The sequence below is a fragment of the Rhodococcus daqingensis genome, from assembly GCF_042665615.1.
Classification (GTDB): domain Bacteria; phylum Actinomycetota; class Actinomycetes; order Mycobacteriales; family Mycobacteriaceae; genus Rhodococcus_G; species Rhodococcus_G daqingensis.
Genome location: NZ_JBHTCS010000030.1, coordinates 112,481 through 226,489, shown reverse-complemented (window position 1 = coordinate 226,489; position 114,009 = coordinate 112,481). Strand labels below are relative to the sequence as shown.

Here is a 114,009-nt window from a genome sequence, read left to right as displayed (position 1 = left end):
ACGGATGACGGATGCCCGGTACGCATCGAGCCCAGTGCCTCGGTCAGGATGTCCACGCTGCGCCCTCCTCGTCTCGACGGCCACGATACGGTCCGCGCCCCGGGCTCACCCGACCGTGAGCACCACCTTGCCCTGGGCCCGGCCCGAGCCGACCAGCTCGTGCGCCCGGCCCGCCTCCGCCAACGGGAAGGTCGAGTCGACGTGCGGGCGGATCCGGCCGGCGTCGACGAGCGCGGCGATCGCCTCGAGCGAGGCGTAGTCCGGCTCCACCGACACCCCGGCGAACCGCCGTCCGGCCGCCTCGACCTCGGCGGCGAGCTGCCGATCCCAGTGCTCCATGATGCTGACCAGCGTGCCGCCCGGCCGCAGCACACCCACCGACCGCCTGCCCTGCGAGGTGGAGTCGAACACCACATCGACGTCTCGGACCACCTCGGCGAAATCGACTGTGCGGTAATCGATCAGCTCGTCGGCGCCGAGACCGCGCAGGAACTCGTGCCGGGACGCACTCGCCAGGGCGATCACGTGTGCGCCGCGGGCCTTGGCTATCTGCACCGCGAGGTGGCCGACACCGCCGGCCGCCCGGGTGATCAGCACCCGGTCGCCCTCGCCGACCCGCGCCGCGTCCACCAGTCCCTGCCAGGCGGTGAGCCCGGCGAGCGGGAGGGCGGCCGCCTGCACGTGGTCGAGCGACTCCGGCTTGCGCGCCACCTGACGTGACGGGGCGACCACGTACTCGGCGTAGCCGGTGGCGGCGCGGGGGAAGAACGGCATCCCGAACACCTCGTCGCCGACCCGGAACCGGGCGCCGGGCCCGGCCTCCTCGACCACCCCGGAGACGTCCCAGCCGACCCCGAAGCTCGGCTCGCCCAGCAGCGGGAGGGCCCCGGACCGCACCGCCACGTCCACCGGGTTCACACCGCTGGCGTGCACCCGGATGAGCACCTCGCCGCTGCGCGGCTCCGGTCGATCGGTCTGCACGGCCTCGAGCACCTCGGGGCCGCCGAATGCGTTCTGGATGACTGCCAACATCGCGAATTCTCCTCTGTCGATCGGGTTGATGTGCTCAACCGTAGGGCGATCCGACGAGCCGCAGAATGTCTCCAGATCTCGGAATCATGTCTGATCGTCCACCACCCGAGGACGCTCGGGCATCGGCCGCCCCGCGCGTAGGATCGGCCCCAGGCGAGCGGAACAGGGAAGTGAACTGCGGTGGCCGACAGCGGAACCCTCGAGCGCACCGCGCGGATCGAGACCGCGGGGACGGTGCTCGACGCCGACCTGTGCGTGCCCGAGGGCGCCCACGCGGTGGTGGCGTTCGCGCACGGCAGCGGCAGTGGCCGGCGCAGTCCCCGCAACCGGCACGTGGCCGCAGGGCTGTGGCGGACCGGGTGCGCGACCCTGCTGATGGATCTGCTCACGACGGACGAGGAGCGGGTGGATCTGCTCACCCGCGAGTACCGCTTCGACATCCCGCTGCTCGCCGGCCGGTTGACCGGGGTCGTGGACTGGCTCGCCGACCAGGACGACACAGCGACGCTGCCCGCGGTCGCCTTCGGCGCCAGCACCGGCGCCGCGGCCGCGCTCACCACGGCCGCCGACCGGCCCGAGCGGATCCGCGGCGTCATCTCCCGCGGCGGACGGCCCGACCTGGCCGGCGACGCGCTCCCCCGGGTCACCGCGCCGACCCTGCTGATCGTGGGCGGCAACGATGTCACGGTGCTCGAACTCAATCGTCGGGCGGCCCGGCTGCTCGCGGGCCCGGTCGAGCTCGCGGTGGTGCCCGGCGCCACCCACCTGTTCGAGGAGCCGGGCGCGCTGGATGCGGTGATCGCCCTGAGCACCGACGCGATCCAGGGCTGGCTGGCCGGTTCCTAGCGACGGCGGTCGCGGAATGCGCGCGGGCTCATGCCCTTCCAGCGCCGGAACGCCTGCGAGAAGCTGGACACCTCCGCATAGCCGAGCCGCCGCGCCACCTCCGCGACCGGCAGGCCGCCGGCGACCAGCAGCTCCTCGGCGAGCCGTTCGCGGACCTCGTCGAGCAGCGCCCGGAACGAGGTGCCCTCGGCGGCGAGCCGGTGCCGCAGAGTCCGGCCGCTCAGATGCAGGGCGGCCGCGACCCGGTCCGCATCCGGCGGGTCCGCGGGCCGGTCGAGCAGCAGGTCCCGCACCTCGCCCGCCAGCCCGGTGCGGGCGCGGCGGCGGGCCAGCAACTCCTGACACTGTGCCCGGGCGAGCGCGGCGGTGTGCGCGTCGGCCTGCGGCAATGGCCGGTCGACCACGGCGAGATCGGCCGTCAGCACCGTCTCGGGCGCGTCGAAGACCGGCGTGACGCCGAAGACCTCGACATACCGTCCCGGACCGTCGGCGGGCTCCGGGAACGCGAACTCGACCCGGTCGAAGATCGGCGGCATCGACAGCTCGCGCCGAATGGTCTGGATCGCGGCGGCATCGCGCTCGACGACGAACCGGGTCAGCTCGCGCGGGACGCCGGGGGCGTCGAGCACCAGCTGCATCGAGGTCGGGGCCTCGCGGGCACGGATCCGGCAGAAGGCGAACGTCAGGTCCAGGTAGCGCAGCCCCACGTCGATCGCGCTGCGCAGCGTGGGGCTGCTGATCAGCGCGAAGCCCCAGATGCCGTAGGCGGTCAGGTGGTAGCGGACCCCGGCGTCGAGCCCCAGACCGGGCGGGTCACCGAGCGCCGCGAGCAGGTTGCCGATGACGGCGAGTTCGTCTCCCGCGGTGACCTCGGCGTCCAGGCCGGTCAGGTCCGCGGGCGTGATGTGGGTGCCGCGCAGGCAGACCTCGAGCGGCACGCCGCGCTCGGCCGCGAGCCGGCTGAGCAGCAGGGTGCTCGACGGGGTTCGCGGGGTATCCCAGCGGATCATCACGGCTCCCTCTCCGACAGCGGCCACCCGTTTGCCGAATCTAGTAACTTTTCGGCCGGGTCGCACCTGTGTCCGGGCTCACGTTCCTGCGACCGTGGTATCGCACCGGGAACGACGACCAGCGAGGACAGGGACATGGGATCAGGCAGACCATCGGTGACGATCATCGGCAGCGGATTCGGCGGCTTGGGCATGGCCATCGCGCTGCGCAGGGCCGGCGTCGAGGACATCACCGTCCTCGAGAGGGCCGACGACCTCGGCGGGTGCTGGCGGGAGAACACCTACCCGGGCGCAGCCTGCGATGTCCCCTCGCACCTGTACTCGTATTCCTTCGAGCCGAAGTCCGATTGGTCCCGTCGGTTCGCCCCGCAAGGCGAGATCCTGGACTACCTGCGGCACTGCGCGCGCAAGTACGACGTGCTGCGGCACATCCGGTTTCGCGCCGAGGTGACCGGGGCGCGGTTCGACGACGGCGAGAACCGGTGGGAGGTGACGCTGGCCGACGGCACGGTGCACCGCACCGACATCCTGGTCTCGGCCTGCGGGCAGCTCAGCCGCCCGGCGTGGCCGTCGATTCCCGGCATCGAGTCGTTCGGCGGTGAGATCTTCCACTCCGCCACCTGGAACCACGACTACGACCTGGACGGCAAGGAGGTGGCGGTGATCGGCACCGGCGCCTCGGCGATCCAGTTCGTCCCGCAGATCGCGCCGCGGGTCCACAGGCTCCGGCTGTTCCAGCGCGGCGCGGCCCACGTGCTGCCCAAACCCGACTACGCCTACCCACCGGCGGTCCGCGCGGTGTTCGCGAAGGTGCCTTTCCTGCAGCGACTCTCGCGCTGGGCGACCTACTGGACGCTGGAGTCGCGGGCCCTCGCGTTCACCCGGTTCCCGCAGCTGATGAGCGCGGTGGACCTGCGGTTCAAGCGGCACCTGCGCCACCGGGTCCCCGATCCGGAGGCCCGCGCCCGGCTCACCCCGACCGATCCGATCGGGTGCAAGCGGATCCTGCTGTCCACCGACTACTACGACGCGCTGACCCGGCCCGACGTCGAGGTGGTCACCGCGGGCATCGAGGCGATCACCCCGGAGGGGCTGGTGACCGCCGACGGCCGGCGCCACGTGGTGGACGCGATCATTCTCGGCACCGGGTTCGCCGCCACCGAGTTCCTGGCCCCGATGCGGATCACCGGCCGCGACGGACGCGACCTGCACGACGCCTGGGCCGAGGGCGCCGAGGCCCACCTCGGGATCACGGTGTCGGGCTTCCCGAACCTCTTCCTGCTGTACGGCCCGAACACCAACCTGGGCCACAGCTCGATCGTGTTCATGCTCGAATCGCAGATCCGCTACGTGCTGCAGGCGGTGCGCCGGCTGGCCCGCGGCGACGTGCGCCGGCTGGAGGTGCGGGCCGAGGCGCAACGGGCGTCGAACGAGGTGCTGCAACGCCGGATCGGCGCCACCGTGTGGGACCGCGGCTGCAACAGTTGGTACACCACCGATTCCGGGCGCAACACCAACAACTGGCCGGGATTCACCTTCGCCTACCGGCTCGCCACCCGACAGCTGCGGGAAGCGGACTTCGTGCCCCAGCCCGCGGACGCCCGGTGAGCGCCGCGACCGGCCGCGGCCTCGTCCCCCGCCGGCTCATGCGCGCGATCGTCCGCCTGACGGTCCGCCCGCTCCTGACGCCCACCGTCCCGGTCCGCCGCCAACGACGACTGCTCGACGCGATCGGTGGCGTCGCCCGCCTGCCCCGGGGCACCCGGGTGTCGACGGTCGAGCTGGGTGGCCGCCCGGCCGAGCGGATCGAGCCGCCCGGAGCCGATCCCACCCGGGCGGTGCTGTATCTGCACGGCGGCGGCTTCACCGTCGGCTCGCGCACCACCCACCGCGCGCTGGCCGCACACCTCGCCGCGGCCGCCGGATCGCCCGTGTACGTGCTGGACTACCGCCTGGCGCCCGAGCACCCCTTTCCCGCCGCGCTGGACGACGCCACCGCCGCACACGACGACCTGCTGCGCGACGGTCTCGACCCGGGGCGCGTCGCGATGGCCGGGGACTCGGCGGGCGGCGGCCTCGCGGTCGCCGCCGCTGTTCGGCTGCGCGAGAACGGCACACCGCTGCCCGGCGCGCTCGCGCTGATCTCGCCCTGGGCGGACCTCACACTCACCACGGTGCGCGACGACCCGCGGGATCCGATGCTGCGCCGGGCCTGGCTGCGGTCCTGCGCCGCGCGGTACTCCGGCGCCGCCGACCCCGGCGCGCCCGAGCTGTCGCCGCTGTTCGCCGATCTGGCCGGGCTGCCGCCGATGCTGGTGCACGCCGGCGAGGACGAGATCCTGCGGGTGGACGCGCAGCGACTGTGTGCCCGGGCGCGGGCGGCGGACGTGCCGGTCACCGAGCGCACGCTGCCCGGCCTCTGGCACGTCGCGCATCTGCACGCCGGCTTGGTCGCCGAGTCGACCGCGGCCGCGCGGGAGCTGGGTGCGTTCCTGCTGGGGTCGATCGGCGATGCCGACGGAGCGGGTCAGGCGGGGGCGCGCACGGCGTAGTCCCCCAGCGCCGGCTCCAAGAGGTCGAACACCGCCGCCGCCGACGCCACGACCCGATCCGCGATCTCGTCGTTGCCGCGGCCGTCGAGCGTCAGCTCCATCACCTCGCGGAACAACACCCGATGCGCGCCGCCGAGCAGGGTCGCGGCCGCGCGCGGACCGATGTCGCCGAGAGCAGAGCCCGTCTCCTCGGCGAGCACCGCGGCCAGCGACTCCTCGCGCAGTTCGTGGAGCTCGCGCAGGCGCGCGGTCAGCGTCGGGCTGTCGGCGATCATGCGGGCGAAGGGCTCGCCGGAGAACCCGATGACGGGGTCGTGGCTGCGGGCCGCGTCGAGGAACGCCGCGCGCAGCGCGGCCAGCGCGGACTCCCCCGGCGCCCGCCGGGCGACGGTCGCCGCGAGCCCGGCGGTGAAGGCCTCGTGATGGTCGAGAGCCAGGTCCTCCTTCCGCGGGAAGTAGTTCGTCACCGTCTTCTTCGCCACCCGCGCGGCATCGGCGATCTCGGCGATGGTGGTCGCCTCGAAGCCCCGCTCGATGAACAGCCGGGTGGCCTGGTCGGAGATCTCCTGCCGGGTCTCCTGCTTCTTCTGCGCGCGCAGTCCGGTCATGCCCTCAGCCTTTCATACACCCGATCACTTTTTACGCCGGTGGTAAGAAAACTCTTGACGGCCGGTTCTTCGTGGGTATAATTACGACCGTCGTAAAGTTACGACCGACAGATCGGAGCCCTCATGACCGCGCCCCTGCCGTTCACCGCCACGATGTCCGCAACCGCACAGCGTCCGCCCCGCCGGCTCCGCAGGCCCCAGCAGCCGACGCCCCGCCACCACGACCGGGTGCGGCAGCCGTTCGGCGTGCCCCGTCGCCGCGCCTTCTGACCCCGCCCCGCCACCCGCCGCTCACCCAGCCAGGAGGTCCCATGCAGGTCACCACGTCCACCATCTCGCTCACCGTCGACGACGTCGCCGCCTCGAGCAGGTTCTTCGTCACCCATCTCGGCTACACGGAGCAGGCCGCGGCCGAGGGCTTCGCCTCGCTGAACCGGCCGGACGCGGCCGTCGACGTCGTCCTGCTCCGGCGCGGGATCGAGGTGCTGCCCGAGGGGTTCCGCGACCGCCACGCGGACGGCCTCATCCTCGCGTTCACCGTCGACGACCTCTCCGCGCAGGAGGCGCGGATGAAGGAGGAGGGCGTCGCCATCACGATGGCGCTCCGGGAGGAACCCTGGGGTGAGAAACTGTTTCAGGTGACCGACCCCAACGGCATCGTCATCCAGTTCGTCGAGTGGGCGGACCAGGGCGCGCCGGAGGACGCCGCAGCACTCACCTGACGCCCCGGCGCCGCCCCGACATCGGGGCGGCGCCCGCGCTCGTACACGCCCGTGCGGTGCGGTCTCGGCTCAGCGCCGCCCCGACGCCTTCGACTGCACCGCGGCCGCAATCAGCCGACCGATCTGCGCCTCGAGGACCGCCTCCGACGCGGGCTCCGCGGTGAGACGCTCCTCGTGCCGCGTCAGGTACCGGCCGTCGTCCACGAAGTCGATCCATCGGAACCCCCGCGCCTGCGGACTCGGCCGGGTGTCGAGCGCGGGACCCGGGGTGGCGGTGATCTCTCCTGTCGAACGCCGAGGACGGTCGAAGTAGCCCGCCACCCGTTGCGGAACGGTCAGCGAGTGCGAAGCGGTGAGATACGACCCGCCGGGGCGGCGACCCAGCTCGGAGGCGTCGACCGAGAGCGGAGCGCGGACGCCCGCCCCGGCGGACGGCATCGCGTTCACCACCTCCCGGGCCACACCCGTCGCGTCGAGCAGCGTCAGCCGAATGCCCGCGCCGGATTCCCTGCCATCCCCCGGCTCCTGCACGGCGACGGCGCCGATACCGTCCCGCACGCCGGCATGGATCCGAATAACCTTCTCCTGCAGCGAGTTCATCGAATCGATCCCGAACACCGCGAGGTGTGCGGCGGGCTCGGCCAGCACCGCGAAGGCCCGGTAGAGATCCTCGTCCATCCGGGCCCGCAGGTTCGCCGCGGCGACGGCCCGCGAACGCCGGAAGTCGGACGCCAGTTTCTCGGCCGGGCGGTACTGCAACGGGTACGGCAACCGGTCCCGGCCGAGCTGCCCCCACACCAGGTCGAATTCGAGCGGTTCGAGGTCCCACCGGCCGGTGCTCATCCGCCGAGGACCGGGGGAGCGACCTTGGGCAGGTCGCCGATCAGCTCGCTGCCGTTCTGGACGCTGACGAGGTAGCCGGGCGTCCTGTGCTCTGTGTCCTCGTCGCCACCGCCGCGGGCGCCGCCGGGTGCCATCGCACCCATGCCAGGTGCGCCGGGACGGCCCGCCACCGCACCCGCACCGCCGCCGGACGCACCGGCCGCCGGAACCGCGCCTGCCCCGGGTCCGGGCGAGACCGCCCGCCCGGCACCTGATCCCGACCCGGCGCCGGATCCTATGCCCCCGAGAGCACCCGGGCCGGAGGCGAAGCCGCCGCCGGATCCCAGACCGGTTCCCGCTCCCCCGCCCGCGCCGGAGCCCACTCCGGTTCCACCGGAGCCGGATCCGCCCGCGCCGTTTCCGCCTGTGCCGAATCCCGCTGAGCCCGGCCCCCCGGAGGCGTCGGCCGATGCCGCCCGGGTCACCGCGTCGCCCGCGAACGGGGTGCCGGCCGTGGCGCCGCCCTGGGGACTCCCGTCGGCCCCGCTCTCGATTGCCGACGGATCGATGCCCGCCTCGCGGTCCCCAGCCCCACCGCCGTCGCCGGGCCCGCCCGACGCGGAGTCCGCGCGATCAGGGACCGGTGCCCGCTCGGCGGGCGGAGCCCACGGGGCGGTCCCGTCACCGGGAGAACCACCCCCGTCCACCGGCCGGCCCGTCGGGGGCACGTCCGGCGGAACGGCGACCGGATTGTGTGGCGGCGGCAGCACCGGCACCTGCGAATCCGCTTGCTGCACAACGGGTGCGTACTCGGTCTTCATGATCTGGATGGCCTCTTGGCGGGCCTCTTCGGACTTGTGGAACGCCTGCTGCAACCCGCCGATCGGGTTCGTGACGATGCCGCTGCGGAGAATGTCGAGCACGTTTGTGCTCTCCGGTTCCGGCATCCGGCGCCTGGCCTGATCGATGCCCGTGTGCGCTTCCTCGATCTTGTTCGCGATCAGGATCGCGCTGCGCTGCAGCTCGGATGCACTGGTGGAGTATCCGGACACCCCGCTCGATGCCTTATCGGCTGCCGCTCCCTCCCAACCGCCCCCGATGGCCGACGCGATCTCACCAGTGAACGCGGACACGCTCTGCTGCAGTCGATCCGCCGCGGCCCGCCACATTCGGCCGTCCTCGAGGATGCCACCTGGCGCAGCCGAGTCGAGTCTCGCCTTGATCTCCTCGTGCGACATCCCGTCGAAGTTCTCCATCTGAACCGACGACGCGTCGTACTCCCCCTGGTACCGGGCGGCGTCCCGTTCGGCGTAGAGGTCGTCGCGGCGCCGATTGCCCTCCTGCTGGACGTCACGGTCGCGCGCCCATCCCAGGGGGTCGGTGCCCGTCAGGATGCCGGCGCCCTGCACAGCCTGCCGGGTCACCCCAGAGGACGAGTTCACGAAATCGGAGGTCGCCGCGCTCACCCCGTCTGCGAGCGACCCCGCGACCTGCCCGAGCCCCTGCAGGACCCCATCCATACCCGGAACACTCATTTCCGCCCCCCTACTCCGCTTTTCAGTCCGAGAGCCCGGACCCGGCGGCGCCGATGGCCTGTGCGTTGGACTCCTCTGCGACTGCGTAAGCCTTTCCGGCCCTGTCGAATACGTCCCGCATCCGCTTCACCGTGTCGATGTGCTGCTGGATGACGGCTTCCCCGCATCTACCTGCCCTGCCAATTGTTGGAAGGCAGTCGGGGCCAATTTGATATCGGTCATTGCACCCTCGGCCGTTCGCGATCCTTGAATTCTGAGCTCATCGCGGTAGGTACCGATCCATCACAGTGGCACTTCGAATCGCGACCACACACGGATCCTCACGTACTTCCTTCGACCCCTTCTTTTCGACCCTTATCAGAATGAATTCACCCGGAATCTCGAATGCCACATCGCAATGGTCCTGCCGTGCTGCCTCGCGATAGGTCACTGCCTCACGCTCACCAACATTGGCCGGCCCGAAATCAACGTTACGAGCGTTCGACTTCACCTCGCCCATCGTTCGCGTGGTTGTCGCGATGCCCAGGAAGTACCAATCCGCAGCCCAGTTGCAAAACCGCATGACTCCCCCTGCCCCGTCGATAGACCCGCTCCACCCACATAGACGCACCGCCCACCCGAACGGTTCCGTCGATCCACACCTACGGCTGATCGATCATCCGCACGAAATTCGGGTGGGCGCTCGGCACCAGGAGCGCCGACCCGTCACGCTCGACGATTGCTCCGGTCAGGCTCCGTCCGCGCTGGCGCATCTTTCCCGCGAGGAGAAGCAGCCCGATGATCGCGAACACCCCGAGCGAGATGACCGCCTCGCTGCGCGAGGTGTTCGCGGTGTAGATGACGGCTACCAAGGCGACGAAGAACCCGAACAATGGGATGAGCGCGCCCTTGTTCCACCGTTGTCGGGTGGCCAGGCACTGTGCACACAACGGCCACTCCAGAGTGATGAAGTAGACCAACTCTTCCTCCAGAACGGCATCCTGACTGAACAGCGGGAAACTGCCGTAGGCATAACGCCGCGTCGAGTGCAGGGTGGTCCCCCTGCGCTCCACCTCAGCCTCACCGTGCCGCGCGCATACCGGTGGCGCCGGCCGCGCGAGGACCATCAACTGTTCGCTCATCTTCTCGGTGATCCGGTCCTCGTCCTCGCCGAGATCCTGCGGCACCGTCGCGATTCGCACGTCCGCACGCAATTCATCCCCCATGCGGCGAAGTATGGCATCGGCTGAGCGCCTCGCCCCGCACCGCCCTCAGGGTGATGTGCTGTAATGACCAGGTTTTTGGGGGATTTCAGAGGGGGAATGATGTCCGATCCATTGCAGGTGGACCCTGCCGATCTCGATGCTTTTTCATCGAGGATGCGTGAACTCGCCGAACAGAATGAGTCCGCCCGCGACTATCTGGGCGAGTGGCTGAACCTGTCGACCGCGAGTGGCCGCATCTTCTTCGCGGTGACCGAGGCCATTCAGAAAGCGCGGGACAGGCTCGACGCCAACTACGCGCAGCTCGGAAAGTTGGCGGAGTCGTCGTCCACCGAACTGTCGAAGAACGCGCGGATGTACCGCGGCCAGGACCAAGGGAATTCGGGGAATCTCGACCGCACCTACCGCGGCGGCCGCTGATGGGAACCAAACCGGCGGAGGCCCTCAGACCACCGGAGGGATCGGACCCGATCCCCGACCTCCTCGAGGACGCGCTCGGGCTCTCGGTCCTGTCGCCGTCCTTCTACGTCCAGAAGTTCTGTGAGTCGATATTCGGTGTGAATCCCTGGGATTGGGCGGCCGAACAACTCTCCGGCGACTGGGACGGGGTGAAACGCGCGGGCGATGCCGTCCACAATCTCGCCGCGTACAACGCCGCGGTCGGCGCCTCGATCAGGGACGGGATCGAGGCGCTCGACGGCAGCTGGCACGGCGCCGCCGCCGACAGCGCGCGTCGCTACTTCGACGATCTGGCGAAATCGGTTGCACGCCAGGAAGGCCCGCTGAAAGACATCGGCATGCAGATGGATCAGCTCGCGATCGCCATGTACGAGCTGTCGAAGGCCGTCGGCGACGCACTGTCGTCGATCACCGACAAGGCCATCATCGCTCTCGTCGAGATCGCGGCGGGCGAAATGCTGATCGCCTCCGGATTCGGCGCCGCGGCCGCCGCCGGCTCATTCGCGTTGGCGGCGCTCCAAGTCACCGAGATGCTCGCCAAATGGAATGCGATCCTCGACCACTGGACCAAGACCTGGTCCACGGTCCAGGCCCTGATGGCCGGCATCGTCGGCACTGCCGCGGGCGCGGAGTTCGTCGACCTGCCCCCGCTGCCGCAGACCGCCTACACCCACCCGGGAGCCTGACATGGAGCAATCGGAACATCTCCTCGATGTCGCCCGGGGCGATGCCGCCCTCTCGCACCGGCTGACCTCCACGCTGCGGTCCCTGGCCGCCGGGTCGGACGACCCGGACCTCCGCAAGTCGATCGGTGAGGTGTTGTCGGGAGCGAAGGCCGTCCGCGAGTTCGCGGGCACCGAGGCGTTCAGTCGAGCGCTCGACGCCGCGCTCCCCCAGGCGTTGGAACGCCTGAATGCCCTCTCGGCGGAGGAACGCGAGCAACTCGCCCGCGAGGCGCAGGACGCGCTCCGCCGGGCGCCCGAGCCGGCACAGAGTGCAGCCGGCGACGAGGACGAGGACGAGCCCTTCGGCGAGAGAGGCAGCATCCTGCGGTCCGACTGGTGATCGCAGCTCGTCCGGCGACCTTGCCGCGCGCGCTCGCCACCGAATAGCATTGACGCACGCCTAGTTCGGGGCGCCGCCGCGGTCCGGTCGGCGCCGAGGTCCGGCGGTCTCGGACGGCGGGGAACGACGCGCCCGCGCGCATCGCGGAGCCGGCCCCGACGGACGGAGAGCGTGATGACTGAGGTGAGCGACGACCTCGGTGTGCTGAGGTCGTCGATCGGCGGGCCGGTGTTCGGTCCGGACGACACCGGATACGACGAGGCCAGGTCGATCTGGAACGGCGACATCGATCACCGTCCGGCCGGCATCGCACGGTGCCTGTCGCCAGGCGATGTCGGTTCCGCGCTGGGATTCGCCCGGGATCGGGAACTCGAGGTCTCGGTCCGGGGCGGTGGACATGCGTTCAGCGGTACCGCGGTCAGCGAGGGCGGCCTGATGATCGACCTGAGCGCGATGAACGGCACGTCGGTCGAGTCCGAGACCGCCATGGCGCGGGTCGGCGGCGGCGCGACGATGGCGGACCTGGATGCGGCGACACAGGCACACGGGCTGGCCGTGACCGGCGGGGTGATCAGCCACACCGGGGTCGGCGGGCTCACCCTCGGCGGCGGGATGGGCTGGCTGACCCATCTCGCGGGGCTGTCCATCGACAACCTGGCCTCGGCCGAGGTGGTGCTCGCCGACGGCAGCGTCGTCCGGGCCTCCGACGACGAGCATCCGGACCTGTTCTGGGCGATTCGGGGCGGCGGCGGGAACTTCGGCGTGGTGACCGAGTTCGAGTACCGCCTCCACCCGGTAGGCCCCGAGGTGAACCTCGGGCTGTTCTTCTGGTCGCTCGACGACGGCGCCGACGCGCTGCGGTTGTGTCGAGAGTTCATCCCGACGCTGCCCACGAGGAGCGGCAGCCTGATCGCCGCAGGGATGTGCGCACCACCGGAACCCTTTGTGCCCGAACAATACCGGGGCGTCCCCGGCCATGCGCTCATTGTCGCGGGGTTCTCGTCCGCCGCGGAACACGCGGCGGCGGTGGCGCCGATCCGGGACGCGGTGCCGCCGCTGTTCGAGTTCGTCACCCCGATCCCGTATGCCGGACTGCAGCAGATGCTCGACGGCGCCGCGCCCTGGGGGATCCTCGGCTACGAGAAGGCGCTCGACCTCGTGGACCTCACCGATGAGGTGATCGCCGTCCTGGTCGAGCACGCCCCGCGCAAGAGTTCACCGCTCTCGTTCATGCCGATCTTCCGCCTCGACGGCGCCTTCGCCTCCGTCGGCGAGAACGACACGGCATTCGGTGGTGCCCGCACCCCGCACTACGTGTGCAATATCGCCGGGGTCGCCGACACCCCGGAACTGCTGGCCGCCGACCGGGCCTGGACCCGGTCGATCTGGGAGGCGCTCCGCCCGCTCGCGTCGAATCAGGGCGGCTACGTCAACTTCATGGCGGAGCCGGACGAGAACCGGGTCCGCGCCTCGTACGGGCCGACCAAGTACGACCGACTGGCCGCCGTCAAGGCGCACTACGACCCCGGCAACACCTTCCACCTCAACGCCAACATCAGGCCCGCCTGATGATCACGCGCTCGGCCTCGGTGCTCGGTGGCTAGGATCGTCGTCGATGCCCAGGCCGACCGCAGAAAGCGCCGCACCCGTTGGTGGAACTCGCACTCTCGCGCAGGTGTACCGACGCTTCGGCGAGGTCGACGCCGCCGGAACATCGCCGCTGTACAAGCGCGTCGCCGTCGCCCTGAGCGAGTCCGACGAGGCGTTGCGCGCCATCGGGGCGGCGCCGGCCCGCAAGCGGCACCCCACGGTGATCCTCGCCGCGCTCCACGACCTCGCCCTCGCCGGGCGCGCCCCGGCGCTTGCCGCGGCCTATGCAACTGGGGACGGCGACGCTGCCGCAGACGCCGCGATCGACACGCTGCTGCGTATGACCGACTCGGTCGTGGCCATCGCCGTACGTCGGCAGACGCGGACCGACGAGACCGGACGCTGCGCCGTGCTGTATCCGGCCATTGCCGAGGCGGCGCGCCGGGTGGGCGCGGATGCGGTCGGGCTGATCGACGTGGGCTGTTCGGCCGGGCTCAATCTCAATGTCGATCGCGTCGGCATCACGTACAGCAACGGACAATCGCTGGGCGACCCGTCGTCTCCCGTGCAGCTGTCGTCCTCGATCGTGGGAGACCGGCCCCTACCGATGCGGGCGATGCCCGAGGTCGTCGCCCGGGTCGGTATCGACCTCGATCCGGTCGACGTGACAGACCCGGAGGAGGCCCGATGGTTGCGCGCCTGCCTGTGGCCGGATCAGCCGGAGCGGGCCGCGAGGCTCGACGCGGAGATGGCGTTGGCGGCGACGGCCCCTCCGCTGCTGCTGCGAGGTGACGCCCTCGAGGTGGTGCCCGACGCCTTCGCCCGTGTGCCCGCGGACGCCCTGCCGGTCGTCACCACGGCGTGGGCGCTGTCCCGCTTCCCGCTCGAGAGCCGCCTGCGCTTCCTGCACCGCCTCGACGAAGCGGCGGCCGGCCGGACGGTGGCGTGGGTGTCAGCGGAGGGGGTCGGAGTCGCGCCGACGATTCCGACGCTCGGTGATCGCCGCGCCTCTGGGCACAGCATCATCGGCCTGGCGGTGTTCGACGGGGCGACTCTGAGCGCCGAGGCCGTTGGCCGCTGCTGGTCACAGGGCCGCATGCTGGCGTGGCTGGGAGACACGACCTAGTGGTATGACCGTGCCCGCGGGTGGGGCGAGCGAAGGATGGTCGGGCGCGGGGCGGGCAGTCACGCCTGCTGCGGCGTGCCGAGTGGCTCGCTGTCGAGGCTGGCTGCCAGGGTCGCCGGTGATGCGGTGCGGCGTGGCCAGGTCCAGGCGGAGCGCAGGATGAAGGCCAGGAGCAGCACCTCGAGTCCGATGGAGAGGCCGTAGAAGTAGAAGTAGGTCCCGGACTCCCCTGTCACGTTGTACAGCGAGACGGGGATGTAGAGCGTTGCCACGACGAGGTTGACGGTGCGGTTGACACGGGCGGGCAGTGTCACGGAGAGCAGGATCATGAGGATCGGGATGGCCATGAGCGTGAGCGCCATGGAGACAAAGGTGGGGCCGAGGTCGAACTCGTGGACCGTGCCGGCCAGGAGGTCGTCGAGGAAGCCGGGCTTGTACAGGGCGAGGTAGTCGACGTAGATGTAGAGGAACATGAAGCTGGTCCATGCTGCTGCGAGTTTGGCCTGCACGGGCAGGCGCAGATCTTGAAACGTGCTCTGGGACGGCGGATTCTCCGGTGCGGTGTGGGATTGAGGCGTTCTCATCACAATGCTCCTCGGCTTGATCGGGTGGGTGCTTCCACCTTCACGGATGCCGGCGACGGGCACATCAGCCCCGGAGCCTGATTCGACCTGGTCGTTGGCACAGCCGAGTTTTTGTACTTTCGACGGATACACCGGGCACGCGGGCTGCCTAGGCTGATCGGATGGCCACCAACGCACTCCGCTCGCTGTGGGCCGAACCTCGACCCACGAATGCCCCGGACCGGGGGCCGCGGGACTGGGCCCTGGTCGCAGTACTGATCTGCTGGTCGGTGTTGGAAGTGGTGCTTCGCCAGGACCTGGCGCCGCTCCCGCTGCTGCTGCTCGAGGTGCTCGCGGTCCTCGGCCCCCTGCTGTGGCGACGCACACACCCGCTCGCCGCGGTTGCGGTCTCCATCGGCACGTTGACGATCGTCGACATCATCAGAATCCTCACCGGGTCGCAAGGCGCCCTGCTGAACAGCAGCATCGCGGTGCTGATCCTGGTCTACGCCCTGTTCCGGTGGGGCTCCGGCCGGGAAGCCGCAAGCGGCCTCGGCCTGATCCTGCTCTGGCTGGCCATCATCACCACACACGGCGCCGACCCCACCAGCCCGGCGGAAGCGGTCGCGGGATACGCGTTCTTCCTGTTCGCCGCCGCGCTCGGCGCCGCGATCCGCTATCGCGCGAAGATCCGCATCCGCGACATCGACCAAGCCAAGGCCCGCGAACGCGAACAGCTCGCTCGTGAACTCCACGACACCGTCGCCCACCACGTCTCGGGCATCGCCATCCAGGCCCAAGCAGGACGTGCCATCGCGGCCTCCCACCCCGAGCGTGCCATCGAGACCCTGACCGTCATCGAGGACGCAGCGACCCGCACCCTCACCGAGCTGCGCGCCATCGTCGGCGTGCTCCGCGCCTCACAGGACACCGAGTTCGCGCCGCAACCCGGCGTGGCCGAGGTCGAGCAGCTCGCCACCGATGGCCAGACGCGTCCCTGCGTCGAGGTGACGCTCTCCGGCGAGTTCGACGACCTCAGCCCGGCGGTCGGGGCCGCGATCTACCGCCTAGCCCAGGAGTCCATCACCAACGCTCGACGGCACGCCCGCCACGCGACCCGGGTCACCGTCGCCGTCACAGGCGACGCCGACCAGGTACGGCTGACCATCGACGACGACGGCTCCGCCGCCGGCGGCCGCGCCCCAGCAGGCTACGGCCTGGTGGGCATGCGGGAACGCGCCTCACTGCTCGGCGGCACCTTCCACGCAGGCCCCGCCGCCGAGCGGGGCTGGCGGGTAGAGGCGGTCCTGCCCCGAACCGGGACGCCACGATGAGCATCAGGGTCCTCATCGCCGACGATCAGCCCATCGTGCGCACCGGGCTGACGATGCTGCTCGACGCCCAACCCGACATCGAAGTGGTGGGCGCGGCCGCCGACGGGCGCGAGGCAGTCGGCATGGCGCTCCAGCTGCGCCCCGACGTCGGCCTGTTCGACATCCGGATGCCGCTGATGGACGGCATCGAAGCCACCCGACGCCTCGCCGGCCCCGACGTAACCGACCCCCTGCCGATCGTGGTCATCACCACCTTCGACCTCGACGAGTATGTCCACGGGGCGCTCAAAGCCGGCGCCCGCGGGTTCCTGCTCAAGGACGCCGGACCCGCCCTGCTGACCCAGGCCATCCACGCCGCCGCCGCCGGAGACGCACTGATCGCACCCAGCGTGACTGTCCGACTGCTCGAAGCGTTCGCCAACGCACAGACCTCACCACCGAGGCAGCCGATAGAACTGCTCACCGCCCGCGAGGAGGAAGTCCTCGTGCCTGTAGCCCTAGGCCGCACCAACAATGAGATCGCCAGCGAGCTCCACATCACCCCAAGCACCGTCAAAGCCCACCTCGCCAGTCTCATGCGAAAGCTCGGCGCCCGAAACCGCGTCGAGGTCGCCATGTGGGCCCACGAGACGGGCCGCATCTGACGCCGCAAAGGCTCCCGCCGCCGTTTGCCGCAACCCCCACAGCGTCACAAAGGAACCCGGTGGCGCCGTAGCTCGCCCCACTACACCCGTTCGTCCTCGGCGTAGTCGCCGTACTCGGGCTCGCCCGACCGCTCATACGAGCTGAGGACGACACCGGCACTCGTGGTGCGTGACTGGGTCAGTGCGTACGCGGTGGGCAGCGCATCGGTCGGGAACAGCCGCTTCCCGGTGCCGAGCAGGACCGGGAACGACAGCAGGTGGAGCGTGTCGATCAGGCCCTCCCGCAGCAGCCACCGCACGAGCGCCCCGCTGCCGTGGACCTGCAGCTCCTTGCCGTCGCGCTGCTTGAGCGCGACGATCTCCTCACGCAGGTCGCCGGTAATCAGGTGGGTGTTCTGCCAGTCGGCCGAGGCGAGGGTGGTCGTGGCGACGTACTTGGGCAGCACGTTCAACGAGGAGGCGATCGGGTCGGCCGGGTCGGCGTGCAGCGGCCAGTAGGACGCAAAGATCTCGTAGGTCTTGCGGCCCAGCAGGAACGCCTCCGCATGCTCGAACACGCCGGTCATGAACCGCCCGAAGTCCTCGTCGCCGTACGGGGCCGACCAGCCCCCGTGGACGAACCCGCCGCTGGGGTCCTCCTGGGGACCGCCCGGGGCCTGGTAGACGCCGTCGAGGGTGACGAAGGTGGTGACAGTCAGTTTCATCGTCGTGCTCCTGTGTGCTCGGTGTCGCGGGTGTCATAGCTTCTGACTCCCGGCGTGCCCGAAACTCATCGGCGCTACCGAAACGTCCCGAGCAACCGGTCGCGCTCCCGCTCGGCGGTGTCCCTGATCTCCTCGACCACGGCCGCCACCTCCCGCCTGCGCAGCGCCTCCGACCGGGCCACCAGCCAATAGGTCAGTTTTGTCGAGACCAACTCCGGCAGCAGCCGCACCAGGTCCGGGTGCCGGTCCGCCATGAAGCAGGGCAGCAGCCCGATGCCCGCGGCGGCCCTGGTGGCCTCCACGTGGACGAAAACGTTTGTGGAACTCACCGATTCGCGCATCTGGGGAGCGATGCTCCGCGCGACGTCCAGGTCGTCCACCTGCAACATCGAGTCGACGAAGTACACCAGGGAGTGCTCGGCGAGCTCCGCGATCGTGTGTGGTGTGCCGCGGTCGCGCAGATAGTCCCGCGAGGCATACAAACCCAACACGTAGTCCGCCAGAGGCAGGGCTTCAGCTCGGTGCACCTGCGGTCGCCCGACCACGATCTCCACATCCATGCCGGACCGCTGACGGGACGCGCGGCGGGTGGTCGCCACGATCTCCACCGCGAGGTCCGGGTGACGACGCCGCACCCGGGCGGCGGCGGGCGCGGCAATGTAGGCGCTGAACCCGTCCGTCGCGGACACCCGCACCACACCCTTGAGCCTGCCCGGCCCGGAGGAATCGGCGGCAAGGGCGTCGACCACCGCCTCGACGCTCTCTGCCGCGGCCAGCGCCTGTCGGCCGAGGTCCGTCAACTCCCAGCCACCCGCCGCCCGAACCAACAGCCGCCCGCCCAGGGTCCGCTCCAGCGCCGCGATGCGGCGGGAGATGGTCGTGTGGTTGACCCCGAGGTCTTCCGCGGCCGAGGTGAAGCGCCCGGTCCGGCCGACGGCGAGGAGCACCAGGAGATCGTCGGCGCTCGGCCGCCCCGGGGAATGCCGCTCGACCGAATCCACCACATCTGCATTCTTGCAGATCGGACGTGCGATTTTCCCCATTGTGGGCCGCATCGCGTGCACCAATACTCATCGCGGGACGCCGAATGTGGACTGCATCACAGGGCGGACGGGATTGTCGGGCCGAGCACACGAGGAGTCAGCGATGAGTACCGATCAACTGTCACGGGCGAGCGGGGGCGACGCGGGCGCGGCCTCGGATGCCCCGCCGTCCGGCCTGAAGAAGGTCGTCGGCGCCTCGATGGCGGGCACCGTCGTCGAGTGGTACGAGTTCTTCCTCTACGGCACCGCCGCGACCCTGGTCTTCTCCAAGGTCTTCTTCCCCGCCGGGGGCAACGAACTCGACGCGATCATCGCCGCGTTCGTCACCTACGCGGTCGGCTTCGCGGCCCGTCCCATCGGCGGCATCGTCTTCGGGCACTTCGGCGACAAGTTCGGCCGCAAGAAGCTGCTGCAGTTCAGCCTGCTGCTCGTCGGCGCGGCCACCTTCCTGATGGGCTGCATCCCCACCTTCGGCCAGATCGGCTACTGGGCACCGGCGATCCTGGTGGCGCTGCGCTTCGTCCAGGGCTTCGCAGTCGGCGGCGAATGGGGCGGCGCGGTACTGCTCGTCGCCGAGCACAGTCCGAACCGCAGTCGCGGATTCTGGGCCAGCTGGCCGCAGGCGGGCGTCCCGGCGGGCAACCTGCTCGCCACCATCGTGCTCCTGGTCCTGACCACCACGCTCTCCGATGCGGCCTTCCTCAGCTGGGGCTGGCGCATCGCCTTCTGGCTGTCGGCCCTGATCGTGTTGGTGGGCTACTACATTCGCACCAAGGTCAGCGACGCACCGATCTTCCTCGAGGCACAGAAGCTGGTCGAGAAGAACAAGGCCGCCTCGTACGGCGTGTTCGAGGTGCTGCGCCGCTACCCCCGCGGCGTGCTCACGGCGATGGGCCTGCGGTTCGCGGAGAACATCATGTACTACCTGGTGGTGACCTTCTCGATCACCTACCTCAAGGTGGTCGTGCACGCCGACACCAGCAAGATCCTGTGGATGATGCTCATCGCCCACGGCGTGCACTTCGTCGCGGTCCCGCTCTGCGGCCGGCTGTCCGACACCCTCGGCCGCCGTCCCACCTACCTGATCGGCGCCCTCCTCGCGGGCTCCTGGGGCTTCTTCGCCTTCCCCATGATGGACAGCGCCCACAACGCGATCGTCTTGGCGGCCATCGTGATCGGGCTGATCATCCACGCATTCATGTACGCCGGTCAGCCCGCCATCATGGCCGAGATGTTCCCGACGCGGATGCGGTACTCCGGCGTCTCGCTCGGCTACCAGGTCACCTCGATCGTGGCGGGTTCGCTCGCACCGATCATCGCCACCGGCCTGCTCAGTCGCTTCGACTCGTCCGTGCCGATCGCGTTCTACCTGCTCGGCGCCTCGGTGGTGACAGTCATCGCGGTCGCCTTCGCCCGGGAGACCAAGGGCATCGCGCTCGAATCCATCGACGCGGCCGACGCGCGGACCCTCGCCGAGGAGAACGCGGCGACGGACGCACCGCTCGTCACCGACCCGGACGCGGTGGTGGCCCGATGACCGCGCAGACCCTCGCCGGGCGTTCCGCCCTGATCACCGGCGGCGCGGGCGGGATCGGCGCGGCCGCCGCCAGGGCGCTCGCTGCACGGGGCGCCCACGTGGTGATCGCCGACGTCGACGATGTCGCCGCGAAGGCGCTCGCCGACGAACTCGACGGCCGGGCATGGGCGATCGACCTGCTCGACACCGAGTCGCTCGCCGGGCTCACCCTCGAAACGGACATCCTGGTGAACAACGCCGGCGTGCAGCGGATCAGCCCGATCGAGGAGTTTCCGCCCGTCGAGTTCCGCAGGCTCCTGGCGCTGATGGTGGAGGCGCCATTCCTGCTGATCCGCGCCGCCCTGCCACACATGTACGCCAACGGATTCGGCCGGATCATCAACGTCTCGTCCGTGCACGGACTGCGGGCCTCGGAGTTCAAGTCCGCGTACGTCACCGCGAAGCACGGCCTCGAGGGGCTCTCCAAGGTGACCGCGCTCGAGGGCGGACCGCACGGCGTGACCAGCAACTGCATCAACCCGGGGTACGTGCGAACCCCGCTGGTGGAGAAGCAGATCGCCGACCAGGCCGCCGCGCACGGGATCCCCGAGGAGGAGGTGCTCGCACGGGTGATGCTCACCGAGAGCGCGATCAAGCGGCTGGTGGAACCGGCCGAGGTGGCCTCGCTGGTGGCATGGCTGGCCGGCGACGACGCCGCGATGGTGACCGGGGCCTCGTACACGATGGACGGCGGATGGAGCGCGCGATGATGGACAAGACAGTACGCACGGCCACCGAGGCCGTCGCGGACATCGGCGACGGCGCCAGTCTCGCGGTGGGCGGGTTCGGGCTCTGCGGCATCCCGTCGGTGCTCATTCAGGCCGTACTCGACGGCGGCGCCGCTGGACTCGAGATCGTCAGCAACAACTGCGGCGTCGACGACTGGGGCCTGGGGTTGCTGCTCGGCGCGGGCCGGATCAGGAAGATGGTCTCCTCCTACGTCGGGGAGAACAAGGAGTTCGAGCGCCAGTTCCTCTCCGGCGAACTGGAACTGGAGCTGACCCCGCAGGGCACCCTGGCCGAGAAGCTCCGGGCCGGCGGCTCCGGCATCGCCGCCTTCTACACCCAGAGCGGGGTCGGCACCCAGGTGGCCGAGGGCGGGCTGCCACGGCGATACGACGGTGCTGGCGGCGTCGCGGTGGCCTCGCCCGCCAAGCCGGTGCAGGCCTTCGGCGGCCGCGACTATGTGCTCGAGGAGGCGATCAGCACCGACTTCGCCCTCGTCCACGCCGCGCGGGGCGACCGCCACGGCAATCTGGTGTTCGATCTGTCGGCCCGCAACTTCTCGCCGCTCGCGGCCATGGCGGGCCGGACCACCATCGCGCAGGTCGAGGAACTGGTGGAGCCGGGTGAACTCGATCCCGACTCCGTGCACCTGCCGGGGGTGTACGTGCACCGCGTCCTCGAGGTCGGTCACGGCATCACCAAACGGATCGAAAAGCGCACCGTCAGAACGACTACCGAGAGCGAGCGATGAGCATGGCCGGCGGCAACACCATGACGGGTGCCCGCACCCGCGAGGAGATGGCGGCGCGAGCCGCGCAGGAACTGCGCGACGGCTGGTACGTGAACCTGGGGATCGGGCTGCCCACCCTGGTGCCGAATTTCGTCCCGCCGGACTGCTCGGTGGTGCTGCAATCGGAGAACGGAATCCTCGGCGTCGGCCCGTATCCGACCGAGCCCGAAATGGATCCGGACCTGATCAACGCGGGCAAGGAGACGGTGACGGTGCTACCGGGCGCGTCGTTCTTCGACTCCGCGCTCAGCTTCGGGATGATCCGCGGCGGCAAGATCGACGCGGCGATCCTCGGCGGCATGCAGGTCTCGGCGACCGGCGACCTGGCGAACTGGATGATTCCCGGCAAGATGGTGAAGGGGCCGGGCGGGGCGATGGATCTCGTGCACGGCGCGGGCCGGGTGATCGTGCTGATGGAGCACTGCGCCAAGGACGGTGCGCCGAAGATCGTCGAACGGTGTTCGCTCCCGCTGACCGGCCGGGCGGTGGTCCACCGCATCATCACCGATCTTGCGGTCCTCGACGTCACCGAAGCCGGGTTGGTCCTGCGCGAGGTCGCGCCCGGCATCGAGGTGGCGGACGTGCAGGCGCGCACCGGACCGGAGTTGATCATCGATCTGCCGCTCGCCGCGGCCGAGGTCTGAGTGGGCACGGCTGCCCGCATCCTTCGGATGAACACGTTGCATTTTTCGCAGGAAACACCCAGCCAGGACCGCCGAAGTACGGACACGGAATGGTCTCAAAAGGGTGAACTCGCCGACATCTCACCCGCTACCTGCGAATTTCTGGCACAACTCCTTACCCGACCGTAACTTTCGGTGCCTGTAGTCAAAACTGCAACAAGTTCCCGATTGCGGTGGCACAGTGTGGGCAATTTCGTCCAGCCGATGCTCGACATATCTCCCGCGAGTCGGGCGCAAGGAGTGTTATGTCCAAGTCCACTGTGCGGCAATGCGCCGTACCGGTCACGTCCGTGGCGCTGGCCGCGGGTCTGCTGTTGATCGGCAGCCCCGCGTCCGCGGCGCCCACGACCACCCCGTTCAAGAATTCCTGCCAGGCCAGCGCGACCATCACCGTCCACAAGGTCGCGGACACCTCGATGACCGTCGACGCGCCCGCCTCTGTCACGGCGGGTGAGACCTTCACCTACCGCATCCAGCCCGGCGGCGGGTCGTACCCCAACAGCGATTCCGGCGCCACGACCACCAACATCTCGCGACTGAAGGTGGACTACGAGATCCCCGCGAACGCGACGTTCGTCAGCGCGAACGTGGTCCCGGGCACCGGAATCAACTTGGACAATGTGGCGCCCAGCGTGATTCGGGTGAACACCGCGGGCAGCCCCGACGCGGCCGGTCCGATCCTCCGGCTCTCGGGCAACAACGAGGTCATCGCCAACAGCCCCTCGTCGAGCACCAACAGTCAGGGCGGCATCCGGGCACCGAAGCTCAAGAAGAACCTCGACGGCAGCAACAACGCCAACGGGGACAGCTGGTTCCGGCTCCCCGCCATCGATGTCACCGTCACGGCGGGTGCGGCGGGCGTCATCACGCCGAAGGTGCGCACCGCGGGCGCCGCGGGCAGCTACAACAACAACGAGAACTACTACACCTTCCTGCCCCTGGCCAGCTTCTTCGGCAACCAGTGGGCACCCACTCGCTGCACCCCGCGCGATGCGCAGGGCTCGGCCCTGAATGCGGGTGCGGGACCGCTGGCGACCATCAACGTGGGCGCCGCCGCCGCCGACACCACCACCACGCTGAACGTCCCCGGCACCGCCAAGACCGGCACCGCCGTCGACCTCACCGCCACCGTCGCCCCCGCGGGCGCCACCGGCACCGTCCAGTTCAAGGACGGCGCCAACAACATCGGCAACGCCGTCCCGGTGAACAACGGCACCGCCACCCTGAACCACACGTTCACCGCCAACGGGGCGCACACGATCACCGCCGTGTACAGCGGTGACGCCGCCAACAAGCCGTCGACGTCGGCGGCCGCCACCGTGACCGTCACCACGGATCCGGTCATCGTGGACACCACGACCACGCTCACTGTCCCGGCGACCGCCAAGACCGGCACCGCCGTCGACCTCACCGCCACCGTCGCCCCCGCGGGCGCCACCGGCACCGTCCAGTTCAAGGACGGCGCCACCAACATCGGCAACGCCGTCCCGGTGAACAACGGCACCGCCACCCTCAACCACACCTTCACCACCACCGGAAACCACTCCATCACCGCCGTGTACAGCGGTGATGCCGGCAACAAGCCGTCCACCTCGGCACCGTCGAACGTCAACGTCTCCGCCAACGCCGTGGACACCACCACCACCCTCACTGTCCCGGCCACCGCCAAGACCGGCACCGCCGTCGACCTCACGGCCACCATCGCCCCCGCACCCAGCGGCGGCACCGTCCAGTTCAAGGACGGCGCCAACAACATCGGCGGCCCGATCACTCTCAACGGCGCCACCGCGACCCTGAGCCACACCTTCACCTCCGACGGTGCGCACCCGGTCACCGCCGTCTACAGCGGCACCGACGGTTTCAACACCAGCACCAGCACGGCCTCCACCGTCGACGTCTCCACCGACCCCGTCATCGTCGACACCGTGACCACGCTCAACGTCCCGGGCGAGGCGAAAACCGGTGACTCGGTGGACCTCTGGGCTCTGGTCAAGGACAACGAGGGCAACAACGCCGTCGGCGGCACCGTGCAGTTCAAGGACGGCGCCACCAACATCGGCGGCCCGATCGGGCTGGTCGACGGTGGCGCGAAGCTGAGCCACACGTTCACCACCACCGGTGCGCACCCGATCTCCGCCGTCTACAGCGGCGCCGAGAACTTCAACGGCTCCACCGGACAGGCGCAGACCGTCACGGTCACCGACCCGGCGCCCGTCGAGGTCGCCACGGTGACCACGCTGACCGCTCCGGGCACCGCGACCAAGGGCTCCCCGGTGAACCTGTCGGCGGCCGTGAAGACCGAGTCCGGCGCCGCGGTGACCTCGGGCACCGTGACCTTCATGGACGGCAACACCGCGATCGGTCAGGCGGTCGACGTGGTGAACGGACAGGCCACGCTGTCGTACGAGTTCACCCAGACCGGTGACCGTCAGATCAAGGCCGTCTACAGCGGCGCCACCGGATTCAAGGAGTCGACGTCGAGCGCGTCGACCGTGAAGGTCTCCGGCGGCGACAACCCGGGCGGCAAGGGATCTCTCGACAGCATCTTCGGTTCCTAGCGGCACCCACGACGAACGCCCCCACCCGCCAGGTGGGGGCGTTCGTCGTCCCGGGCGCCCGGACCCGGCCGTCCGGGTGACGGTTTCACGTGAATCACCGGCGCACGACCCGAAATCCAAAGTGCGCACAACCCTCTCGTGGTCCGACCCGATGTCCTATGTTGGCCCGATGACCATGGCTCCCCCACGGCTGAGCAGTTCGACCGTCACCGGCTATTCCTTCGGTTCGTTCGGCACCGGAGGCTTCGCCACCCTGCCCGGGCTGGTGCTGGCCTACTACCTCACCGACACCCTCGGGGTCGCGGCCGCGGCCGCCTCCGTCGTGGTGTTTGCCCCCAAGGCGCTCGACGTGCTCATCAACCCGTACATCGGGTCCCGCAGCGACGCCGACGCGGCCCGCACCGGGACCCGTCGCCGGTTCCTGCTCCTCGGCGCGCTCACCCTCCCGGTGTTCTTCGCGCTCACCTTCGCGGTGCCCGCCGGCGCGTCCACGCTGATCGGCTGCCTCTGGGTGACCGCGGCGTTCATCCTCGCCGCGATCGCCTTCGGCCTGTTCCAGGTGCCCTACATCGCGCTGCCCGCCGAACTGACCGAGGACTATCACGAGCGGTCCCGGTTGATGTCCTGGCGCGTCGCGCTGCTCGCCGTCGCGATCCTGCTGTTCGGGGCCGGCGGCCCGGCGCTGCGCGAACTCGGCGGCGGCGGCAGGACCGGATACCTGCTGATGGGGGTGATCGCCGGGCTGACCCTTGGGCTCGGCATGCTCGCCGCCTGGCGGATCGCGCCGCGCGGCGCCGGCGTCGGCAGCTCCCCGGCCGAGACGTCGTCGGGCCACGGGCTCGCCGACAGCCTCGCCGCGGTGCGCTCGAGCGGCCCGTTCCGATTCCTGCTCGGCACCTTCGCGCTCCAGGCCCTCGCCGTCGGATGCATGCTCGGCGCCGCCCAGTACGCGGCCACCTACGTGCTCGACTCCGAGGGCGCGGTGTCCATCCTGTTCGCCGCCCTGGTCGCACCGGCCCTGGCGGTGATGCCGATGTGGATCCGGCTGGTGCGGGCATGGGGAAAGCAGCGCGCGTACTTCCTGGCGTCCGGGATCTTCCTGGCGTCCGCGGTCGCGATGCTGGGGTTGCTCGCCTCCCCCGGCCCGTGGGTCTACGCGCTGGTGGCGCTGGCCGGGATCGGCTACGCCGGCATGCAGATGCTGCCGATGTCGATGCTGCCGGACGTGATCAGCGACCACCAGGAGTCCGCGGCCGGGTCGGTGCGCGCCGGCGCCTTCAGCGGGGTGTGGACCGCCGCGGAGACCTTCGGCATGGCGCTCGGCCCCGCGGTGGTGCTCGCCATCCTGGCCGTCACCGGGTTCGTCTCCTCGACCGAAGGGAACACCGTCACCCAATCCGACGGGGCGATCGCAGGTATCGTGATCGCTCTCGCCGCCGTGCCCGCGGTCCTCGTGGCCGCGAGCATGGTGTCGTTGCGCGGATACCGACTGGCGGCCGAGGAGCAGAACAGGAGCAGCAGGTGATCTTCGAACGCAGCACCGCCGAGGTGCTCGCCCAGCTCGACGAGCTGAGGAAGGCGGACGCTCCCACCGAGGGCGGACACCTGCTGTCCTATGTGTACGACCCGGGTGTCGGCGAGCTCCACGAGGTGGCCGCCGAGGCGGCCCGAAAGGCCCAGCCGCTCAACGGACTCGACCCGACCACCTTCCCCTCCGTCGCGGCGCTCGAACGCGACCTCGTCGCGATGGCCCGCGACGTGCTGGCCGCCGGCGTACCCGACGTCATCGGCAGCGTCACCAGCGGCGGAACCGAGAGCTGCATCCTCGCGGTCAAGTCCGCCCGCGACACCTGGCGCGCGAGCACCGGCAGCGAGGCGCGTCCGACCCTGGTGATCGGCTCCACCGCCCACGCCGCGTTCATCAAGGCGGCGCACTACCTGGACCTGCGCCTGCGGGTGTTGCCGGTGGACCCCGACACCTGCAGGCTGCGGGCCGGGGACGTCGCGGCCGCGCTGGACGAGAGCGTCGCGCTGGTGGTCGCGTCGACGCCGTCCTACCCCCACGGCGCCCTGGACCCGGTCGCCGAGATCGCGGAAGTCTGTGCCGCCCAGGGCGTCCCCGTGCACGTCGACGGCTGCATCGGCGCCTGGGTGCTGCCGTGGTGGCCGGGCGCCGAGGATCGGCCGGCCTGGGATCTGCGGGTGCCGGGCGTCGCGAGTGTCTCGGTGGATCTCCACAAGTACGGCTATGCCCCGAAGGGCGTGTCGGTGCTGCTCTACCGGGACCGCGACCGGCATCGGCGCCAATGGTTCGCGACCAGCGCCTGGCCCGGCTACGCCGTCGTCAATCCCACCATCCTCGGATCCCGGACGGTGATGCCTATCGCCGCGGGCTGGGCGGTCTCACAAACCCTGGGTCGCACCGGATTCGCCGAGCTGACCGGGCAGATCGCGCGGGCGGCCGAACAGGTGCGCAAGGCCGTCGACGGCATCGAGGGACTCCGCGTCGTGGGCGACCCGGTCGGCCCGCTGCTCGCCGTGGCCGCCGACCCCGACGTCGCCGCCGATCGCCGGGTGGACCCCCACCGCTGGGCGGACGCCGCGACGGATCTGGGCTGGACGCTGCAACCGCAACCCGGCCGGACGCAGTCGGACGGCACGACCCTGCCGCGCACCACGCATCTCACGCTCACGCCGGTCACCGAGCGGGTCAGCGTGGAACTGTGCGATGCGCTGGCGGGGGCGGCGGACTCGGTACGCGGCGTGCCGGGCGCACAGGCCCCGGCCGACGTGGTCGCGGCCGCCGGCCAGATCCGACCCGAGGACCTCACCAGCGAGAACTGCGCCGCCGTCCTCGCCCTCGTGGGGCTGGAACCCGGCGGCGGGCTGGACGGCCCGCTGGCCGAGGTTCTCGCGCTGATCGAGGCGCTGCCCGAGCCGGTCGCGGAACGCCTGCTGATCGAGTTCCTCGCACGGTTCATGGAGTAGCCCGTGCGCGCTCGACGAGGGTCAGGACTCGTCAAGCGCGCACGGGGGCTACGCCCCCTGCGCCTGCCACATCCAGTGCAGCTGCTCCAGTCGCGCGGTGATGCCGATGAGCAGGTCCTGGGTGACCGGATCGGCCTTCTCGGTGGCCTCGATGCGGGCACGGAGGCGCTCGACGACCGCGGCCAGGTTCGCCACGATCGCGTCGACCACCTCGGTGTCCTTCGTCCAGCCTGCCCCGAAGCCCTTAGTCCCCGCGTCCGCGGCGACCGTGGCGGCGCGCCCGTCCGGGCTGACCCCGATCGCGGTGGCGCGCTCGGCCGCCTCGTCGGTGAAATCACGTGCGGTGGTGACCAGTTCGTCCAGGGAGGGGTGCACCGACAGGAAGTTGCGACCGATGACGTTCCAGTGGGCCTGCTTGGCGATGAGGCTGAGGTCGATCAGGTCGACGACGGTGCCCTGTAGGGCCTCCCCCGCGATCTGCTGCTGGCCGGCGTCGAGGGTGCTGACGATGGGGCTGGTGGTCATTGATTCACTCCTGCGGTTTCGTATGCGGTCGGTTACGCAGTGAGTGCGGATGGCGTCATCCACACTCATTCTGTTCAACGCCTCGCGCCCGCAATGGTTCCCGGGTGTGGCCAAGAGCACGCCCCTGCCCTGGGTCGGCGCCGAGGGCTCGCTCGCGGACGTCCGGCGGTGATGACGAACCGTCCCGAGTCAGGGGAACCGAGCCGCTTCCTCGCTCGCCGCCGCCTGGCAGCGCGGGCAGCTCCCCCAGAACACGACCTCGGCCTCGTCGATCACGAATCCGTGGGTGTCCGATGGCTGCAGGCAGGGTGCGCGGCCGACGACACAGTCGGCGTCGAACACCGCGCCGCAGCTGCGGCAGACCAGATGATGGTGATTGTCTCCGGTTCGGGCCTCGAACCGAGCGGGAGAACCGGCCGGTTCGATTCGGCGGAGTATCCCGGCGGCCACGCAGGCCTTCAGCACGTCGTACACGGCCTGGGTGGACACGGACCCGAGCTCCCGACGCGCCTCGGTGGCGACCCGGTCGGCATCCGAATGAGGTTGCGCGACAACAGCATTCAAGACGGCGACACGCGGAGCGGTCACCCGGAGCCCCGCTGCGCGCAATTGCGCCCGGGGGTCGAGGTGACTGCCTCCGTGCCCCATAACCCCAGTATGCGCTGGTCCTGGGACACGTCAAGAATGGCCCCGCGGGCGAATCCCACGACGGTCGGCCGGACCGCTACGTGCGCGGCCGGGCCTCCAGTCCGTCGAGGATCCGGGCGAGCCCGTAGTCGAAGAGATCGTCGCGGGCCTGCTGCGGGGCCACCGCGCCGTGCACCTCGAACGACTCACGCAACGCCGGGTACTCCCGCGCGGCATCGTCGACGGAGGGGCGCAACTGCTCGGCCCACTCCTGCTCCGACCGGCCGCTGCGCGCGAGCGTCGTCAGCCACGCGGCCTCACTGATCCCCATCCCGATGACATAGGCGAAGACCGTGCTGATGGCCGGCACGGCATCCTCCACGGTGAACCCGGCCGCCGTGAAGAGGGCGAGCATCCTGTCGTTGAGCCGCATGACATTCGGGCCGAGATATGACAGACCCACCGCGCCGAGCATGGACGCGATCCAGGGATGCCGCACGATCATCGACCGCACGCTGGCGGCACAGACCGCGACCGCCGCGCGCAGGTCGGCCGGGCCGTCGACCTCGGGCACCCGGATCTCGCCATAGACCTCGTCCACGACCAGCTCGATCAGTTCGTCCCGATTCGCGACGTGCCGGTAGAGCGAGGTCGCCCCCGCCCCCAGCCGGGCGCCCAGTTGCCGCATGCTCAGCGCGTCGACCCCCTCGGAGTCGAGCAACCGGACCGCCTCGGACACGATCTGCTCTCGGCTCAGCGCCGGCCGATCCCTGGTCCGGCGCGGACGGGTCCACACCGAGGAGATCGCCTTCTCGTCGGCTGCCATCACAGCCTCCTCTCGTCCCGGCCGAGGATAGCGCACAACGCATGCTCTTGCGCATGCCGTTCCCTTATGCGTACGGTGTGCGCAACAGCGGAACGACGTACGCAAACACCCCGGGAGGGACACGAATGGAAACCACACAGGAACACGGGCCACGCCGGTGGCTGATCCTGATCGTGCTGTGCCTGAGCACCTTGGTGCTGGTCGTCGACAACATGGCGCTGACGGTGGCGGTGCCGTCACTGACCACCGACCTCGGCGCCAGCGCCCAGGACATCCAGTGGATCCTCGAGTCGTACATGCTGGTGTTCGCCGGCCTGCTGCTCGCCGCGGGCAGCATGTCGGACCGGTTCGGCAGGCGGAAGGTCATGATCATCGGCCTGGCGCTGTTCGGGATCGCCTCGCTGGTGGCCACGTTCGCCGACAGCCCGGCAGAGCTGATCGCCGCCCGTGTCGCGATGGGCATCGGCGGCGCACTGATCATGCCGAGCACCCTGTCGATCCTGATCACGGTGTTCGACGAGACCGAACGGCCGAAGGCGATGGCCGCGTGGAGCGCGGTGGCCATGCTCGGCCTGGTCGGCGGCCCGATCCTGGGCGGCGCGCTCATCTCGTGGTTCTCGTGGGGCTCGGTCTTCCTCATCAACGTCCCGATCGCCGTCGTCGCCATCGTCGCCGCGCTCGTGCTGATGCCGGAGTCCAAGGGCCCGTGGCTCAGGCCCGACCCGCTCGGCGCGATCCTGTCCGCGGTCGGCATGGTCGCCCTGGTGTGGACGATCAACGACCTGCCGAAGAACGGGCTGTCCCACGCGAGCACCGTCACCGCGCTCGGCATCGCCGTTGTCGCCCTGACGGGGTTCGTGGTCTGGGAGATGCGCACGGAGTCCCCGATGGTTCCGCTCGGCCTGTTCCGCAACCGCAACTTCAGCGGCGGCAGCCTGTCGCTCACGTTGGTTCAGGTCGGCAACGGTGGCCTGCTGCTGGTGCTGACGCAGTACATGCAGTTCGGCCTCGGATACTCGCCGACGAAGGCCGGCATGGCGTTCATCCCCATGGCGCTGGCCTCGCTCGTCTTCAACACCGTCGGCGCCACGTTCGGCCAGAAGATCGGCAACCGGGCCATGGTGGGCCTCGGGCTGACGATCGCGGCGGCCGGCTTCCTCATGCTGTCGATCGCCCCCGACGGCGGACCGGTGATGCTGACCGCGGCCCTGTTCGTGCTCGGCGCGGGCGGTGGCCTCGCGATGCCCGCCGCGATCGCGGCGCTGATGGGCGAGGTACCGCCGGAGCAGGCCGGGGTCGGCTCCGCGCTCAACGACACCATTCAGCAGGCGGGCGCGGCGCTCGGCGTCGCGGTCCTGGGCAGCATCCTGGCCAGCCGCTTCACCGGAGCGATGCCGGATTCCGCACCCGCCGGGGCGAGCCTGTCGATCGGTGAGGCGCTCGGTGTGTCCGCGGCCACCGGCGACGGCGTCCTGGCCGAGACCGCGCGGACCGCCTTCAGCAGCGCCATGTCGACCACCTTCGTCGTCAGCGCCTGCGGTGTCCTGGCTGCCGCGGTCCTGGCGGTGCTGGTGATGCGCGACCGCAAGGCCGACCCCACGGAATCCGGCGCCGAGCAGGCCGGGGCGGCCCCGCCGGACGCGGTCCCCGCGGCGCGCTGACCTCGCCGAGGCCGACCGGAACGAAGTAGGGCCGCCCGAGAAGATCGGGCGGCCCTACGGGTCGACGTCCCACAGGCGCCTCTCGGCGAGTGGTCGCTCGAAGCGACAAAAGGGGTGAGGCCCGGGGCATGTCCGGACGTCGACGAGGGGTTCAACGGGCGGGGGCTCGAGATTGTTCCCCGGCAACGGGGCCGGCCGGTGTCGAGCCCGCGACCTCGCGCCGAACACCCCCGGATACGCGTCCGCCCGGACCGGGTGATCCCGGTCCGGGCGGACGGTCGCGCTGGTGTCAGCTCAGCGCTTTGATCGCCTTCGCGACGCCCTCACCGTAGGCCGGGTCGCAGGCGGTGCAGTTGTCGATGTGCCGCTGCACGACCTGGTCCGAGGCACCGTTGATGGCACGGGCGGTGTTGTCGAACAGCGCCTGCTTCTGCTCGTCGCTCATGTTGTTGAACAACACCCGCGGCTGCGAGAAGTAGTTGTCGTCGTCCGCGCGGTAATCGAAGTGATCCGCGACCGCGCCGACGGCCTGCGCCGGGTCCCGGTACTGCGGCTGCTCCTGCCACTTGCCGTAGCTGTTGGGCTCGTAGTGCAGCGATCCGCCCTGGTTGCCGTCGACCCGCATGGCGCCGTCACGGTGGAAGTTGTGCACCGGGCTCCTGGGCGCGTTGACCGGGATCTGGAAGTTGTTCACTCCGAGGCGGTAACGCTGCGCGTCACCGTAGGAGAACAACCGGCCCTGCAGCATCCGGTCCGGGGAGAAGCTGATGCCGGGCACCACGTGCGCGGGGTTGAACGCGGCCTGCTCGACCTCGGCGAAGTAGTTGTCGGGGTTGCGGTTGAGCTCCCACTCGCCGACCTCGATCAGCGGGTAGTCACCCTTCGGCCAGACCTTCGTGAGATCGAACGGGTGGTACGGGACCTTCGCCGCGTCCGCCTCGGGCATGATCTGCACGCACAGCTTCCACTTCGGGAAGTCACCGGCCTCGATGGCGTCGAACAGGTCGCGCTGGTGGCTCTCTCGGTCACCACCGACGAGCGCGGCGGCCTCCGCGTCGGTGAGGTTCTTGATGCCCTGCTGGACGCGGTGGTGGAACTTCACCCAGAACCGCTCGCCCTCGGCGTTGATGAAGCTGAACGTGTGCGAGCCGAATCCGTGCATGTGCCGGTACGAGGCCGGGATGCCGCGATCGCTCATCACGATCGTCACCTGGTGCAGCGACTCCGGCAGGTTCGTCCAGAAGTCCCAGTTGTTGTTGGCGCTGCGCAGGTTCGTGCGGGGATCGCGCTTGACCGCGTGGTTGAGGTCCGGGAACTTCAGCGGATCGCGGAAGAAGAAGACCGGGGTGTTGTTGCCGACGAGGTCCCAGTTGCCCTCCTCGGTGTAGAACTTGACGGCGAAGCCGCGGATGTCGCGCTCTGCATCGGCCGCGCCGCGTTCTCCCGCCACCGTCGAGAACCGCGCGAACAGCTCCGTCTTCTTGCCGACCTCGGAGAAGATCTTCGCGCTCGTGTACTGGGTGATGTCGTTGGTCACGGTGAACGTGCCGTAGGCGCCGGAGCCCTTGGCGTGCATGCGCCGCTCCGGGATGACCTCGCGGTCGAAGTGGGCGAGCTTCTCGAGGAACCAGACGTCCTGCAACAGCTGCGGCCCACGCGGGCCGGCAGTGGCGACGTTCTGGTTGTCGGGCACCGGTGCGCCGACCGCGGTGGTCAGCTTCTCGTCGGCGCCCTTGGTGTGCTGAGGATCAATGCCATTGCTCATCTAGTGGATCCCTTCCTTACTCGCCGCGCCTTGCGGCATCAGCACGCACTCGGCTGTGGGCCTCGGTCAGAATTGCCAATCCGGTTGGGGTGACCCACCGCGACGTTGGGCTGCGCGGCGTCGGGCTGTGACTCGGTCACCCCGTCCCACTGCAACATCTTTCCCCGAACAAGGCAAGAAAGGGCGGAACGGACGAATTTCGGAGTCGAATCTCTTTGCCCGGTGGTGGAACCCGGCGATGGTCGACCGTCGCTAAGTTTGATTCTCGGCCTCGGGTGTCCGCTCCTCGGCCCCGGCGGCGGCAACCCCGGGCCGCGCAACCACCTCGACGGCGATCAGCGCGAGCAGGGCCAGCAACGCGATCGTGAACACCACCACCCCGGACGGGTAGGTCCAGAAGACCAGCACCGCGACGGCGACCGCGACGATCGCCACCCGCAGCGGGACCCGCAGTCGGGCGGTCCACACCTCGAGCTGGGTCGGTGCCCTGCCCTCCCCCGTCTTCCGGATCTTGTCGACACCCCGGGTGAACCCGCGGCGCACCGCGAGCGCGGAGGTCGACCCTCCGGTCAGGTAGCCGATCAGCGCGACGACGATCCCGGTCAGGAACCAGGCACGCACCATCGTCTTGAGCGGGGCCGCCACCGCGTCCACCACCGCCGCGGCCGCCGCTGGGGACAGCACGTCCGACGGGATCTCGTCGATGTACACCGCGCGGGCGATGTGCAGCGACACGGCCAGCAGCGCCATCGCGATCGCGGCCCCCAGTCCCACCAACGACAGGGCCCGCAGCCGCCTGCCGTGCGGTGCGGCGAACACCGCCCCGATCGCGGCCAGCACCGCGAGCCACGGCAGCCAGGTGGCGGCCTTGTCGAGCGCGTTGACGGCCCTCTGCGCCTTCACGAGGTCGGCGGACTGGAAGATCACGAAGCTCGCGTCGACCTCGGGGATCTTGTCGGCGAAGGCGAACCCGCGCTCGGTGAGGTTCTCCTTGACGGTCTCGAGGATCGCCTTGAGCGGCACGCTCACCGTGCCCTTCTCGTCGATCTCGACCACACCGGTCTCGCCGGTCGCGACCGCGACGAGCTGCTCATGGGCGATCCGGTTCGCGTCGATCCACGCGCTCTCGAACTCGTCGCTGCTCACCAGCGAGTGCACGGTGTCCCGGATGAACCCCTCGGCCTGGCCGGCGATCACGGGGGCCAGGCCGACGACCTGCGGCGGCACCCGCGGCGCGTTCTCGGTCAGTGCCGTGAGCGCCTCCTGCGTCGCCTTCTCGACATCGAGCCTGGTGAAGATCTGGCGCGTCACCTGGTTGGTGATCTCGTCCTGCACGGCGGGGTCGGAGCCGAGCGGCGCCACGGTCGCCACGTACCGGTCGGTGTCGAGGATCTCGCTCCGCGTGAAGCGCGCCAGCACCGAGGTCAGCAGCAGCACGGCGACCAGGACGATCAGGAGGCCGGACGCGGTCCAGCGCAACGCGCCGCCGACCCCGCGGCGCTTGGCGACCTCGGCCTCGGCGACCCGGGCGCGCTCGGTCTCGGCCACCTGGGCGCGCAGGCGGATCAGTTCCGCCCGCTCGTCGGCATCGAGTGGCTTCGCTTCGTCGGACGTCATGTGAAAAGCATGCGGCCTCGGGTGGCGATTCGACAGCGCCGATCCGCAATCTCACCCGCACCGGATGAGGAGAAAACAATCGCGGCGTCCCCGACCCTCGGGGTCCGGGACGCCGCGAGCAACGACGAACGGTTAGGGCTCGACCCGGGTCGAGTTGGTGTCGGCGTTGGCGTTGGCGTCGGCGAGCAGGTTCCGGATCTCGGTCAGCAGCTCGATGTCCGTGGCCTCCTTCTCCTGCTCGGTCATGAAACGCTCCTTGACCGAGTTGAACGGGACGATCAGCACGAAGTACACGACCGACGCGATGAGCACGAAGTTGATGACGGAGCTCAGGACGGCACCGAGATTCACGAAGGTCTCGGGGCTGTCGGTGATCTGGAAGCCGAATCCCATCTCGTTCGAACCGCCCAGCGACGCGACGAGCGGGTTCACGATGTTCTCGGTGAACGAGGTCACGATCGCGGTGAAGGCGGCGCCGACCACGACTGCGACGGCGAGGTCCAACACATTGCCCCGCAGGAGGAACTCCTTGAATCCCTTGAGCACTTGATGGTCCTTTCATTGAAAAATCGACTCGACTATCACGGAACGATATAGGTCGGCAGAGCACCGTACACGAATCCGCACCCCATCTCACCCTGAGCGGATGACGCGGACCACCGTTTCCGGGACCTACCGTGAGCGCCATGTCCAATCACCACAACCGGCAGGAGACGGCCGTCAAGACCGTCGCGATCATCTCGCTCGTCGCGATCGTCCTCACCGCGGCACCGATCCTCGTCGCGCTGATCTTCTGATCCCCCACCCGATCACCACGTCACCGAAGGAACCCATGGACGACAAGACCCCCGGGGGCTGGGGCGTATTCGCCGGCCTCATCCTGATCATGATCGGCACCTTCAACGCCATCGCCGGCATCGTCGCGCTTGCCTCACCCTCCCGGCTCTTCCTCGGCGAGGAGAAGCTGGTCATCCTCGACTACGACCGGTGGGGGTGGGTGCTCATCGTGTGGGGCGTCCTGCTCGTGGTCGGCGGTGGCGCGTTGCTGGCCGGCGCCACCTGGGCCCGCGTCTTCGGCGTGACCCTCGCGCTGCTGAACGCCATCGGTCAGCTGACGTGGATCGGCACCCAGCCGTGGCTGTCGATCCTGCTGATCGCCCTGAACGTCGGCGTCATCTGGGGCCTCACCGCGGGCTGGCCGGCCAACCGCGCGACCGCACCGAACTCCCCCGCCTGATCGAGAACTCCCCGTCCGCCGTCTGTCCCGATCGGGGACGGGCGGCGGACGTCGTTCTTTCACCCGACCCGGATGAGGGCGCCTGCCCGGTTGTCGCGTTGACTTGACCACCGTGAAGTCGTCGAAACTCTCGGTCAGCCTGGCCAAGGAGGCCCTGGCCGTCCAGAAGCAGACCGCCAGGGGTTGGCTGAAGCGGACGTCGGCCGGGCGGACGGTGGCCCGCGTGATCAAGGGCATCATCGACATCGAGCTGGCCGACCGCTCGATGACCCTCGCCGCGCAGGAGTTCACCTCGGTGCTGCCCGTCATCATCGCGGTCGGCACCATCGGGAACCTGGACGCGGTCGGCGACACCCTCTACGAGCAGCTCGGGCTCGATCCGTCGGGCCTGGACCTCTCCACGATCACGGCAGGAAGCCTGGAGTCGAACACGCCGACCTTCGCCACCTTCGGCGTCATCGGCATGCTGATGGTGATTCTCGGCGGCACCTCCTTCGCCCGGGCGCTGGGCAGGCTGTACGGCCGGGTGTGGAACATCCCGACACTGACCATCCGCGGCAGCTGGCGCTGGGTGGCTGTGCTGATGGCGGTCGCTTCCTCCATCGCGTTGCTCGGGGTGGCACGGAACCTGGCGGGCATCGACTGGGTGGGACCGCCGCTGGCGTTCGGCAGCGAGCTGATCATCTGGTTCGCGCTGTGGTCGGCGGTGCCGTACCTGCTCACCGAGGGCAGGCTCGCCGGCCGGGTGCTGTGGGCCACCGCCGCGATGACCGCCGCCGGGCTGGCCCTGCTGCGCATCGCGGGCCGGATCTACCTGCCGCTGGCGGGCGAGTCGGCGCAGGAGAAGTTCGGCGCGCTCGGCCTGGTGTTCACCGCGATCACGTGGATGTTCGTCATGTCGGGCGTCGTGGTCGCCGCTGCGACCACGATCAAGGCACTGGCCCTGGACGAGGGCTGGATCGGCCGCCTGCTCCGCGGCCCGGTCCCACCTCTACCAAACGGTGAGGGGAACCTTCAGCCGGTTAGACCGGTTGAAGGTTCCCCTCACCAGGAGACGGCGTAGCGACGGTCAGCCGACGAGCAGCTCCGCGATCTGAATGGTGTTGAGAGCGGCACCCTTACGCAGGTTGTCGCCGGAGACGAACAGCGCGAGGCCGCGTCCCCCGGGCACACCCGGATCCTGACGGATGCGGCCGACCAGCGACGGATCGCTGCCCGCCGCCTGCAGCGGGGTGGGCACATCGACGAGCTGCACGCCGGGCGCCTGGGCGAGCAGCTCCTTGGCACGCTCGACCGACAGCGGGTTCCCGAACTCGGCGTTGATCGACAGCGAGTGGCCGGTGAACACCGGGACGCGCACACAGGTGCCGCTGACGAGCAGGTCGGGCAGGCCGAGGATCTTGCGGCTCTCGTTGCGGAGCTTCTGGTCCTCGTCGGTCTCGCCGCTGCCGTCCTCGACCAGCGAGCCGGCCAGCGGGATCACGTCGAACGCGATCGGGGCGACGTACTTGGTCGGCTCCGGGAACTGCACGGCACCGCCGTCGTGCACCAGCTTCTCGACGTCGTCGATCACCGCGCGCGCCTGCGTCGCCAGCTCCTCGACTCCGGCCAGGCCGCTGCCCGACACCGCCTGGTAGCTGCTGATGATCAGCCGCTGCAGGCCTGCCTCGTCGTGCAGCACCTTGAGCACCGGCATCGCCGCCATCGTGGTGCAGTTCGGGTTGGCGATGATGCCCTTCGGCGGGTTCTTCGCCTCCTCCGGATTGACCTCGCTGACCACGAGCGGGACCTCGGGGTCCTTGCGCCACGCGGAAGAGTTGTCGATCACGGTGGCACCCGCCGCCGCGAACCGCGGGGCCTGGACACGGGACAGCGTCGCACCCGCCGAGAACAGCGCGATGTCGATGCCCGCGAGGTCCTCGTCGGGGGTGCCCGCGGCGTCCTCGACCACGATCTCCTCGCCACGGAACGGCAGCTTCGTGCCGGCCGAGCGGGCCGACGCGAAGAACCGCACCTTGTCGGCGGGGAAGTTGCGCTCCGCGAGGAGCGCGCGCATGACGGCGCCGACCTGACCGGTCGCGCCGACCACAGCAACAGTTGTCATCTCTAGCGCCCCGTTCCCGCGTGGACGACGGCCTCTTCGTCGCCGCCCAGATCGAATGCCTTGTGGATTGCACGCACCGCGTCGTCGAGATCGTCGTCCGCGACCAGCACCGAGATGCGGATCTCCGAGGTCGAGATCAGGTCGATGTTGATGCCGGCCTCGGCGAGCGCCTCGCAGAAGGTGGCGGTGACGCCCGGGTGGCTCTTCATGCCCGCTCCGACCAGCGACACCTTGCCGATGCGCTCGTCGGAGAGGATCTGGGTGAACCCGATCTCGCCCTGCAGCTCCGTCAGCTTCTCCACCGCGGCGGGCACGTCGGTCTTCGGCAGCGTGAAGGTGATGTCGGTCTTGCCGGTCTCCACCTTCGAGATGTTCTGCAGCACCATGTCGATGTTGATCTCGGTCTCGGCGACCGCGCGGAAGACCTTTGCCGCGTAGCCCGGCACGTCGGGCAGCCCGACGACGGTGACCTTGGCCTCGCTGCGGTCGTGCGCGACGCCGGTGAGGATGGCTTCTTCCACGGGGATGTCCTCCATCGATCCGGACACCATGGTGCCGGGCTTGGTGGTGTACGAGGAACGAACGTGCACGGGCACGTTGTAACGGCGGGCGTACTCGACGCACCGCAGCATGAGCACCTTCGCGCCGCACGCGGCCATCTCGAGCATCTCCTCGAAGGAGACGGTGTCGAGCCGCTGGGCGTCGGGCACGATCCGCGGATCCGCGGTGAAGATGCCGTCGACGTCGGTGTAGATCTCGCAGACGTCGGCCTTCAGCGCGGCCGCCAGCGCGACGGCGGTGGTGTCGGACCCGCCGCGGCCGAGCGTGGTGACGTCCTTGCTGTCCTGACTGACGCCCTGGAAGCCGGCGACCAGGACGATCGAACCGCGATCGAGCGCGTCGCGGACGCGGCCCGGGGTCACGTCGATGATCTTCGCGTTGCCGTGCGCGCCGGTGGTGATGACCCCGGCCTGCGAACCGGTGAACGAGCGGGCCTCCTCGCCGAGGCCGTGGATCGCCATCGCGACCAGCGAGTTCGAGATCCGCTCGCCCGAGGTCAGCAGCATGTCCATCTCGCGCGCCGGCGGACCCGCCGGGCACACCTGCTGGGCCAGGTCGAGCAGCTCGTCGGTGGTGTCACCCATCGCCGAGACCACGACGACCACGTCGTTGCCTGCGCGTTTGGTCTCCACGATCCGTTCGGCGACGCGTCGGATGCGCTCGGCGGATGCCACCGAGGATCCGCCGTACTTCTGCACGACGAGCGCCACGCCAATCAACCTCCGGATCTGGGAACGGGTAACGAAGTCCAGCTGGCAATCCTACCGACGACCCCGGGCGTGCCCGCAGTCAGCCGGACGATTCGGCTGACGCCGGCGCCGCGGGCGCCGCGCGAGCCCACCTGGACCCGCTGCGCAGGCCCTTTCGTGGTGGCACAGTAGCCGCGTGGACCTTCCCAAGCGAACCAGGATGCTGCCGATGGAGGAGCGATCCTCCGTCTCGCCGCTCGAGCTGTTCTTCGACCTCGTCTTCGTCTTCGCACTGACCGGTGTCACGGCCCTGATGGCGGACGACACCTCGGCACGCAATCTGGTCCGCGCCGTGCTGGTGATGGCGGTGCTGTGGTGGTGCTGGATCGGCTATACCTGGCTGGCCAACGTGGTGCGCGCCGACGAGGGGTTCGCTCGGGTCGCGATGTTCTTCGCGATGGGCTCGATGTTCATCATCGCGCTCACCATCCCCGAGGCGTTCGACGACCTGTCCGGCGGCCTCTCCGGACCGGTGGTGTTCGCCGTCGGCTACTTCTTCGTCCGGCTGATGCACCTGGCCACGTTCTGGCTGGCCAGTGCCGACGACCCGCAGCTGCGCGGTCAGCTGCTGCGTTTCGTCCCGTCGATGGCCGCGGGCACCACCCTGCTGCTGATCGCCTCCCAGCTCACCGGAACCGCGCAGACCCTGATGTGGGTGGCCGCCCTGGTCGGCGACTACCTGGGCACCCTGCTCGGCGGCGCGGGCTGGCGGCTGAAGTCGGCGAGCCATTTCGCCGAGCGGTACGGGCTGATCATCATCGTCGCGCTCGGCGAGTCGATCGTCTCCATCGGAATCGGGGTGGCCGCCCTGCCCATCACCTGGCCGATCGTCGTCGGGTCGATTCTCGGCCTGGCGGTCAGCGGGCTGCTCTGGTGGGCGTACTTCGACACCACCAGTCTCGCGGCCGAACGCGCGTTCTCCGCGGCCACCGGGGAGACACAGGTCAGGCTCGCGCGGGGCGGGTACACCTTCCTGCACCTGCCGATGGTGATGGGCATCGTGTTGATCTCGCTCGGACTGAAGAAGGTGCTGAACTACGTCGGGGACGGCAGCCATCACACCCTCACCGACCCCCTGTACGGCATCCCTCTGGTGGCGCTCTTCGGCGGTGCCGCGCTCTTCCTGTTCGGGCTGGCCGGGTTCAAGGTGTACGTGACCGGAGCGATGGGGCCCGTCAACGCCGGACGGATCGCGACGGGGGTGGTGATCGTGGCATTGATCCCGCTGGCATGGCACCTGCCGGCATTGGCCTCGCTCGGGCTGCTCACCGCGGTGCTGCTGGCGCTCATCGTCATCGAGACGGTGCGCTTCGCCGAGCACCGCGACGAGATCCGGCACGGCGTCCACTAACCGATCGCGGACGTTGTCGCACCCGCACGGCAGACTGGGCGCCGTGCGAATCGTGTTGGTGCCGGGGCCCGAGCAGACCCTCGCGATCCGGACGGACGACCGCGGGCACGCGATGGGCGAACCGCTTCCCTTCCCCGACGCATCCGCCGCGGTACGCGCCCTCGAACCGGACGGCCATCCTCGGTGGGTCTGGGCCGACACCGCGGCCGTCTATCCCGCGGTGTTGCGTGACGGCCTACGGGTGCAGCGCTGCCACGACCTCGCGCTGACCGGCGCGCTGTTGAGCGTGCGGGCGAGCGAGCCTGCCGTCGCGCCGCAGCCTCCGATCGACGAACGGCCAGGCCTGTTCGACGCGGCACCGCCCCTCGACCCCGCGGCGGTGGTCGCCGACCACGACGCGCAGCTCACGCTGATCGGCGACGATCCGCGGCTGCGCCTGCTGGTCGCCGCCGAGTCGGCGGGCGCCCTCGCCGCAGCCGAGATGAGTCACCACGGGCTGCCGTTCTCCGCCCGGGCACATCTCGATCTCCTCGAACGCACCCTGGGTCCACGCACCACCGGAGATGCTGTGCCGCAGCGAATCCGGGAGATCACCGAGATGATCGGCGCGGCGTTCGGGCGACGGGTCAACCCCGCATCCCACGTCGAGTTGGTCGAGGCGTTCGCCCGCGACGGGATCGAGCTCAGTTCCACCCGGGCCTATCTCCTGCGCGACGTCGACCATCCCGCGATCGAGCCGCTCCTGCACTACAGGGACCTGGCCAAGCTGCACGCGGCCAACGGTTGGGCCTGGCTCGACACCTGGGTCCGCGGCGACAGGTTCCGGCCGGTGTACGTGCCGGGCGGGGTGGTGTCCGGCCGTTGGGCAAGCCGCGGCGGCGGTGCCCTCCAGATTCCGAAGGCGTTGCGCAGCAGCGTGATCGCCGATCGCGGCCACACCCTCGTCATCGCCGACGCCGGCCAGCTCGAGCCGCGCATCCTGGCCGCGATGTCCGGCGACCCGCTCATGGTCGCCGCGGCGGGCGCCGACGACCTGTACGCACCGGTGGCCGCCGAGGTGTTCGCAGGCGACCGGGACAAGGCGAAGGTCGCAATCCTCGGAGTGCTGTACGGCGCCACCGCCGGGGAGTCGCGGGCGCTACTCAACTTGCTGCGCAAGCGTTTTCCGGTTGCGGTGCAGTTCGTCGAGGACGCGGCGCGGGCGGGGGAACGCGGCGAGGTGGTGCATTCCTGGCTGGGCCGGGCCTGCCCGCCGCCCGACGAGCACTGGTGGTCGAGCGGCGACGCGCACGCCCGCGGCCGGTTCACCCGGAACTTCGTGGTGCAGGCGACGGCCGCCGAGTGGGCCCTGTGCCTGCTGGCCGAGCTCAGGCGACGGCTCGAGGACGTCGATGGCGCGGAATTGGTGTTCTTCCAGCACGACGAGGTGGTCGTGCACTGCCGCGATCCCGAGACCGCGACCGAGCACGTGCTGGCCGCGACCGAGGCGGCCACCCGACTCCTGTTCGGCGAGACGAAGGTGCGCTTTCCCATGGATGTCGCGGTGCGGGACTGTTACGCCGAGCCGCCGAACACCTGAAGGGTCTCGGTGTGGTCCGCGCGCCGACGGATGCCCCGGGGCGAGGCACCCGTGATGTCTCGAACCGCACGACTGAACTGACTCAGGCCGACGAAACCGCTCCGGAGTGCAACCTGACTGATGGTGAGGTGCGCGGCGGCCGGATCGGTGAGCAGCGCGACCCCCCAGCGGACACGGCGTCTGCGGATGAGTTCGTAAACCGAGTGCTCCTCCGTCTCGAACAGTTTCTGCAGGTATCGGGGGCTGACGTTGATACTCGAGGCGACCTGAGCGATAGTCAGGGTCGGATCGGTGAAGTTGCTCTCGACGAATTCCCTTGCCCGCGCACGGTTTCGGATCCCGATCTCGTCCCGCACCTGTGCCTCGCCGGACGACTGGAGGATCACCGCCAGGCACAGGTCGAGGATCCCGCGCTCGATCAGCGCCGCCTCGGCTGATCCCGGGGCACACAGGTCGGTCGCGGCGAACTCCTCGATCGCCCCGGCTATCGCGTCACCGAGCGCGGACGCGGGCACCGCAGCACCCACGAGGGTTCGCGCATCGACGGATCGGGCGGCCAGCAGGTCGTGCGGCAGGTAGACGAAGACGTAGTCGCCCCGATGGGAGAGCTCGACCTCGAAGGCGGCAGCGAAGTCGACAAACGTGATCTGTCCCGCGCCCGCGCAACTGGCGGTGCGGTTCTGTCGAATCCTGATCTCTCCCGTCCGCACGCAGACCATGGACAGGTACGCGCTGTGGTCGTCCGCGAGCCGGTCCGGTGTGCGAATCCCCGAAACAGCCGAGGTACGAAGCCTGTTCACCCGGATCGACCCGAAGTCTGCCGTGCGCATCACGGCACGGAAGCGGTCGGGGTTGATCGCCACCATATCGGCCGCAGCCGACAGGGTCTCGAGTCCCTCCGCACCGCACAACCGCACGCCGTCGTTGAAACGTCGAGTCAACGATGCGGCCTGCGGAAGAGGCTTTCCGGTCATTCGTACCCCTGTCCACCCCCGACAAAGGAACCTTCACTGCGGTGAAGACTACAGCGCGAGCGGACCGGACGGTCTCGTACGGCCGGGATTCACCAGGCCGCGGTCGCCGCCGACCGAATCGAACTCCGCTCGGCGACCTCATCGAGCACGTGAGCCACCCAATCGGCGCCGACGGCGCCGGGTTCCACCGCCCGGACGATGAGCTCCGCAAGCCTCGACGGGACCCGGGACAGCTGTGCCAGGTCCCCGGCGCCCGACCGGTCCCCGGTGGTCAACGTGGACAGCGCCACGCCCAACCCGCGAACGTCGCAGGCCCTGTCCGAGTCCGGGAGTGGCCCCGGAAAAGCGAGGAACACATCCCCGTCCCTGCTCACCCGGAGCCGGTCCGGGTCGTCGAGGGCCAGGACGCTGCCGATCTCGTGCGCCCGGCAGACCGTGTGCGCCAGTGGCCTGATCGCGGAGGCGGCGGCAACGGCCGACGGACGACCCTCCATGACCTCGGCGAGCGAGCAGCTCGGCACCCATTCGGTGACAACTGCCCCTGCCGATTCCGCATCGACCATGTCGACGATCCGTGCCACGGCAGAAGTACGGATCCCGCACATCCACACCGTCCGGGCGAAGACCTCGTCGGTGTCGACCTGCTGGTTCGTGTCGGCCCCGAGGAGGGTCAGCCCGACCTCACGGCCGGTCACCAGATCGAGTCCACGCCAGAACTCCACCGACGGCGCCGTCCCACAGCACGAGAGCAGGCGATACCGCCCGACCGCGAACGTACTTCCCGGCATCCGGCCCGACGGGGCCACACATCCGGTGACGGTGGGCCTGGCAGGGGCGGGCGGGGTTGCCGCCACGATGGGCAGCCGCTCGGTGTCAGCGCGCATAGACCGGCATTCGGCCCGGCGATTGAGTGACAACCAATGTCATCGGTGCATCCTCACACAACGCCGGAAAGTAAACGCCCCCAAAAACCACTGGATTTCGGGCCCGGAAATCGTCCGCTCCACCCGACGACGGCGACCGATCCCGAACGCGCAGGTAGGACCGGCCCGACACCTCCGACGGCCGTATTCGACACCGGGGCCCGGGCGCGAATCGTCGAAACCTCGTGCGCGAATCGCGCGGTCCGGCGCACCACCCCGACGCCGGAACCCTCACCGATCACCCCGCTCCCGCCGCGGATGCCGCTGCAGCAGCTGGAACAGCCCGACCACCAGGAACAGCACGCCCGCCGAGCAGCGCCGCCACCCCGATCGTGCTGTACACCAGCAGGAACGCGCCGCCGAAGCTCAACGCGTTGCGGATTGCCGTTTCACCCGCGAAGCATGAGACGCGGCCCGGCAGTCCGGGTTTGACTGTGTGTCGTCGAGCGAAAGGACCGCCATGGTCGACACCACGGCCCTGACCGAGCTGTACAAGGACCTGCACGCCCACCCGGAGTTGTCCTTCCACGAGACCAGGACCGCGGGCATCGTCGCGAACCGGCTTCGGGCGCTGGGGTTCGAGACCGCCAGCGGCGTCGGCGGCACCGGGGTCGTGGGGACACTGCGCCGCGGCGACGGCCCCATCGTGTTGCTGCGCGCCGACATGGATGCGCTGCCGGTCGCGGAGGAGACCGGGCTGCCATATGCCAGCACCGCACGAGGTAGTGATCCCGACGGCGCCGACGTCCCGGTGGCGCACGCGTGCGGCCACGACATGCACATCGTGTGCCTGCTCGGTGCGCTGGAGGAGCTGGCGGGCGACCGGTCCGGCTGGCGCGGAACGATTCTCGCGGTGTTCCAGCCGGCCGAGGAACTCGGTGGCGGCGCGCAAGCCATGGTCGACGACGGCCTGTTCGCGCGGTTCGGCACCCCGGACGTGGTGCTGGGGCAGCACGTCGCCCCGTTTCCGGCCGGCATGCTCGCCGTTCGGCCCGGACCCGCATTCGCCGCCACGGACGCATTGAGAATCAGGATGTTCGGCAAGGGCGGTCACGGCTCGCGGCCGGAGACCACGATCGACCCGGTGGTGATGGCCGCCTCGACGGTGCTGCGGTTGCAGACCGTTGTGTCCCGGACCGTGGCCGCCACCGACACCGTCGTGCTGACGGTCGGCTCGTTGCAGGCGGGCACCAAGGACAACATCATCCCCGACGAGGCCGTCCTCAAGGTCAACATCCGCACCTACGACCAGGCGGTGCGCACCAAGGTGCTCGACGCGGTCACCCGCATCGTCGACGCGGAGGCCGCCGCGGCGGGCGCGACCCGCCCGCCGGAGATCACCCCGATCGACAGCTTCCCGGTCCTGGTCAACGAGCCGGCCGCCGTCGAGCGCACCGCCGCCGCGTTCCGGTCCCGTTTCGGCGACGATCGCGTCGTCGACCCGGGCCTGGTGACGGGCAGCGAGGACGTCGGCGTCTTCGCGACCGCGTCCGGGGCGCCGTGCTGCTATTGGCTTTTCGGTGGCGCGGATCCGGAGACCTTCATGCGAGCGGCCGCGGCCGGGACCACCGACCGGGACATCCCGTCGAACCACTCCCCACGCTTCGCGCCGGTCCTCGAGCCGACCCTCACCGTCGGTGTCGAGGCGTTGGTCGCGGCGGCACGGGAGTGGCTGAACTGAGGCGTACGCGGATTCGCTAGGGCGTGTCTCCTAGGTCGAGGACCAGACGCCGAGTTCGTTGCCGCTCGGGTCCGTGAAATGGAAGCGCCGCCCGCCGGGGAAGCCGTAGGGGCCGTTGACGACGGTGCCACCGGCCGCGCGCACGGCGTCCACCGACGCGTCGAGGTCGACCGAGTACAGCAGCACGAACGGTCCGCCGGCGGGCCGGCGTTCGGACACCTGCAGCAGGCCCCCGACCTCGTCTCCCTCCGCGCCGAGGATGCCCGCGTACTGCGGGCCGTACTCGGTGAACTCCCAGCCGAATGCCGAGCGGTAGAAGGCCATGGATTCTGTGAGATCCGTGACCGACAACTCCACGTAGTTCAGTCGATGATGATCCTTGTCGGAGGGTGACATACCGAAACCCTAGACGAGCGGCTCCGCCACGGTGGTGCGGTTACGGAGTCTCCGGGCTCCGTAACCGCACCACTGCGCGAAGCGCATCGTCCACAGTGGCGAAGATCCGCCCCGACTCCTCGAACCGGCGCCCGGCCTCGGTCTTGAGCGTGGTCTCGAGCTCACGCTGCGGTAGGTCCGCGAAGTAGATCGTGACGCCGCGGGCGGACAGCTCCTGGTCGAGATCCCGTACGTGGTGCATGACCGTCGTGGTGACCTTCCAGGCCCGCGAGCAGTCCAGTACCACGGCCTTCGCGTCCACGGCCTCGGCCCGTTCCCGGATCGCGGTGATATTCGCCAGCACGTTCGCCGTGTACAGCGCCGAATTGATCCGCAGCACAAGCGGATCGGCTGGCGCCGACGGCGCATCCTCCTCGCCGCCGATCCACCGGCCGTCCGATCCCCGGCTCAGCTGCACCACGTGCGGCCGGTTCAGTTCCCGCAGCACCAGGTACAGCGTGAACAGGACACCGACCGCCACCGCGGGCAGCAGGCCCGCCGTGAGCCCGATCAGCGCCGTCGTCACGGCCACCCAGAACTCGGCGCGGTTGATCCGCCAGAACCGGGCGAACACCTTCAGATCCACCAGACCCAGTGTCGCGACGACCACCATCGCCCCGAGGGTGGCCTGCGGCAGATCGCTGAGGACCGGGGCGAGGAACAGCGCCACGAGCACGGCCAGCAGCGCGGTCACCACCCCGGTCAGCTGGGTTCGCGCACCCGCGCGTAGCGCCACCGCGGTCTGCGAGAAGCCCCCCGCCGGTGGCAGCGTATGGAAGAACGCCCCCGCCACCGCGGCCGCGCCGTTCGCGAGCATCTCCTGGTTGCTGTCGATCTGCGCCTCACCCTGTCGGCGCACACCGCGGGCCACCGACACTGTTTCCAGGAACGCCATCGCCGCGATCGCCAGCGCGCCCGGAATCAGCGCGCCCACGTCCTCGAGCGACGGTATGCCGGGCAACGGAATCCCCTGCGGCACCTCGGCGATCAGCTCGACACCCCGCCCCTGCAGACCGGTGAACGCGACCAGGGCGATACCGACGGCGACGACCACCAACGGCCCCGGAACCCGCGGCACCGCCTTCGCCATCGCATACAGCGCACCGATCGACCCGGCCGCGAGCAGCACCGTCGCGAGGTTCGCGTCCCCGATCTGCCGCACCGCCGACCACAGCACGCGGAAGAACCCGGTCGCGTCCGGGTCGGACGGCACCCCGAGCAGCTTGGGGAGCTGGCCGACTGCGACCGTCAGCCCGACGCCCGCCTTGATCCCGGACAGCGTTGCCTCGCTGATGTTCTCGATGATCGCGCCGAGCTTCAGCGCCCGCGCGAGCAGGAGGATCACCCCGACCAACAGGGTCAACGTCATCAAAGACGACTGTGCGTCCTCGGAGCCGGCCGCGATCCCGGCACCGATCATCGTCGACGCGGTGAGGATGGCGATCGTCGACGTTGTGCTGACGCTGATCGTCCGGGATCCGCCGAGCATCGCGTACACGACCATCGGCACCATGCAGGTGTACAGCCCGATCTGCACCGGCATGTTCGCGATGGTCGCGTACGCCATCGCCTGCGGGATCACGACGGCCCCCGCACTGAGGCCGGCGACGACGTCGGCCCGCAGCCAGCGCTTCTGGTACCCGACCAGTGTCGGTGCGAGGACGGTCACCCGGCGGCCTACGAGGTTCCGTCCGGGAACACGGCCGCCCAGTCGTCGCGCATGCTCACCGTCGTCCAGCCCCGGTCCGCCGCGATCGTGAGGGCGGTCTCGGCGCCCGTGTCGTAGGCGAACTCCCGCTCGGCGTCGTCGTGGTGCACGAGCAGGCGCAGCGCGTCGTCGCGGGCGAACTCGAACATCGGCACATCACCGTTCGAGTTCCCGCCCACCAGAAGCGGTTTGCGGCCGATCCGGCTCCACACCCGCACGGGCTTCTCGGGACCGTCGTCGAAGAACCCCATCTCGGGGGCGTACCGAACGGCCCCGCCGGAGTAGCTCAGGCCCAGGCTGCTGCCGATGACCCGCTCGCGCGGGATACCGTACAGCTCGTCGCCCGCAGGGCGCATGAAGTCCCGGTCGCCGCCCGACGCAATGTAGGTGGTGAACCCGTGCGCCTCCAGGTATCGGAGCAACTCCACCATCGGCGCGAACACGCACCGGGCGAACGGCAGCCCCAGCGACGGGTGCGTCCCGGTGTCGAGGAACGCCTTCGCCTCCTGGGTGTACGCCTCGACCTCCTGTCCGGCGGAGGCCTCCACCACGGCGGCCATCAGCGTCCTCATATCGGTGTCGTCGCCCTCGTAGTGCTTGTCGACGGCGGCCGACAGCCAGCCGAAGTCCTTGTCCACCACCGCCTTGAACGGTTGACGAGAGGCCAGGCCCGGATCGGCCGCCGCCATCTTCGCCCACAGCGCGAAGACGAACTGCATCTGGATCTGCACCGGCTTCTCGGTCCAGAGCGTGCCGTCGTTGTCGAACACCGCGACCCGCTCGGAGGCCGGGATCTCCCGCGCCTCGACGCGAGCCACGAAGTCGACGATCGCCCGGCGGGTCGCGGTGTCCCGCCATGTGATGAGACCTGTCATCGCACACCCTCCACATCTGCCAACGCTGCACTCACGGTCGGGTACACCCCGACATGCTTCCCGTCCGGGGCCGCGCGTGTGAGCGTGTCCCGGAACTGCCCGATGTCGCGGGCGACCCGCAGCTCGATCCCTCTGCGCCCCAGGATGTCCCGCAGCTGCGAAAGCATCTGCGCGGCGCTGACGTCGACGAAGGGCGAGGTTTCCGCGTCCAGCACCACCACCCGGGTGGTGCCGGTGCACAGGTCCTCGATGGACTCCTTGACGTGATCCGCGTTCGCGAAGAACAGCCCCGCCTCCACCCGCACCACCACCACGTCCGGTCGGGTTTCCAGGTCCGGGTGTCGCTCGGCATCGACCCACAGCGAGCCCTCCTTCGCCAGCGGGGCGACGTGTGGGCGTGAGGCCCGATAGAGCAGCAGGAGCATGGAGACACCGATGCCGATCACCAGGCCGGGCAGCGTGTCGAACAGCAGCACACCCATCATGGCCGCGAGGGCCGCCGCGAAGTCCGCGCGGGCCGCGGGACCGTAGATGCTGCCGAGTCGCTCGGTCCACACCCCGTAGAGCCGCTTCATCGCGGACACGTCGACCAGCTCGATGACCGCGGCGATGACGACGGCGGCAAGCGTGGCCTCGGGGAGGTTCTCGAACAACCCGGTGAGGAAGAGCAGCGTGACCACCGTGAGTGCCGCGACGACCAGGCCGCTGATCTGAGACTTGGCCCCCGCACCCCCGTTCACCGCCGTCTTCGAGAGACTGCCGTTGACGACCATCCCCGACGCGAGACCCGATCCGAAGTTGGCCGCCCCCAGTCCCAGCAGCTCGCGGTTCGCGTCCACCTCGTAACCCGCCTTCGCCGCGTACGTCTTCGCCGCGCCCAGACCCTCCGCGAAGCCGATGAGCAGCACGCCGACGGCCGGCCCCAGCAGGTCCACGTAGTCGTCGAACCCGACTCCGCCGGGCAGACCGATCGAGGGCAGCCCGGAGTCGATGTGCCCGACGATCTCGACGCCCTTGTCGTCCAGTCCGAACGCCGCGACCGCCGCGATGCCGAGCAGCACGGCGAGCAGCGATCCCGGGACCAGCGGCAACCATCGTTTGAGCCCGAGCACGACCGCAAGGCTGAGCAGGCCGACGGTCAGTGTCCGCCAGTCGGTGTCGCCGAGGTGCCGGACGAAGCCCCAGGCCTGCTCGAAAAAGTTGCCCTCGGACTTGTCGACCCCGAACAGCTTGGGGACCTGGCCGATGATGATGGTCAGCGCGAGGCCGACGATGAAGCCCTTGAGCACCGGCTCGGAGATGAACGACGCGATGAATCCGAGCCGGATCAGGCCCGCCAACAGTCCGACGATGCCGGTCGCGATGGCCAGCACCGCCGACAGCGCGATGTACTTGCCGCCGTCGGCGCCCGCGATCGGCGCGATGATGGCCGCCGAGAGCGCCGCCGTCGCGGACATCGGCCCGACCACCAGGTGCCGCGAACTACCCACCGCCGCATACAGGATCAGCGACGGGATCGCGGCATAGAGCCCGACGACCGGCGGCACCCCGGCGATGGTCGCGTAGGCGAGCGCCTCCGGCACCAGGACCGCCCAGACCGTGAGGCCCGCGATGACGTCGGGCCGGATCCACTTCTTCTGATAGCCCTGCAGGGAGCCGAACAGCAGCCGATGCCCGCGCTTGTTCTCCGTGGTGTTCACTCCTGCCGGCCCCTTTCGCCACAGTCTCCCCATGGTCTGGCAATCGATCCGCGACCGCTTCACCTCAAGAGGGTGAGGCGTGGGCGAGCAGTCGAGGCGACCATCGGTGGTACGGACATTCCGACGGGAAATGGAGCGATCAGTGACCAAGGAATTCAAGGGCAGCATCAACCTCGACGTCCGAGACTCGGTGTCCGACTGGGATGCATTCCTCCCGGACAAGGCACCGAAGGGCGCCCCGAACGTACTGGTCGTGCTCTACGACGACACCGGTCAGGCATCCTGGTCGCCCTACGGGGGACGCATCAACATGCCGACGATGGACCGGCTCGCGGAGAACGGACTGACCTACTCGCAGTGGCACACCACCGCGCTGTGCTCGCCGACCCGCTCGACCTTCCTCACCGGACGCAACCACCACCTCAACGGGTTCGCGACGATCTCCGAGTCCTCCACGGGTTTCCCCGGCTACAACTCGCACATCCCGCCGTCGAACGCGACGATGGCGAACGTGCTGCGGGACGCCGGCTGGGCGACGTTCTGGGTGGGCAAGAACCACAACGTCCCGATCGACGAGTGGACCGCGGGGGCGTCGAAGAAGAACTGGCCGCTCGCGCAGGGGTACGACCGCTTCTACGGCTTCATCGGCGGCGAGACCAACAACTGGTATCCCTCGCTCGCCGAGGACAACCACTACATCGACCAGCCCTACACGCCGGAGGAGGGCTACCACCTCTCCAAGGACCTCGCGGACCAGGCGCTGAAGATGATCCGCGACGTCAAGCAGACCGAGCCGGAGAAGCCCTGGTACTTGTGGTTCTGCCCCGGCGCGAACCACGCACCGCACCACGCGCCCGAGGAGTACATCGCCAAGTACAAGGGCATGTTCGACGACGGCTACGAGGCCTACCGCGAATGGGTGCTGGGTCGCATGGTCGAGAAGGGCATCTTCCCCGAGGACACCGATCTCACCCCGCTGAACCCGATGCCCGACGGCACCTTCTCCCCAAGCGACGAGGTCCGCCCCTGGGCCGAGCTGAACGACGAAGAGAAGGCCATGTTCAGCCGCATGGCCGAGGTGTTCGCCGGGTTCTCCGAGTACACCGACGCCCAGGTCGGCCGGATCGTCGACTACCTCGAGGAGTCGGGCCAGCTCGACAACACCCTGATCATCTACTGCGCCGACAACGGTGCCTCCGGCGAGGGCAGTCCGAACGGCTCGGTGAACGAGGGCAAGATCTTCGGCGGCTACCCCGACGACGAGACCGAGAACCTCCGCATGGTCGACAAGCTCGGCAGCCCCGACACCTACAACCATTACCCGACCGGGTGGGCGGCGGCATTCTCCACGCCGTACAAGATGTTCAAGCGCTACACCTATCAGGGCGGCATCGCCGACCCGTTGGTCATCCACTGGCCGGCCGGTATGAAGGCTCGCGGCGAGGTGCGCCACCAGTACCACCACTCGACCGACATCGTGCCGACGATCCTCGAGGCGTGCGGCGTCGAGTTCCCCGACACCTACCACGGCGTCGAGCAGACCCCGCTGTCCGGCGTCTCGATGAAGTACTCCTTCGACGCCCCAGCCGAGGGGCCGACCGCGAAACAGACCCAGTACTACGAGATGTTCGGCCAGCGCGGGCTGTGGCACCGGGGCTGGAAGGCTGTCTCGATTCACGGCCCGATCTCAGGTAAGGGCAACTTCGACCAGGACGAGTGGGAGCTGTACCACACCGACGCCGACCGCGCCGAGGCCCACAACCTGGCCGGCGAGCACCCGGACAAGCTCGAGGAACTCAAGGCGCTGTGGATGGAGGAGGCGAAGGTCAACAATGTGCTGCCGCTCAACGACCTCCAGATCCTGGGCAACCCCAAGGACTTCGAGACGTTCGTCGCGATGGAGTTCCACCAGCCGGCACCTCCGAGCGGCCAATACGTGTACTACCCCGGCACCTCCGAGGTACCCGAGCGGTCCGCGGCCAACACCCACGGCGTGTCGTACAAGATCCTCGCCGAGGTCGACCTCACTCCGGACTCGCGGGGCGTGATCTTCGCGCAAGGCTCCCGGTTCGGCGGGCACTCGCTGTTCATCAAGGACGGCACTGTCACCTATGCCTACAACTTCCTCGGCATCCCGCCCGAGGACCGTATCTCCGCCCCGGTGCCGACCTCGGGCAAGCACATCATCGGCGTCGAGTTCACGAAGGAGGGCATGGGACCCAACCGGGAAGGCCTCGGACCGCTGAAGCTGTACATCGACGACAAGCAGGTCGGCGAGCAGAAGATCCGGACCATCCTCGGCCACTACACCCTCTGCGGCGAGGGCCTGTGCATCGGCTACGACAGCGCCGATCCGGTGTCGAGCGCCTACCCGGAGCCGCGCTTCGAGTTCCGGGGTGGCGAGATCCAGAAGGTCGTCTTCGACATTGCCGACGATGCGTACGTCGACGTCGAGGCACACCTCGCGGCCGCCATGTCCCGCGACTGACTGATCACAGCCCCACTCGGCCCTCCCGCCACCCCGGCGGGAGGGCCGGCTGCTGTCCGGATCTCGCGGCCCAGGAAACAGACCCTTGTCAGGGCGACCGATTGCCCCTACGGTCACCCGGTAGTGAATAACCGTATCTAGCGATACGAATATTCACATTCGTCTCGAATGCACGTGGGTCGGGGAAGTCAACGCAACGAATCCAACAGCAATGGAGGCACTGTGCAAGGAACCCGCGGGGCAAGACGGGCGCTCGTCGCCCTCTCCTCACTGCTCATCGCCCTGACCGTCACCCTCGGCGGCGGCGCCGCGACGGCCCAGCCGACCTGGGGCCCGCTCGCCCCGCCGAACCCACACCTCGGCCCGATGGGCACCTCGACCATGCACGGCGACGCCGGTTCCTCGGACGCCACCCCGCTTGCGGGACCCGGGACCGGACATGTCGCCGTGGGCTCGATCCCGCTGGCGTCGGCGTGCCCGACTCTGCTGGAGGGGTCGGACGGGCTGATTCTCGCGCTGTGCACCCCGATCGTCGGCCAGGTGCCGACCGTGCACCTGATCGACCCGTCCCTCCTCCCGCTCACCGACGGCGTGCTACCCATCGCGGCGTCCGTCGCCCAACTGCAGCTACCCAAGGGCAGCCTGCTCGGCGGCGTCTACGCGTTCCTCGACAACGCCAACCGACTGGTGGCCGTCGACGGCGACCGCCGCCTGGTGCGCGTGCAGCACGAACGGACGGCGCTGGGCACCTGGCGGCTGTTCGTCGATCAGTCCGTCGACCTCACCGGCGCGATCCCCTCGGGTGACAACGTCACCGGCCTGGCCCCCGACTGGCAGGGCAACGTCTGGTTCGCGACCGGCGCCGGGCGGGTCGGACGCGTGGACACCGGCGGTGTCACGAAGACCCTGCAGCTGCCCGCGGGCGAGCAGGTGCAGAACAGCATCTCCACCGCGACCACCGGGACCGCGGTCGCGACCACCCATGCGCTGTACCAGCTCAGCGCGGCACCGGACGGCACCCCGAAGGTCGACTGGCGGGCCCCCTACGACCGCGGCAGCGCCCGGAACCCTGGCCAGCTGAGCTGGGGAACCGGCTCCACCCCAACCTATTTCGGCCCTACCACCGGTGCCGACTACCTGGCCATCGTCGACAGCGCCGACACCCAGGTCTCCCTCCTGGTCTACCGCGTCTCCACCGGCGACCTCGTCTGTTCGCAGCCGGTCCTCGCCTCGGGCGGCCCGGGCAGCGAGAATTCGCCCGTCGGCATCGGCAACTCGGTGTTCGTCGCCAGCACCTACGGTTACCCCTACCCGGCCGTGCCGGAGGGCGCCGGGCCCGCCGTCCCCGCGTCCGCGCCGTTCACCGGCGGCATGACCCGGGTCGACCTCGATGGCACCGGCTGCCACACCGTGTGGGACAAGAAGATTCGCAGCGCGGCGGTCCCACACCTGTCCACCGCTGACGGCAAGCTCTACACGGTGATCCGCCAGGGCCTCGACCTGACGACGCCGCTGGACGGGTTCGCCTACGCGGTGATCGACCCGCAGACGGGATCGGTGCTCAAGACGCAGGGCATGCCGGGGACGTCCGCCAACGACACCCTGCAGATGTCCGCGCTGATCACCTCGCGCGGCGAGTTCTACCAGGGCACGATCAGCGGCGTGGTGCGCGTGCGCGCCTGGTGATGCGATCGGGCGTGGTGGCGCCACCAGCGGCGCCACCACGCTGCCCACATCGGCGTGGGTCAGGCCCCCGCCTCCATGGCGTCGAGCAGGGGCTGACCGATGACGCCCATGGTGGCGGACGCACCGCCGAGCGCCCATCCCCCGTCGGCAGCCAGGACCACACCCGACACGTAGTCGGCGAGCGGGGACGCCAGGAACCGGCACACGTTGGCGACATCGCGGGGGGTGCCGTACCGGCGCAGCGGAACACTGTTCGTGACCAGCGCGCGGTCGGCCTCGGTGGGCGCCAGGCGCGCCATGCCCTCGGTCCCGTCGATCGGCCCCGGGATCACGCCGTTCACCCGCACCCCGGCCGGACCCCACTCGAGGGCGAGCACCTTGGTGAGCATGTCGACGCCGGCCTTGGCCGCGCACACGTGCGCCTGCGTCACCGTCGGGAGCACCGACTGTGGCGCGGAGATGTTGATGACCGAGGCGCCCGGCTTGCGCAGGAACGGGTACGCGGCGCGCAGGACGTTGAAGGTGCCGAGCAGGTCGATGTCGACGACCGACTTGAATCCGTTGGCCGAGAGTCCCAGCGCCGCGGCGGGAAAGTTGCCCGCGGCTCCCGAGACCATCACGTCGAAGTCGCCGAACCGGTCGTGGGCGTCCTTGAGCACCGCCTCGGTCGCGGCGAAGTCCCGGACGTCGGCGCTGCCGCCGGTGGCCTCGGCGCCGAGCGCGGTCAGCCGCTCGATCGCGGCGTCGACCTTCTCCTGCCTGCGGCTCATGACCGCAACCCGGGCGCCGGCGCGGGCGAAGTCCTCGGCGATGCCGAGGTTGATCCCGCTGGTCCCGCCCGCGACGAACACGGTTTTGCCGGTGAGATCGATGGACTGAACGAATTCGGTGGCCATGCCAACTCCCTCGATGGTGAAATAATCAGTACAGCGAATGGTTTCTGTCGCGGACCATACTGGATGCCGACCACGGGGCCGGGACGCGGGCCCCCTATGATCGTCATTTCCAACCGTCCCGGAACCGGAGGTGCCGACTCGTGGCCGAGCCCTTGGTCCCCGACGCCGCGGCCCGCCACACGGGTTGCCTGCTGATGAAGCTCGGGCAGGTGATGTTCCGCCTCAGCGAGGACAGACTCACCGGCCTCGGACTGCGAACCCGGCATTACCTGATCCTGCAGGCGCTGGCCGAGGCGGGCGCTCGCTCGCAGCTCGAGCTCGGGAACCAACTGCGCATCGACCCCACGACGATGGTCTCCTCCATCGACCACCTGGAGAGGCTGGGCCTGGCGACCCGGACCCGCGATCCACAGGACCGCAGGCGCTTCCTGATCGCGATCACCGACGAGGGCAGGAGCGCCGCCACCGAATCCGACAGGTTGCTGGCATCGCTCAACGAGGAGACGCTCGCCGACCTCGATTCCGCAATGCGCGACGACCTGCACCGGCTGCTGCTGGCGCTCAACGCCGGCGACACGCTGCCGCGGGCATACGACGCCACCCGCGACGTCCAGCGCTGAAGCGCTGAGACGACGGCCCCGATGTCCTAGGGCGCGTCCGGGTGCTCGCGCGCCGCGGCGAACACCTTGTACAACACGATCTGCTCGTTCGCGAACGTGACGGTCGTCGCGGGGCTCCCGCCCTCGGTCCTGGGCACCAGGTGCAAGGGGATCGCCGGGCTGAACCGGAACACGTAGTCCCGCATCTCCTCTCGCGCGGGGTCGTCGAGTCCGCCGCCGATGACGACGAGGTCGACCTTCCCCTCGACCAGGGTCTGCCTGATCAGGACCCGGTCGTTGGTCGCGACCACGTCCCGGCCGAATCGTCGCAACTCCTCGGCCAGGACATCCAGGGTGGACTGGAGCCTGCCGATGAGTAGAAGCCTCGGTTCCGCCATCTCCGCCTTCTTTCCAGGATCGGATCCGCTACGAGAACACCCAACCACGCAGGGCCAGGAACCGGAGCACACCGACGAACGCACTGACCGCGACGACCAGGATCGCCTGCACCGCGCCCCCGGCCGCCGGGAGCCAGAAGTCGAGCAGGGCCAGCGACACCGTGCTGAGCAACAGCCCGACGACGGCCAGCCCGCCGCCCTCCCACTGCGCCGGGAACCAATGGACCCGTGCGGACGCGTGAAAGGTCAGCCTGCGGTGGAGTTCGTTGGCGAGTGCCGTACTGATCACCACCCCCGCGACGTTGGCCGCGAACGTGCCCTGGGAATGGAGCAGGAGGAACACCAGCGCGTACACGATGTTGCTCGATCCGCCGACGAGGACGAACCGGATGAACTGTGCGGCGACGCCGTCGCCCCGCAGGCGATGACGCCCGGTCCGCCCCTTGATCCAGGGGTAGGACTCGCGCGCGGTCCCGTGGGGGTCGTCGCGGACGGGCGCGGCGGCCGCCGGGTCGGCGATGACCTCACCGCGACCGTCACCCTGCGTGATCACGTCGTCCATGAAAGCCCCCTCTCGATGCGAAATACCCGCATCCATCCCCCTCAGCGGGACATTGCACCACCGGCGGGCGACGACCCGCCCGAGATCAATGCGGGCACGACGACACCGTCGACGACCCGCTCGATGAACGCCAGGTCGATCGGCTCCGCCATGACCGACAGCCGATGGAAGGTGAGCGCGGGAAAGGCCGTGCCGATCAGCTCGAAGTCACGATCGCCGGGCACCTCCCCCCGCTCGACCGCCCGCGCGACGACCGTGGCGAAGACCTCCTTGTGCGGCACCGAGATGGCCTGGTTGACCGCGTCCCGCAGCCCGCCGTCGTGCACCATCGCGGTGAGCAGACCGCCCACGACCGCGTCCCGCCGGGAGTCCGGGTCGTGCCAGGCCTTGGCCATGAGGACCAGGTCGGTGCGGAGGTCGCCCGTGTCCGGCGCCACGGCGATCTCGTGAAGCAACGCGACGGCATCGGCAACCAGCTCCGGCTTGCCCGCCCACCGCCGGTAGACGGTGGTCTTACCGGCCCCACATCGCGCCGCGACGGCATCGATGGACAACCGGTCGTAACCGACCTCGGCCAGCAGATCCTGCGTCGCGACGAGGAGTGCCCGGTCCCGGTCCGCGTCGCGCGGACGGCCGGACTTCGACGGCGATGACACGGTGACCTCCGTTCACATCGGTGGGGTGGCAACCGCAGCCGCCACCCCTACCCTGTCAGCCAGTGTGGACGACCGGCTGCTGATCACCGGTGGCAGCCCTGGCATTGACCGCCGTCACGGTGACGACGAAGCCCACGACCAGCAACACCGCGGCGAGCGCGAACGCGGCCGTGAAGCCATCGGTCAACGCGTCGGTTGCCCGGGCCATCAGGTTCCCGTCACCGGTGGCCAGCGCCTGGAAGTAGGCCCGGTCCGCGTTCGGCAGCGAACCGTTCGAGGTGGTGGCGGCCACGGTGGACAGCACGGCCAGACCCATCGCGCCGCCGATCTGCTGCGCGGTGCTCAGCAGTGCTGAGGCGATCCCGGCGTCGGCGTCGGTGACGCCCGACACCGCACCGAGGGTCATCGGCAGGAAACTGATGCCGAGCCCGAGCGCGGTGACGAACATCGCGGGCATCAGGTGGGTCAGGTATGAGGAGTCCGGCTCGAGCAACGCGAACCACCCCATCCCCGCCGCGGCCACGATCAGCCCCGGGCCGGCGAGCAGCCGCGCGGGCACCCGCCCGGCAAGCTTCGATCCCATCGCGGCCGCGAATCCCATACCGAAGCTGAACGGCAGGTAGGCCAGGCCGGTCTCGATGGGCGAGTATCCGAGCACCTGCTGCATGTACAGCGACAGGAAGTAGAAGGTCGCGAACATCGCGGCGCCGATGATCAGCATCGTGACGTACGAGCCCGATCGGTTGCGGTCCCTGAGTAGTCGCAGGGGCATCATCGGGTGATCCGAGCGCGACTGGACGACCACGAACGCGGCCAGCAGCGCCGCGGCCCCCGCGAACCAGGCCATCGTCGCGGGATCGGACCAGCCGTGTTCGCCGCCGCGGGTGATGCCGTAGACCAGCGCGACCAGGCCGAGGGTTCCGGTGATGGCGCCCGGCACGTCGAGGCGGCCGTGTGCGCGATCCCCGGCGGGCAGGATCTTGGTTCCGAAGAGCAGCGCGATACCGATCGGGACGTTGACGAAGAAGATCCAGCGCCAGTCCAGGTAGTCGGTGAGCAGGCCACCGAGCAGCAATCCGATGGTCGAGCCGATCCCGGACATGGCGGCGTAGACGCCCATGGCCTTGTTGCGCGGCGACCCCTCGGGGAACGTCGTGGCGATCAGCGACAGCGCGGTCGGCGCGGCGATCGCGGCCCCGACACCCTGCAACACGCGGGCTGCGATCAGCAATTGCGCGTTCGGCGCGATGCCGCCGAGCAGCGAGGCCAGGGTGAAGATCGCGATGCCCGCCCGGAACATCCGGCGCCGGCCGAACAGGTCGCCCGAGCGGCCACCGAGCAGGAGAAGGCCACCGAAGGCCAACACGTAGGAGTTCACCACCCAGGCGAGACCCGAGGCGGAGATGTCGAGGTCTGCCTGGATGCTGGGCAGGGCGATGTTGGTGATCGTGCTGTCGAGAATCACCATCAGCTGCGCCGTGGCGATGACGACCAGCGCGAGACCGAGGTGGCGTGGCACCCGGTCGGTGGCGGTGTGCCCGCACGGGTGGTTGACGAGGTTGTGGTCATGACCGGCCTTCCGAAACGAGTGATGTGGCGGGAGCCGGCCGGCGATCACCGTCGGAGCCCGACTCAAGGTATAGATACGCTACCGTTTCGTATTCTATTCCCGGCGAGGGCGGCCCCCACACCCGCGAGGGCCGGGCCGTCAGCCGAAGGCGCCGTGCCGCCCGGCGCCTTCGGCGAAGCGCGTCGCGCCCTCGACGGTGCCGTCCGCCAGCGAGATCGCCCCGTGCCGCAGCTCGGCGAGCATCGCCTGATCCTCCGTCAGCCCCTCCTGATCGAGGACCGAGAGCCGGTCTTGCCGCATGCAGGTCTGCGGGAACGCCGCCAGGTCGGCGGCCAGCCGCTGGGCGGCGGCGACCGCCTCGCCGGCCGGGACCTTCCGATTGACCAGCCCGATCCGGTGCGCCTCGTCCGCGTCGACCGGCCGGCCAGTCAGGATCAGGTCCATGGCGTGGCTCGTGCCGATCAGGCGCGGTAGCCGCACGGTGCCGCCGTCGATGAGCGGAACGCCCCAGCGCCGGCAGAAGACCCCGAGAACGGCCCCCTCCTCCGCCACCCTCAGGTCCGCCCACAGCGCGAGTTCGAGCCCACCCGCCACCGCATGACCGGCGATCGCGGCGATCACCGGCTTGGAGAGGCGCAGGCGCGAGATGCCCATCGGGCCGTCACCGTCGAGCGCGACCCGATTCCCCGCCCCGGAGCTGATCGCCTTGAGATCCGCTCCCGCACAGAAGGTTCCGCCCTCGCCGTGGAGCACCGCGACGGCGGCCCCCGGGTCGTCGTCGAACTCGCGGAAGGCGGCGGCGAGCGCGTCCGCGGTGGGCCGGTCCACCGCGTTGCGGACGGCGGGCCGGTTGATGCTGATGGTCGTGACCGGGCCGTCGCGTCGGACGAGAACCACATCGTTGGTCATGGGCCGCCTTTCGTGGCGTGGGCGCCCCCGTCACCTCGGGACCGGGTCCGCCGTGTGATCGCGGGGCCGAACGTAACAGCAGGTCCGGCCGCGCTGTCAAGCCCTTGACCTAAGAACGGAACCGGAGTTCACTCCTTGGATATGGCGTACCGGCGCACCCCCGCGGTCCAGGAACGACTGGACGCACTGCGGACCAGGCTGATCGATTCCGCGATCGGATTGGTCGCCCGGCACGGCTATGGCGGCTGCTCCATCTCCGCGGTCGCGGCCGACGCGGGCGTCGGCACCGGCACCGTCTACCGACACTTCGCGAACAAGGGCGAACTGTTCGCGGAGGTGTTCCGGATCGTCTGCAGCCGCGAGGTCAACGCGGCCGTCACCGCGGGCGAGGCGGCCCGCGCCGAGGACGGACGATGCGTCGCCGCCGTCTCGGCGGCCGTCGGCACCTTCGCGCAGCGGGCACTGCGCGCGCCCACCCTGGCCTACGCCCTGCTCGTCGAACCGGTCGACCCCCAGGTCGACACCGAACGACTGCTCTTCCGCGAATCGTTCCGCGATGCCCTCGCCGTGGCGATCGCCGGCGCGATCGAGACCGGCGAGATCCCCGCCCAGGACGCCACCGTGACCGCCGCCTGCATCGTCGGCGCGATCGGAGAGGCGCTCGTCCTCCCGCTCGCCCGGGGCGCCGTCGACCCGACGATCCTCCCCCTGCTCCACGCCTTCACCCTCCGATCCCTAGGGAGCCCGACATGAGCACCACGCACGAGGTCCTCAACCAGGTGCCGCCACTGGTCGACTACGACGCCGCCGACCACCCGCCGATCCTGGAGGCCCTGCAACGCGCGGGCGCCCACGACGCGCTGGACGAACTGCACGAGGTCGGACGGCTCGCGGGCGGCGCGACCGCCCAGCGCTGGGGCGACCTCGCCGAGGCCCACCCCCCGGTCCTGCGCACCCACGACCGCTACGGTCACCGGATCGACGAGGTCGAGTACGACCCCGCCTACCACCAGCTGATGACGACGGCCGTCGAGTTGGGGCTGCACGGCGCCCCCTGGGCGGACCCGAACCCGAATGCGCACCTGATCCGGGCCGCAAAGATGGCGATCTGGGGCCAGGTCGACGCGGGCCACGGCTGCCCAATCTCGATGACCTACGCCGTGGTGCCCGCCCTCCGTCACAACCCCGAACTCGCGGCGCAGTACGAACCGCTGCTCACCGCGCGGGCCTACGACCCGACGCTCGCGCCCCCGCTGACCAAGTCCGGTCTGATCGCGGGCATGTCCATGACCGAGAAGCAGGGCGGCTCCGACGTCCGCGCCGGCACCACCAGGGCGGTCCCGCAGTCGGACGGCAGCTATCTGCTGACCGGCCACAAGTGGTTCACCTCCGCACCGATGTCGGATGTGTTCCTCGTTCTCGCCCAGGCGCCGGGCGGGCTGTCGTGTTTCCTCCTGCCGCGGATCCTGGCGGACGGCACCCGCAACCGGATGCACCTGCAGCGGCTGAAGGACAAGCTCGGCAACCACTCGAACGCGAGCAGCGAGGTGGAGTACGACGAGGCCGTCGCCTGGCTGGTGGGCGAGGAGGGGCGCGGGGTCCCGACCATCATCGAGATGGTCAACATGACCCGGCTCGACTGCACGATCGGCACCGCCACCGGGATGCGTGTCGGCACAGCGCAGGCCGCGCACCACGCCACCCACCGGAGCGCCTTCGGCGCCCACCTGGTCGACCAGCCTCTGATGCGCAACGTGCTCGCGGACCTGGCCGTCGAATCCGAGGCCTCGACGACGGTCGCCCTGTGGCTGGCCGCGCTCACCGACCGGGCGACGGCGGGCGACGAGCGGGCCGCCTCGCTGCGCCGGATCGCCCTCGCGGTCAGCAAGTACTTCGTCTGCAAGCGCGGCCCCGTCCACGCCGCGGAGGCGCTGGAATGCCTGGGCGGCAACGGATACGTGGAGGATTCGCGGATGCCGCGGCTCTACCGCGAGGCGCCGCTGCTCTCGGTGTGGGAGGGATCCGGCAATGTCGCCGCGCTCGACACGCTGCGGGCCATGGCGAAACAGCCGGAGTCGTTGCAGGCGTTCTTCGACGAGCTCGACACGAGCGCCGGGGCCGACGCCCGCCTCGACGCTGCCGTCGGCCGGCTGAAGGCGACTTTCGGCGACTTCGACACACTCGAGCACCGGGCCCGCCGCATCGTCGGCGACATGGCGCTGGCATTGCAGGGCTCGCTCCTTGTCCGGTACGGCCACCCCGCGGTCGCCGATGCATTCTGCGCCAGCCGGCTCGCAGGCGACTGGGGCAGCGTGTTCGGGACGCTCCCGACCGGAGTCGACACCGCGGCGATCATCGCCCGCGCCACGCCGAAGGTCGGGTCGTGACCGACCACGCCGGGACCCGCCCGGCGGCCTGGCGCGAGGGCTGGGACGAGGGCGACGACTCGCTGTTCGCCGGCCGCGAGATGGACTCGGACACACAGGATGTCGAGTACGAGACGCTGACCTACGAGGTGACCGGGCGCATCGCGCGGATCACCTTCAACCGGCCGGAGCACGGCAACGCGATCACGGCCGACACCCCGCTCGAGCTCGCCGAGACCGTCGAACGCGCCGACCTCGATCCGCGCGTCCACGTCATCCTGCTGTCGGGACGCGGCAAGGGTTTCTGCGGCGGCTACGACCTCGGCGTCTTCGCCGAGCAGGGTGGCGGTCCCGACCACGGGCCCGACACCGTCACCGGCACGGTCCTGGACCCGGTCGTGCAGGCGCGCAACCACAATCCGTTCGGGCAATGGGACCCGATGGCCGACTACGCGATGATGAGCCGCTTCAACCGCGGCTTCGCGAGCCTGCTGCACGCGAACAAACCGACGGTCGCGAAGATCCACGGTTTCTGCGTGGCGGGCGGCACCGACATCGCGCTGTACTGCGACCAGATCATCGCCGCCGACGACACCAAGATCGGCTATCCCCCCACGCGCGTCTGGGGCGTGCCCGCCGCCGGGATGTGGGCGCATCGCCTCGGCGACCAGCGGGCCAAACGCCTGCTGCTGACCGGGGATTGCATCAGCGGCAGGCAGGCGGCCGAGTGGGGCCTCGCGGTGGAGTCGGCGCCGCCCGGCGAGCTGGACGAACGCACCGAGGACCTCCTCGCCCGCATCGCCGCGATGCCGATCAACCAGCTGATGATGGTCAAGCTCGCATTGAACAGCACCCTGCTCGCACAGGGCGTCGCGAACTCGGCGATGGTGAGCACCGTCTTCGACGGCGTGTCCCGACACACCCGGGAGGGGTACGCCTTCCAATTGCGTTCCGCCACCGCCGGATTCCGCGAGGCCGTGCGCGAGCGCGATGAGCCGTTCGGCGACCACAAGCGCGCGCAGTTCGAGCCCGGCACGGCCCGCTAGCCGGTGAGCGGGGCTCGGGCGCCCGCGGTGACCAGCACGGTCAACGAATCGGCCGTGCGGGCGCAGAACGCCTCGGCGCCGGCGAGTCCACTGGTCAGCCCGCGCATGGTGGTCGCCGCGACGAGAAGGTCGAACGCGGCGTCCGCTGCGGCCCGACTCGCGGCGGCCGGGCGATCCGGGAACGCGGCGACCACCTGCTCGGCCAGCGCGTCGCGTGCGGGCCGCTCGGACCGGCGAACCAGACGCTCGTAGACGCCGTCGTCGTGGTGGTAGGCGGACAGTAGCCCCGGAATGGCGGCGCGGGTGGCGGGTTCCGCGATGCGCGCGAGGAACATCCGGACCCACCTCAGCAGATCTTCTCGCAGGTCCCCGGTTGCCTGCGGCAGTGCCGCATCGCCCATGCCGAAGACGGCGTCCTCGATGATCGATTCCCTTGTGGCCCAGCGGCGATAGATCGCGGCGGTGCCCACCTCGGCCCGCCTGGCGATCGCCGTGATGGTGGCCTTCTGATACCCGACCTCGACCAGCAGTTCGCGCGCCGCGGCCAGAATCGACCGGTCGAGTTCCGGGTCACGTGGCCGCCCCACGCCGGCCGTGCCGATCCGGCGATCCCTGCGTTCGTCCACATCGGCGGACAGTACCGGACAGCTTTCCCGAAACCCATTACGTTGCGGAGCGCTCCGTAATAGATTCTCACCACCTCACCGTCGACGAAAGGGCCCGCGATGATCACCCCGCACGACGAATTGCTGATCCACCAACTCCCCACGACCCTCGACCACGTCTCGCAGAGCGACCTGCGCTGGACCGAGCGCATCGTGATGTACGGCTTCGACAAGTCCGGCGAGGTCAGCGTGATGACGGGCATGGCCAAGTATCCGAACCGCAACGTCCTGGACGCCTACGCGATGGTCACCCGCAGGGGTCAGGAGGCCCGTGTGGTCCGGCTGTCGACCGAGCTGAACCCGCAGACCGGCGCCCTGGCCGCGTGGAGCGTCGGGCCGTACACCTACGAGGTCGTCGAGCCGCTGCGCAAGGTGCGTTCCACGGTCGCGCCCAACGAGCACGGCGTCAGCCTGCAGCTCGACTTCCACGGCGACTTCCCGGTGTACGAGCAGACGGCGGCCTTCCACCGCTCCCGGGGCCGGGTCCGCGAGGACGCTCGACGGTTCTACCAGAACGGCACCATCACCGGCTGGATCGAGATCGACGGCGAGCGCATCGAGATCGACCCCGACCAGTGGTGGTTCGGCCGCGACCACTCGTGGGGCGTGCGGCACGGCGGTGGCGGCGGCAGCCTCGCCGAGGGCGGGGACATGCAGCCCCAGGAGATTCCCGACGGCGTCCTCTACTACATGGGCATCTTCCAGTTCGAGGACGAGGTGGTGCATTTCGCGCAGCGCGAGACGAGCACCGGACAACGCTGGCAGTTCGAGGGCGAGGTGCTCTTCCCGATCGAGTCCGGCAGGGAGGCGCTGCCGATCATCGACGTCGAACACGACCTGAAGTTCCGCGACGACCTCCGCGTGGTCGAGTCCGGGACCTTCACCGTGCATCGCGCCGACCGCACCTCCGACACGATCGAGGTCACTCCCGTGTGCGACTTCTGGCCGGGTCTCGCCGGGTACGACGAGTACCGCGGATACGCCTCCGGCATGTGGCGCGGTCCGTCGTTCAGCGACGGATTCACGGTCGACATCACCGATGTCGACGAGATCAAACCCGTCAGCATGCTCAGCGAGACGCTCTGCGAGGTCCGGATGGGCGACAAGGTCGGGCACGGGCTCGTGGAGATGGTCTTCTTCGGCGCGTACCCCCGCTACGGCTACACGGGCTGGTGAGCACGATGACCGACCGTGTTTCCCCGGACGAGCTGCCATCCGCGCTGGAGCCCATTGTCCGCGAACGCATTCCGGGTGCGCGGAAGGCGAAGATCGTCAACTGGAAGCGCACCGAGCGCGGGTTCTCCACCGAGACCTACCTTTTCGAGCTGGACGGCGCCGAGCACACGTCGGCAGGGTACGTGTTCCGCCGCCCACCCGAGGTCGCACTGTTTCCCGACTACGACCTCCGGCGCCAGTACCTGGTGACGGACCGGCTCACGCCGACCGGTCTCGCGGTGCCCCGCGTGCGGTGGATCGAGGACGGCGACACCGCACTCGGGACTCCGTACTACGTGATGGACCGCATCGCAGATGCCGAGGCGCCCAGCGACTTCCCCTCCTACCACACCGCGGGCAGCTACTTCGACGCCGACGAGCGGGGTCGGGCGAAGATGTGGTGGGGATGCATGGAGACGATGGCGCAGATTCATCGCCTCGACCACGACCGGCTCCGGCTCGGGTTCCTCGCGATGCCGGAGTTCGGGGAGCAACCGGTCGAGCAGGCGGTGAACTACCTCGACTGGGCCGTGCACTGGGCGTCGCCGAGCCTGCCTCCGGTGATGGAGAGGGCACTGACCTGGCTTCGCGAGAACCTCTACGAGCCGGAACACGTGACCCTGTGCTGGGGCGACGCGCGCATGTCGAACATCCTGTACGCACGAGATCACACGGTCGCAGGCGTACTCGACTGGGAGATGGCATATCTGGGCGACCACGAGGCCGACCTGGCGTGGTTGCTCTTCCTCGACTGGGCGTGCAGCGATTTCGAGGGTCACCCGCGCCTTCCGGGCACACCGAACCGCGAGGAGACCATCGCGCGGTACGAGGAGCTGACCGGCCGACCGGTGCGGAACCTACGGTTCAACGAGGTCCTCGCGGCGGTGCTGCTGTCCGTGCCACTGTTGCGCCTGTCCACGCACCTGCAGGTGGGCGAGCACGCCGACATCTCGGCGTTCTGCATACGGCGGCTCGAGGACCTGCTGGGCGGCGCCCAGCCCTAACTCCGCGGCTTGAGGCGGGTGTTCGGCAGTATCGGCGCGGGGATGGTCTCGCGCCATTGCGCGGGGAACGGCCCGTACCGTCCCGGTGTCTCGCCGGGACGGTGCGACCGTTCCCGCTGCCAGTCCTCGCGGAACCCGGCGACCTCGTCGTGGCTGCGGCCGATGAAGTTCCACCACATGACGATCTCCTCGCCGAGTGGCTCACCACCGAGCAGCAGGATCCGCGTCCTCTCGTCGTCGGAGGCCTTCACCTCGACCCGGGCCGCACCCTGCGGCAGGTACACCAGCTGTCCCGGCTTCGCGCCCACTCCACCGACCGTCGCGGTACCGGTGTCCACCAGCACACCGTGCTCGAAGTCGCGGTCGAGGTCGAGCTGCAGGGACCGGCCCGCGGGCAACGTGAGCTCCGCGCCCAGGAGCGGGCTGAAGGTCCTGACCGGGGATCGGGTACCCAGCAGTCGCCCGAGGAACACCAGCACCCGCACCCCGTCGTGATCGACGACGGGCGGCGCGTAGTGCTCGAAAGCTGGTGCGGTGAAACGATGTTCGTCGGGTAGCGCCACCCAGAGCTGAACACCGTGCAGGACGGAGGTCTCCGGTGTCGAGTATTCGGAGTGCGCGATCCCCGAGCCGGCGGTCATCAGGTTGATCTCCCCCGGCCGGACCGTGGCGTGTACACCGGTGGTGTCGCGGTGCTCGATCTCGCCGGTGAACAACCACGACACGGTCTGCAGCCCGGTGTGCGGATGCCCGGCGACCTTCATCCCGCCGCTCTCGGAGACGTCGTCGGGTCCGTAGTGGTCGAGGAAACACCAGGCACCGATGAAGGACTGCGCGCGCTGCGGCAGCGAGCGCCGCACCGGCATCGCGCGCGGCCCGCCGAGGGGGACGTCGCGGTAGTCGAGCAACCGCGGACCACCGTCGCGGCCGTCGTCGGCGGGGCAGACCAGCTCGTCGGGAGAGGGGTCGAGATTGCTCATCGTTCCTCGATCCTCGGTGCCGCGGCACCGTCGACGGACTCCGCCCGAACCAACATCGGACCGCCTCCAGGGTATCGCTGCGGCATAGTGAGGTCATGACGGACGAACATGTCGCCGGCGAGCCGGCACCCGTGGTCCTGGACGCCCCCGCGCGGCACCGCTTCGAGGTCCGCCTCGGCGCGGATCTGGCCGGATTCACCCAGTACCTGGACCGGGGCGGCCAACGGATCTTCTTCCACACCGAGATCGGGGAACAGTACGGGGGCCGGGGGCTCGCGAGCCTGTTGATCCACGATGCGCTCGGCGAGACCGTGCGGCAGGGCAAGCGGATCGTCCCCATCTGCCCCTTCGTCGCCGGCTATCTCAAGAAGCACGACGACTTCGCGTCCGACGTCGACCCGGTGACACCCGAGGCACTCCAGGCCGTGCGGGACCTTCGGGCCTGACACGAACTCCACCGCGTACCCGTCCGGAATTTTCCCCGTGCGCATCGGGTTACCCGCATAGTTTATTTTTGAACTACATGGCGGAGGGTGACTCGATGGAACTCGGTTTGACGACATTCGCGGAGGTCGGTGCCGGACCGCAGAACGCTGCCGTCTCCCCGCGCGAGCGACTGCGCAATCTCCTCGAGGAGGTCGCGCTCGCGGAGGAGGTCGGCCTGGACGTGTACGGGGTGGGCGAGCACCATCGCGCCGACTTCGCGGCCTCCGCGCCCGCCGTGGTGTTGGCAGCCGCCGCGGCGAGGACCGAGTCCATCACGCTGACCAGCGCGGTGACCGTGCTGAGCTCGGACGATCCCGTTCGCGTGTTCGAGGAGTTCGCCACCCTCGACCTGATCTCCGGCGGCCGCGCCGAGGTGATGGCCGGCCGCGGATCCTTCACCGAGTCGTTCCCACTGTTCGGCTACGACCTCGCCGACTACGACGACCTGTTCGTCGAGAAGCTCGGCCTGCTGCTGGCCATCCGCGATTCCGAGACCGTGACCTGGTCGGGCAGGCACCGCGCGGCACTCGACCGGCAGTCCGTTCATCCCCGGCCCGAGCGCCCGCTCCCGATCTGGGTCGGCGTCGGCGGCAACCCGGAATCCGTTGCCAGGGCGGGACTGCTGGGCCTGCCGATGGCGCTCGCGATCATCGGCGGCTCGCCCGCCCGGTTCGCACCACTGGCCGACCTGCACCGCCGCGCGGTCGCCGAGGGCGGCCACCGGCCACAGCCGATCGCGGTCCACGCCCACGGATACATCGCCGACACCGAGGAGCAGGCCGCCGCCGAGTTCTACCCGAGCTACGCGGCCGCGATGACCGGGCTCGGCCGAGAACGCGGGTGGGCACCGATGAATCCCCAGAGCTTCGACGGCATGCGCGGGCCCGGCGGGTCGCTGATCCTCGGAAACCCGGAACAGGTCGCCGAGAAGATCATCGACATGCGCGAGACGCTCGGGATCGAGAGGTTCATGCTGCACCCGAGCGTCGGCCCGCTCCCCCACGACCGGGTGATGCGGACGATCGAGCTGCTCGGCACGAAGGTCGCCCCGCTGGTGCGGCAGTAGCCGGGACCCGGTCGGGTGGCTTTCCACCCGACCGGACACCAACTGGTCACGCGTCCGACACCTGAATAGACTGCTCGGCCGTTACGATCCCTTTACTGGCCCCCGCGCGGTGCTGTGAGCGGGGGAAACGCCGACGCAACGGGCCTCGGCGGGATCGACCGTCGGGAAGAGGCCAGATGTCCGTAGTGAAGTGGGATACACATCAGGTGCGGGCTCAGGTCCCGAGCTACGCCCACCCGGTGATCCGCAGGCAGCGGCTACTGGACTCGCTTTCCGACGCGATGTTCTCGCCGCCCGGCTCCCCGACGACCATCGCGATGCTGATCGCCCCCGTCGGCGCGGGCAAGACGATGCTGCTCGCGGACTGGACCGCCGCCGTCTCGGCCCGACCGAATCCCCCGACGATCGCGTGGCTCACCGTCGAGGAACAGGACAACGACCTGGACGCGGTGCGTGCCGCGGTCCGCATCGCCCTGGAGAACACCGGCAACCCCGCGGTCTCCGATGCGGTGCGCCAGTTGCCCCCCACCACCGACGACAACTACACCGTTGCCCTGGCCCAGGTGCTCGATGCGGTCGGCGATCCGATCTGGCTGGTCCTCGACGACGCACATCTGCTGCACGATCCGGCGGTCCTGGAATCGCTGGGGCAGTTTCTCCGATGGGCTCCTCCGAGCCTGCGCACCATCCTCGCCGGGCGTTTCGAGCCGCCTCTGGCGGTGCACCGGATGCGCCTCGAGGGCAGGGTGTGCGACCTCTCCCACCGTGAGCTCGCGTTCACCGAGGACGAGGCCGCCACCCTGTTCGCGGAACACGGGGTGCGCCTCAGCAGCTGCGACCTCGCCAAGATCAGCAGCCGCACCGAGGGCTGGGCCGCCGGTCTGCGGCTGGCCGCGATCTCACTCGCGCGCCACCCCGACCCCTCCGCGATGATCGCCGATTTCAGCGGGGACAGCCGGGTGGTCGCCGACTACCTCGTCAACGAGGTGCTCGACGGTCTGACCTCGGACGAACGCGAGTTCGTCGTCGAGACCTCCATCCCCGACGCGTTCACGGCCGAACTCGCCGAGATGCTCACCGGGAACCAGGACGCGCGCACTGTCCTCGACGCGCTCGAGCACGGCAACTTCCTCATCGAGCGGGTGGCCGGCTCACCCGGCTGGTACCGGTATCACCCGCTGCTGCGCGAGTATCTGCGCGCCGAGGTCGGCAGGCTGGGGCGCCGCGCCGTGGGAGATCTCGAGCGGGTCGCCGCCGGGTGGTTCGCGCAGAGCGGCGATCACGTGCACGCGCTCGAGCACGCACTGCACGCCGGCGACGACGACACACTGCTGACTCTGCTCCGTGAGTGCGGCCTGCGGCTGGTGCTCGCGGGCCGCTGGGCCGCCGTCATCGATGTCCTCGATCGCGCGTCCCCGGCCGCCTGCGCCGATCCCTCCGTCCGGTTGCTGAGGGTCGCGGCGGAACTCGCCAGGGGAAACACCGCTGCCGCCTCGTCCACGCTCAGCGTGCTCGACCGCGCCGCCGAGGAAGAGCAGCTCGAGATCGCTCCCGACCTCGAACTGCTCGGCGACGGCCTCCGGCTGCAGGTCGCCGTTCAGACCGGCGGCATCGAGGACGCGCTCGAGACGCTGCAGTCCGACCCGGTCGGCGCGGCGGGCGACCCGGAACTCGATTCCTTCGCCCTGCTCCAGGAGGGCATGGCCGAGCTCTATCTCGGCCGGCTCGGCCCGGCGGGCCGCCATCTCGAGAGTGCGCTGGCCAATGCCCGCGCCGCGGGACTGCCCGCCGTCGTCCTCCAGTCACTCGCTGCGCTGTCCGCGGTGGCGGCCTATCGGTGCCGACTCGACGAGATGGACGCCAGAGCGACCGAGGCCGCGGACTACGCCCGCGCGCACGAGCTCACCGACAACGTGTACTTCCACGTCGCTCTCCTGTTCAGCGCGTTCGGCCACTACCAGCGGGTGGAGGAGGAGGCGATGCACCGGCTGGTGCACGAGAGCGTGCCGCGCCTCGTGGACAGCGTCGACCTGGCGGTCGGCCGCGCCTCCGTGCTCTTCGGGGCCGTCTTCGATTTCGAGTCCACCGACGACCGGCACGCGGCCGCGAGGGTGATGCGCGACCACTGCGCACCCATGAAAGACCGCCCGCTGCCACCCGGCGCCACCGCCCTCGTCGTGCCGTCCGTCCAACGCGCGTTCCTCCAGGTCGGGGAGCCCGTCTGGGCAGCGCGGGTCGCCGACCTCACCGCGGCCGAGTTCGGGCACGGCGGCGAGGCGGCCGTGCTGCAGGCCGCGATGTCGCTGCACCACCGACGGCTGGACTCCGCGCGCCGGGAACTGGCCCCGGTGCTCGGCGGCGAGCTCGAGTGCGTATCGGACATGACCCTGATCCGGGCCTGGCTGATGGCGGCCTCGATCGCGGACACCAAGAACGAGTCGATCGACGCGCGGGCCGCGTTGATCGAGGCCATGACGATCGCCGAACCCGAGGGCATTCTGCGCCCGTTCTTCGACGGCGGCGAGCCGCTCCGGGATCTGCTGGACCGGCACCGCGGCCGCTTCGGCGTGTACGACAAGTTCGCCGAACGCGCGAGGTCGGTGATCCCGCAGTCCGCTCAGGGGGCCACGGACCTGCTCACCCCACGCGAGATGGAGCTCCTCGTCGAGCTGCCCTCCTGGCACACCGCCGAACAGATCGCCGCGGACCTGTTCGTCTCCGTCAACACCGTCAAGACGCACCTGCGTGGCATCTACCGGAAGCTGGACGTGCGGACCCGGCGGGACGCCATCACCGAGGCCCGGGCGCGCGGGTTGCTGTGACGACCGCCGCACATTTCACCACTCACGGGTGAGGCGCGCGCCTCGTCTGGGCGGAGACTGGACTCGAAGGCGAACTGACAGCCCAGTCGACTCCGGAGGAGGCCGCGGCCGTGGCACACCCCCAACCCGCCCGGGTCCGCTACGAGTTCCTGGTACGCGGCGACCTGTCGGAGCGCGTACTGGCCGCCTTCCCTGAGCTGAGCGTGGCCCCGACCCCGCATGCGTACACGACGCTGTACGGCCCGATCGACGGCGACGTCCAGCTGCGCGGGATGCTCGCGCGCTTCGACACCATGGGGCTCACGGTCATCGAGATGCGCCGCCTCCCGGACTGAGCCCGGACAGACGAGAACCGCACCCCCGTCGAGGGTGCGGTTCTCGGTGAAGCGGTGCTATCCGACGCCGCTGATGTTCGTCGAGCCGGTCACCGCGGAACCGATCAGCGGCTGCAACGGATCCTCGACCTCCACCGGCCCATCGGTGCCGACCCCACTGATGTTCGTCGAGCCGGTCACCGTCGAACCGAACAGCGGCTGTCCGTTCGGCATCGAGCTGCTTCCGCCACCGACGGGGATGCCGTTCTCGTTCGCTCCGGCGAGGTTCACCGACAGGGCGTCCTTGAGCTTGGTCCCGAAGACATTGGCGCCGGACAGGTTCGCCCCGGCCAGGTTCGCTCCGGCCAGGTTCGCGTCGACGAGGTTCGCGCTGGCCAGGTAGGCGTTCGTCAGGTTGGCCCCGCTGAGGTCCGCGTTCGCCAGGAGCGTGTTGCCGAGGTTCGCGCTGCTCAGGTTCGCCCCGGTGAGCTTCGCGCCGGACAGGTTCGCGCCGAGCAGGTTCACGCCGGACAGGTTCGCCCCGGCCAGGTTGACACCGGTCAGGTTCGCGCCCGCGAGGTTCGCACCGATGCAGTCGGTGACGCGCTCCGGGTTCGGATCGGAGACGACGGTGCAGGTCCCGAGCACCGTGTCGGCACCCGCAGCCGGTGCCACCGCGGCCAGCCCCGACAGCGCCAGTCCGGTACCGAGGACCGCGACGCCGAGCCCGCGGACAGCATTGATCAAAGCCGACATGTATTTCCCACTTCCAGAACGACCCCTGCACGGGTCAAATCACAGCCCGACGCGGACACATTAGCCAACGGACCTGCGACGCACTCCTCTTTCGCCGAACAAAGCTGCCAACGCCACATCCATCGCGCAGGCCTCCCGACCAAGCGACCGACAGGCATCCCTCCCGACGGGTGAGATCCGGCGGGATTGTCGAGGCAGGTAGACTCTTCCTCATGCAGCGGGCGCTCCTTCTTCACCGCCGCGACGGGGTCTGATCCAGACTGGCCACCCGTCGCGGGGTTCAGACGCGCCGGTCGACACCTTCGGACCAACCGTCCCCTTCATCTCGGAGAATCGTCAATGTCATCCGCCGACGCTTTTACTTCCGGATCGCGCACCATCACGCCGCCGTCGAAGCCCGCACCTGCCGACCAGCCCGTCTGGAACCCGCAGAAGAACTCCTCCATGCCGACCTACCGGTACCGGCCGTTCGCCGAGGAGGTCGAGCCGATCTCGCTCCCGGACCGCACCTGGCCGGACAAGACCATCGACCGCGCCCCGCTGTGGTGCGCCGTCGACCTGCGTGACGGCAATCAGGCCCTCATCGACCCGATGAGCCCGGCCCGCAAGCGCCGCATGTTCGACCTGCTGGTGCGGATGGGCTACAAGGAGATCGAGGTCGGCTTCCCGTCGGCCAGCCAGACCGATTTCGACTTCGTCCGCGAGATCATCGAGGACGGGGCGATCCCCGACGACGTGACCATCCAGGTCCTCACCCAGTGCCGCGACGAGCTGATCGAGCGCACGTTCGCCGCCTGCGATGGCGCCCGCAGCGTCATCGTGCACTTCTACAACTCCACCTCGATCCTGCAGCGCCGCGTGGTGTTCCGGGCCGAGCGCGACGCGATCAAGAAGATCGCCACCGCGGGCGCCCGCAAGTGCCTGCAGGAGGCGGCGAAGTACCCGGACACCAACTGGCGGTACGAGTACTCCCCCGAGTCGTACACCGGCACCGAGCTGGAGTACGCGAAGGAGGTGTGCGACGCCGTCACCGAGGTGATCGCGCCGACGCCCGAGAACCCGATCATCCTGAACCTGCCCGCCACCGTCGAGATGGCGACGCCGAACGTGTACGCCGACTCCATCGAGTGGATGAGCCGCAATCTGGCCCGGCGTGACTCGGTGATCCTGTCGCTGCACCCGCACAACGACCGCGGCACCGGTGTCGCGGCCGCGGAGCTCGGCTTCCAGGCCGGGGCGGATCGCATCGAGGGATGCCTGTTCGGCAACGGCGAGCGCACCGGCAACGTCTGCCTGGTCACCCTCGGCCTGAACATGTTCACCCGCGGGGTGGATCCGCAGATCGACTTCTCCAGCATCGACGAGATCCGCCGCACCGTCGAGTACTGCAACCAGCTGCCGGTCGCCGAGCGGCACCCGTACGGCGGCGACCTGGTGTACACCGCCTTCTCCGGCAGCCACCAGGACGCGATCAACAAGGGCCTCGACCAGATGAAGATCTCGGCGGACGCGCAGGACGCCGACGTCGACGACATCGTGTGGGCGGTCCCCTACCTGCCGATCGACCCCAAGGACGTGGGCCGGACCTACGAGGCCGTGATCCGGGTGAACTCTCAGTCCGGCAAGGGCGGCGTCGCGTACATCATGAAGGCCGACCACGGCCTGGTGCTGCCGCGGCGCCTGCAGATGGAATTCTCCTCGGCCGTCCAGAAGATCACCGACGGCGAGGGCGGCGAGGTCTCCCCGAAGGAGATGTGGGACGTCTTCAACGAGGAGTACCTGGTCCCGGTCAACCCGCTGGAACGGATTCGCCAGAAGGTGACCGCGTCCGAGGAGGACGGCGGAACCGACGCCATCACCGCCGTGGTGAAGGTGGACGGCAAGGAGCAGGAGATCACCGGCTCCGGCAACGGACCGCTGGCCGCCTTCGTCGACGCGATCGGGACGATCGGCTTCGACGTCCGGGTGCTGGACTACTCCGAGCACGCCATGTCCGCGGGCGACGACGCGCAAGCCGCGGCCTACGTGGAGTGCGCGGTCACCCGGCCCGACGGTGTCACCAAGACGGTGTGGGGCGTCGGCATCGCCACCTCCATCACCACCGCCTCGCTGCGCGGCGTGGTCTCCGCGGTCAACCGCGCCTACTAGGCGCTGCGCGCTTGTGCGCGCGTCGTACCCCGGTGGGGATACGACGCGCGCACAGTTCGTTCAGCACCGATGTGGCTGCGTCACCTCAGTCCGGCGTGACGATGGCGAAGTCGGGGTCGGGCGCATCGAGGTAGCCGGCGAGCTCGGCGAGCTTCGCGACATCTCCCTCCGCGACGACCGTTCCGTCGGCGATGGCCTTCCCGATGTCCGCGCCGCCGACCAGCACGCCCAGGAGCGTCGGACGGGTCAGGGTGAAGGTGGCATCCGCGCCGCCGGAGGACTCGCCGTCGAGGTCGTAGTGCACCAGCAGCCCGTTGCGGAGTTGCGTTCGGTGCACGACGTTCTCGTCGGTGACGCGCCAGTCGATGACGATGCGGGCCGACCAGGCCCGCGGTCCGTCGATCCGCAGGGACACCGCGTCGAAGACCTGCTCCACCGTGAGCGCGGCCGCGATGTCCGGGGCAGCGGTCGCGGTCGGGGTGCCCACCGACCCGTGACGCAGCTCGTGGGCCCCGGTGAGGTAGAAGTTCCGCCAGGTGCCGTTCTCGGCGCCGTAGCCGAGCTGTTCGAAGGTATACGCCTGCAGCGCCCGGGCCTCGGCGTTATCGGGCTCGGCGAAGATCACGTAGTTCACCGCCTGCGCCACCCAGCGGAAGTCCCCCTGCGCGAACGACTCCCGGGCCTTGCGCAGCACCTCCGCGGATCCACCCATGAACTCGACGTGCCGTTTCGCGGACTCCACAGGCGGGTGCTCCCACAGGTGTGCCGGATTCCCGTCGAACCAGCCCATGTACCGCTGGTAGATCGCCTTGACGTTGTGGCTGACCGACCCGTAGTACCCATGGGTGTGCCACGCCTGGGCCACCGCGGGCGGCAGTTCGATCTCCTCGGCGATCTCGATCCCGGTGCGGCCCTGGTTGATTCGCCGGAGCGTCTGATCGTGCAGATAGCCGTACAGGTCCCGCTGCAGGGACAGGAACTCGGTGAGCCGCTCGGTGCCCCAGGTCGGCCAGTGATGCGACGCGAACAGCACGTCGGACTTCGAGGCGTAGCGGTTGATCGACTCGGTGAGGTACTTGGACCACACGTGCGGATCGCGGACCAGCGCACCGCGCAGGGTCAACAGGTTGTGCAGGGTGTGGGTCGCGTTCTCCGCCATGCACAGCGCCCGCAGGTCCGGGAAGTAGAAGTTCATCTCCGACGGCGCCTCGGTGCCCGGCGTCATCTGGAACTCGATGCGCACCCCGTCGACGGTTTCCACCTGCCCGGTGGTGGACACGTGCACGGTGGGCGTGATCAAGGTCGGCGTGCCGGTGGAGGTGGTCTGGCCGAGTCCGGCGCCGAGACCGCCCCGAGGGCCGCGGGGCAGTGCGGCGCCGTACATGTACGCGGCTCGGCGGGCCATCGCGGTGCCCGCGTACACGTTCTCCTCGACGGCGTGTTCCACGAAGCCGACCGGGGCGAGGATCGGGCAGCGCCCCGCGGCCACGTCCTCCTCCGTCGTGACGCCCTTGACGCCGCCGAAGTGGTCGATGTGCGAGTGCGTGTAGATCACCGCCGTGACCGGGCGATCGCCGCGGTGCGCGCGGTAGAGCGCCAGCCCGGCGGCCGCGGTCTCCGCCGAGATCAGGGGGTCGATCACGATGACGCCCGTCTCGCCCTCGATCAGCGTCATGTTGGACAGATCCAGCCCGCGGACCTGATAGACCCGCTCGCTCACCTCGAACAGGCCCTGCTTGGCCACCAGCCCGGACTGACGCCACAGGCTCGGGTTCGCGGTCGGCGGGCAAGGTTCCTCGAGGAACGCGTAGGAGTCGTTGTCCCACACCACGGTTCCATCGCCCGCGGTGACCACGCCCGGCGTGAGCGCGGCGATGAACCCGCGATCGGCATCGGCCAGATCGGACTCGTCGGAGAACGGGAGCTGATTCTGCAGCGCGGCATTGGCCGATTCGATCTCGCTGGTCGCGTCCGCCGTTGTCGTCATCGTTACAAACCCCTCGCTACTAGGTGACACGCTGTCGAAACTGTGCGCGTGCTACATCCCGGTGGGGTGCAACACGCGCACATGCGGCGGAGCCGCGACTATCCGAGCAACTTCGCCTTGGCGGCGGCGAACTCCTCGTCGGAGAGCGCCCCCGACTGGTGCAACTGGGCGAGCTGCTGCAGTTTGGTGATGAGGTCGTCGCCCGCGGGAGCGGCCTGCGGCGCCTGCTGTGCGTACGCGGCCTGGGCCTGAGCTTGCTGTGCGTACGCGGCCTGCTGCTGCTCGGCCTGCTGCTCCGCATAGGCCTGCTGCTCCGCGGCCTTGCGCTGGGACCGGCGGTTCATCGCGTTGGACGTCGCCTGGGCGGTGCCCGCGACAACGGCGGTGCGCGCAACGGTGCCGAGCAATCCGGGACGGCCGACGCGGCCGGCTCTGAAAACCATGTGACTCTCCTGTCCTGAGTGCGGGATTACTACAGTGCGGCTTCGACGGCCGCCACGACCGCGTCGCGGGGGATCTGAACGTGCAGGGCGACCTCGCCTCCCGCGCTACGGACGGTCGAGGCGATCTGGCGTGCCCACGTCTGCTCGTAGACGATGACCGCGGCCGAGGTACCGGGCTCCAACGAGTCGCGAACCACATCGAGGTCCTCGTCGCTGATCAGTGCCTTGGCCTCGATCGACAGGATGGCGAGGCCGACGTCGTCGAGATCCTCGTCGACGTCCACCTGAGTGAGATTGCCGTCGGCGTCCTTCGAGATGTAGACGAGGTCGAGCAGCGTGACGTAACCCCGCTCGACCACATCCTGGAGCGCCGCGATGGTTCCGGGATCCACCTGGGCACCGGGGAAGGTCAGCACGACCAGTTCCACCGGGCCGATGTTCAATGAGTCGCTCATGTCTCAAGCCTGCCGCCGCGTGCGTCCGATCCGCCTCACCCTCGGCGGATGAGAAGCCGCCGGTTTCACCTGCAATGGATGAGGCACCATCGCCCGGAATCGGGGATCGTCTGACGAACAGTCAGATCCTTATGTGAATGGAGCTTGTGATGGACGATGTGAACTCGTTTTGGGATTTCCTGTGGCTGATCATCATCACGTTCGCCTTCGTGGCGTACCTGATGCTGCTCTTCTCGATCATCGGTGACCTCTTCCGTGATCACAAGCTCTCGGGTTGGTGGAAGGCCGTCTGGGTCTTCTTCCTCATATTCCTGCCGTTCATCACGGCACTGATCTACCTGATCGCCCGGGGTGACGGCATGACCAAGCGGTCGATTGCCGCCGCGCAGCATCTCAAGGACGAGCAGGACGCCTACATCAAGACGGTCGCAGGCAAGTCCCCGGCCGACCAGATCGCGGACGCGAAGGCCCTCCTCGACAGCGGCACCATCACCGAAGCAGAGTTTGCCTCACTCAAGAGCAAGGCGCTCGGCTGACCGAACACCCGACGGCGGCCGCGGGAGTCGTGGACTCCCGCGGCCGCCGTTGTCGTTTCGGGCACTACGGCTCGCCCAACACCGCCGCCGCCTCGTCCCGGAACGCGGCGAGCACCGCGGCGACGGCCGGGCGGTCGACGGCGGCCGGGCGAGTGGCCAGGTCATAGATCCGTGCGGCCCGCACCCCGGCGAGACGCTTGAACACCAGCCCGCGGTGGCCCAGCGCGAACCGCGGCATCAAGGCGACACCGTGGCCGCCGGCCACCAGTTCCTCGATCACCCGGAAGTCGTTGATGCGCTGCACCACCCGCGGCTGGACGCCGGTCACCGCGGCCACCGACTGCAGCACGTCGTCGACGGGGAACCCGCCGCGCACGCTGATCCAGCTCTCGTCGGCGAGCTCGTCCAGGGCGACCGACGGGCGCTCGGCCAGCGGATGCCCGGGCGGCAGCACCAGGTCGATGGGTTCGCGCATCAACCGCTCGATGCGCACCCGCGGGGAAATCAATGCCACTGCCCGCTCGTCCCGGTGTGTGAGGATCACGTCGTAGTCCGCGAGCAACTGCGGCACCGCCGACGACGGCTCGTCCACGTCGTGGGCCTCGATCTCGACGCCGAGATCCCCGATCCGGGTCAGCACCCCCGGCAGCAGCAGCGCCGCCCCGGAGGGGAAGAGCGCCACGCGAACCCGGCCGCGGGGCGACCCCCGGTAGGACGCCATCTCCGCGCTCGCCCGGTCCAGTGCGGCCAGCACGTCCTCGGCGCGCAGGACCAGGGCTTGCCCGGCATCGGTGAGCCGTATCCTGCGGCCGTCCGGCTCGAGGATCGCGACCCCCGCCTCGCGGGCGAGCACCTTCAGTTGCTGGGACACCGCCGACGGGGTCATCGAGAGCGCGGCTGCGGTCGCCGACACGGTGCCCCGGTCGGCCAGCTCGCGGAGCACACGAAGGCGTTCGGCATCCATGCAGGAAAGCTACTCTGTCCGGCAACCAACTTCGCCTTGCGCTTACACGTTCGTGTACGCCGAAGGGACCCCCGACCGTCGCGCCGATGGGCAAAAATCCATGATGCCGGCGGGGTGCACGGTAACAACGAGTAACCTTCAACAGATTCACACGGCGAGGGCCTGCCTCGGTTGGGCCCTCGCCGCGTTGCGTCATCGACCAACCCAGCGGGGGCGGGCACTCGGTCGGCCTCTCCTGCCACGATCCAAAGGAGTTCGGCCCCGTGTGTTCGATCCTCGGCATTTTCGGTCTGCAGCCCGGCGACGATTCGGCCGCGCTGCGCGTTCATGCCGTTGAACTCTCGCGTCGGCAACGGCACCGCGGGCCCGACTGGAGCGGCGTCTTCGTCGGGGACGGCGCGATCCTGGTGCACGAGCGTCTGGCGATCGTCGACCCGGCCAGCGGATCGCAGCCGCTGCTCTCCCGGGACGGTCACCTCGCCCTCGCCGTCAACGGCGAGATCTACAACCACCGCGAACTGCGCGACGCCAGCGGATACGACTTCACCACCGGCTCGGACTGCGAGGTGATCAGCGCCCTCTACCGCGACGGCGACCCGGACTTCGTGAACCGGCTCAACGGCATCTTCGCGTTCGCGCTGTGGGACGCCGAGCACGGACGCTTCCTGATCGCCCGCGATCCCATCGGCGTGATCCCGCTGTACTGGGGTCACGACGCGCAGGGCCGGATCTGCGTCGCCTCGGAGATGAAGGCACTGGTCGGGGTCTGCGACGACGTGGCCGCGTTCCCGCCCGGGCACATCTACGACAGCGCGGCCGGCGGGTTGCGCCGCTACTACGACAAGCCGTGGCGTGAGCACGCCGCGACCGAGGGCACCGAGGTCAGCCCGCAGGAGCTGCGCCGCGCGTTCGAGCAGGCCGTGCACCGGCAGATGATGACCGATGTGCCCTATGGCGTGCTGCTCTCCGGCGGCCTCGACTCCTCGCTGGTGGCCGCCTGTGCGGCCCGGTTCGCGCGCGACCGCGTCGAGGACGACGACCGCAGCGAGGCCTGGTGGCCGCGCCTGCACTCGTTCGCGATCGGCCTGGAGGGTTCACCCGACCTGGCCGCCGCCCAGCTCGCCGCCGACTCCCTCGGCACCGAGCACCACGGTTTCGTCTACACCTTCGCCGAGGGCCTCGATGCGCTGCCGGAGGTGATCCGGCACATCGAGACCTACGACGTGACCACCATCCGGGCCTCGACGCCGATGTTCCTGCTGGCCCGCCGGATCAAGGCGATGGGCGTGAAGATGGTGCTCTCCGGGGAGGGCGCCGACGAGATGTTCGGCGGCTACCTCTACTTCCACAAGGCACCGTCCGCGCAGGCCTTCCACGAGGAGACCGTCGCCAAGCTCGACGCCCTGCACAGCTACGACTGCCTGCGCGCGAACAAGTCGATGATGGCCTGGGGTGTGGAGGCCCGCGTGCCGTTCCTGGACCTGGAGTTCCTGGACGTGGCGATGGGCATGGACGCCAAGCACAAGATGGCCGGCGGCGGCCGGATCGAGAAGGCCGTGATCCGCGAGGCGTTCGACGGCGCGCTGCCCGAACAGATCCTGTGGCGGCAGAAGGAACAGTTCAGCGACGGCGTCGGCTACGGCTGGATCGACGGCCTCAAGGACCACGCCGAGGCCGTCGTCACCGATGCCGAGCTCGCCTCCGCCGCCGTCGACTTCCCGCACAACACCCCGGAGACCAAGGAGGCCTACCTCTACCGGCGGATCTTCGACCAGCACTTCCCCGGTCAGGCCTGTGCGGCCACCGTGCCGGGCGGCAAGTCGATCGCCTGCTCGACACCCGCCGCCCTGGAATGGGACCCCGAGTTCGCCGCGATGGCAGACCCCTCCGGCCGCGCCGTGCAGGGCGTGCACGAACAGGCACTGGCCAGGTAGCCGGCAGGCACGCGACCCCATGGACGGTTGATGTAGGAGAACTACATCAACCGTCCATTTTTATTCGATTGTTCTGATACTTTTGCTCGCTCACGATTGACGGCATGACCAACCGTGACCGCGCCCTCGGACTGACCGTCGCGCTGCTGTGGGGGCTGAACTTCCTCGCGATCCGCGCCGGGCTCGACCACTTCCCGCCGTTCTTCTTCGCCGCGCTGCGCTTCCTGGTCATCGCGATCCCGGTCGTGCTGTTCGTCCCGCGGCCGAAGGTGCCGCTGCGCTGGCTGGTTCTCTACGGGTTCGGGTTCGGCGTCGCGCAGTTCGGGTTCCTGTTCTGGGCGATGAACACCGGGATGCCGACCGGGCTGGCCTCGCTCGTGCTGCAGGCCTCGGCTCCGTTCACCGTGCTGCTCGGCGCCCTGCTGCTGCGCGAGCACGTGAGCGGCCGCCAGCTCCTCGGGATCGCGGTCGCGGTCTGCGGGATGGCGATGATCGGCTGGGACCGTGCCCAGCACGCGGCCCTGCTGCCGGTGCTGCTCACCCTGCTCGCCGCGCTCGGCTGGGCGTTCGGCAATCTCGGCAACCGGCTGGCCCGCGCGGACAACCCGCTGCGGTTGACGCTATGGATGACCGTGGTGGCGCCCCTGCCGATGCTCGCGCTCTCCGCCGCGGTGGAGGGCCCCACCGTCGGCTGGTCCGCCCTCGCCGGCTCCTTCAGCGCCGAGGGCTGGCCCGCGCTGGCCGGGCTCGCGTACATCGTCCTGCTCGGCACCATCGCCGGATCGGGGCTCTGGAGCGCGTTGATGAGCCGCTACCCGGCGGGCACGGTCGCGCCGTTCTCGCTGCTGGTCCCGATCGTCGGGATCGGGGCGGCGTGGCTGGTCCTCGGCGAGCGGCCCAGCCTCCTGTCGCTGGCCGGAGCGGTGGTCGTGGTCGTCGGCTGCCTCGGCGGAATGGCGCGGGCGGCCACGCCGCCCGTCGCGGCCCCACCCACGCCGACGCCACCGGCGGCGGCCCGTTCAGTGACGATGCCCACCCCCGAAGTGGCGCGGGTCTGACCGCGCCCGCGGGTGTGGAAAACTCTGCCCGTGTCTACACGTCATGATGGGGCCACCCGACCGGGCAATTCCGGGGCGACCCGCCCGGCCACCCGATTCTCCGTGCGCGGTCGACTCGCGCTGCGCGCCGCGGCCGCGGCGTCCTGGGCCTCGCAGAAGGCGGGCCGGGGCAAGGGCTCGATGATCGGCGGCCTGATCGCCCTCAAGATCGACCCCACCCTGATGACGCAGCTCGGCCACGGCAAGCGCACCGTCGTGATCACCGGAACCAACGGCAAGTCGACGACCACCCGGATGACCGCCGCGGCGCTGGCCACCGTCGGTGACGTCGCCACCCAGGCCGACGGCGCGAACATGGACGCAGGCATCGTCGCGGCGCTGAGCTCGCATGTGGACGCATCGCTCGCGGCCATCGAGGTCGACGAGCTGCACGTCCCGCACGTGAGCGACGCGCTCGAGCCGCAGGCGATCGTGCTGCTCAACCTCAGCCGTGACCAGCTCGACCGGGTCGGCGAGATCAACATGATCGAACGCAAGCTGCGGGCGGGCCTCGCCAAGCACCCCGACGCCGTGGTCATCGCCAACTGCGACGACGTGCTCGTCGCCTCCGCCGCCTACGACAGCCCCAACGTGGTGTGGGTCGCGGCCGGCGGCGGCTGGGCGGGCGATTCGGTGAGCTGCCCGCGCAGCGGCGAGCCGATCGTCTGGGACGAGCGGACCGGGGATGCGACGGGCATCGCCTACAACCACTGGCGCAGCACGGGAACCGAATTCGAGCGGCCCACCCCCGACTGGTGGCTCGATGACGAACACCTCTACGGCCCGGGCGGGGCGAAGATCCCGATGACACTGACGCTGCCGGGAAAGGCGAACCGCGGCAACGCCGCCCAGGCGGTCGCGGCGGCGGTCGCGCTGGGCGCGCGCGTGGAGGACGCCGTCGCGGCGGCCTCCTCGGTCCGCGAGATCGCCGGTCGCTACAGCACCGTCCAGGTCGGCGCGCACACGCTGCGGATGCTCCTGGCCAAGAACCCGGCCGGTTGGCAGGAGGCGCTGTCGATGATCGACCACGACGTGGACGGTCTGGTGATCGCCGTCAACGGCCAGGTCCCCGACGGCGAGGACCTGTCCTGGCTGTGGGATGTCCGGTTCGAGCATTTCGAGGGGGTCAAGGTGGTGGCGTCCGGCGAACGGGCGACGGACCTCGCGGTGCGCCTGACCTACGCGGGCGTCGAGCACACCCTGGAGCCGAACCCGCTGCACGCCATCGCCTCCTGCCCACCCGGACGGGTCGAGGTGCTGGCCAACTACACGGCGTTCCGTGACCTGAACACGGCCATCGCGAAGGAGAACAGGGATGCCTGAGTCGACCGTGCGGATCGGGCTGGTGCTGCCCGACGTGATGGGGACCTACGGCGACGGCGGCAACGCGCTGATCCTGCGTCAACGGCTGCGCATGCGCGGCATCGACGCCGAGATCGTCGAGATCACGCTCTCCGATCCGGTGCCCGAGTCGCTGGACGTGTACACCCTTGGAGGCGCGGAGGATTCGGCGCAGCGCCTCGCGACCCGGCACCTCGCCCGGTACCCGGGGCTGCAGAAGGCGGCCGGACGCGGCGCGCCCGTGCTGGCGATCTGTGCGGCCATCCAGGTGCTCGGGCACTGGTACGAGACCTCGGCGGGCGAACGCGTCGAGGGCGTGTCGCTGCTCGACGTCACCACCTCGCCGCAGGCCGAGCGCTCGATCGGCGAGGTGATCACCGCGCCGTTGCTCGACGGCCTCACCCAGCCGCTGACCGGGTTCGAGAACCATCGTGGCGGCACGAGCCTCGGGCCGGACGCGACGCCGCTCGGCCGGGTCACCCACGGCGTCGGCAACGGCGTCGGCGACGGTCTCGAGGGCGTGGTGCAGGGCTCGGTGATCAGCACGTACATGCACGGCCCCGCACTGGCCCGGAACCCGGAACTGGCGGACCTGCTGCTGGCGCGCGCGATGGGCGTCGACGCGCTGGAACCGCTGGAACTCGACGAGGTCGACCGGCTGCGGCGGGAGCGGCTCGCGGTCGGCCGCTAGTTGCACGTCAGATCAGAACGGGTGGTCCCGACCGGACTTACCCGCTCCAGTCTCGTCCTGCGCGGACGGAACCCGTGGCGCCGTCGAGGTCGTCGCCGAGTCCGGTGAAGAGGGCGACCATCAGTCGTTCGAGAACGCGACTGCGGCCGGGTTCGGCATGGATGTGTCCCGAGGACTCGAGCATCGCGTAGCCGTGCACGGCGCTCCACCAGGTGAAGGCCAGGTCGGAGGTCTTGGCGGGTCTGAGCCTGCCGGTGTCGACCGCGCGGGCCAGGTTCGCGCCGACACGGTCGAGGGTCTCGCGACGGCCGGCCTGGAGCTCTTCGGGCGTGACGGGTCGGAAACCACCGAGCGGCACGGTTCCGAACATGACCGCGTACAGCGCGGCGTTCTCGCTGGCGAACCGGAGGTACGCCGCGGTCTGGGCCGCGACATCACGGAGGGGATCCTCGGTCGTCGGGACTGCCAGGAGGCCCCCCTCGAGCACGGCGAAGCCCTCATCGACGACCGCACGCACGAGCGCTTCCATGCTCCCGAACCGGGTGTAGACCGACATCGTCGAGGTACCCGCCGCGTTCGCGACCTTGCGGGCGCTGAGCGCCGTCGGACCGTTCTCCGCGAGCAGGTGCGCCGCAGCGGTCACGAGGCTGCGACGCACGTCACTCGGGTGCGGCTCTTCCGCTTTGGCCGGACCTTCGAGATAATCGTCCATAACACTCGTTATACGCCGGGAGGATCTCGATGACAAGGCTTCGCCGTATTGCGTATCTGATGGTGATCGTGGCCGCGGTGCTCTATGCGCCGCTGGCCGTGAACTACATGTGGTTCACGGTGAACGCCGACGCACCGCAGTGGCAGGAAGCGATCACCGCGGCGATCAACGGCGGCGATTACGCGTACCGGGCAGGCTCGGTCGACTCGATCCGGGAGGTCGACTACCTCGACAACTCCTGGGTGATGCTGACCCACACGGTTCTCGGCGGGCTGGCCCTGCTACTCGCCGTGCACCAGCTCAGCCCGCGCCTGAGGCACCGCAACCTCGCCCGGCACCGCTGGGTGGGCCGGACCTACTTTGTCCTCATGACGGTGAGCATGGCCACCGCCCTTGTGTTTCTGCTCCGTGCGGGCGTCGCCCACTACCTCGGCGGCAACGGCTTCTACCTCCAGCTCTGGGCACTCGACCTCGGCACGCTGGTCACCGGCTTCATGGCCCTGCGGGCGATCCGCCGGAGGGACCTGATCGGACACCAGAGCTGGATCTACCTCAACTTCGCGCTGATGATGACGGCCCCGTTGCTCCGCGTGGTGTGGACCTTCCTCGCGCCCGCCTTCCCGGACCACGTCCTACTCGACAACCTGGACATGGGCGCGAGCATGCTCGGCGTCATCGCCCCGGGCGGCGCGGCGGTCGCCATGCAGTGGACCCTGCACAGCCGCCGCGCGGGCTCCACCGAGACGGCCTCTGCCCGCTCGTACGCCGCGTTGGGCGCCGCAGCGGCTGCCGCAGCCGCCGCACTCGCGCTCCGCTTCGGGCAGGTCGACGATGTGATTCCGCGCGGCGTGCTCTACCTCCCGCTCGCGTGCTCTGTCGGCTACACGGTCATCTGCCTGCTCGGCATCTGGCGAGCCCGGGTCGCGGCCGACGCCACGCTCGAGCTCCGCTGGCGCTGGCTCGCATGGGGAGCCGCGCTCGCGCCGCTGGGCGTCGTCGCAGTCCACCTCGCGACCGCCGTCCTCTGGGGTTCGCCCGCGGGCATGATCGGCGCACTGATGGTGGGCTTCACCGGCCCGATCGTCGTCTCGTACGTCCTGGTCGCCCGGTGGATCGCGGGCCGCGCGCCGTCCCTCCGGGAGGACCGGCTCGCCACCACTGCGCCGTCGGCCGCGTGACCGTGCCGAAGCCGTGACAGCTGGAATTACATATCATGATTTAACGGAATTACCCTCTCTCGGTCCGTCTCGTCGCTACCCTCGGACCGTTCTCGCTCGAGCACCATGCCAATGTCATCTCGATCGAAAGAGGAACCCCGTGTCCCAGCGAAACCTCATCCGGACCAAGTCGGCGGCGGCCCTCGCCCTGACCGCCGGTCTCCTGCTCGCTCCCGTCCCGTCGATCGCCGCGGCCGCCCCGACGCCGGTCGTCGCGCCGGCCGCGATCGACCACTCCCTGCACCTGACCGGCGCCCCCAACGCCCGAGACCTGGGCGGCTACAGCACCACCGACGGCAAGACGGTCCGATCCGGGCTGGTGCTGCGCAGCGACGCCCTCAACGCGCTGACCGCGGACGACCTGGCCAAGCTCGAGGGGCTGAACGTCAAGACGGTCGAAGACCTGCGCAGCAGCTTCGAGATCTCACGCGCACAGGACAAGCTCCCCCCCGGTGCCACCTGGGTGAACCGCGACGTGGCGGGCGGAAACCCCGCCAACGCGATCGCGATGTTGAACCTGGCCGAGTTCTACAAGGTCATGCCCACCGATGCCGGCGCCTCCGCCGCGTTCAAGGCCGTCCTGCTGGACATCAAGAACTCCCCCGACACGGTGCTGTACCACTGCACGAGCGGCAAGGACCGCACCGGCTGGCTGTCGGCGGTCCTGCTCACGATCGTCGGCGTCCCCCGCGAGACCGTGAACGCCGACTACATGCTCAGCAACGAATACGTCGACCCGGACAGCGGCGGGTTGGGCAGCGTCGGGAGCATCAGCGGGCCCAACCCCGTGGAGCAGGCCTGGCTCGACAACGCCTTCGCCGCGGCGGAGCAGAAGTACGGCAGCTTCGACAACTACGTGAGCCAGGGACTCGGCCTGACGAGCCAGGACATCGCCGCACTGAAGGCCAAGCTGCTCAGCTGATCACCTCGCGGTCGGCGGGTCGTGCGCTCGGCGAGTTTGCGCCGAGCGCACGATCCGGTCAGACCGCGACGAGTGGGGGCTTGTCCTCGGCGCGGCGATAATGCCCTGGGGCAAGCCCGTATTCGCGCTTGAACGCCTTGGCGAAGGCGAACTCGGAGTGGTAGCCGACCTTTCGGGCCACCACGCCGATCGAGCTGTCGGTCTCGCGCAGCAGGCGTGCGGCGGCCAGCATGCGCCATCGGGTCACGTAGGTCAGTGGCGGTTCGCCGACCGTGGCGGTGAAACGCCTGGCCAGAGTCGCCCGCGAGACGCCCGCGACGTCGCTGAGGTCTGGCACCGTCCACGAGCGGGCGGGATCGTCGTGGACGGCGCGCAGGGCGGCGGCGACCGCAGGATCCGCGAGTGCGCCCGCCCAACCGGTGGCGCGATCCCGCGCCTGCTCATCGAGCCACGCGCGCAAGATGAACAGCAACAGGGTGTCCAGCAATGCGGAAACTGCCGCGTCGCTACCCGGTCTCGGTTCGGCGATCTCGGCGACCAGTAGGTCCACGGCGCCGCGCAGCGCCGCGTGGCGGCCGAGACGCGCAGGGAGGTGGACGAATTCGGGCAGCTCATCCAACAGCGGATGACTTCGCTGCCTGCCCAGTCCATATGCCCCGCACAGCAACGCCGCCCGCACGCCCGGTCCGGATATCTCCCTCGGCTCGCCCGGTTGTGCGTACTCGGTGACCGAACTGCCGAGACTGTCCACCAAGTCGTGGTCTGCGCCGCGGGGCATGAAGACGACATCGCCGACGCCGAGCGCCATGGGTGCACCGGTAGGCGGCACCAGCCAGCAGGAGCCTTCGAGCACCACGTGGAAGCCGGCGCCCGGCACCACCGGGTACCTACGTCCCCACGGCGCATGACGGACGAACATGCCGGAGGTCGGGTTGCCCGTGCGGATCGCGGCAATGGCTTCGCTGAGAATGTCCACCACGCCACCCTACCGCTCAATGCGTGAGCGCCTGAGGCATAAAAGTGAGCAAATCAGCCATTGGTTCACTCAATCGATGTCCATACTGTTTGAGTCATGACAACAGCGAACTCCACCGAGTCCACCACGACCATCGCCGTCTACGGCGCCACCGGCGTCACCGGCGCCTCCCTCCTCACCGAGCTGAACCGCCGCGGCATCGCCTCGATCCTGGTGGGCCGCAACGCCGATCGGATGCGCGCCGCCGCCGCGGCCGCCGGGACACCTGCCGCCGAGGTCCGGGTGGCGGACCTCGGCGATCATGACGCGCTGGTGACCGCCTTCACCGGCGCCGACGCGGTGATCAGCAGCCTGCCCGCGTACGTGGAGCACGGCGAAGCGGTCCTCGCGGCCGCGATCGACGCCGGGGCGCACTACACCGACATGTCCGGCGAGCAACTCTTCCTCAAGCGGGTGTTCGACGACTACGCCGACCGTGCCGAGGCGGCTGGGGTGACGGTGGTCCCCGGGATCACCAACAGCAATCTGCCCGGCGACCTTCTCGGCCACCTGATCTCGCGACGGCTGACGGGTCCGGTGGAGATCGCGATGAGTCTCGTCGGCACGAAAGAAGGCAACGGGTCGAAGGGCAGTGCGCGGACGCTATTGGCCGGCCTGGACTGGTTCCGCACCGGCGGTTGGCACTTCGAGGACGGTGAGTTGCGGACCGGTGGGAACGCGCGGCGCCCCGAGATGACCTTCCCCGGCGCCACCGAGCCCACCAGCGTGTCGAAGTTCCCGCAACCCCCGGTGCTCACGATCCCCCGCCACTCCGACGTGTCCTACGTCGAGGGCGTGTTGGAGACCGCATTCCACAGCCAGCTGGGCGGCTTGAGCGCCGAGATCGTCGAGTCGCTACCAGACGAGCCCACGCCGGGCCTGAGTTACGACTTCGTGGTCGACGCGTTCGGCGCCGACGGCCGCATGGTGCGCGGCGTGGTGAGCGGCCGCGACGCCTATGTCGACTCGGCGCTGATGGCGGTGGAGGCGGCGGTCCGGCTCACGGACGGCGCAGCCGAGTCCGGCGCGCTCGCGGCGGCCGAAGCCTTCGATGCTGAAGGCTTCCTCGATGCACTCGCGCCCTTCGGCATCACCTGGACCGTCGACGAGCGGTGAGACAGGGGTTCGGCCGGGGATGTAGCGATTGATCGCATCCTCGGCCGGATCTCGCGACGCGGCACCTGGCCCGCTACCCGGCAGTCCGTTGAATAGCCCTGAAATCGCGAGGCTACCGCTTTAGCGAGAGTGGCAGAATCCAAAGATAGAGACAGGGTCTGCCACTGTGGCGGGCGGTGGCTCACCGCCATCGCCAGTGAGGAGACGTAGTGCTGCACCATCGAGGGTGTTCCGAAACCGGATGAATTAGTTCGATGGCCGATGTTGATCCGTTCAAGACTCAGCGCCACGCGGGTCCCGCGGTCGCTGCCGAGTTAAGAGCTGCCGGATTCCAGGACGCCGAGGAGATCGGTCGCGGCGGGTTTGGTGTCGTGTACCGGTGCACGCAGGCGACGCTCGACCGAACGGTGGCCGTGAAGGTGCTCGCCGTCGACTTCGACGAGGACAACCGGGCACGCTTCTTCCGGGAACAGCGGGCAATGGGGCGCCTGACGGGTCACCCCAATATCGTCGAGGCCCTGCAGGTGGGTGCTACCGAGAGCGGTCTCCCATTCATCGTCATGCAGTACCACGAGCGGGGCTCCCTTGATGCACTGATTCGTCGCAATGGTCCGTTGTCGCTTGAGGACGTGCTCCGGCTCGGGGTGAAGCTCGCGGGTGCCTTGGAGACCGCACACCTCCTCGGCATTCTTCATCGTGACGTCAAACCTGCGAACATAATGCTCACCGAATATGGCGAGCCGGCGCTGACCGATTTCGGAATCGCCCACCTCGCCGGCGGATTCCAGACAGCTACCGGGGTAGTGACAGGTTCGCCGGCGTTCACCGCCCCCGAGGTCCTTGGAGGTCAGGCCCCAAGTACGGCTTCAGACATCTACGGTCTCGGCGCCACTCTGTTCTGTGCGATCACCGGGCATGCCGCCTTCGAACGCCGAAGCGGTGAGCAACTCGTGGCGCAGTTCGTGCGGATCGCCAGCCAGCCCATTCCCGACCTCCGGGACAATGGAATCGCCGACGATCTGAGCGCTGTTGTCGAACGCGCGATGTCCGGCGATCCTGGCGACCGGCCGTCCGCAACCCAACTGGGTAACGCGCTCCGGGAAGCTCAGCGCCATCACGGTCTCCCCGTCGACGAGATGGCTCTACCCGGCCAATCGGTTGGTGGTGTTCAACGTGCGCCACAGGGGACCTCCACACCCCGTTTGAAGGGCAACCTTCCTCTGGAGTTGACAAGCTTTGTCGGTCGCCGACGCGAACTGGCTGAAGCGAAGAACTCGCTGACGTCTTCCCGACTGGTGACACTAACCGGGATTGGTGGGGTGGGGAAGACGCGCATCGCACTGCGGCTCGCGACGATGACGGAACGCAACTTCAAGGATGGCGTTTGGCTGGCCGAGCTCGGTGAGTTGCGCGACGAATCACTGTTGGTGGACGTCGTGGCGGCCGCACTCGGGTTGCGTGATCGGACGGCGAGGCGGCTGGACGAGCTTATCGTGGACTATCTCGCTTCACGCGACCTGCTACTCGTCCTCGACAACTGTGAGCAGTTGGTGGGAGCGGTGGCGGAGCTGTCCGAGACACTGCTGAGGACCTGCCCTCGGCTACGCATCCTTGCGACCAGCCGCGAGGCCTTCGGAATTGACGGTGAAGCCGTGCTGCGGGTGCCCCCCATGACAGTCCCCGATCGTGAGCCGTCACTACAGGGCATGCCCCGCTACGACGCTGTGACGTTGTTCGCCCAACGCGCGGCGACGGCCGTTCCAACGTTTGTGCTCACCGACGACAACCGAGTGGTGGTTGCCCGTATCTGTCAACGGCTGGATGGGTTGCCGTTGCCGATCGAGTTGGCGGCGGCCAGGTTGCGGGCGATGTCCCCCGAACAGATCCTGCAGCGGCTGACGGACCGATATGCGTTGCTGACGCGGAGAAGCCGGGGTACGCCGCCACGGCAGCAGACCTTGCGGTTGTGTATCGACTGGAGTTATGGCCTGTGTACACCGCAGGAGCAGCTCGTGTGGTCGCGACTGTCGGTCTTCGCCGGCAGCTTTGAACTCGATGCGGCAGAAAAGGTCTGCGGTGGCGGACTGGACCCGGAGAATGTGCTCGACGTGCTGACCTCCCTGGTCGACAAGTCGATCCTGATCCGGGAGGAGCAGGGCATCGTGGTGCAGTTCCGGCTGCTCGAAACCCTGCGCGATTATGGCCGCGAGGAGGCGCAGCGGAACGGAGACTATCCGGAACTTCGTCGCCGGCACCGGGACTGGTATCAGCAGTTGGCGCTCGACGCGGAGGCCGAGTGGATCAGCTCGCGTCAACTGGTGTGGATCGCACGGTTCGAGCGAGAGCAGCCGAATCTGCGTGAAGCGCTGGAGTTCTGCCTATCCGAGCCGGATAACAGCGACATCGAAGTCGGTCTTCGGATCGGCGCGGCGTTGTATCTGTACTGGAGCGCCCGAGGCCTACACACTGAGGGTCGACACTGGCTCGATCGCCTCCTAGCCCGCAATGCCGGCCAGGCCACCGCCGCAAGGATCAAGGCGCTGTATACCAACAGCGTAATGGCAGAGGTCCAGGGAGACTTCCATACAGGAGCCGCCCTGGTGGCGGAGGGACGCGCGCTCGCTGAACAGATATCGGATCCGGTCACGAAGGCCTACGTCGACCACGCGGAGGGTCTCCTGGCGCTCTTCAGTGGGGAACATGCTCACGCTTGCTCGCGATTGAAGGACGCACTTGTGGTATTCCGCACCGCGGGCGAACTCACTCTGCAAGTCGAGGCTTTGGAGATGCTCGGGCTTGCATGCGATTCTCTCAATGAGACTGCGCAAGCGCTGAATTACTATGAGGAGGTCCTCGCAATCACGAAAGCGCGCGGCGAGTCTGTCTACCGATCCTATACATCTTGGGCCATGGGCGTCGCATTGTGGCGACAAGGTAGTTCCAGTCGCGCAGTGGGATTGCTGGAAGAAGGGTTGCGTCTGGCTCGACATGCGGATGAACCCCTCGGCTCGGCGGTGTGTATAGAAGCACTTGCCTGGATCGCGGCCAGCAACGGCAGCGCGAAACGCGCAGTCGTGCTCATGGGCGCGGCCCAGACACTCCAGCAGGTCGCGGGGAGCACGCCGGCCTTCCTTCCTCACTTACTGATCCACCATGAAGAATCCGAGCGCACAGCACGACGGGCTCTCGGGGAGCGTGCGTTTCACTCCGCCTACCGGGAAGGGAGGGCGCTGAACTCCGACGCCGCTTTCGCTTACGCTCTCAACGAGCAAGTCTCAAGCCCTGCCCCACTTACCCGGATGCAGGTGACACTGACCAAGCGAGAGCGGCAGGTTGCTGACCTTGTCGCCGAGGGCTTGACCAACAAGGCGATCGCATCCCATCTTGTCATCTCACAACGCACCGTCGAAGGGCACGTGGAGCACGTGCTCGCCAAACTTGGCTTTACCTCCCGAGCACAGATCGCTGCTTGGGTTGTCGAGCAAGCTCAGCTGTCCTGATTTACCTACGGCTGGAAGTGGCAACTGAATCTACCTGCCAACGAGCGGCAGGTCATCGAGCGAGTAGGTGCGCTCACGGGGCGCTATGTAATCGGCGATGTTGTTCCCGTCGATGATATCCGTGTCGACGACATAGGTCTTCTCCGTCTCGCCGTTGATGGCGTCACGCATTGCGGCCACAGCCACCCAACCGTTGGCGACGGCGTTCGCGTCGATCGTCGCGGTCATCCGGCCCTGGCGAATGGCGTCGATCGCTGCGGCATCTCCATTGATGCCGGTAACCATGATCCCGCTACCGGTTCCGGTGGAGACAGTCCGGCCGCTGCCCGCGATTGCGGCGGAGATACCGAGGGCGGACGCATCGTTGTAAGCCCAGAATGCTTCGACATCCGAATGCGCGGTCAACAGATCCTGGGCGAGCGCGGCGGCGTTCGCAGTGGTGTCCTGGGTGTTCGACTGCGAGGCAATGATATCGAGGCCCGCTTCTTCAGCAGCCCTCGTGAAGCATTCGGTATTGGCCTCCACCGAGGGAACCGGCGGACCACCCATGATGATGATCTTCATGTCAGGCTTGGCCACGGCGAACATCTTCGCGAGCTGCTCGAGCGGCCCACCGGGATCACAGCGGTTGACCGCCCACCAGGTAGACGAACTGACGCCGGCGCCTCCCGAATTCATCCCGATAACCGGTATTCCCGCGGACTGAGCATTCGAGTACACCCCGCCGACCGCACCCGCGTCCAACGACCAGGACGTCAGCGCCGAAACGTCTTGATCGATCATCGTCTGGACGTTTGACACCTGCGCATCCGCCGAGAGGTTGGCGTCGTAGACCTTGATTGTCCACCCAAGTGACTCGGCAGCCGATTCCAGGCCGAAAACCGTGTCCTGCTGAGCCTCTTGGGCCATGACGGGCGACGAATAGGCGACGGTGACTTCGCCTTGCCCCACGCCCGATCCCGCACCGGCACCCGAGCTGCACGCGGCGAGTCCCGCTGCGAGCACGATCGCACCGACGCCTACGAGAGTGGACCTCCTACGAACCATCATGGATATACCTCTGCCTAGGTGAATTCTCGAATGCGATGAGGCTTCGCCCTGACCGCTGCTCATCCGGTTTCCTCCTGCTTGTTCGACACCGCTCGGTTACGCGTGTACTTGTCAAAGACGGCGCGCATCGACATGCCGTTGTTCTGCAGAAGTCCCAGCCACACCGCGATGATGAGTAGTGCGCCGTTGACGGCTTGTCGCCAGAACGTCGACACATCAGTGAGCGTCATCGCGTTCTGCACGACGCCGAGAAAGAGAACTCCCAGCGCGGTTCCGCCGATGCTGCCGCGACCACCGGAAAATGAAGTGCCACCGATTAATACCGCCGCCAGCACACCGTTGAGTAACGAGACGTCGATTTGTGGTGCCGCCCCGGTGAGGCGTCCGACCTGAATCAGACTCGCGATGCCTGCTGCCGCCCCCGCAAGCAGATACACGTACACGGTCGTGCGAGGGACGTTGATTCCGTTCATTCGCGCCGCCTCAGAATTCGACCCTATCGCAAAGACTGAACGCCCGAATCGGGTGTACTTGAGTACGAAGGCACATGCCCCGATCATCAGGAGGTCGAACACGAGGACGATCGAAACGCCGCCGACCGTTCCAGTAGCAAAGGTACGAACCGGCGAGAATTGCTCGATTGTAAAGACATTGACGGTAGTTCCATCACCGATGATGAGCGCGAAGCTCGTTGCGATGGAAGCCATACCGAGGGTCACCACCAGAAACGACAACCTGGCTCGTGCGATCAGCAGTCCATTCGCCAGACCAAACGCCCCGCCAGCGGCAAGTGCGGCGAGCATCGAGGCGACTAGCGGCCACCCCGCCTGCAATGCAAGGCCGAAGACCATTCCTGCCGCAGCCGCCACTGCGGTCGTCGACAGGTCGATTCCGCCCGAGATGATGACGAACGTCGCACCGAGAGCGAGTAACAGCGCCACACTGTTCGACCCGACGATGTTGACGACATTCGACCAGGTTCGGAATGCCGGTTGCGTCAGGCACAGGAATACGACGACGGCACCCAGTGCTATCAGCACGCCGCCCTGATCGTGCAGACGCAAGGGGAACCCGGTCCGGCGCTTGTGCCTCTTCTCAAACGAATCGGCAGGCGCCGGGACATCGAATGTGTTCGTCACGTTCGTTCCTCACAATGCTGACTGATGGGTTACGGCCGGCGCATTCCTGCCCGATACCGCGGCTTCGTTGACCAGCTCCTCGGTCATCCGGTCACCGGTGAACTCGCCGCAGATTCCGCCCCGGTACATCGCGACTATTCGGTCGCTCATCCCCAGCAATTCGGGTAGTTCCGAAGAAATGAGAACGACGGCGGCGCCCCGGTCGGCCTCGGCGCGCAGGAATGCGTAGATCGCGCTCTTCGATCCGACGTCGACGCCACGTGTCGGCTCGTTGAGTACGTACACCGGGCAGCCGAGGTCGAACGTCCGTCCGAGGATTATCTTTTGCTGATTGCCGCCGGAGAGCACCCCGACCGTTGTGTTCGCCGACGCCGTTCGCACCGCGTATCGCTCGATCGAACGCTGGACGACGGTCCGTTCCAATGCGCTGTTCAGGAAGCCGAACGGCATGAGCCGCTTCATATTTGCCAGGGAGAAATTCTCCGTGACACTTCGTTCGAGCAGAAGTGCTGCACCTTTGCGATCGTCAGGCACGTAACCGATGCCCCCGAGCCTGGCATCCAACGGTGTATGCAGTGAGATGGCTTCGCCGTCGACCTCCACGGTGCCGAGCGACGAAATCGCACCCGCCAACGCCAACCCAAGCTCCAGCTTCCCGCAGCCTGCCAGTCCTGCCACGCCGAGGATCTCGCCGCGCCGCACGTCCAGGTCGGTGGGCTGCAGGGCACCATCAGCGGTGCGCAAACCGCTCAATCGCAGCGCCGGTACCGCCGAAGATTCGGAATCAGGCGCCGACGACGTCCGCGATCCGTAGTAGTCGCCGAGTTCGCGACCGACCATCAAGCGCACCAACTCCCGCTCGGGGGTGCGCGGCAGGCCAACCGTGTCCACCAATGCACCATCGCGAAGCACAGTCGCCCTCGTCGCGGTGCGATAGATCTCAGGCATCCGGTGGGTGATCATCAGGACCGCGACACCCTTGTCGCGTTGTTCTTCGACCACCTCCATGAGGCGCGCGGCCGACTTCTCCGACAGACTGCTGGTCGCTTCGTCGAGAATCAGAACCCGTCCTCGCATCGACAACGCACGCGCGATCTCGATTTCCTGCTGCAGCTCGAGTCTGAGATCGCCCACGGATGCGGTCTCGTCAACGCCGACGTCGAGCCGGTCGAGCAACTCGCGAGCAGCAGCGTTCATCGAGCGCCAGGACACCGTGCCGAACCGCCCCACAGGTGCCCGTCCCATATAGATGTTCTCGGCCACGCTCAACGTGGGATTCAGTGTCAATTCCTGACTTATGGTGACGATTCCGTGACTCAGGGCCTGGCGCGGACTCGCTATGCTCACCACCTGCCCATCGATGGTGATCACGCCGGCGTCGGCGCGATGCGTCCCGGCCAACAGCTTCGCCAACGTCGACTTCCCTGAGCCGTTCTCGCCCGTCAAGGCGTGCACTTCGCCTGGGTAAAGTGACAGGTCCACCGAGTCCAGAGCCAACACGCCGGGAAACCTCTTCACCATCCCGCGCATCGTCACGAAGGGGTGTCGCACGACGGGGCCCTGCAGGCTATCTGCGTCATGCATGCGTGACTTCCTCCAGTCGACTGCCGAGGGATCGGACAAGGATGAGACCCTGCCACCGGGACCGGTGGATGGATGGCACGGTAATGGGGCGTCCTCCGGACGGGCCAACCTCTCGTTCCAGTGGACGGAAAGCGCAGGCCAACTACCCGAACTCTGATGCGCCGTGTCCTTAGGGAACCGGACGCGCCGTACAGCCCGCGTCGCGCCTGTACGGTCTGCGTTCCATTGCGTGCACTCGGATCATGTCATCGTCGCGGATTCGGCCACCTACGAGCACGTGGGTAACGAATTCCTCAGCATCCCAAGGATTCCGGTGAAGTAGACCACGAGCCACACGTCTTGGCCGAGCGGCGTGAAGGGCTTCACGGACTTAGCGGGTATGGATCTCCTCAGGGGTGATCCGCGCCCGTGACTCCGGCGGGCACGAACTTGGGGCGTCCCGCGAGGATGCCCAGCGCGATGCTTGCGACAGCCAGGACGACGAGGGTGCCGAGAAGGACGCGCCAATTGCCGAACAGATCATGAAAGTACCCGAACAAGATTGGGCCCACTGCCGCAGCGCCGTAACCGACGGTTTGCGACATCCCAGAAAGCTGACTCGACATCTTATGGTTGGGGGCCCTCAAGCCGAACAACGCGAAGGCAACCGCAAAGCTGCCGGCGGCCCCCATACCGAAGACAAGGGCGAAGAACCCAGCGGTCATGTCATTGGCCGAAGCCAGACCCACGACTCCAACCACCTGAATACCCCCGAACGCTGCGGCAATTGCGCTTTGGCTGCGCTGTCGCGCAGCGAGAGTGGGAGCGAGCAAGCTGCTGGCGATCCCCACAACCGAGAATCCACCCAGAAATGCCCCACTCACGGCCGGCGTCAGGTGCTTGGAAGTGAGGACTGGAACGAGCCAGGCCACGACGGAGTAGAACGTCAGTGTCTGGGTGGCGAAGAACAGCGCGACCCACCAAGCAGTGCTCGAACGCCACAACGGGTTCTGTTCGGCAGGACGAGCCGACGCCTGCTGGCTCACGCGGGTGAGCGGGAGCCATGCGAGCGCTGCGATGGCGGCAAGCAGCCCGGTGGAGGCAGCGGTCACCCGCCAGCCCCACCCGACGTCGATCGCGAGAGGAAGGGCAAGAAACGACGCAACGCCCGCGGCACCTGCCATCAAGGTGGTGTACATGCTGGTCATCGACCCGATCCGTGAAGGGAAGTCACGGCGAATGATACTGGGCAACAGAACGTTTGGAACCGTGAGACCGCAAGCAAGGACTGCCGTTCCGAGATAGAGGGCCAACGTCGAAGGCACCCAACGCATCAGGCTGCCCAACGCTACAAGCACGAAGGCAACCAACATGGCACCTTCGATCCCGAGACGACGCGAAATGCGCGGCACTTGTGTGGACAACAGCATGAAAATGATCAATGGAAGCGTGGTGAGCACTCCAATGGCGCTCGACGACAAACCGGTCGACATGTGCACTGTGTCTGAGAGCGGCCCGATCACAGTAAGCGGTGGCCGAAGGGCGATTGACGCCGCGACGATCGCGAAGACGAGGAACAGGCCGCGACACCGAGCACTGCCCTCTCTCGGCTCATCGAGATAGCGTGGAGCCAAATGCGATTCGGATCCGATGGGGTGACTGCTGATACGCACTGGGCCTCGCTGAGTCCGTTGATTGATGGTCGCAAAAAGGACCCCGAAGAGTTCCGTCGCGACGTCGTCTCGGTAGCCCGCAGGCACCCTCAACTAGGGATGCGCTCCGCACGGGACGAGAACGCGGCGCCCGGGCCGCCCGCCGCTACGCCGCAGGCTGGCGGCCCGGTGGCTGCGTCAGAATCCCGGGGGACGGCGGAACCCGCCGATGACCTCCGCAAGGCACTGTACGAACCGCACCGCGGTGCGGTCGTGCAGGTAGGGCGCGATTACCTGGATACCGACCGGAAGCCCGTCCCGGGTCGCCCCGACAGGCGCCACCGCCGCGGGCAGATGGTTGAGCGCCGACGGCGCCATCCACGGGAGCATCTCGCGATACGGCCGGTCGGCGCCGTCGACCCGCAGTGTTCGGACTGAAAAACCGGGATCGGGACGATGGTCGTGGGGGAAGGCGGCCGTAGGGCTCACCGGACAGAGGAGCACGTCGATGTCACGGAAGAACTCGGCCCAGCGGCGGCGGGAGTATTGCCGACGTTCGTCGAGCGTGTGCCAGCTACGGAAGCGGATCGTCAGGTCCGACGCGAACCCGCCCGCGGCCCCTTCCGCCGCGGCGAGCTCCACGAGCCCGGCATACGACTCGTCCGGCTCGATCAGCCCGCTCTGCGCCATCAGCAACGGCTGATAGAGAGTCATCGTCTCCTCGAGCCCGACCGGCCCCTTGCCCTCGACCACGGTGGCGCCTTCGGCCCGCACCGCCTCCAGCGCCGTCTGCATGATCGCGACCAGCTCGCTGTCGACAGGACAGAACGGGTCGTCGAGCCATGCCGCCACCCGGAACTCCCGCATAGTGCTCGCCCTGGCGGCAGGCAGCTCCAACCGCCATGCCGGGGCGTGGTCGCGGTCTGCTCCTGCGAGTACGTCGAGACCCAGATCGAGGTCGTCGGCGTGCCTGCCGAGCGGGCCAAGTACCGCCATGTCGAACTCCGCCAGCGTTCCAGGAGCATGCCCCGAGACGCTCCCGTGCCTCGGCACAATCCCGTACGACGGGCGCAGCCCGTAGACGCCGCAGAAGTGGGCGGGCACCCGAATCGAGCCTGCCGTGTCGCCGCCGAGCTCCAGACCGGTCAGCCCCGCGGCGAGTGCCGCGGCGGACCCGCCGGACGAACCGCCAGGTCCGCGGGTCGGGTCCCACGGATTGTTCGTGATCCCGTAAACCTCGTTGTAGGTCTGCCAGTCCCGGGCGTCGGCCGGCAGGTTGGACTTGCCGAACACGACCGCTCCCGCGTTCTTGAGCCGCCCGACCGACTCGGCGTCGCTCGTCGAGACATGATGCCCCCAGCGGGTCGAACCCCCGGTGGTCCGCATGCCCGCAACCTCCAGGCTGTCCTTGATCGTCACGGGGACGCCATGGAGGCGGCCGAGCGGCTCGCCGCGGGAGACCGCGCGGTCGGCCGCCAAGGCCGCGGCTCGCGCACCCTCCTCGTCCCGGGCAACGATAGCGTTCACCTGTGGATCGTGCCGCTCCACCCGCGCGAGATAGTGGTCGAGCAGCTCGAGGCTCGACACCTCTTTCGCCGCGACTGCGGCAGCGAGCTCGCGTGCGGAGCGAAACGCTAGGTCGGTCATGCAAACCTCCAGAAGAAGCCTGAACCACGGCGATCATCCGCCGTGCAGAAAAGCAGTGTTTAGGATCGCCGAGGGCCTGGCCCGGACACCAGCGCGGCGTTCCGCCATGTGGCACAACCGTCGTCGCGGCAGCGTCGAAGGCAGAAGGCTAGGCCTACGACAACGCGATCATGGGAGGCTCGGGTACATCCACACCCCCACTGGCCATTTCGACATCAAGCGAACGGCAACTCGATGACTCTCCCTGTGCACTCCCGACCATGGCTACCCATCTTGCGTTGCCTCGCGCGATGGCGATATCCGTAAGGATTCGTTGAATCAGCCCTGCGCAGCGGCGGGGTATGACCAAACTGGCACAGGCGATTACAGCATGCAAGATGAGCAATGGCATTCGAGAATCCTCCCAACGGTATGCGTGACTGGGCCTCGCCCACATGTGAACGTGACCGCAGCCAGATCTGCCTACTTCTTCGGCGCCGCGGGCTGGTTGAGGAGCTGAATGAACTGCGGCGCATTCGCCAGCGCGGAGCCAAGCCCGCCGATCGCGGTGCCAGCCAATCCTGACGTGGCGCCGAGCAACAGCGCCCCGCCGACGCAGCCAGCAAGCGGTCCAGCGCCGAAGAGCATTGCAGCTGGAGCAGAGACCACGCCCGCCACCGTCGCCCCCAGCAGGCAGCCGCCGACCAGTCCGGTGGCAGCGCCGAGGAAGCCGCCGACCGCAGAGGTCAGACTGATCGCGGGCTGAACGCCGCCGATGGCGGCGGGGAGGTCGATATCTCGGGCGTTGCCGAATCTCGGCACCAGGGTGGCGGCGCCGGCGTCGGTGTTCGCTGTCAGGGTGGCGGTATTGCCGGCGACTTGGGCGGCGACCGGATAGGCCAGGCCATCGAATGCGATTGCCAGAGGGACGGCTTCGACTGCGGCACCCCGGCCGTCGCGGACGACGAGGTGGTTGTTCTCGGTGCTCAGCGTCCCGGCGGCGGTCTGGACGATGACCTGGTTGCCGGCACTGGTGACGGTCCAGTCGACGGCGTGCTCGACGTTCTGGCTTGTCTGCGGCGCATCGGTCGTCCTGGGTACAGCGTGAGCGGTACCGGTGGCGATGCTCGTTGCGGTGATCGCCAGGATGGCGGTGGCAGTGAACTTGCGGATACTCATGAGGCCACAACCTCTTCATCGCCGACCTCGGGGCGCGATGTCGTGTGTGTCGCGACCGGAGAGGCAGCGGCGCTGGCGTCCATCGGGGCCACCTCGCCCCGTACGTGACGCCACAGCGCGTACGTCGCCGCCGCGCCGATCAGCATCGGCACCGCCGAGTAGAAGTACAACGTACGAGGAGCCGCGACCATCAGCGCGTACCCGACCACGATCGGCGCCGAGATCGAGAAGAGTCGGCCGATGCCAATCATCCACCCGAGTGCGGTCGACCGGGTACGCACCGCGTAGAGCGGCGGCACCACGGCCATCAGTCCGGTGATCGAGATGAAGGTGAACAAGCCGATGACCACCGTCAGCGCTATCGCGATATCCGACTGGGTAAAGAACGTCGCGAAAGCGACAATCGCGACGGCCGTGACAAGCATGGCGATCCACAGCAGCTTCTGCGCGGAGATCCGCAGTGTCCACGCGCCGAATACGAGGGCCCCGACGACTCCACCGAGGCTGAGGATCAGGCCCGCGGTGGTGCCCAAGTCCTTACTGCCGCTGGACACCTTGATCAACTCCGGGGTCCAGAAGCTGGCGAAGTAGAACATCGCCATCACGCACGAGTAGGCCACCCACGACAGGAGGGTGCGGTAGTACATGCCCCTCTCGAACAGACCGCGGATCGAGCCGTTGGATCCGACCGTCACCGACAATGCCGGGCGCGCCTCGGGATCGATGACGGGATTGCGGAGTTTGACAGCCACCGAGGCGATCTCGGCGCGGTCACGCGGCGTGTCACGGGCGATGAGGAAGTCGATCGACTCGGGAATCAGCCTCCACGTCAGGAAGAAGGCGACACCCGTGATGACGGCACCGAAGACGAACATCGCCTGCCATGCCCCGCCGAAGGCGCCGATGAGCATCGTGCCGATGAATCCTCCGATGAGCGAGCCGAGAGGGAATCCGATCACGTAGACGCCCATGACGGCGTTGCGGCGCTCCTCCGACGAGTACTCCTGGACGAGCACGGTCAGGCTGGCGGTCATACCACCGATACCCAGGCCCGTGACCAGGCGTGCGAGCGTGAGGGCCTCGACGTTCGGTGCCATCGCCGATGTCGCCAGGCCGAGGAAGTTGATCACCAGGCACCAGAGCACCAGCTTGCGCCTGCCGAACCGGTCCCCTAGCGGTGACAGCAGCAATGACCCCACCGCCATTCCGGCGAGCCCCGCGCTGAGCAGGTACCCCTTCTCCGCGCTGCTGGCGAAGAAACCATCGGGAAGGTGCGGAAGGACGAATCCCATGACGAAGACGTCGAATCCGTCGATCGTCAGGACCAGTAGGCAGGCCGTCAACGCGAGATACTGGAAGCGGCTCATCGGCGATTTCTTGATCGCGGTTGAAATGTCCATCGTGGTTCCATTTCGTGGGCAGAGACAGGGATGGGTTGCTCTGTGCAACGAGGACGGTTCGAGTTCGTCCCCTGCGGCCAGGCCGCCGTGTTACAGCGGATACACCAGGTACCGCGCCGGCATGCTGTCCAGGCGCACAGCGCGACTGACGAACCGGGCACAGTCCTCGCCCAGCTCCACTACGTCCTCGTAATAGCCGGTCGCCAAGAGACCGGAGAGCGAGTCGTTCTCGGTGAAACTGACCTGGAAGTTGGCGCGGACGGCCCACCTGCTCTCGGACAGCGGCGCGGCCTGAGTGCGCTGGGTGACATGCCGCGTCCGGTAGGGCTCGATTGTCCCCGCCCACACCTCGGTGATGAACTTGATCCGGTCGATCACACGCGCCCGGTTGTCGTCGTACATATACGCCAACGGGAGGCCGCGCTGAATGTTGTCGAGCGTGTGCACAGTGTACGAGCACTCCTGTGCGAACAGGTCCGGCCACAGCGCCCAGTCCTGCTCGTCGAGTACCTGCGAGTAACGGCCGAGCAGATCGTCGACCGCGCGAATCTCGGTGGCAGTCTCAGTGATCAAAGCCCATCACCTTCCGGTAGTTGGCCCAGCCGACGGTATTGCCGATCTCGTCGTTCTGGGTGGCATCCTCGGGACGTCCATCGACTCCCTTGACGAAACGGGCCAACGTGCCATCGTCAGCCGTCATCTGCTGTCGGTTGAACACCGCTGCATCCTCGATCGTGATGAACCCACTGGGGCCGAGGAGATTTGACGCCTGGCGAACGCGGTGCTGGCGATACTCCTCGGTGTCACTGGCGTGCCCGAAGAACGCGTAGCTGACCTCCGTGCGATCCACACCGCGTGGCCGCGCGAACCGCACATTGATGGTGTCCACATGCTTGGTCATCACGGTGACCGGGCGCAGGGCCACGACCCTGGCCCGATCATCGGTGCCGCGAAACTGTACGACGCTCGGATCGGCCAGATATCCGTTGTCGACGTAGGGCGTGCTCTGGTAGCCGACCGAGAAGTGTCCCACTGGCTGGGTGATACGCACGTCGCCCTTGCCGCCCTGCCAACCCATGATGCGGAACCCTGTGTGCAGCAGCGGCGCATGGTAGAAGTCGTTGTCGAAATACGTCTTCCAGTTCGTCTTGTACACGACCTTCTGGTAGCCGAGCAACGTCAGGTCCCCGTCGTCGATCAGACAGTCGCGTACGGGATCGGCACATTCACCGAGGAAGGTCTCGAGCAGCGGAGTCTCCGGGTGCCGTGTCACGAAGATCAGGCCGGCGATTTCCGACACCCGCAGCTCGGGCAGCGCGTAGTCCTTGCGATCGAAGTCCGACCGAAACTCACGCTCGCCGGGCGCTCCGCAGAACTCGCCATTGCTGTTGAAAAGCCAGCGATGGTAGGGGCACTGGAATTCTCGGGCTACGCCCACCTCACGCTGCTCGAGTAGGGTCCCGCGGTGCGTGCAGGTGTTGACGAACGCACGAATGCGATCGTCGGCCCCGCGGCTGACGAGGATCGGGACCTCACCAAGCCAGGTCGTCTTGAAACTGTTGACCTCGCCGAGTTCAGCACGGTGCGCGACCGGATGCCAGTACGGGCCGTAGAAGATCCGTTCCAGCTCCTCACGATAGACCGTTGGATCGGAGAAGATCTCCTTGGGAAGGTCGAGCGGGTTGGTGAAGCGTGCGGCGATCGACGCACGAACCTGCTCGTAGTCGGTCACGGTTTCTGGTTCGGTTATGGTGGTGTGCACCATGGGAGTGGCCTCCGCATCGAATTCCTTGCGGGCACTGGCCGTTTGATACGGCCTAGACGATCTGCCCTGATGATTCCGGCGCTCAGAACGAGCTGCTGCCGATGCGGCAAATACTATGATCCAATTCACTCCGGGTCAAGGCCCAGATTCCTCCAAACCTACTGTGCCACATGATGGAAAGGCAGACTTGCCGTGTTGTCACCAGTTCCACTACCACCCCTTTCGGGGCGTACCGCCATTGTCACCGCAGCCGGCGCAGGCATCGGGCGAGCCATCGCCGTCGAGTGGTCCTCGCGGGGCGGTTCTGTCGTCGTCGCGGACCTCAACGCCGATGCGGCCCGTTCCACCGCCGATGAGATTGGTCGAGTAGGCGGTGAATCTACTTGGACCACAGTCGATGTGACAGATTCCGAAGCCATGCCCGGTGCCGTCGCGGCGGCACTGGAAAGCTTTGGCCGAATCGATGCGTTGTTCAACGTCGCCGGCGCAAGTCTGCCGAAGCGAGTCGACGAAATGGCCGACAGCGACTGGTATCGAATGATCGACATCAACCTCACCTCGGTATACCGCTGCTCGAAACATGTCATTCCCGAGCTGCGGCGTGCCGGCGGCGGCAGCATCGTCAACATCTCATCGACCGCCGGCATTCTGGCCGAAAACCGTTGCTCCGCTTACAGTGCCGCCAAAGGTGGGGTGCTGCTGCTTACCAAGAACATGGCGATGGACTACGCCGCCGACGGGATTCGCGTCAACGCCGTCTGCCCGGGTAGCACGATGACCCCACGGATCCGGGACTATCTCGACCGGGTGCCGGGTCACGATTCCTTGCTCGACGACCTGTGCCCGATGAAGCGTTACGCCGAGCCGGAGGAGATCGCTCGTCCCGCGGTCTTCCTCGCGTCTGACGAGGCCAGCTACATCACCGGCGCGGTGCTTGCCGTCGACGGAGGGCTCACGGCCGGAAAGCATTTCGCGATATTCGAGGATGCTTGAACACAAGCACACCAACGCACATCGCCCCGGCGCTCGAATCATCGAACGCCGGGGCGATTCCCGTGGGCTGTCGGGACAATGACTACTCGGACGCCACGCCCGCGAAGCCGTTCGTGGTGGAGCGAGCTACGCGACTCAATGCACAGACCTCGCGGCCGACGGTGCGCAACTGAAACTCAACGCGCTCATCGAGCGGCTGCCCATAGGCGATCCGGGTGATGCCCGAGTTGATTGCCGCGCCAAGGGGGGTCGGCCACCCTCGCAGCGCGTGCACGATGCTGCGCAGAGTCTGCAGTGTCGTGACCGCTGCCTGCCAGCCGTAAGCGGTTGTGACGCAGCCGATCGCCCGGCCGGACAGGTATGGATTGCCGTCGTCTCGCAGGTCCTCGACGTAGTCGAGAGCGTTCTTGACCAGACCCGAGACAGAGCCGTGGTAACCCGGCGAGGCGATGATCACGCCATCGGCCACACGAAGCGCCTCGATGAGCCGATGCGCTTCCTCTCCGTTCGGGACGTCCGGGTCGTACATGGGTAGGCGGGCGAGCGCGCTGCCGCCGAACAACTCGGTGCGCGCACCGTTTTCCTCAGCTGCATCCAGCGCGATGCGCAGGGCCGACTCCGTCGACGACCCCTCGCGCAGGGTCCCGCCGAGACCCACGATGAATGGCTGCACTGCGAGGTCCACGTCCGTCACACCATCTTCATCAGGCCGTCGTGTCCCCACGCGAAACCTGAACCCAAGTTATAGTTTTCGGCCGTCCAGGTCTCGGGATCGACCATCCGCGGGCCCCAGCCGTACTCGAAGTGCCATCCGGACGGATTGCGGAAGTAGAAGGAGAAGACGTGATCGTTCTGGTGTCGCCCCGTCGAGGTGCTCGTGATTCCACGGTCCAGGCACAGGTCGTAGCTGTGGCCGACATCGTCGATGCTGACCGTCTCGAACATCACGTGCTGAATACGTCGCGGCGCACCCGGAATGTTCATGAAGGCGAGCGAGTGATGCCGGGTATTGCAGTGCAGGAACACCGCGAACGGCCCGACATTCGGGATGTTGGCGAAGTCGCTGACACCGAAGCCCAGTACCCGAGAATAGAAGTCGGCCGCTCCGGCGATGTCAGCGGAGTACAGCACGACGTGCCCCATGCCCATCTCGCCCGTGTTGAAGCCGGCCAGATCCCGGGACGGATGGAACCGCGGCATGAAGATCTTCTCGTGCCCGAGTACGAGTTCCATCCGCACGCCCGAGTACGGACAGGTGAAGTGGACGAACTCCATGACCCGGCGATCGGCGGCCTCCTCCGGCGTGCCGGCCGTCACCTCTACTCCTGCGGCGTCAAGCTGCGCAGCGGCGGCTTCGAGAGCGGCCTTCGACGCCACGTCCCATCCCACGTAGGCGACGTCGTCCTCGTGGCCTGCCCGTACGCCGATCCGATGGTGCCGGTCGTCGGCCCGGACGTAGAGCAGGCTGTCGTCGCTGTCTCGCGACACCTCCAACCCTAGGACTTCCGTCGCGTATTTCTTCCAGCCCGAGACGTCGCTGGACGTCCCGACGACATAACTGAGTTGGCTGACAGCAGCCATGGGTCTACTTCCTTCCGAAGATCAAACGTAGCAACGAGGACTGCGAATCGGTCGAGCGCCGAGGACTCAGAAAACGACGAGCTTCGGATCGCGCTCGAGTCCGAGCACCATCCGGCCGTAGTGCTGGAAGTTGGCTCGAGTGAACGAGACGTGACTGGCCATCATGTGGATGTCACGCCACTTCTGCTGCATCGGGCTGGTCTCCTTGAACCCGGAGGTACCACTCAGCGCGAACAGCCGATCGACCGACTCGACGAGCAGTTCGGCCACCCGGTTGTAGTCGCGCAGGATCTCCGCGCGGTCAGCCAGCTCGAAGGTCCCGGAGGTGCGTGCCGCGGTCAGGATTCTCCACACCGCAAGCTGGGCCAGGTCGAGGTCGGCCGCAGTCCGCGCGACCGCCTCCTGGACGATCTCCGATCCGGCCGTCTGTGCTCGTCCGCGCGCCCAGTCGACGAAGTGGTCGAAGGCGTCCAGTGCCGTACCCATCATGGGGCCCAGGAACGTCAGCCCAGCGTGCAATGCCAACGGCTGGCGGTAGAGCGCACCCTGGTTGACCTCCGCGCCGGGAGCGTCTCCTGCCACCAACGCCGCCGCCGCGAGCACGAAGCCGTCGGGTACGAAGACGTCGTCTACGACGATCGTCTTGCTGCCGGTCCCCCGCATCCCGGCGGCGTACCAGTCGTCGTCGATCGTGTAGTCGCCCGGCTTCACCAGGAAGTGGTGATTCGCGGGTCGGCCACCGTCTTTGATCAGTCCGCTCACGATCACCCAGGACGCGTGGTCCACGCCGCTGGCGAAGCCGTGCCGGCCGGTGAGTCGATACCCGCCGTCGACCTTTTGTACAGTTGCGGCGGGCGCAAGCGATGCTGCAATGCATGCATCAGGCCCGTCCGCCCAGACGGCCTCCTGTGCGGCCTGAGGGAAGAACCCGACCATGTGCGCGTCGTGCGGAAGCAACGCCGCGCACCAGGCCGTGGAGGCGCAGGCTCGACCGAGCTCCAACGACACCTCGTACATCGTGTCGAGCGACAGCTCATCGCCACCGAACCGGCGCGGGGCGAGAATTCGCCCACCCAGCCCGGCCGCGACGATCTCCGCGATCGACTCGCGCGGGACCGCACGCATCGCCTCCGTCTTGGCGGCACGCTCTCGGATCTGCGGTGCCAGGGCGCGCGCACGCTCGACGAGCGTCTCGTGCAGTGTCGCCAGGTCGGAAGACCTATCGATCTCTTTGACTACCATGGTCATCCATCTCCATTCCGGCCTGAACGGCCGAGTGTCGTCGGAGCAAGTCTCGACGCCGAGCAGCGACCTAGAAAAGGACGCTCAGGTTCTTTGACTGCACGACGTTCTGATCCAGCAGGATCGTCCGCCTGGCGATCTTGAAGCCCCCGCCAACCACGCGCAGCACGTCCCGTCGTTCGCCTGCCCAGACGTCGGTCTCGGACTCGAGCCGGTTGCGGTAGAGCAGGAAGTTGGACGACACGTTGTACTCCGGCGACTCCAGTCCTGCCGCTTCTTCGCCGTTGCGCGGTGTGACGAGCACGTTCGTGATCAGATGCCGGCACCGCGACGGTGGATCCTCCGCCCAATGGGTTCCTGAGTGCATCTGGTTCACCCTCAACTGGAGCGAGCTGAAGTCATCGTAGAAGTGCGCCATCTCGATGCCCTGGGGGACCTCATCTGCGTCGCGCTGGCGACGAAGTCGGTTCTTACGCACTGGCATCCAGTAAAGGATGTCGTCGGCGAACAACTCCAGCCACTGCGCCCACTGCCAATGGTCCAGCAACTGCGATTCACGGTAGAGGAACTGCTCGACCCGGTGCTGGAGCAGTACCTGCTCCAGCACGTTCGCGCCGGACTCCACGACAACGTCCTCGACAGTCATCGCGCACCTCCTGTGAAGCTGCCAGCTGTGACTGCGTTGGCGTCGGCGCTACCGGTGCGCTCCTCCGGTGGGATCACCGGCCACGCCTCGGTGGTCATGAACTCCAGCCACCGTCGATAGAAGCCGCGTTGCCCGGCTTCACCGAAGAACGAATCGTGATATTCGCCTGGGAAATCCGGGTGCTCGCGTTCGGTGCCAAGCCCCATTTCGTAGTTCCAGGCCATCTTCCGCGCCTGATATCCCTGCTCGAGAACGCCGCTGATCATGCCCCAGTTCTCGCCGTCGTCGGTCTCCACGACACCCGCCGCGCCCTCGGTGAACGACGCCGAGATCTGTTGGGCACGCTTCGCTTCCTCCGGCGCATTCTTTTCCACGACGGTGAACGACCAGATCTCGAACTTGTTGGGCCCCTTGGGGTGCCACACCCGGATATTGGCAGATCCCGGCAGTCCGGAGAAGTTCGGGAAGGCGTTGAAGTTTGCGACCATGTCGGCGCGATCGCCCACCCGCTCGCGCGCAACCCGCCGCTTCTCCTCGTTGTACTGACCTAGTGGGTCATCCTCGAAACGGGTGTGCCGCTCGAACAGGAAACTCTCGCCGTGTCCCTCACGGAGGGAAACGTGTGCGCCGTCCTTGGCGTCGAAGCCGGGGCCGAACGACAGCAACGACGAGAGGTGGGTGGTCGTGGCGTGGTAGGTGTCGCCGGCAAACTGCTCGGCAGCCAGCTTCCAGTTCGCGTTGATCGTCCACTTGATCGCGCCTGGTAGGACTTCGATGCCGCCCTCGGCGTGGTCGACCCAGCCGTCGATGTAGAACTTGAGATCGCCCAGGTAGTCGTGCAGCGGCGGCGCGGTGGGGTCGAAGTTGCCGAAGATCATTCCCTTGTAGCTGTCGACCTGCGCTACCTGTACCAGGCCGTTGTCCTCGAGCGACAGCTTGCCGAAGTACGCGTCGTCCTGGTTGGGGACACTCATCAACTTGCCCGCGCTGTCGTAGGTCCAGCCGTGGTAGGTGCACATGAACGAGCGGGTGTTGCCCTCTTCCGCGCGGCACACGCGCATGCCTCGGTGCCGGCAGGCGTTGAGGAACGCCTTGACGCTGCCGTCCGGCTGGCGCACCACCAGCACCGGGTCTCCGCCCATGTAGGTCGCGAAGAAGTCGTGCGGATTCGGGATCATGCTGTCGTGCGCCAGGAACAGCCACGAACGCCCAAAAATGCGTTCCTGCTCTAGCTTGTAGATCTCGTCGCTGATGAAGATCTCGGGCCCGATGCTGCCCTGATTCCAATTCACCAACGAATGCAGATAATCGGCGTCAACGGCCACGATTATCCCCCTTCATTTTCCTGCGCGGTCTCGGTTTGGCGAGACTTGTCGCACTCCGACGATGTCGTTCAATGTCTGCGTCACAGCTAATCAGCGCCCTCGTGCGCAGTCGATGTACGTGTTCTGGGCTTTGGAACGAGTCTTCAGCTCTCGACGACGACGTATACCGCGCCGTCGACGACCTGAACCTCATACTTCGCCAACGGCGCCGAGGCCGGCGGTGCGGTGACCGCGCCGGTCTTGATGCAAAACTTGGCGAAATGCCATCCGCATTCGATCTGACCGTTCTCGATGAATCCCTCGTCCGACAGCGATGACTTGTCATGCGAGCACCAGTCAGCGGTCGCGTAGAATTCACCGTCGATGTTGTAGACCGCAATGGGCGGCTGAGTGTTCACCCGGGTCACATTTCCCGCCGTGAGTTCCTCTACCCCACATACCCGGACCAGGTTCTCCGACTTCTCCGTGGTTGTCATTGTTTCCTCCTTTTCACCGATACGTGCCGCTGTCCAGCGACGAGGCCTCGCCGATCCTGCGTATGTCCACGGCCGGGTCGGCGAGCAACGCCGGATCCGGGCGTACCCGCTTGTCGATCAGGTTCATTGCCATTCGAACGTCGCGTCGTCGGTTGACCCCGACAACACCGGCAAGCACGCCATCGCGCAGATGGAACACGGTGAACTCCAACGATTCCGGGTCGCCGCGCCACACCAGATCGTCGGAGACCCGCGGGTGGCCGGCGACCTGAATATTGGTGTCACCTTGATCGGACCAGAACCACGGCACATCCCGGTAGGGCTCGCGGCGGCCCACCATCGAGCGTGCCGCCGCGATTCCCTGGTTCTGTGCGTTCTGCCAATGCTCGAGCCGGATACGTTCTCCGGCGAGCTCGTTGGGATGGCTGGCGACGTCTCCCGCGGCGTACACATTCGGCATCGACGTTTCGCAGTATTCGTCGACGACGATTCCGTTGTCGATGTCGATACCGGAGTCGCGGGCGGCGTCGATCGCGGGGACGACACCGATTCCGATCACCACGAGGTCGGCGTCGACTGCGAACCCGTCGGTGGTGTGCACCCGGCGCGCGCGGCGATCGCCCTCGATCCGCGCCACCTCCGCGTTGGTCCGAATGCGCACGCCACGGTCCGAATGCAGCCTCGAGAGGCGATCTCCGACCTGTGCGCCAAGCACCCTGCGCATCAGTCCGGCATCACGCTCGAGCACCGTGACGTCGTTGCCCAACGCCAGCGCCGATGCTGCGAGCTCGATTCCGATCAACCCGCCGCCGACGATGACGACGGATCCGCCGGCGCGTAGCTGGTCGCGGATGGCGATCGAGTCGTCGACTGTGCGCAGCAAGTGCACGCCGTCAAGATCCATGCCGGGGACGTCCGGACGACGTGGCGTTGTGCCGGTGCACAGCAGTACCTTGTCCGCCGGGATCGACCGTCCGCGGTCGAGCTCGACGCGGCGGCCGTGGGCGTCGATACGCGTCGCCCGGGCGCCAAGCAGCAACTCGATATCGTTGTCGGAATAGAACTCCGCGGGATGGATCAGCGTCTCGCCGGGCTGCTTGTGTCCAAGGATCACCTCCTTGGACAACGGCGGGCGATCGTAGGGCAGATGGTTCTCGGCACCGACCAGGACGACGCGGCCGTCGAACCCCTCGGTACGAAGCGCCTCGACCGCGCGCGCGCCGGCCAGGCTCGCGCCGACCACGACGTAGGTTTCAGTCATTTCTGTGTCTCTGTCATCTCGGTGTTCTGGTCAATGCCGGTGTTGTCTCATGGGTGAGGTCCTCGCACTCACGCACCCGCGGCTCAGTCGCGGTGGTGGCCCCACAGGCTGGTCGCGTCGTAGTTCGACACCCGCCAGGTGGCGTCATCGACGAGTCGACCGTCATAGCCGTACTCGACCTCGGAACCCGACGGGTTCTTCATGAAGAACGAGATCGCCAGGTCGTTGGTGTGTCGGCCCAGTGTCTCGGTGAGCTGCACGCCGCGAGTGTTCACCTCGTCGAGGGTGCGACCGACGTCGTCGATGTGGTCCACCTCCAGCATGAAATGGCCTAGGGCCGGAGCCAATTTGTCGTTCTGGACGAAGGCCAGGCTGTGGTGACGCGGATTGACGTGCAGGAAGTGCACCTTGCGCCCGTGGAACTCGATGGTGTCGCTGAGCCGGAATCCAAGCATGTCGAGGTAGAACTTCTTGGCCGCCGGCAGGTCAGTGACGAAGAAGAAGACGTGTCCCAGGCCGAGATCACCGGTGACGAACCGAACTCCGCGCGGGGAGACGAACGGCTGCTTCGGCACGCGTGCGCCGTAGAAGAACTCGAGGCGGTGCCCATCGGCATCGGTGCACCGCAGCAGGCCCTCGACACGGCGCACGACCGCGCAGTCGGGATCCTCCTCGACGGCGACACCAGCCGCGGCAAGCCGCTCCCCGAGCGCGTCGAGGGCCGGCTGGTTGGCGACCTCCCACCCGACGTAGGCCGCGCCGCCGGCATCGCCACGATGAATCGCAAACCGCCAACCACGTTCGTCGGCCCGCAGCAGCACGGTCTGATCATCGGAGTCCTCCGCTGCGGAAACATCCTGCAGGCCAAGAACTTCGGTACCATACGTGCGCCAGGCCTCCAGGTCCGTCGCGTAGAGTCCCACGTAGCCGAGCCCGACAACTTCAGTCATGATCGCGTGTCGCCTTCCTGATGGTCCGCCGGAATCCGTTGTGTTGGTTCCGGCTTGGGTACTCAGCTTGGGTGAGGCATCCCGGTCTCGACAACGCGCTCGATCCGCCTGTCGGAACGCAGACAGGGCGAGGTCGCGTGGTCAACCAGCAAGGAACGCCCGCACAGCAGCGACGAAGTCGCGCGGACGCTCGAACGGTGGCCAATGCCCACAGTTGTTCAGCACCACGAGGTCGGCGGTCGGTAGGTAGCCCAGCAGCATCAGTGCCCCTTCCAGGGGGACCATGCGGTCGAACCGCCCGTGCACGACGAGTGTCGGCACCGTGATCGTCGACAGCGCCTGCAGGTTGCTCCGCGCGACGATCGTCGAACGCGTCCAGGCCTCGGCATGCTCGGGCTCTCGCAGCCGCCACGCATACATCCGCTCGACGAGGTCGTCGCCGATCAGATCGGGGTCGAACACGATGCCCCGAAGCAGCCGCGCGATTCTGTCGCGATCGGCCGGACCCGACTGACATTCGTCG

At 68.4% G+C, this 114,009-nt stretch carries 107 protein-coding genes (2 of these 107 only partly in view); 49 read left to right on the top strand and 58 right to left on the bottom strand.

Annotated features, from left to right (window positions below):
• Positions 1-56: the 5' portion of an AraC family transcriptional regulator gene (locus tag ACFQS9_RS25415; RefSeq protein WP_378409325.1), read on the bottom strand. It extends 880 nt beyond the left edge of the window; the window shows 56 of its 936 coding nt (coding positions 1-56); its start codon is at positions 54-56; its stop codon lies off the left edge, out of view.
• 49 nt (positions 57-105) lie between these two features.
• On the bottom strand, positions 106-1,032 hold the full coding sequence (locus ACFQS9_RS25410; protein WP_378409324.1) for an NADP-dependent oxidoreductase: 927 nt from the start codon (positions 1,030-1,032) through the stop codon (positions 106-108).
• Between the two features lie 180 nt (positions 1,033-1,212).
• Here ACFQS9_RS25410 and ACFQS9_RS25405 point away from each other — a divergent pair, with 180 nt between their 5' ends.
• Entirely contained in the window at positions 1,213-1,878 is a 666-nt protein-coding gene (locus ACFQS9_RS25405; RefSeq protein WP_378409323.1) for a dienelactone hydrolase family protein, read from the top strand.
• On the opposite strand, the gene ACFQS9_RS25400 is transcribed toward ACFQS9_RS25405, so the two are convergent.
• Positions 1,875-2,888: an AraC family transcriptional regulator gene (locus ACFQS9_RS25400; protein ID WP_378409322.1), complete on the bottom strand. Its 1,014-nt coding sequence runs from the start codon at positions 2,886-2,888 to the stop codon at positions 1,875-1,877. The genes ACFQS9_RS25405 and ACFQS9_RS25400 overlap by 4 nt on opposite strands.
• Before the next feature lie 135 nt (positions 2,889-3,023).
• Here ACFQS9_RS25400 and ACFQS9_RS25395 point away from each other — a divergent pair, with 135 nt between their 5' ends.
• Both ACFQS9_RS25395 and ACFQS9_RS25390 read left to right on the top strand, forming a co-directional pair.
• Entirely contained in the window at positions 3,024-4,496 is a 1,473-nt protein-coding gene (locus tag ACFQS9_RS25395) for a flavin-containing monooxygenase (protein ID WP_378409321.1), read from the top strand.
• Positions 4,493-5,440, top strand: coding sequence for an alpha/beta hydrolase (locus ACFQS9_RS25390; RefSeq protein WP_378409320.1), 948 nt, complete (start codon positions 4,493-4,495; stop codon positions 5,438-5,440). The genes ACFQS9_RS25395 and ACFQS9_RS25390 overlap by 4 nt, the downstream gene beginning before the upstream one ends.
• On the opposite strand, the gene ACFQS9_RS25385 is transcribed toward ACFQS9_RS25390, so the two are convergent.
• Positions 5,416-6,048, bottom strand: coding sequence for a TetR/AcrR family transcriptional regulator (locus ACFQS9_RS25385; protein ID WP_378409319.1), 633 nt, complete (start codon positions 6,046-6,048; stop codon positions 5,416-5,418). The two genes, ACFQS9_RS25390 and ACFQS9_RS25385, sit on opposite strands and share 25 nt — an antisense overlap.
• A gap of 123 nt (positions 6,049-6,171) precedes the next feature.
• On the opposite strand from ACFQS9_RS25385, the gene ACFQS9_RS25380 reads away from it, so the two are divergent.
• Positions 6,172-6,318 carry a hypothetical protein gene (locus tag ACFQS9_RS25380; protein WP_378409318.1) on the top strand — a complete coding sequence of 49 codons (147 nt, stop codon included), beginning with the start codon at positions 6,172-6,174 and terminating at the stop codon, positions 6,316-6,318.
• A gap of 41 nt (positions 6,319-6,359) precedes the next feature.
• The gene (locus ACFQS9_RS25375; RefSeq protein ID WP_378409317.1) at positions 6,360-6,770 is read left to right on the top strand and encodes a VOC family protein; all 411 of its coding nucleotides are present in this window, start codon (positions 6,360-6,362) and stop codon (positions 6,768-6,770) included.
• A 69-nt stretch (positions 6,771-6,839) separates the two neighbouring features.
• On the opposite strand, the gene ACFQS9_RS25370 is transcribed toward ACFQS9_RS25375, so the two are convergent.
• The 4 genes from ACFQS9_RS25370 to ACFQS9_RS25355 form a co-directional block, all read right to left on the bottom strand.
• A complete protein-coding gene (locus ACFQS9_RS25370) occupies positions 6,840-7,613 on the bottom strand; it encodes an ESX secretion-associated protein EspG (protein WP_378409316.1) in 774 nt (257 codons plus the stop codon).
• The gene (locus tag ACFQS9_RS25365; RefSeq protein ID WP_378409315.1) at positions 7,610-9,127 is read right to left on the bottom strand and encodes a PPE domain-containing protein; all 1,518 of its coding nucleotides are present in this window, start codon (positions 9,125-9,127) and stop codon (positions 7,610-7,612) included. The genes ACFQS9_RS25370 and ACFQS9_RS25365 overlap by 4 nt, the downstream gene beginning before the upstream one ends.
• Before the next feature lie 259 nt (positions 9,128-9,386).
• A complete protein-coding gene (locus tag ACFQS9_RS25360) occupies positions 9,387-9,689 on the bottom strand; it encodes a DUF3558 family protein (protein WP_378409314.1) in 303 nt (100 codons plus the stop codon).
• A gap of 79 nt (positions 9,690-9,768) precedes the next feature.
• Positions 9,769-10,332 carry a hypothetical protein gene (locus ACFQS9_RS25355; RefSeq protein ID WP_378409313.1) on the bottom strand — a complete coding sequence of 188 codons (564 nt, stop codon included), beginning with the start codon at positions 10,330-10,332 and terminating at the stop codon, positions 9,769-9,771.
• 99 nt (positions 10,333-10,431) lie between these two features.
• On the opposite strand from ACFQS9_RS25355, the gene ACFQS9_RS25350 reads away from it, so the two are divergent.
• The 5 genes from ACFQS9_RS25350 (at position 10,432) to ACFQS9_RS25330 (ending at position 14,569) form a co-directional block, all read left to right on the top strand.
• Complete coding sequence (locus tag ACFQS9_RS25350) at positions 10,432-10,749, top strand: type VII secretion target (RefSeq protein ID WP_378409312.1); 318 nt, start codon at positions 10,432-10,434, stop codon at positions 10,747-10,749.
• Positions 10,749-11,474, top strand: a complete 726-nt coding sequence (locus ACFQS9_RS25345; RefSeq protein ID WP_378409311.1) for a hypothetical protein — start codon at positions 10,749-10,751, stop codon at positions 11,472-11,474. The genes ACFQS9_RS25350 and ACFQS9_RS25345 overlap by 1 nt, the downstream gene beginning before the upstream one ends.
• Before the next feature lies 1 nt (position 11,475).
• Positions 11,476-11,853, top strand: a complete 378-nt coding sequence (locus tag ACFQS9_RS25340; RefSeq protein ID WP_378409310.1) for a hypothetical protein — start codon at positions 11,476-11,478, stop codon at positions 11,851-11,853.
• 174 nt (positions 11,854-12,027) lie between these two features.
• Entirely contained in the window at positions 12,028-13,422 is a 1,395-nt protein-coding gene (locus ACFQS9_RS25335) for an FAD-binding oxidoreductase (RefSeq protein ID WP_378409309.1), read from the top strand.
• Between the two features lie 106 nt (positions 13,423-13,528).
• On the top strand, positions 13,529-14,569 hold the full coding sequence (locus ACFQS9_RS25330) for a DUF2332 domain-containing protein (RefSeq protein WP_378409308.1): 1,041 nt from the start codon (positions 13,529-13,531) through the stop codon (positions 14,567-14,569).
• A gap of 59 nt (positions 14,570-14,628) precedes the next feature.
• On the opposite strand, the gene ACFQS9_RS25325 is transcribed toward ACFQS9_RS25330, so the two are convergent.
• Positions 14,629-15,153 carry a DUF6326 family protein gene (locus tag ACFQS9_RS25325; protein WP_378409307.1) on the bottom strand — a complete coding sequence of 175 codons (525 nt, stop codon included), beginning with the start codon at positions 15,151-15,153 and terminating at the stop codon, positions 14,629-14,631.
• A gap of 161 nt (positions 15,154-15,314) precedes the next feature.
• Between ACFQS9_RS25325 and ACFQS9_RS25320 the strand changes: the two genes are divergently transcribed.
• On the top strand, positions 15,315-16,466 hold the full coding sequence (locus tag ACFQS9_RS25320) for a sensor histidine kinase (RefSeq protein ID WP_378409306.1): 1,152 nt from the start codon (positions 15,315-15,317) through the stop codon (positions 16,464-16,466).
• Positions 16,463-17,110 (top strand): response regulator, encoded by a 648-nt coding sequence (locus ACFQS9_RS25315; protein WP_378409305.1) that lies wholly within the window; start codon positions 16,463-16,465, stop codon positions 17,108-17,110. The genes ACFQS9_RS25320 and ACFQS9_RS25315 overlap by 4 nt, the downstream gene beginning before the upstream one ends.
• Positions 17,111-17,190: 80 nt before the next feature.
• Here ACFQS9_RS25315 and ACFQS9_RS25310 read toward each other — a convergent pair whose 3' ends face one another.
• Both ACFQS9_RS25310 and ACFQS9_RS25305 read right to left on the bottom strand, forming a co-directional pair.
• Positions 17,191-17,814, bottom strand: a complete 624-nt coding sequence (locus tag ACFQS9_RS25310) for a dihydrofolate reductase family protein (RefSeq protein WP_378409304.1) — start codon at positions 17,812-17,814, stop codon at positions 17,191-17,193.
• 74 nt (positions 17,815-17,888) lie between these two features.
• Positions 17,889-18,869: a LysR family transcriptional regulator gene (locus ACFQS9_RS25305; protein WP_465269953.1), complete on the bottom strand. Its 981-nt coding sequence runs from the start codon at positions 18,867-18,869 to the stop codon at positions 17,889-17,891.
• 91 nt (positions 18,870-18,960) lie between these two features.
• Here ACFQS9_RS25305 and ACFQS9_RS25300 point away from each other — a divergent pair, with 91 nt between their 5' ends.
• The 7 genes from ACFQS9_RS25300 to ACFQS9_RS25270 all read left to right on the top strand — a co-directional run bounded on the left by ACFQS9_RS25300 (position 18,961) and on the right by ACFQS9_RS25270 (position 28,178).
• Entirely contained in the window at positions 18,961-20,394 is a 1,434-nt protein-coding gene (locus ACFQS9_RS25300; RefSeq protein ID WP_378409302.1) for an MFS transporter, read from the top strand.
• On the top strand, positions 20,391-21,143 hold the full coding sequence (locus ACFQS9_RS25295) for a 3-hydroxybutyrate dehydrogenase (RefSeq protein WP_378409301.1): 753 nt from the start codon (positions 20,391-20,393) through the stop codon (positions 21,141-21,143). The genes ACFQS9_RS25300 and ACFQS9_RS25295 overlap by 4 nt, the downstream gene beginning before the upstream one ends.
• On the top strand, positions 21,143-21,910 hold the full coding sequence (locus ACFQS9_RS25290) for a CoA transferase subunit A (protein ID WP_378409497.1): 768 nt from the start codon (positions 21,143-21,145) through the stop codon (positions 21,908-21,910). Before ACFQS9_RS25295 ends, ACFQS9_RS25290 begins: the two co-directional genes overlap by 1 nt.
• Before the next feature lie 2 nt (positions 21,911-21,912).
• Positions 21,913-22,593: a CoA transferase subunit B gene (locus ACFQS9_RS25285; RefSeq protein ID WP_378409496.1), complete on the top strand. Its 681-nt coding sequence runs from the start codon at positions 21,913-21,915 to the stop codon at positions 22,591-22,593.
• A gap of 284 nt (positions 22,594-22,877) precedes the next feature.
• Entirely contained in the window at positions 22,878-25,190 is a 2,313-nt protein-coding gene (locus tag ACFQS9_RS25280; protein WP_378409300.1) for an Ig-like domain repeat protein, read from the top strand.
• A gap of 169 nt (positions 25,191-25,359) precedes the next feature.
• Positions 25,360-26,715 (top strand): MFS transporter, encoded by a 1,356-nt coding sequence (locus ACFQS9_RS25275; protein ID WP_378409299.1) that lies wholly within the window; start codon positions 25,360-25,362, stop codon positions 26,713-26,715.
• The gene (locus tag ACFQS9_RS25270) at positions 26,712-28,178 is read left to right on the top strand and encodes a pyridoxal phosphate-dependent decarboxylase family protein (RefSeq protein WP_378409298.1); all 1,467 of its coding nucleotides are present in this window, start codon (positions 26,712-26,714) and stop codon (positions 28,176-28,178) included. The genes ACFQS9_RS25275 and ACFQS9_RS25270 overlap by 4 nt, the downstream gene beginning before the upstream one ends.
• A gap of 48 nt (positions 28,179-28,226) precedes the next feature.
• On the opposite strand, the gene ACFQS9_RS25265 is transcribed toward ACFQS9_RS25270, so the two are convergent.
• A complete protein-coding gene (locus tag ACFQS9_RS25265; RefSeq protein WP_378409297.1) occupies positions 28,227-28,703 on the bottom strand; it encodes a Dps family protein in 477 nt (158 codons plus the stop codon).
• A 49-nt stretch (positions 28,704-28,752) separates the two neighbouring features.
• Between ACFQS9_RS25265 and ACFQS9_RS25260 the strand changes: the two genes are divergently transcribed.
• The gene (locus ACFQS9_RS25260; RefSeq protein ID WP_378409296.1) at positions 28,753-28,875 is read left to right on the top strand and encodes a hypothetical protein; all 123 of its coding nucleotides are present in this window, start codon (positions 28,753-28,755) and stop codon (positions 28,873-28,875) included.
• 17 nt (positions 28,876-28,892) lie between these two features.
• Here ACFQS9_RS25260 and ACFQS9_RS25255 read toward each other — a convergent pair whose 3' ends face one another.
• Positions 28,893-29,351, bottom strand: a complete 459-nt coding sequence (locus ACFQS9_RS25255; RefSeq protein ID WP_378409295.1) for a Fur family transcriptional regulator — start codon at positions 29,349-29,351, stop codon at positions 28,893-28,895.
• 76 nt (positions 29,352-29,427) lie between these two features.
• On the bottom strand, positions 29,428-30,156 hold the full coding sequence (locus ACFQS9_RS25250; protein ID WP_378409294.1) for a TetR/AcrR family transcriptional regulator: 729 nt from the start codon (positions 30,154-30,156) through the stop codon (positions 29,428-29,430).
• A gap of 125 nt (positions 30,157-30,281) precedes the next feature.
• On the opposite strand from ACFQS9_RS25250, the gene ACFQS9_RS25245 reads away from it, so the two are divergent.
• Positions 30,282-31,817, top strand: a complete 1,536-nt coding sequence (locus tag ACFQS9_RS25245) for an MFS transporter (RefSeq protein ID WP_378409293.1) — start codon at positions 30,282-30,284, stop codon at positions 31,815-31,817.
• A 289-nt stretch (positions 31,818-32,106) separates the two neighbouring features.
• Here the strand turns inward: ACFQS9_RS25245 and ACFQS9_RS25240 are convergent, their stop codons facing one another.
• The 3 genes from ACFQS9_RS25240 to mscL form a co-directional block, all read right to left on the bottom strand.
• Complete coding sequence (locus tag ACFQS9_RS25240; protein ID WP_378409292.1) at positions 32,107-33,582, bottom strand: catalase; 1,476 nt, start codon at positions 33,580-33,582, stop codon at positions 32,107-32,109.
• 252 nt (positions 33,583-33,834) lie between these two features.
• The gene (locus ACFQS9_RS25235; RefSeq protein ID WP_378409291.1) at positions 33,835-35,199 is read right to left on the bottom strand and encodes a hypothetical protein; all 1,365 of its coding nucleotides are present in this window, start codon (positions 35,197-35,199) and stop codon (positions 33,835-33,837) included.
• A gap of 132 nt (positions 35,200-35,331) precedes the next feature.
• Positions 35,332-35,745: a large-conductance mechanosensitive channel protein MscL gene (gene mscL, locus ACFQS9_RS25230; protein ID WP_378409290.1), complete on the bottom strand. Its 414-nt coding sequence runs from the start codon at positions 35,743-35,745 to the stop codon at positions 35,332-35,334.
• A gap of 286 nt (positions 35,746-36,031) precedes the next feature.
• On the opposite strand from mscL, the gene ACFQS9_RS25225 reads away from it, so the two are divergent.
• Positions 36,032-36,436 (top strand): DUF7144 family membrane protein, encoded by a 405-nt coding sequence (locus ACFQS9_RS25225; RefSeq protein ID WP_378409289.1) that lies wholly within the window; start codon positions 36,032-36,034, stop codon positions 36,434-36,436.
• 112 nt (positions 36,437-36,548) lie between these two features.
• Positions 36,549-37,499: a hypothetical protein gene (locus tag ACFQS9_RS25220; RefSeq protein ID WP_378409495.1), complete on the top strand. Its 951-nt coding sequence runs from the start codon at positions 36,549-36,551 to the stop codon at positions 37,497-37,499.
• Positions 37,500-37,505: 6 nt separating this feature from the next.
• On the opposite strand, the gene ACFQS9_RS25215 is transcribed toward ACFQS9_RS25220, so the two are convergent.
• Together ACFQS9_RS25215 and ACFQS9_RS25210 are read right to left on the bottom strand one after the other, a co-directional pair.
• Positions 37,506-38,540: an aspartate-semialdehyde dehydrogenase gene (locus ACFQS9_RS25215; protein WP_378409288.1), complete on the bottom strand. Its 1,035-nt coding sequence runs from the start codon at positions 38,538-38,540 to the stop codon at positions 37,506-37,508.
• A 2-nt stretch (positions 38,541-38,542) separates the two neighbouring features.
• Positions 38,543-39,811, bottom strand: coding sequence for an aspartate kinase (locus tag ACFQS9_RS25210; RefSeq protein WP_378409287.1), 1,269 nt, complete (start codon positions 39,809-39,811; stop codon positions 38,543-38,545).
• 208 nt (positions 39,812-40,019) lie between these two features.
• On the opposite strand from ACFQS9_RS25210, the gene ACFQS9_RS25205 reads away from it, so the two are divergent.
• Positions 40,020-41,201, top strand: coding sequence for a low temperature requirement protein A (locus tag ACFQS9_RS25205; RefSeq protein WP_378409494.1), 1,182 nt, complete (start codon positions 40,020-40,022; stop codon positions 41,199-41,201).
• Positions 41,202-41,313: 112 nt separating this feature from the next.
• Positions 41,314-42,780, top strand: a complete 1,467-nt coding sequence (locus ACFQS9_RS25200; RefSeq protein ID WP_378409493.1) for a bifunctional 3'-5' exonuclease/DNA polymerase — start codon at positions 41,314-41,316, stop codon at positions 42,778-42,780.
• Here the strand turns inward: ACFQS9_RS25200 and ACFQS9_RS25195 are convergent.
• Positions 42,756-43,754 carry a helix-turn-helix domain-containing protein gene (locus ACFQS9_RS25195; protein ID WP_378409286.1) on the bottom strand — a complete coding sequence of 333 codons (999 nt, stop codon included), beginning with the start codon at positions 43,752-43,754 and terminating at the stop codon, positions 42,756-42,758. The two genes, ACFQS9_RS25200 and ACFQS9_RS25195, sit on opposite strands and share 25 nt — an antisense overlap.
• Positions 43,755-43,843: 89 nt before the next feature.
• Positions 43,844-44,638, bottom strand: coding sequence for a protein kinase family protein (locus ACFQS9_RS25190; protein ID WP_378409285.1), 795 nt, complete (start codon positions 44,636-44,638; stop codon positions 43,844-43,846).
• A gap of 499 nt (positions 44,639-45,137) precedes the next feature.
• Between ACFQS9_RS25190 and ACFQS9_RS25185 the strand changes: the two genes are divergently transcribed.
• The gene (locus tag ACFQS9_RS25185; RefSeq protein ID WP_378409284.1) at positions 45,138-46,358 is read left to right on the top strand and encodes an amidohydrolase; all 1,221 of its coding nucleotides are present in this window, start codon (positions 45,138-45,140) and stop codon (positions 46,356-46,358) included.
• A 30-nt stretch (positions 46,359-46,388) separates the two neighbouring features.
• Here ACFQS9_RS25185 and ACFQS9_RS25180 read toward each other — a convergent pair whose 3' ends face one another.
• From ACFQS9_RS25180 to ACFQS9_RS25165, 4 genes are read right to left on the bottom strand one after another with little or no spacing between them, the layout of a single operon-like run.
• Positions 46,389-46,754 carry a VOC family protein gene (locus ACFQS9_RS25180; RefSeq protein ID WP_378409283.1) on the bottom strand — a complete coding sequence of 122 codons (366 nt, stop codon included), beginning with the start codon at positions 46,752-46,754 and terminating at the stop codon, positions 46,389-46,391.
• Positions 46,755-46,794: 40 nt separating this feature from the next.
• Positions 46,795-48,462, bottom strand: coding sequence for a SulP family inorganic anion transporter (locus tag ACFQS9_RS25175; protein ID WP_378409282.1), 1,668 nt, complete (start codon positions 48,460-48,462; stop codon positions 46,795-46,797).
• A gap of 8 nt (positions 48,463-48,470) precedes the next feature.
• Positions 48,471-49,376 (bottom strand): HAD family hydrolase, encoded by a 906-nt coding sequence (locus ACFQS9_RS25170; RefSeq protein ID WP_378409281.1) that lies wholly within the window; start codon positions 49,374-49,376, stop codon positions 48,471-48,473.
• Positions 49,373-51,040: a SulP family inorganic anion transporter gene (locus tag ACFQS9_RS25165; RefSeq protein WP_378409492.1), complete on the bottom strand. Its 1,668-nt coding sequence runs from the start codon at positions 51,038-51,040 to the stop codon at positions 49,373-49,375. The genes ACFQS9_RS25170 and ACFQS9_RS25165 overlap by 4 nt, the downstream gene beginning before the upstream one ends.
• Before the next feature lie 166 nt (positions 51,041-51,206).
• On the opposite strand from ACFQS9_RS25165, the gene ACFQS9_RS25160 reads away from it, so the two are divergent.
• Together ACFQS9_RS25160 and ACFQS9_RS25155 are read left to right on the top strand one after the other, a co-directional pair.
• Complete coding sequence (locus tag ACFQS9_RS25160) at positions 51,207-53,564, top strand: arylsulfatase (RefSeq protein WP_378409280.1); 2,358 nt, start codon at positions 51,207-51,209, stop codon at positions 53,562-53,564.
• 222 nt (positions 53,565-53,786) lie between these two features.
• Positions 53,787-55,250, top strand: a complete 1,464-nt coding sequence (locus ACFQS9_RS25155; RefSeq protein ID WP_378409279.1) for a hypothetical protein — start codon at positions 53,787-53,789, stop codon at positions 55,248-55,250.
• A 59-nt stretch (positions 55,251-55,309) separates the two neighbouring features.
• Here ACFQS9_RS25155 and ACFQS9_RS25150 read toward each other — a convergent pair whose 3' ends face one another.
• Positions 55,310-56,146, bottom strand: a complete 837-nt coding sequence (locus ACFQS9_RS25150; protein ID WP_378409278.1) for an SDR family oxidoreductase — start codon at positions 56,144-56,146, stop codon at positions 55,310-55,312.
• Positions 56,147-56,286: 140 nt separating this feature from the next.
• Between ACFQS9_RS25150 and ACFQS9_RS25145 the strand changes: the two genes are divergently transcribed.
• Entirely contained in the window at positions 56,287-56,766 is a 480-nt protein-coding gene (locus tag ACFQS9_RS25145) for a MarR family winged helix-turn-helix transcriptional regulator (RefSeq protein ID WP_378409277.1), read from the top strand.
• A gap of 26 nt (positions 56,767-56,792) precedes the next feature.
• Here ACFQS9_RS25145 and ACFQS9_RS25140 read toward each other — a convergent pair whose 3' ends face one another.
• The 5 genes from ACFQS9_RS25140 to ACFQS9_RS25120 all read right to left on the bottom strand — a co-directional run bounded on the left by ACFQS9_RS25140 (position 56,793) and on the right by ACFQS9_RS25120 (position 60,840).
• Positions 56,793-57,143 (bottom strand): hypothetical protein, encoded by a 351-nt coding sequence (locus ACFQS9_RS25140; protein ID WP_378409276.1) that lies wholly within the window; start codon positions 57,141-57,143, stop codon positions 56,793-56,795.
• Positions 57,144-57,171: 28 nt separating this feature from the next.
• Complete coding sequence (locus ACFQS9_RS25135) at positions 57,172-57,705, bottom strand: GtrA family protein (RefSeq protein WP_378409275.1); 534 nt, start codon at positions 57,703-57,705, stop codon at positions 57,172-57,174.
• Between the two features lie 41 nt (positions 57,706-57,746).
• Positions 57,747-58,361, bottom strand: coding sequence for a TetR/AcrR family transcriptional regulator (locus ACFQS9_RS25130; protein ID WP_378409274.1), 615 nt, complete (start codon positions 58,359-58,361; stop codon positions 57,747-57,749).
• A gap of 55 nt (positions 58,362-58,416) precedes the next feature.
• Positions 58,417-59,997, bottom strand: coding sequence for an MFS transporter (locus ACFQS9_RS25125; RefSeq protein ID WP_378409273.1), 1,581 nt, complete (start codon positions 59,995-59,997; stop codon positions 58,417-58,419).
• 72 nt (positions 59,998-60,069) lie between these two features.
• The gene (locus ACFQS9_RS25120) at positions 60,070-60,840 is read right to left on the bottom strand and encodes a crotonase/enoyl-CoA hydratase family protein (RefSeq protein ID WP_378409272.1); all 771 of its coding nucleotides are present in this window, start codon (positions 60,838-60,840) and stop codon (positions 60,070-60,072) included.
• Between the two features lie 141 nt (positions 60,841-60,981).
• On the opposite strand from ACFQS9_RS25120, the gene ACFQS9_RS25115 reads away from it, so the two are divergent.
• From ACFQS9_RS25115 to ACFQS9_RS25105, 3 genes are read left to right on the top strand one after another with little or no spacing between them, the layout of a single operon-like run.
• Complete coding sequence (locus tag ACFQS9_RS25115) at positions 60,982-61,593, top strand: TetR/AcrR family transcriptional regulator (protein ID WP_378409271.1); 612 nt, start codon at positions 60,982-60,984, stop codon at positions 61,591-61,593.
• Positions 61,590-63,227 carry an acyl-CoA dehydrogenase family protein gene (locus ACFQS9_RS25110; protein ID WP_378409270.1) on the top strand — a complete coding sequence of 546 codons (1,638 nt, stop codon included), beginning with the start codon at positions 61,590-61,592 and terminating at the stop codon, positions 63,225-63,227. The genes ACFQS9_RS25115 and ACFQS9_RS25110 overlap by 4 nt, the downstream gene beginning before the upstream one ends.
• Positions 63,224-64,252, top strand: coding sequence for a crotonase/enoyl-CoA hydratase family protein (locus tag ACFQS9_RS25105; RefSeq protein WP_378409269.1), 1,029 nt, complete (start codon positions 63,224-63,226; stop codon positions 64,250-64,252). Before ACFQS9_RS25110 ends, ACFQS9_RS25105 begins: the two co-directional genes overlap by 4 nt.
• Here the strand turns inward: ACFQS9_RS25105 and ACFQS9_RS25100 are convergent.
• Complete coding sequence (locus ACFQS9_RS25100; RefSeq protein WP_378409268.1) at positions 64,249-64,878, bottom strand: TetR/AcrR family transcriptional regulator; 630 nt, start codon at positions 64,876-64,878, stop codon at positions 64,249-64,251. The two genes, ACFQS9_RS25105 and ACFQS9_RS25100, sit on opposite strands and share 4 nt — an antisense overlap.
• 99 nt (positions 64,879-64,977) lie before the next feature.
• On the opposite strand from ACFQS9_RS25100, the gene ACFQS9_RS25095 reads away from it, so the two are divergent.
• Both ACFQS9_RS25095 and ACFQS9_RS25090 read left to right on the top strand, forming a co-directional pair.
• A complete protein-coding gene (locus tag ACFQS9_RS25095; protein ID WP_378409267.1) occupies positions 64,978-66,093 on the top strand; it encodes an Rv3169 family protein in 1,116 nt (371 codons plus the stop codon).
• A gap of 5 nt (positions 66,094-66,098) precedes the next feature.
• A complete protein-coding gene (locus tag ACFQS9_RS25090) occupies positions 66,099-67,136 on the top strand; it encodes a phosphotransferase family protein (RefSeq protein ID WP_378409266.1) in 1,038 nt (345 codons plus the stop codon).
• Here ACFQS9_RS25090 and ACFQS9_RS25085 read toward each other — a convergent pair.
• Positions 67,133-68,116 (bottom strand): pirin family protein, encoded by a 984-nt coding sequence (locus ACFQS9_RS25085; RefSeq protein ID WP_378409265.1) that lies wholly within the window; start codon positions 68,114-68,116, stop codon positions 67,133-67,135. The genes ACFQS9_RS25090 and ACFQS9_RS25085 overlap by 4 nt on opposite strands.
• 95 nt (positions 68,117-68,211) lie before the next feature.
• Between ACFQS9_RS25085 and ACFQS9_RS25080 the strand changes: the two genes are divergently transcribed.
• The 4 genes from ACFQS9_RS25080 (at position 68,212) to ACFQS9_RS25065 (ending at position 72,825) form a co-directional block, all read left to right on the top strand.
• Entirely contained in the window at positions 68,212-68,562 is a 351-nt protein-coding gene (locus tag ACFQS9_RS25080) for a GNAT family N-acetyltransferase (RefSeq protein ID WP_378409264.1), read from the top strand.
• A 95-nt stretch (positions 68,563-68,657) separates the two neighbouring features.
• Positions 68,658-69,668 carry an LLM class flavin-dependent oxidoreductase gene (locus ACFQS9_RS25075; RefSeq protein WP_378409263.1) on the top strand — a complete coding sequence of 337 codons (1,011 nt, stop codon included), beginning with the start codon at positions 68,658-68,660 and terminating at the stop codon, positions 69,666-69,668.
• A gap of 176 nt (positions 69,669-69,844) precedes the next feature.
• Entirely contained in the window at positions 69,845-72,490 is a 2,646-nt protein-coding gene (locus ACFQS9_RS25070) for a winged helix-turn-helix domain-containing protein (RefSeq protein ID WP_378409262.1), read from the top strand.
• Between the two features lie 110 nt (positions 72,491-72,600).
• On the top strand, positions 72,601-72,825 hold the full coding sequence (locus ACFQS9_RS25065; RefSeq protein ID WP_136911020.1) for a hypothetical protein: 225 nt from the start codon (positions 72,601-72,603) through the stop codon (positions 72,823-72,825).
• Positions 72,826-72,882: 57 nt separating this feature from the next.
• On the opposite strand, the gene ACFQS9_RS25060 is transcribed toward ACFQS9_RS25065, so the two are convergent.
• A complete protein-coding gene (locus tag ACFQS9_RS25060; protein ID WP_378409261.1) occupies positions 72,883-73,560 on the bottom strand; it encodes a pentapeptide repeat-containing protein in 678 nt (225 codons plus the stop codon).
• Between the two features lie 339 nt (positions 73,561-73,899).
• Here ACFQS9_RS25060 and leuA point away from each other — a divergent pair, with 339 nt between their 5' ends.
• Positions 73,900-75,708 carry a 2-isopropylmalate synthase gene (leuA, locus tag ACFQS9_RS25055; RefSeq protein ID WP_378409260.1) on the top strand — a complete coding sequence of 603 codons (1,809 nt, stop codon included), beginning with the start codon at positions 73,900-73,902 and terminating at the stop codon, positions 75,706-75,708.
• A gap of 85 nt (positions 75,709-75,793) precedes the next feature.
• Here the strand turns inward: leuA and ACFQS9_RS25050 are convergent, their stop codons facing one another.
• The 3 genes from ACFQS9_RS25050 to ACFQS9_RS25040 form a co-directional block, all read right to left on the bottom strand.
• Positions 75,794-77,695, bottom strand: coding sequence for an alkyl/aryl-sulfatase (locus ACFQS9_RS25050; protein ID WP_378409259.1), 1,902 nt, complete (start codon positions 77,693-77,695; stop codon positions 75,794-75,796).
• 98 nt (positions 77,696-77,793) lie between these two features.
• On the bottom strand, positions 77,794-78,138 hold the full coding sequence (locus ACFQS9_RS25045; RefSeq protein ID WP_378409258.1) for an SHOCT domain-containing protein: 345 nt from the start codon (positions 78,136-78,138) through the stop codon (positions 77,794-77,796).
• Between the two features lie 29 nt (positions 78,139-78,167).
• Entirely contained in the window at positions 78,168-78,593 is a 426-nt protein-coding gene (locus ACFQS9_RS25040; protein ID WP_378409257.1) for a DUF6325 family protein, read from the bottom strand.
• A 158-nt stretch (positions 78,594-78,751) separates the two neighbouring features.
• Between ACFQS9_RS25040 and ACFQS9_RS25035 the strand changes: the two genes are divergently transcribed.
• The gene (locus tag ACFQS9_RS25035) at positions 78,752-79,129 is read left to right on the top strand and encodes an SHOCT domain-containing protein (RefSeq protein WP_378409491.1); all 378 of its coding nucleotides are present in this window, start codon (positions 78,752-78,754) and stop codon (positions 79,127-79,129) included.
• 64 nt (positions 79,130-79,193) lie between these two features.
• On the opposite strand, the gene ACFQS9_RS25030 is transcribed toward ACFQS9_RS25035, so the two are convergent.
• Positions 79,194-80,093 (bottom strand): LysR family transcriptional regulator, encoded by a 900-nt coding sequence (locus tag ACFQS9_RS25030; protein ID WP_378409256.1) that lies wholly within the window; start codon positions 80,091-80,093, stop codon positions 79,194-79,196.
• Between the two features lie 263 nt (positions 80,094-80,356).
• Between ACFQS9_RS25030 and asnB the strand changes: the two genes are divergently transcribed.
• The 4 genes from asnB (at position 80,357) to ACFQS9_RS25010 (ending at position 85,156) form a co-directional block, all read left to right on the top strand.
• The gene (asnB, locus tag ACFQS9_RS25025) at positions 80,357-82,027 is read left to right on the top strand and encodes an asparagine synthase B (RefSeq protein ID WP_378409255.1); all 1,671 of its coding nucleotides are present in this window, start codon (positions 80,357-80,359) and stop codon (positions 82,025-82,027) included.
• Positions 82,028-82,131: 104 nt separating this feature from the next.
• Entirely contained in the window at positions 82,132-83,085 is a 954-nt protein-coding gene (locus ACFQS9_RS25020; RefSeq protein ID WP_378409254.1) for an EamA family transporter, read from the top strand.
• Between the two features lie 102 nt (positions 83,086-83,187).
• Entirely contained in the window at positions 83,188-84,447 is a 1,260-nt protein-coding gene (locus ACFQS9_RS25015) for a Mur ligase family protein (protein WP_378409490.1), read from the top strand.
• On the top strand, positions 84,440-85,156 hold the full coding sequence (locus ACFQS9_RS25010) for a type 1 glutamine amidotransferase (protein WP_378409253.1): 717 nt from the start codon (positions 84,440-84,442) through the stop codon (positions 85,154-85,156). Before ACFQS9_RS25015 ends, ACFQS9_RS25010 begins: the two co-directional genes overlap by 8 nt.
• A 37-nt stretch (positions 85,157-85,193) precedes the next feature.
• Here the strand turns inward: ACFQS9_RS25010 and ACFQS9_RS25005 are convergent, their stop codons facing one another.
• Positions 85,194-85,868: a TetR/AcrR family transcriptional regulator gene (locus ACFQS9_RS25005; protein ID WP_378409252.1), complete on the bottom strand. Its 675-nt coding sequence runs from the start codon at positions 85,866-85,868 to the stop codon at positions 85,194-85,196.
• Between the two features lie 29 nt (positions 85,869-85,897).
• Between ACFQS9_RS25005 and ACFQS9_RS25000 the strand changes: the two genes are divergently transcribed.
• Positions 85,898-87,046: a DUF2306 domain-containing protein gene (locus tag ACFQS9_RS25000; RefSeq protein WP_378409251.1), complete on the top strand. Its 1,149-nt coding sequence runs from the start codon at positions 85,898-85,900 to the stop codon at positions 87,044-87,046.
• Positions 87,047-87,185: 139 nt separating this feature from the next.
• Positions 87,186-88,007 (top strand): tyrosine-protein phosphatase, encoded by an 822-nt coding sequence (locus tag ACFQS9_RS24995; RefSeq protein ID WP_378409250.1) that lies wholly within the window; start codon positions 87,186-87,188, stop codon positions 88,005-88,007.
• 58 nt (positions 88,008-88,065) lie between these two features.
• On the opposite strand, the gene ACFQS9_RS24990 is transcribed toward ACFQS9_RS24995, so the two are convergent.
• Entirely contained in the window at positions 88,066-88,983 is a 918-nt protein-coding gene (locus tag ACFQS9_RS24990) for an AraC family transcriptional regulator (RefSeq protein ID WP_378409249.1), read from the bottom strand.
• A 96-nt stretch (positions 88,984-89,079) separates the two neighbouring features.
• Here ACFQS9_RS24990 and ACFQS9_RS24985 point away from each other — a divergent pair, with 96 nt between their 5' ends.
• Together ACFQS9_RS24985 and ACFQS9_RS24980 are read left to right on the top strand one after the other, a co-directional pair.
• Positions 89,080-90,138, top strand: coding sequence for a saccharopine dehydrogenase NADP-binding domain-containing protein (locus tag ACFQS9_RS24985; RefSeq protein WP_378409248.1), 1,059 nt, complete (start codon positions 89,080-89,082; stop codon positions 90,136-90,138).
• A gap of 254 nt (positions 90,139-90,392) precedes the next feature.
• Positions 90,393-93,638: a protein kinase domain-containing protein gene (locus tag ACFQS9_RS24980; RefSeq protein WP_378409247.1), complete on the top strand. Its 3,246-nt coding sequence runs from the start codon at positions 90,393-90,395 to the stop codon at positions 93,636-93,638.
• Between the two features lie 30 nt (positions 93,639-93,668).
• Here the strand turns inward: ACFQS9_RS24980 and ACFQS9_RS24975 are convergent, their stop codons facing one another.
• From ACFQS9_RS24975 to ACFQS9_RS24935, 9 genes are all read right to left on the bottom strand, one after another.
• Positions 93,669-94,643, bottom strand: coding sequence for a sugar ABC transporter substrate-binding protein (locus ACFQS9_RS24975; RefSeq protein WP_378409246.1), 975 nt, complete (start codon positions 94,641-94,643; stop codon positions 93,669-93,671).
• A gap of 104 nt (positions 94,644-94,747) precedes the next feature.
• Complete coding sequence (locus tag ACFQS9_RS24970; protein ID WP_378409245.1) at positions 94,748-95,827, bottom strand: ABC transporter permease; 1,080 nt, start codon at positions 95,825-95,827, stop codon at positions 94,748-94,750.
• Between the two features lie 9 nt (positions 95,828-95,836).
• A complete protein-coding gene (locus tag ACFQS9_RS24965; protein WP_378409244.1) occupies positions 95,837-97,411 on the bottom strand; it encodes a sugar ABC transporter ATP-binding protein in 1,575 nt (524 codons plus the stop codon).
• A 389-nt stretch (positions 97,412-97,800) separates the two neighbouring features.
• Positions 97,801-99,063: an MFS transporter gene (locus tag ACFQS9_RS24960; protein WP_378409243.1), complete on the bottom strand. Its 1,263-nt coding sequence runs from the start codon at positions 99,061-99,063 to the stop codon at positions 97,801-97,803.
• Between the two features lie 177 nt (positions 99,064-99,240).
• Positions 99,241-100,689: an amidase gene (locus tag ACFQS9_RS24955; RefSeq protein ID WP_378409242.1), complete on the bottom strand. Its 1,449-nt coding sequence runs from the start codon at positions 100,687-100,689 to the stop codon at positions 99,241-99,243.
• Between the two features lie 462 nt (positions 100,690-101,151).
• Positions 101,152-101,847, bottom strand: coding sequence for a DUF8020 domain-containing protein (locus ACFQS9_RS24950; protein WP_378409241.1), 696 nt, complete (start codon positions 101,845-101,847; stop codon positions 101,152-101,154).
• On the bottom strand, positions 101,844-103,247 hold the full coding sequence (locus tag ACFQS9_RS24945) for an MFS transporter (RefSeq protein WP_378409240.1): 1,404 nt from the start codon (positions 103,245-103,247) through the stop codon (positions 101,844-101,846). The genes ACFQS9_RS24950 and ACFQS9_RS24945 overlap by 4 nt, the downstream gene beginning before the upstream one ends.
• A 90-nt stretch (positions 103,248-103,337) precedes the next feature.
• Positions 103,338-103,820 carry an aromatic-ring-hydroxylating dioxygenase subunit beta gene (locus ACFQS9_RS24940; protein ID WP_378409239.1) on the bottom strand — a complete coding sequence of 161 codons (483 nt, stop codon included), beginning with the start codon at positions 103,818-103,820 and terminating at the stop codon, positions 103,338-103,340.
• Entirely contained in the window at positions 103,810-105,012 is a 1,203-nt protein-coding gene (locus tag ACFQS9_RS24935) for an aromatic ring-hydroxylating oxygenase subunit alpha (RefSeq protein WP_378409238.1), read from the bottom strand. The genes ACFQS9_RS24940 and ACFQS9_RS24935 overlap by 11 nt, the downstream gene beginning before the upstream one ends.
• Positions 105,013-105,204: 192 nt before the next feature.
• Between ACFQS9_RS24935 and ACFQS9_RS24930 the strand changes: the two genes are divergently transcribed.
• Complete coding sequence (locus tag ACFQS9_RS24930) at positions 105,205-106,005, top strand: SDR family NAD(P)-dependent oxidoreductase (protein ID WP_378409237.1); 801 nt, start codon at positions 105,205-105,207, stop codon at positions 106,003-106,005.
• Positions 106,006-106,087: 82 nt separating this feature from the next.
• Here ACFQS9_RS24930 and ACFQS9_RS24925 read toward each other — a convergent pair whose 3' ends face one another.
• The 9 genes from ACFQS9_RS24925 to ACFQS9_RS24885 all read right to left on the bottom strand — a co-directional run.
• Complete coding sequence (locus ACFQS9_RS24925) at positions 106,088-106,690, bottom strand: NADPH-dependent FMN reductase (RefSeq protein ID WP_378409236.1); 603 nt, start codon at positions 106,688-106,690, stop codon at positions 106,088-106,090.
• 5 nt (positions 106,691-106,695) lie between these two features.
• Positions 106,696-107,586, bottom strand: a complete 891-nt coding sequence (locus ACFQS9_RS24920) for a VOC family protein (RefSeq protein WP_378409235.1) — start codon at positions 107,584-107,586, stop codon at positions 106,696-106,698.
• 66 nt (positions 107,587-107,652) lie between these two features.
• Entirely contained in the window at positions 107,653-108,834 is a 1,182-nt protein-coding gene (locus ACFQS9_RS24915; RefSeq protein ID WP_378409234.1) for an acyl-CoA dehydrogenase family protein, read from the bottom strand.
• 64 nt (positions 108,835-108,898) lie between these two features.
• On the bottom strand, positions 108,899-109,474 hold the full coding sequence (locus ACFQS9_RS24910) for an aromatic-ring-hydroxylating dioxygenase subunit beta (RefSeq protein WP_378409233.1): 576 nt from the start codon (positions 109,472-109,474) through the stop codon (positions 108,899-108,901).
• On the bottom strand, positions 109,471-110,799 hold the full coding sequence (locus ACFQS9_RS24905; protein WP_378409232.1) for an aromatic ring-hydroxylating dioxygenase subunit alpha: 1,329 nt from the start codon (positions 110,797-110,799) through the stop codon (positions 109,471-109,473). Before ACFQS9_RS24905 ends, ACFQS9_RS24910 begins: the two co-directional genes overlap by 4 nt.
• Positions 110,800-110,942: 143 nt before the next feature.
• Complete coding sequence (locus ACFQS9_RS24900; RefSeq protein ID WP_378409231.1) at positions 110,943-111,275, bottom strand: non-heme iron oxygenase ferredoxin subunit; 333 nt, start codon at positions 111,273-111,275, stop codon at positions 110,943-110,945.
• Between the two features lie 13 nt (positions 111,276-111,288).
• Positions 111,289-112,536, bottom strand: coding sequence for an NAD(P)/FAD-dependent oxidoreductase (locus ACFQS9_RS24895; RefSeq protein WP_378409230.1), 1,248 nt, complete (start codon positions 112,534-112,536; stop codon positions 111,289-111,291).
• Positions 112,537-112,619: 83 nt separating this feature from the next.
• Positions 112,620-113,486 (bottom strand): VOC family protein, encoded by an 867-nt coding sequence (locus ACFQS9_RS24890; RefSeq protein ID WP_378409229.1) that lies wholly within the window; start codon positions 113,484-113,486, stop codon positions 112,620-112,622.
• A gap of 141 nt (positions 113,487-113,627) precedes the next feature.
• On the bottom strand, positions 113,628-114,009 hold the end of the coding sequence (locus ACFQS9_RS24885) for an alpha/beta fold hydrolase (protein WP_378409228.1). Its footprint extends 464 nt past the window's final position; only the last 382 of its 846 coding nucleotides appear in the window; the start codon falls outside the window, past its right edge; it ends in the stop codon at positions 113,628-113,630.

Excerpts from the sequence above, each read along its gene's own strand:
- ACFQS9_RS25255 (WP_378409295.1), bottom strand. The coding sequence starts at position 29,351 with ATGGGGCACGGAGGCAGTCACCTCGACCCCCGGGCGCAATTGCGCGCA.
- ACFQS9_RS24955 (WP_378409242.1), bottom strand. The coding sequence starts at position 100,689 with ATGACCGACCTAGCGTTTCGCTCCGCACGCGAGCTCGCTGCCGCAGTC.
- ACFQS9_RS25300 (WP_378409302.1), top strand. The coding sequence starts at position 18,961 with ATGAGTACCGATCAACTGTCACGGGCGAGCGGGGGCGACGCGGGCGCG.
- ACFQS9_RS25195 (WP_378409286.1), bottom strand. The coding sequence starts at position 43,754 with ATGACCGGAAAGCCTCTTCCGCAGGCCGCATCGTTGACTCGACGTTTC.
- ACFQS9_RS25260 (WP_378409296.1), top strand. The coding sequence starts at position 28,753 with ATGGCGTCATCCACACTCATTCTGTTCAACGCCTCGCGCCCGCAATGG.
- ACFQS9_RS25305 (WP_465269953.1), bottom strand. The coding sequence starts at position 18,869 with ATGCGGCCCACAATGGGGAAAATCGCACGTCCGATCTGCAAGAATGCA.
- ACFQS9_RS24900 (WP_378409231.1), bottom strand. The coding sequence starts at position 111,275 with ATGACAACCACGGAGAAGTCGGAGAACCTGGTCCGGGTATGTGGGGTA.
- ACFQS9_RS25115 (WP_378409271.1), top strand. The coding sequence starts at position 60,982 with ATGGCGTACCGGCGCACCCCCGCGGTCCAGGAACGACTGGACGCACTG.
- ACFQS9_RS25410 (WP_378409324.1), bottom strand. The coding sequence starts at position 1,032 with ATGTTGGCAGTCATCCAGAACGCATTCGGCGGCCCCGAGGTGCTCGAG.
- ACFQS9_RS24915 (WP_378409234.1), bottom strand. The coding sequence starts at position 108,834 with ATGACCATGGTAGTCAAAGAGATCGATAGGTCTTCCGACCTGGCGACA.
- ACFQS9_RS25285 (WP_378409496.1), top strand. The coding sequence starts at position 21,913 with ATGGCCGGCGGCAACACCATGACGGGTGCCCGCACCCGCGAGGAGATG.
- leuA (WP_378409260.1), top strand. The coding sequence starts at position 73,900 with ATGTCATCCGCCGACGCTTTTACTTCCGGATCGCGCACCATCACGCCG.
- ACFQS9_RS25150 (WP_378409278.1), bottom strand. The coding sequence starts at position 56,146 with ATGGCCACCGAATTCGTTCAGTCCATCGATCTCACCGGCAAAACCGTG.
- ACFQS9_RS25090 (WP_378409266.1), top strand. The coding sequence starts at position 66,099 with ATGACCGACCGTGTTTCCCCGGACGAGCTGCCATCCGCGCTGGAGCCC.
- ACFQS9_RS25140 (WP_378409276.1), bottom strand. The coding sequence starts at position 57,143 with ATGGCGGAACCGAGGCTTCTACTCATCGGCAGGCTCCAGTCCACCCTG.
- ACFQS9_RS25295 (WP_378409301.1), top strand. The coding sequence starts at position 20,391 with ATGACCGCGCAGACCCTCGCCGGGCGTTCCGCCCTGATCACCGGCGGC.
- ACFQS9_RS25335 (WP_378409309.1), top strand. The coding sequence starts at position 12,028 with ATGACTGAGGTGAGCGACGACCTCGGTGTGCTGAGGTCGTCGATCGGC.
- ACFQS9_RS25315 (WP_378409305.1), top strand. The coding sequence starts at position 16,463 with ATGAGCATCAGGGTCCTCATCGCCGACGATCAGCCCATCGTGCGCACC.
- ACFQS9_RS25290 (WP_378409497.1), top strand. The coding sequence starts at position 21,143 with ATGGACAAGACAGTACGCACGGCCACCGAGGCCGTCGCGGACATCGGC.
- ACFQS9_RS25380 (WP_378409318.1), top strand. The coding sequence starts at position 6,172 with ATGACCGCGCCCCTGCCGTTCACCGCCACGATGTCCGCAACCGCACAG.
- ACFQS9_RS25010 (WP_378409253.1), top strand. The coding sequence starts at position 84,440 with ATGCCTGAGTCGACCGTGCGGATCGGGCTGGTGCTGCCCGACGTGATG.
- ACFQS9_RS25160 (WP_378409280.1), top strand. The coding sequence starts at position 51,207 with ATGGAGCGATCAGTGACCAAGGAATTCAAGGGCAGCATCAACCTCGAC.
- ACFQS9_RS25085 (WP_378409265.1), bottom strand. The coding sequence starts at position 68,116 with ATGAGCAATCTCGACCCCTCTCCCGACGAGCTGGTCTGCCCCGCCGAC.
- ACFQS9_RS25030 (WP_378409256.1), bottom strand. The coding sequence starts at position 80,093 with ATGGATGCCGAACGCCTTCGTGTGCTCCGCGAGCTGGCCGACCGGGGC.
- ACFQS9_RS25235 (WP_378409291.1), bottom strand. The coding sequence starts at position 35,199 with ATGACGTCCGACGAAGCGAAGCCACTCGATGCCGACGAGCGGGCGGAA.
- ACFQS9_RS25375 (WP_378409317.1), top strand. The coding sequence starts at position 6,360 with ATGCAGGTCACCACGTCCACCATCTCGCTCACCGTCGACGACGTCGCC.
- ACFQS9_RS25350 (WP_378409312.1), top strand. The coding sequence starts at position 10,432 with ATGTCCGATCCATTGCAGGTGGACCCTGCCGATCTCGATGCTTTTTCA.
- ACFQS9_RS25400 (WP_378409322.1), bottom strand. The coding sequence starts at position 2,888 with ATGATCCGCTGGGATACCCCGCGAACCCCGTCGAGCACCCTGCTGCTC.
- ACFQS9_RS25135 (WP_378409275.1), bottom strand. The coding sequence starts at position 57,705 with ATGGACGACGTGATCACGCAGGGTGACGGTCGCGGTGAGGTCATCGCC.
- ACFQS9_RS25185 (WP_378409284.1), top strand. The coding sequence starts at position 45,138 with ATGGTCGACACCACGGCCCTGACCGAGCTGTACAAGGACCTGCACGCC.
- ACFQS9_RS24935 (WP_378409238.1), bottom strand. The coding sequence starts at position 105,012 with ATGGTGCACACCACCATAACCGAACCAGAAACCGTGACCGACTACGAG.
- ACFQS9_RS25395 (WP_378409321.1), top strand. The coding sequence starts at position 3,024 with ATGGGATCAGGCAGACCATCGGTGACGATCATCGGCAGCGGATTCGGC.
- ACFQS9_RS25120 (WP_378409272.1), bottom strand. The coding sequence starts at position 60,840 with ATGACCAACGATGTGGTTCTCGTCCGACGCGACGGCCCGGTCACGACC.
- ACFQS9_RS25240 (WP_378409292.1), bottom strand. The coding sequence starts at position 33,582 with ATGAGCAATGGCATTGATCCTCAGCACACCAAGGGCGCCGACGAGAAG.
- ACFQS9_RS25250 (WP_378409294.1), bottom strand. The coding sequence starts at position 30,156 with ATGGCAGCCGACGAGAAGGCGATCTCCTCGGTGTGGACCCGTCCGCGC.
- ACFQS9_RS25040 (WP_378409257.1), bottom strand. The coding sequence starts at position 78,593 with ATGAGCGACTCATTGAACATCGGCCCGGTGGAACTGGTCGTGCTGACC.
- ACFQS9_RS25060 (WP_378409261.1), bottom strand. The coding sequence starts at position 73,560 with ATGTCGGCTTTGATCAATGCTGTCCGCGGGCTCGGCGTCGCGGTCCTC.
- ACFQS9_RS24950 (WP_378409241.1), bottom strand. The coding sequence starts at position 101,847 with ATGAGTATCCGCAAGTTCACTGCCACCGCCATCCTGGCGATCACCGCA.
- ACFQS9_RS25345 (WP_378409311.1), top strand. The coding sequence starts at position 10,749 with ATGGGAACCAAACCGGCGGAGGCCCTCAGACCACCGGAGGGATCGGAC.
- ACFQS9_RS25360 (WP_378409314.1), bottom strand. The coding sequence starts at position 9,689 with ATGCGGTTTTGCAACTGGGCTGCGGATTGGTACTTCCTGGGCATCGCG.
- ACFQS9_RS24910 (WP_378409233.1), bottom strand. The coding sequence starts at position 109,474 with ATGACTGTCGAGGACGTTGTCGTGGAGTCCGGCGCGAACGTGCTGGAG.
- ACFQS9_RS25180 (WP_378409283.1), bottom strand. The coding sequence starts at position 46,754 with ATGTCACCCTCCGACAAGGATCATCATCGACTGAACTACGTGGAGTTG.
- ACFQS9_RS25190 (WP_378409285.1), bottom strand. The coding sequence starts at position 44,638 with ATGCGCGCTGACACCGAGCGGCTGCCCATCGTGGCGGCAACCCCGCCC.
- ACFQS9_RS25045 (WP_378409258.1), bottom strand. The coding sequence starts at position 78,138 with ATGGTTTTCAGAGCCGGCCGCGTCGGCCGTCCCGGATTGCTCGGCACC.
- ACFQS9_RS25095 (WP_378409267.1), top strand. The coding sequence starts at position 64,978 with ATGATCACCCCGCACGACGAATTGCTGATCCACCAACTCCCCACGACC.
- ACFQS9_RS24920 (WP_378409235.1), bottom strand. The coding sequence starts at position 107,586 with ATGGCTGCTGTCAGCCAACTCAGTTATGTCGTCGGGACGTCCAGCGAC.
- ACFQS9_RS25215 (WP_378409288.1), bottom strand. The coding sequence starts at position 38,540 with ATGACAACTGTTGCTGTGGTCGGCGCGACCGGTCAGGTCGGCGCCGTC.
- ACFQS9_RS25205 (WP_378409494.1), top strand. The coding sequence starts at position 40,020 with ATGGAGGAGCGATCCTCCGTCTCGCCGCTCGAGCTGTTCTTCGACCTC.
- ACFQS9_RS25325 (WP_378409307.1), bottom strand. The coding sequence starts at position 15,153 with ATGAGAACGCCTCAATCCCACACCGCACCGGAGAATCCGCCGTCCCAG.
- ACFQS9_RS25170 (WP_378409281.1), bottom strand. The coding sequence starts at position 49,376 with ATGACAGGTCTCATCACATGGCGGGACACCGCGACCCGCCGGGCGATC.
- ACFQS9_RS25070 (WP_378409262.1), top strand. The coding sequence starts at position 69,845 with ATGTCCGTAGTGAAGTGGGATACACATCAGGTGCGGGCTCAGGTCCCG.
- ACFQS9_RS25340 (WP_378409310.1), top strand. The coding sequence starts at position 11,476 with ATGGAGCAATCGGAACATCTCCTCGATGTCGCCCGGGGCGATGCCGCC.
- ACFQS9_RS25385 (WP_378409319.1), bottom strand. The coding sequence starts at position 6,048 with ATGACCGGACTGCGCGCGCAGAAGAAGCAGGAGACCCGGCAGGAGATC.
- ACFQS9_RS25365 (WP_378409315.1), bottom strand. The coding sequence starts at position 9,127 with ATGAGTGTTCCGGGTATGGATGGGGTCCTGCAGGGGCTCGGGCAGGTC.
- ACFQS9_RS25320 (WP_378409306.1), top strand. The coding sequence starts at position 15,315 with ATGGCCACCAACGCACTCCGCTCGCTGTGGGCCGAACCTCGACCCACG.
- ACFQS9_RS25020 (WP_378409254.1), top strand. The coding sequence starts at position 82,132 with ATGACCAACCGTGACCGCGCCCTCGGACTGACCGTCGCGCTGCTGTGG.
- ACFQS9_RS24980 (WP_378409247.1), top strand. The coding sequence starts at position 90,393 with ATGGCCGATGTTGATCCGTTCAAGACTCAGCGCCACGCGGGTCCCGCG.
- ACFQS9_RS24890 (WP_378409229.1), bottom strand. The coding sequence starts at position 113,486 with ATGACTGAAGTTGTCGGGCTCGGCTACGTGGGACTCTACGCGACGGAC.
- ACFQS9_RS25110 (WP_378409270.1), top strand. The coding sequence starts at position 61,590 with ATGAGCACCACGCACGAGGTCCTCAACCAGGTGCCGCCACTGGTCGAC.
- ACFQS9_RS25050 (WP_378409259.1), bottom strand. The coding sequence starts at position 77,695 with ATGACGACAACGGCGGACGCGACCAGCGAGATCGAATCGGCCAATGCC.
- ACFQS9_RS25265 (WP_378409297.1), bottom strand. The coding sequence starts at position 28,703 with ATGACCACCAGCCCCATCGTCAGCACCCTCGACGCCGGCCAGCAGCAG.
- ACFQS9_RS25225 (WP_378409289.1), top strand. The coding sequence starts at position 36,032 with ATGGACGACAAGACCCCCGGGGGCTGGGGCGTATTCGCCGGCCTCATC.
- ACFQS9_RS25275 (WP_378409299.1), top strand. The coding sequence starts at position 25,360 with ATGACCATGGCTCCCCCACGGCTGAGCAGTTCGACCGTCACCGGCTAT.
- ACFQS9_RS25245 (WP_378409293.1), top strand. The coding sequence starts at position 30,282 with ATGGAAACCACACAGGAACACGGGCCACGCCGGTGGCTGATCCTGATC.
- ACFQS9_RS25280 (WP_378409300.1), top strand. The coding sequence starts at position 22,878 with ATGTCCAAGTCCACTGTGCGGCAATGCGCCGTACCGGTCACGTCCGTG.
- ACFQS9_RS24965 (WP_378409244.1), bottom strand. The coding sequence starts at position 97,411 with ATGCATGACGCAGATAGCCTGCAGGGCCCCGTCGTGCGACACCCCTTC.
- ACFQS9_RS25200 (WP_378409493.1), top strand. The coding sequence starts at position 41,314 with ATGGGCGAACCGCTTCCCTTCCCCGACGCATCCGCCGCGGTACGCGCC.
- ACFQS9_RS25310 (WP_378409304.1), bottom strand. The coding sequence starts at position 17,814 with ATGAAACTGACTGTCACCACCTTCGTCACCCTCGACGGCGTCTACCAG.
- ACFQS9_RS25355 (WP_378409313.1), bottom strand. The coding sequence starts at position 10,332 with ATGGGGGATGAATTGCGTGCGGACGTGCGAATCGCGACGGTGCCGCAG.
- ACFQS9_RS24985 (WP_378409248.1), top strand. The coding sequence starts at position 89,080 with ATGACAACAGCGAACTCCACCGAGTCCACCACGACCATCGCCGTCTAC.
- ACFQS9_RS25075 (WP_378409263.1), top strand. The coding sequence starts at position 68,658 with ATGGAACTCGGTTTGACGACATTCGCGGAGGTCGGTGCCGGACCGCAG.
- ACFQS9_RS25005 (WP_378409252.1), bottom strand. The coding sequence starts at position 85,868 with ATGGACGATTATCTCGAAGGTCCGGCCAAAGCGGAAGAGCCGCACCCG.
- ACFQS9_RS25370 (WP_378409316.1), bottom strand. The coding sequence starts at position 7,613 with ATGAGCACCGGCCGGTGGGACCTCGAACCGCTCGAATTCGACCTGGTG.
- ACFQS9_RS25000 (WP_378409251.1), top strand. The coding sequence starts at position 85,898 with ATGACAAGGCTTCGCCGTATTGCGTATCTGATGGTGATCGTGGCCGCG.
- ACFQS9_RS25080 (WP_378409264.1), top strand. The coding sequence starts at position 68,212 with ATGACGGACGAACATGTCGCCGGCGAGCCGGCACCCGTGGTCCTGGAC.
- ACFQS9_RS24945 (WP_378409240.1), bottom strand. The coding sequence starts at position 103,247 with ATGGACATTTCAACCGCGATCAAGAAATCGCCGATGAGCCGCTTCCAG.
- ACFQS9_RS24895 (WP_378409230.1), bottom strand. The coding sequence starts at position 112,536 with ATGACTGAAACCTACGTCGTGGTCGGCGCGAGCCTGGCCGGCGCGCGC.